Origin of the sequence: Flavobacterium laiguense, from assembly GCF_003097655.1 — a bacterium.
GTDB lineage: Bacteria > Bacteroidota > Bacteroidia > Flavobacteriales > Flavobacteriaceae > Flavobacterium > Flavobacterium laiguense.
The window spans coordinates 115343-229014 of record NZ_QCZH01000002.1; the positions used below are offsets into that span (position 1 = coordinate 115343).

The window sequence follows — 113672 nt, forward strand, 5'->3', positions numbered from 1 at the left end:
GGCTTGTAAGCTACCATAACGTTTGTTGAGGTTATGTATTGAAAGTATTGTTTCCAAATTAGTCTGTTTTAATTTTCTTCCGAAAAAGTATTTAAATTTTGGTTGTCAGGAACCGCTTTTCATTTTATAGGAAGAAAATTTCTTCATGGCGGTTTCTATAGGACGAACAAGACATGGTTTTGTTACTGTAAAAAAGTATTTTAGCGTAAATTTGCATCAAATACACATAAAATCCAATGAGTGAGCCATTAATGCTTTTTAAAAAACCTACTTATCCCATAAATTCAGATCTATTGGATTATTTAGGACGTTATGACCGTATTTCTAGGGTGCCCATTGTTTATGATGATCTATTGCGTTTTTCGGGATCCATAAGTGTATTTGACAAAAACGATCGAGACACACTTTGGATTCGGGTGTATTATAATGAGTACGAAAGAATCGAAATTGATTTAACGCTAAAAAAGATATATTCACTTTTGCATTCCGATGGTAATGTTGGAATTATTAAGTACTTGAATGTTGACTCTATAGATTTTTGCACTTTTGGAAACTCTCAGCCCTTTCGAATAAAAGTTAGAAACATTCTCAATGACAACTACACTCATTTTTATGTTAAAAAAGCAGATGCTTCTCGTGTTTATGGATTAGAATTGGAGCATATTTTATCACCCGATAAGATCAATTTTTTGGTGTATCAAGACACTTTAATCGAAGAACATATTATGGGAATTGCAGGTGATGTGTTTATCAAAAGTCATTTGCCGATGTGTAATGAAACCGAAAAATCTCAAATTGCAAAAGAGTTTGTAAAGTTTAATGAGCGAAGCATGATTCGGCTATTAGGAGATATGCGTGCTTATAATTATGTTATTATTCCTATTCATGATTTTGACCAAGTGGTATTCAGAATTCGTGCAATTGACTTTGACCAGCAATGTTATGAAGGAAATTTTAAAGTGTATCGTCCTCAGTTTTTCAAAGAAAATTATCCAATGGTAAAATTGGTCAAAGAAAAATTGGAAAACAGTTCTATTGATCAATACAAGCATGAAGAACGTGCGGTATTGGCAAAAAGAATTATTTCGGCAGAAAATAGAATAAAGCGATTAATGAGAATTATGAGAAACGATACTATTTCTACAGAGGAGCACGTAGCACAATTGAAGAAAGAACTTTACAGTTATACCCATGATTTGAATTTCAAAAAAGCTAAATCGATGGGTGACATCATGAGTGCCGCTTTTGAATTTATCACTCGAAATTTCAAGAACACTAATTTATTTGGCGTTTAAATACAAACTGTTAAGCATATTAGTAAAGGACATTACTTTACGGCTTTGTGAATTTATATTTTTTGATAGAGAAATTATAACGAAAGCATTCTTCTGTTAAAATGGTCTAATAGCGTTTCATTTATTTCTTTAAGTTCAGGAGTAAGAAATGTTTTCCTGTCTGCTAAATCATTTGTTAATTCTATTTTACAGCAGGTACATTCGTATTCTTTAAAATGATTGGTTACATTTCTAACGGTTACTATTTTATGGCCAAAAACAGAGCAAACTACTTTTTTGCCGACGAATTTTGATATGAATTCTAAAAAGCTCATTGTGTGGTATTTATAGGTTTTAGCAAACATATATTAAAATAATTTATTATTCAAATAAATCCGATGAAATACATTTTTTTAGTCTGTAAATAAATAAAGTCTTACTGAAGTGTTGGTTTTAAGCTGCATTCAGAATTTTTTGTTTAAAAAAAATCCCCAACTGCCTAAAGCAATTGGGGATTGAAATATTTTTTTTTTGAGTAGTGAGTTATAGTTCAATTTGAACTGAATAATCAAAAGTGTCCTGATAATTATCGGGAACTAACTTTTCTCTTCTTTATTAAAGTAAACCAAATAATAATACATTTGTTTTTCTTCGTCCCATCCTTTTTCCACAAATTTCTCGGCACTTTCAGGATTGATGAAATCCATTTTGATTTGAATATGTGTATCTAGATTGATTACGTTTTTTATAGATTTTCGGGCATCACTTACCGCCGCATTGGCAATAGGAAATGAAGTTATATCTTCTATACTGTATTTCTCGCCTTTGTCTACTTTGTAATTTTTAAATTCTGGAATTAAATCAGGATTGTCCAAAACCTCATTCAAGAAATTGGTTTCTTCAAATTGATCGTTTTTTGCAAAATAGTTTACGGAACGATTCATAAACATTACCTCTTCTTTTTTGTCTTCGGCTGGGAAAACAACATCTTTGGCAAAATTTTGACAGAATTTCAAATATTTTTTGGTAATGAAGTTTTCATCTTCAAAAGCATCAACAGAGAGGAAATGCTCTAACCAATATCTCGCATCATAGCGATTGCTGTCTACAGATAGAATTTTGTATCCTTCTTCTTTTTTATAATTAAAAATCAAACAACCTTTGTCTAGTTTGTTTAAACTTACTCCATGTTGCAAAATCATTTCCAGTTGAGTTCCTTTTTCTTCAAATTGTAAAAAGTCTGATTGAATCTCACTTTTGAAAATACCGATTGCATCAACTACATTGTTGTCAATACTTACATTGGTCAAATAAGTTACATAAACCTCACCGTTTTTAATATGCGGATGATTGGATTGCTCAAAAAGGTGTTTAGTAATCTTTTTGGAAGCATCATGCAAAGAATTTGGATTGTCAAAAATTTCGGTTGCAAATTTATACATGTCGTTGTAGTCTAGATCTACTTCGTGTGCAAACTGAAAATAGTTTTCTTCTTTTTCTTTAAATGATTTAAAGAAAAATTCTTTCATCAAAGGCACAATCTCATCATTTAATTTAAAGGGTTCTTCCGATAAAAAAAGAGGTTCGTTGCGACTGATGTTCCCCACACGGTGAATGGATAGGGTTTCGATGTGGGTGTTATAAAGGTTTATCATATTTTTTGTTTGTTTTTTAGAAGGAAGAACCAAGATAAAAAACAGTTGAATGTTTCAAATCTTGGTTCTTAATTATTTTTCTTTGATTTTTGTTTCTAGAAATGCTTAATTCCAATGGTCTTCTTGTCCGTAGTCTTCAAAACTGTCGTCACCTTCAAACATATCTAGGTCGTCTTCGTCTAAATCGTCTTCAAATTCGCCATAAATATCATCATGCATATCGGCTTCAAAGTTTTTCTCCATCGCTTCATCCGGCATTTCTCCATGCGAAAATAGGGTTGCAGGATACATCTCACCAGCTACTTGCTCTTCAACGGCGGCCAATTCTACTAAGAAAGTCCACATGTTAAGGAAGTCATAAACATAAATGATCTTGGTGTTTTGCTCATCCAATATATCAGATAATTTATAGTCACTCATGATTTTTTGTTCTCCTTGAACATCTCCGGTGTCAAACATTGAAATCTCCTCTTCTTGATTCCAGGTTTCATCACAAGTATAGAAAGAAGCTACTTCCATTCCGTCAAAACCAAATGAATTGAAAATAGCATTGTGTAAATCTTCTAAAGTATCTTCTGCAAGTATTGCTATGTCTCTAAAAATGTCTTCTTCGGCATCTAGAATAACTCTGAATTTATAAACCATAATCTTTGTTTTTATTGAAAGAGCAAATGTAAAGTTTAATTTTAGATTTCAGATTTAGGAATGGGGATTTGTTGATAAGATTTTAGAACAATCATTGTAGATAAGTCATGTTAGGTAAATTAGCGTCTGGATTTTGTTCCAATGCTTTGTTGTGTAGCTTGTCGATTAATTTTTTGGTGTTCTCAATAGAATTTATTCTGAAAAGAAACAGTACTTCATTTTCATCATCTACATTTTGCCAAATATGCTCCAGATACATTTCTTCCGAAGCATGAAAAGCTTTGTCATTTTCTAAAACTCCTTTGATGGTTTCAAAAGGAACATTTCTGAGTGTTGCTAAAAGGTGTGGCATTTTTTTGGGATTTAAAGTTTGTGTTCTCTGGGATGATAATGAGTTTTATTTTTCAATAAAAACTAGATTTTAGGTTTTACTATCTTTTCATGAATTTTTAGTGTTTCCTGCAATGCTGCACTGCCATACCAAAGTGTCAACTCAGCTTCCAAAAGATTTCCTTTTACGGCTGGATCTGTTGCGACAAGCGTTTTTGCGTCTTCAATTGTACTAACATTAAAGATGTAAAGACCTCGGTAGTTTTTGTCGTTTTTCATGAATGGCCCCGCCACCACAAGCTTTCCTTCTTGTGCCAGTCGGGATATGTTGGCCATGTGTCCCTTAAATAGATTGTTTTTTTCTTCTTCTGTAACGGTTGTGTTGCTACCGGTTTTTAAAATACAGAACACGTATTGTTTCATTCCACGTTCATCTGCATTCAATGATTTGGCCAGTTTTTCATCATAATTTGAATTTGTTTCTTGAGAAAAAAGGAGATTGAAATTGGTTACAAGCAGGAAGATGAGGATAGCGTTTTTCATAGCGTTTTGTTTTTATATATCAAAAATACGAATTCTATTTAACTCTTTTTAATTAACCGCAAAGAGCGCAACGATTTTGTTTTGTTGTCTTCATGTTGTGCAAAGGATGCAAAGCTTAGCGTTCCTTGCGGTTTTGCCTTGCGTTCCTTGAGGTAAATTTCGATAGAATAGACATAAATACAATTCATCCCCAATTTTCCGCAGTTGAGTCAGAACAATTTCAATTCTTTTTTTTTCTGAATGACATTTGTCTCATCAAAATCAAAATCATGAAAACCATTTTATTCGCATTCGTTTCTTTATTTAGTTTCACACTTTTTTCTCAAACCACTATTTCAGGTAAAATTGTTAATGAAAAAGGAGTTCCAATCGCAGGCGCCAATGTGTATATTGAAGGCAGCTATGATGGCACTTCTACGTCTGAAAATGGCACTTTTTCTTTTACTACAACTACTACAGGATATCAAAATTTGGTAGCAAGTTCTTTGATTTATGAAACTTCAAATACGGCAATAGATGTAGCACATTTTCAAAATAAAACGATCAAACTTAGAGATAATGTCAATGCACTTGATGCGGTTGTTATTACTGCAGGTTCTTTGGATTCCGGAAGTAAAGCCCGGGTTTCGGTATTAAAGCCTTTGGACATTGTAACTACGGCGGGTTCTGCAGGAAATATTGTGGCTGCTTTGCAAACTTTACCAGGAACACAAACCGTTGGCGAGGACGGAAGATTGTTTGTTCGTGGAGGTGAAGCGAATGAAACCCAGACATACGTTGACGGAATGAGAGTTCCTCAACCTTATGGGTCATCACCGAATAATTTGCCTACTAGAAGTCGTTTCTCTCCTTTTCTTTTCAGTGGTATTTCCTTTTCTACAGGTGGCTATTCTGCCGAATATGGAGATGCATTGTCTAGTGTGTTGCTTTTGAATACAATAGACGAACCCGATCAAAGCAAAACAGAAATTTCGTTAATGACCGTGGGAGTTGGTCTTGGAAATACTCAAAAATGGAACAAAAGTTCTTTTAGTATCAATAGTTCGTACATCAATTTATCACCCTATCAAGCTCTTGTTCCTCAAGATATAGAATGGAAAAGCGCGCCTCAGTCATTGTCTGGAGAAATGGTTTACAGATACAATTTTGAAAGAGGGATTTTTAAAATGTACGCCGCTTTTGATGCTTCTCAATATGTTATTAAACAAGAAAATATCAATTCGATTGACAAAATTACAGTCGATTCCAAAAATGATAATTTCTATTTTAATTCTTCTTACAGTGGTTTTTTTGGTACCAATTGGAATATTACAGCCGGTTTAAGTTATGGTTACAATCAAGTAAAAACGGGTATTGATTTGGACCACTTAGGAAATGCTGAAAACGCTGCGAATATGAAGTTGAAATTGAAAAAAAGCTTCTCTAATCGTTTTAAATTATCTTTTGGTGCCGATTATTTTATTACCAAGTATGATGAAACCTTTACTCGAAATTCAGGGAATAAGTTTGATTATGGCTATGATAATACCATTGGGGCTTTATATACAGAAGCTGATATTTTATTTTCTAAAAAGCTTGCCGCCAAAGTAGGAATACGTGCCTCTACGAATAGTTTGACGAATGATAACTTTATTTCTCCTAGAATTTCATTTGCCTACAAAATGGCAAAATTTAGCCAGTTGTCTTTTGCTTATGGTGATTTCTCTCAAACTCCAAGTGTTGATTATATCAAGTTTTCTAAGAACAATCAATTTGAAAGTGAAAAAGCATCCCATTTTATCTTGAATTATCAATACAGCAAAGAAGGACGTACACTTAGAGCCGAAGCCTATTATAAAGATTACAGCAATTTGGTTCGATTTGACAGTCCTACAATTGGATATAATTCAATATTTACTAATGATGGTGCTGGATATGCCAAAGGTTTGGATCTGTTTTGGAGAGACGGGAAAACCATAAAGAATCTGGAATATTGGGTTTCCTATTCTTATATCGATACGGAACGTTTGTATAAAAACTACCCAACTCAAGTGACTCCCAATTTTGTTCCCAATAATAGCTTATCGATAGTAACTAAATATTGGATTATGGACTGGAAATCTCAAATAGGTTTTACTAATTCCTTCAGTACAGGAAGACCGTATAATAACCCAAATGAAACCCAATTCATGAACGGAAAAACGAAATCATACAATGATTTGAGCTTCAACTGGGCGTATTTGTTGACAACCCAAAAGATTTTGTATTTCTCGGTTTCTAATATTTTAGGAGCGAATAATGTATATGGATACAATTATGCAATTCAGCCCAGTGCCAATGGAGAATACAAACGAAGTGCCATCAAACCAGCAGCTGATCGATTCTTTTTCGTGGGCTTCTTTTGGACCATTAGTAAAAACAAAAATGACAATCAATTGAAGAATTTGTAAAAATGAGTTTCTGAGTTACTAAGATTCTAAGTTACTAAGAGTTTAAAAGGTTAAGGATGAAAAGGTTTAAAGGTTGGTATTATGACTTTTTTTTCTATTTTTCTTAGCAGCTTAGGAACTCAGGAACTTAGAAACTAAAAAAAAACAATTCATCTATCAAAATCAACAGTTCGGTTATTATAAATTTTAAAAGTCTTACAACCAATATAAATTTGTTCAAGAATAAAAGCAATAGCAATAGTAATAGCAATATCAATTTTTAAAATAACAACCAAAAATCAAAAGCCATGTTAAAAATTACCACCACAATCGCATTTTTTATTTGTAGTCTAATGTCTGCTCAAAACGTCAATCTTACTGTTTCTGTTTCGGGTTTAAAAAACAATACAGGAGTTCTTAAAGTAGGTTTGTACAATTCGGATGGAACGTTTCTAAAATCAACTTACAAAAGCATTACTTCTGAAATTAAAGGAAATAGTGCTACAGTTACTTTTGTCGGCATTCCGAAAGGCGAATACGGAGTTTCTGTTTATCAAGATGAAAACAGCAACGGAAAATTGGATAAAAATATAATGGGAATCCCATCCGAAGGTGTGGCTTGTTCGAACAATGCTAAAGGATTTATGGGACCTCCAAAATATGAAGATGCTAAATTCAATATCAATAAAGATTTAAAAATAGACGTAAAATTTAATAACTAATAATTAACATTAATCAAAATGAAAAAGATTATCACCACTATCGCATTATTAGTCGCTGTAATAAGTTCAGCTCAAGGACAGTTTGAACAAGGAATGGGAAAAGCATTCCAGTTATGGAAAGAAGGAAAAAATACCGAAGCTTCGGCGATGTTCGAAAGAATTGCATCTGCAGACAAAACAAGTTGGTTGCCTAATTATTATGTGGCTTTGGTCAATACAACCAGTTCTTTTGCCATTCAGGATAAAACCCAAGTAAATGCGTTGCTTACCAAAGCTCAGGATGCTTTGGATGTAGAAATGATAAAAGACCAAGACAACGCTGAACTGTATGTGATGCAAGCCATGATTTACACCGCCTGGATTGTTATGGATCCGATGACAAACGGGATGAAATATTCTGGTAAAACGATGGAAATGTATGCGAAAGCAGAAGCATTGGCGCCAGAAAATCCTAGAGCAGTTTTCGGAAAAGCCGATTTTCAAATGCAAGGAGCAAAATGGACCGGAATTGATACCAAACCTTTATGCAAAGAAGTTGACAAATCTATTGGACTTTTTGCTACTTTTAAACCGGAAACGCCTTTCTCACCAAAATGGGGATTGGATAGAGCGCAAGCTGCATTGAAAAATTGTAAATAAATATAAGCTTCTAATCAATAAAATATGGACAAATTAACAAAAGAAATTCCAAAAGCACTAACAATTAGTTTTCTTATCTTTTTAGTGTTGCTTTTTATTGAATTTTTGTATGGTAGAATAAAATTTGAAAATTCTTCGCAAATTGGATATGATTTAGGGATTAGACTTTTTTATTGTATGGTTTACAGCCTATCTCTTTATTTTGTTAATGCAACGATTTATATTAAATTAGACGCTGTTTTTATTAATAACAGATACAGCCCAAAACGATTGATAATTGGTTTTGTTCTTTCTTTTGTTACTACACTATTCTGTATTTTTTTATTGCGAATTTTTGAAGATGTAATAATTGAGAAAAACACTTTAGAAGCATTTTTACGCGACGAGAAAGCTTCAAACTATGTAGTCTCCTCCGTTATTGCAATAATTGTTTTGCTGGGAATTCACGCTTTTCATTTTTATAAAGTTTTACAAGAAAGGAAAGTAACTGAACAAAAAATCATTGCAGGAACAGCCAACGCAAAGTTTGAAACCTTAAAAAACCAAATCGATCCGCATTTTCTTTTTAATAGCCTGAATGTGTTGAGTTCGTTGATTGAAGAGAATCCGGAGAACGCACAACGATTTACGACTTCATTGTCTAAAATTTACCGCTATGTGTTGGAACAAAAAGACAAAGAACTGGTTTCGGTTGCCGAAGAGTTGTCTTTTGCCAAAACGTATATGAATTTGTTGAAAATGCGTTTCGAGAACAGTTTGTTTTATGAATTGCCAGAAACAGCTATAAATCCAGAGGCCAAAGTGGTGCCGCTTTCGTTGCAGCTGTTATTAGAAAATACAGTAAAGCACAATGTGGTAAGCGAACAAAAACCGTTGCACATTCGGATATTCATTGAAGGAGAATATTTGGCGGTTCAAAATGATTATCAAAAGAAAGAAGTGTTGCAAAGTCGTCAAGGCGTAGGCTTGCAAAATATTGTCGATCGCTACGGAATTATTACCAACCGAAAGGTATTGATAGAGCAAAATGAACAAACGTTTACGGTTAAGATACCTATTTTAACCAAACAAATTAGTGTTATGGAAACAACTGCAAATTACAGCGAAAATAATGCGTATTACAGAGCAAAAAAGAGAGTAGAACAACTCAAAGGATTTTACGGGAACTTAATTTCCTATTGCTGTGTAATTCCGATTTTAATTTTTATCAATCTAACCTACATGCCAAAATTTCATTGGTTTTGGTTCTCCGCAGCGGGTTGGGGATTTGGGTTAACGATGCATGCTTTCCAGGTATTTGGGTACGGAGCCAATTGGGAAGAAAGAAAAATAAAAGAAATATTGGATAAAGAAGACAACAAGCAAACTTGGAAATAATCATGGAAATACATAGAAACGAATATCAAGAAAAAGAACTTGTTGAAATAGCAAGAAGGAAAGTAAAGAAGTTAAAAGGATTTTATATCCATGCTTTTATTTACTTAATTGGAGTACTAGTTTTTATTTTAAAAGAGTATTTTGGAGTACCATTTAATTTTTTTCCTCTAAAGCATATTAACTTTTTTGCGCTGGCAATTTGGTCGAGTATTTTTTTTATATCGGCAATTGACATGTTGATTACTTATCACTTTTTTGGAGAAAATTGGGAAGAGCGTAAAATAAAAAGGATAATGGAAAAGGAATCTAAAAAACAAAATTGGAAATAATCATGGAAAATCAATATACAGAAGAAGATCGCTACTATAAAGCGAGAAAAAGAGTTGAGGAAATAAAAGGTTTTTATGGGAACCTGATTTCGTATATCGTGGTAAACTGTTTTTTATTAATATTGAATTTAGTAACATCACCACAGTATTTATGGTTCTTTTGGCCCTTATTGGGATGGGGAATCGGAGTGCTTTTTCACGGATTGAAAGTTTTTAATTATTCACCGTTTTTTAATAAAGAATGGGAAGAACGAAAAATTAAAGAATTTATGGAAAAAGAAGAACAGTCAAAAAATACTTGGAAATAATAATTTAGAGTTGCTAAGGAGCTAAATTCTTAAGATTCTAAGTTTAAAAAAAAAATATTTTATTCTCGATTTCGAGAAGTATTTTATCGTTTAAATCTTAGCAACTTAGTGCCTTAGTCACTTAGAGTCTAATAATAAATAAAACACAATGGGAAGATATAGAAAACAGTTGTTTGAAAACGTACAAGACGAAAATTTTAATCCAGACACAAGATACGAGTTGGCTTATAAACGGGTGAAAAGAATCAAAGGGTTTTATGTACACGCTTTGGTTTATGTACTTGTAAATGGATATTCGATTATTTCGAGATTTGATTATACAGAGCATTCTGATAACGATTTTTTTAGTTGGGAAACTTTTACGGTCGCCATCTTCTGGGGAATAGGATTGCTGGCACATGGTTTATCCGTTTTTGGCAGAAATCTATTTTTTAATACCGATTGGGAAGAAAGAAAAATTCAGGAATTTATGGATAAAGACAAAAGCCAAAAATGGGAGTGAGGACTAGTATTCAGAAGACAGTATTCAGATGGCAGAAAACAGTAATCAGGGTAAAACCTGCAATCTATAACAATCGGTAACCTGATAACTGAATACTGCTAACTGCAATCTCTATTTACTAACTTCTAATTTCTAACCTAAAAAAATGACCACAATAATAATAGAAGACGAAAAGCCGGCGGCAAGATTACTGCAACGTAAACTCGAAAAAATAAATATTCAAGTAGGGGTGATGCTTCATTCTGTTGAAGAAGCCTTGGATTGGTTTTCGAAAAATGAACACCCTGATTTGATCTTTTTAGACATTCAATTATCGGATGGTTTGTCCTTTGAAATTTTCGAAAAAATAGACATAAAAAGTGCTGTTGTTTTTACTACCGCTTATGATGAATATGCACTTCGCGCCTTCAAATTAAATAGCGTTGATTACCTTTTAAAACCCATTGATGAAGATGATTTGGAAGTAGCCGTTTTGAAGTTTAAAGACCGTTTTAAGATTTCAAAAATAACGGGAAATGAATCGATGCAATTTGATTTTGAACAGATCAAAAAAATGCTTTCGAACCCTTTTGAAAAAACATTCAAAAAAAGATATACCGTCAAAATAGGGCAGCATCTTAAAGTGATTTCAACCGATGAAATTGAATGTTTTTTTAGTGAAAATAAAGGTACTTATATTCATACTTTCGATAATAGAAATTATTTAATGGATAGTACTTTGGAACTTTTAGAGCAAGAATTAGACACTGCCGCTTTTTATCGAATCAGTAGAAAATTCATTATTTCGCTCAAAGCAATAAAGGAAATTGTAATGTACAGCAACTCGAGATTGAAGATTGTTTTGCCGTCTTACAAGGAAGATGAGGTGGTTGTGAGTAGAGAAAAGGTGTCTGATTTTAAAAACTGGATAGGTTAGAGCTATGTCAAAATTAAAGTTTAGGTGGTTGTATTTAAAATGCTGAATTATTGAAAGTTGAGTATTTAGTATAGATTTTAATTATGGCGGTTTTAAGCTTTGATAAGCACTTTTCTGATGCCAATAAGAACAAAAATAAGTGAGGTGTAAACGATAAAGAAAGGCACGATGAATTCGATGTAATGCAATGGTAGCATTACGGCAATTATCAATAATTGAAAACCCAATCCGTAAATCGAAAGTAGTGTCATAAACCAATTTGGAAATGTTTTAACCTTGTAGGCGTCTTTGTCTAAGGTGTGAATTATTTTGTCGAAAGCTCCGTAGACAATGGTGTAAATTAGGAACAAAATATCGACCCGTTTTTGATTTTCACCAGGCAAAGCGCGAGGAGATTTGTTCTCGAAAATCTGACTGGTTTTGTCTCCGCCAACCGATTTGTTTCTCAAAATCACATAGTAGTAATTGTATAAAGTGCCTTGCAATTGTATCCCGATAAAAGCCAAAATAGTCATCCCAAAAGTTGTTTTAGATACATAACAAATGGCCATAAAAATCAAAAAATTTAGGATGATATCAAACACACTATCAAGATATCTCCCGGTATAAGAAGGTGTGTTTTTGATGCGTGCCAATTCGCCATCGGCAGCATCAATTATTGATTTTAAAACGATAAAAAAAGCGGCTAAAAAATAGTGGTTTTGTAAAATACAATAGATTCCAATCAAGCCTGAAATGCCAAAAAGAAGAGTGACATGAATGGGGGTAAATCGAGTATTTTTTAATTGATTGGCAAGTATTTTTGCAAGCGGTCTTCCGTAATCGGATAAGTCAATGAATTTATCGGGAGCAGCAAGTTTAGACATTTTAATAGGTAAAACAACAAAATGTGACAATATAGTCAGTCTACAAAAGTAGTGCTATTTTAAGTATTTGGGTGGTAAACTGTAGTTAAAAAAAGAGAGGGTATCACTATTGTGAACAGGGTAAAAATGAATTTAAACAAAAAGCATAATAAAAAAAAGGAACCACATAAGTCATATAAGAACATATAAGAACTAGGAAATGAAGCTAGACTTAAATGAACTTATATGACTTATATGGTTTAAATTCTATTCTTTGTTATGAAAGATGTTATTTACTCAGTCGATGCAAAGTGTAGGTCATTGCTGTTAAGAGGAAGAATGCGACAATTTGATGGGTTAAACCTAGCCAAAGTGGTACACTGTACAATAATGTTAAAACGCCTAGAGTAAATTGAAGAAATACAATAAATAGCAATGCATTCAATCCATTTTTTTGTTGAGCGCTAAGGTTGTATTTTTTACTTTTAAAATATAGGAATACAATCAATCCAACCACAAAATAAGCTAATGTTCGGTGAACCAATTGAACACCACTTTTTCCTTCGGTAAGATTCAAGAGCAGTGTTTTTTGCTCAATAAAGACACTGTCGTGAATGAATTGTCCATCGCTCATCATTGGCCAATGGTTGTGAATTAAACCAGCATTTAGTCCTGCAACGAAACCTCCGTAAATGATTTGTAAAAGCAAAAATAGCAAAGCATATCGTGCAATTTTTTGTAAAGGAACAATTGCTTCTTTTTTATCCGGATAGATTAGATCTAGCGCCACCCATAGGGTATAAGCAAAAGTTAAAAATGCAAAGGTAAGATGCAATGAAAGACGAAAATGGCTTACATCAGGATTGTCAACCAAACCGCTTTTTACCATAAACCAGCCGAAAAAACCTTGTAGCGCCCCCATTCCCAACAATACAAAGCATTTGTTTATAGTGGCTTTGTCAATTTTTTTCTTGATTAAGAAATAAAAGAACGGGATGATAAAAACCAACCCGATTATTCTCCCGATAAAACGGTGAAACCATTCCCAAAAATAGATGAACTTATAATCTGAAAGGGTGAAATCGTTATGAATATTGATTTTTTGGTATTCTGGAAATTGTTTGTATCGTTCGAAAGCTTCTTGCCATTTGGCTTCGGTTAGCGGAGGAAACGTGTCGGTAACGAGATGCCAATCGGTCATGGATAAACCGGAATTGGTCAATCGGGTGATGCCACCCACTACAACCATTACAAACACTAAAAAGCAACCTGAAAGGAGCCAAATAATTACAGATTTATTGTTTTTCATTATTATAATCTTTTCAGATATTCTTAAACTTTTTTCAAGCCTAATTTTTCTCCACGTTTTAATACAAAATCATAAGCCGCTTGATACTCATTCGGGATTTCGCCCTCTAAAATAGCTTCTTTCACGGCTTCTTTTAGCATTCCAATTTCACGGGAAGGTTTCAAATTGAAAATTTCCATAATCTCTTCTCCAGAAATAGGCGGTTGAAAATTACGAACATTATCGCGTTCTTCCACTTCCACGATTTTCTTGCGAACAATTTCAAAATTACTATGGTATTTCTTGAATTTATTGGGGTTTTTGGTAGTGATATCGGCTTCACAGAGTGTCATTAAATTTTCTACATCTTCGCCAGCATCAAAAACCAAACGGCGTACTGCCGAGTCAGTAACGATGTCTTGCGCCAAAACAATAGGTCGAGAACTCATGATAACCATTTTTTGCACAAACTTCATTTTGTGGTTTAATGGCATGTGTAAGCGTTCGAATATTTTTTTTGCCATTTTTCCGCCAAGAAATTCATGTCCATGAAACGTCCAACCTTGTTTTTTGTTAAAGCGTTTGGTTGGTGCTTTCCCTATATCATGCAACAAAGCAGACCAACGTAACCAAACGTCATCGGTATTGGGACAAATGTTATCTACGACTTCTAAAGTATGATAAAAATTGTTTTTATGGGTATGTCCTTCTATTTCTTCCACTTGGTTTAAAGCAGTCAATTCTGGAAGAATAATGTCTAAAAGTCCAGTTTTAAACAATAAAAGAAATCCAATGGAAGGTTTATCGGTAGAAAGAATTTTATTCAATTCATCTACAATTCGTTCTCCAGATATGATTTTGATACGTTCGGCATTTTTGGTAATAGAGTCCAATGAATTTTGGTCTATTTCAAAACCCAATTGGGTTGCAAACCTGATTCCTCTAAGCATGCGCAAAGGGTCATCAGAATAAGTGATGTCTGGATCTAGAGGAGTTTTTATGATTTTGCTTGCTAAGTCGGAAATACCGTTGAATGGATCTGAAAGTTCCCCAAAATTATGAGAGTTCAAAGATAAAGCCAATGCGTTAATCGTAAAATCTCTACGGTTTTGATCGTCTTCAAGGGTTCCGTTTTCTACAACAGGATTTCTACTGTCAAGATTATAGGATTCTTTTCGAGCACCTACAAATTCGATTTCGGTATCTTCAAAACGCAACATGGCAGTTCCATAGGTTTTGAAAACTTGAACTTTTGGTTTTTTAGGAAGTAGTTCAGAGACTTTTAATGCCAATTCGATACCACTACCAACGGCAACAACATCAATGTCTTTTTTGAAATCTCTGTTTAAAAGTAAGTCACGTACAAAACCGCCAATCACATAACTTTCGATATTAAGTTCCTGGGATGCTTGCGAAATGACTTCGAATATTTTATTGTTTAAGGCTTCTTTGTAATTCATTTTTTTTAACCGCAAATTCGCAAATTATTTTTTTGATTTTACTATACGTTTATATTCTAATGATATTAGATTAAAATTGGCTAGAATTGCTAATTCATTTCTAGATATTTTTAAGTAGTTTAGGCATTGATTGTAATGACTATTGTTGAAGCAATCAACCGTTTTTATTTCAAGGATTATTTTATCGTAAACTACAAAGTCCGCGTAAAATTTATGTTTTAATGTTGTGTTTTTATAACTTACAGTAAACTCTTTCTCTCTTTCAAATGGAATATTGAGTTGAGTAAATTCATATTCTAATGCATCTTTATATACAATTTCAGAAAATCCTTTTCCTAGATTTTTATGTACTTCATAAAGAACCCCTACAATAGCATAGCTTTCCTCTTTGTGTAAGTAGTCTTCCATAAATTTTTAAATAATTTGCGAATTTGCGGTAAACTCTATTTTCTTATCACTTTTACCTGTGAATCATTAGTTAATTTGATTATTGTAGAAGGTTTTCCTCCAATTTTATCGTGGTGCAAATTTACAACATAGTCTACGCCTTTTATAATTTCGGGGCTAATTTCTTTGAAACTTTTTGGAGTAGGTTGACCGGAGATATTGGCCGAAGTAGAGACTAATGGTTTTTTCATACGCTCCATTAATTTAAAGCAAAAAGGCTCTTTGACAACGCGAATCCCCAAGGTATTATCGGGTGCGATAATATTGGGAGCTACATTTCGAGGTTTGTCTAGAATTAAAGTCGTAGGATTTTCGGAAAAATCCATTATTTGCCAAGCCACTTCAGGAATTTCATTAAATACATTGTAGATCATTTTCTCGCCATTCATCAGGCAGATCATACTTTGGGTCTCGGCTCGTTGTTTGAGTTTGTATATTTTGGCAACTGCTTCGGGATTAGTCGCGTCACAACCAATTCCCCAAACGGTATCTGTAGGGTAAAGGATGATACCGCCTTCTTTTATAACTAAGTAAGCGTTTTGTATTTCTTGATTGATGTCCATTGTTATTTTTTATATGCTACAAAGATATTTATTTGAGGTCATTAAAATAGTCAATCAGATTAAAATAAAGTAGAAGAAAATGGGACTCTATTGTGATTTAACATGACGAGAAAATTTTATTTTAATTGTCTTTTCCCTTTTAATTGGTCTATTTTTTTTTTAAAAAAATACAAAAAGGAATTGATTTTTTCTAGTTTAAGCTCGGTTTCTTTAAATAACGATAGGTTTTCTTCTGAAATTTTTTCGAAAATTTGTTGAGGATCCCCCTCAATTTGTTTGGCAAAGATTTTAAATTTATAATAATTTCTAAAATAATTGTTTGACAATCTTTTATATTGGGAATAAGATTTTGGAAAAGTATTCCCTAATTGGTGATTTATAATAGCTAATGATTTTTTCGCTTTTTTCTTAGTTTGATCTTTGTTCTCTATTCCGGCTTGTTGCGCTGAATGAATTCTGTAAGAAATTAGCTTGTATGGTAAATAATCCAATCTATTTCGTGAAGCAGCAACAGTAGCGATCCATTCATCGTGGTAGTAGTTTTTAATGTCTGGAATAGGTAATATTAATTTTTTGATTTCTTTTTTTATGCATAGTGTTGCTCCAGTAACCATTGTGCTTCTAAATTTTAGAAGTTTATATAAATCAATAGGTTTTTTTAACAAGTCTTCAAAAAAATAAAACGATGTCCAAAGACTTTTATTGCTGTATTTATCATTTTGGTCATTTATCAAATCTGCGTCCGTAAAAACGGCTTCTAAGGTTTCATTTTTGGAAAAATGTTCAATTATTTTTTCGACTTTATTAACTTTCCAAACATCGTCTTGATCGCTCAAAAAGATATAATCACCATCACAAATGGAGATTGCTTTCTCGAAATTCTTGTTACTTCTTAAGTTTATTGGGTTTTTTTCTAAAGTGATAATTCCGGGATGTTCTAATTGGTATTGCTCAATGATTTTAATAGTTGCATCGGTTGAACCATCATCGCAAATAATAATTTGCTGAATAGGGGTAGATTGATTTAAAATGCTGTCTATTTGATCTTTGATATATTTTTCACCGTTATAGGTGCACATAGCAACGGATAATTTCATACTGTCATTTGATATTTAAATAATTAGGACCACATTCTTGATTTTTATAACATACATAAATAACAACCAGATTAGATCGCTCCTGTCTTACTGTTTTAATCTTGGTATTTACCCATTCTATTGTTTTTGAAATCGGAAATCGCTTTTCTTTTATAGTTAAAATATTCAAATATATTGCTTGAATAATTTAGATTTGTATTTATAGAACTGTTATTTCGTTTTTTTAATTTTGCTATATATTCTGGAAAAATGGCTCCGTATTTCTTTTCTAAATAGAGTGTGTTCCTAACTAAGTAATAAATTCTAATAGGAGCACACAAATATTTTTCTTTTTTTAAAAGATAGAATGTTTTAAATGAACCCCTTTTTACTTTAATTCCTAAAGAATGATTGAAAAAAATATTTTTGAAGCGAATACATTTTAACCCTTTTTGTAAACTGGCAAAGCAATAATCAAAATCGACACCATCTATGAATAGATTTTCATCAAAATTACCAATTTTTATATAATTCTTTAAGTTGATTATTGAAGCTGAAGTGATTAATTCATAATCTTCTTCTGCTACAATTTCGTTGTCATTTGCCTTTTTATCATCGGGATCATATTCTAACCCAAATTGAGCAACAGATTCTATGTTGGGGTAATTTTGAATGGCTATGAGATATTTTACTAAATTTTCTTCCGTAAAAGAAGAATCCTGATCCATTGTCAACAAAAAGTCAAAACCATCAGTAATAGCTTGGTTGCAAGCTTGATTTAAACGGGTTGACACTCCTTTATTTTCAAGATCGGAAAAGTACATGATTTTAGGATTACTTTCTTTAAAATAAGATTTTAAAGTTTTGTTTTCGGTATTGTCATAAACATATAGTTTTTCTACTTTGGGTAAATAGGTTGATATGTTTTGTAAATCGTCTTCCTTCGGATAATACAATATTACACAGGCAGCTATTTTCATGTTTAAATTTGTATTTTATTTTTTACAGGAATTAACTTTAATTTGTTAAGATGGATAATAGTAAAATGTTTTTTTTTAATATTAAAAATAATATTCCAAGCTAAGCTGGAATTGCATGTTTATGAGGTTATTGTTATACTGATACTGATAGTTGCCCATTAGTGAAGTATTTATTTTAGCTTGAATTCCTAAATTACCATATTTTCGATAGGCATAAGTATTTAATGCTAAATCAACCCATTTGTGATTATAATCCGTGTAGGCATCATAGTAAAAATCCATATTATGAGCATAACGTTCTACTTGTACCCCCCATACTTTATCCTTTTCCCAAACACTGAAATCTAAAGTCTGTAAATTGCTTCCAGGGCCTATACCTGCTCCAAGAACTTCTCCTTTATGGGTGTATCCATGTAAAACAGACCCGTGCATATACCAAGCCCCTGCGGGTCTTACAATACGGTCGGCACTTTGCTCTAGATGAGTAGTTTCAAAATTTACTTTTAAATATTTGTTTTTATTTTTGTTAAGCATGAAAAGTTTGTTAAAACCAAAGAGATAGGCTCTAGAATGTTCTGGTGATTGAAATAAATCTGTTAGATCTTGAGAATGGTCATTCCAACCAGATTCTCCATAAAATTCAAATTTTGATTCTTTCATAACCCATCTAAAAAAGAGAGAAGCCAGTTGATCTCTGTTTTTTGCATCTTCACCATCCGTGTTTTTTTTCTGAAAAGGGCTAATTATTGGGAAATAATCAGAAAAAGTATGTCCTAAATCTTCGTGATATACTTGTATTACACGATTTAAACCCAAAAATAAACCAGGAATCCACTTAGGTTGATAGTTAATAGATAATCCATTGATATAACGCCAATCATTAGTTTTGGTAATCTCGTTGTCTATACCGTCAATAATAAATTGAGATTTTGGACTAGATTTACCTGAACCTTCCAATTTTCCAGATATGATTTGCCCTTCAAAACTACCTAAAAAAGTTTTTATAGGCTGTTTTGTGTTAAGTGTAAAGTGCAAGAATCCAGGTGCTGTATTGCTCATCACAAGTGAATTTCTTGTTCCAGGTCCCCACCACATGTTTTCAGTAGAAAGTCCAATAGAAAATTTGTTAATAGCAATAGTGATATTACTTTGTCCCCAGTTTAAATTATTGTATGATTGGTCACCGTATGGAGAAGGTAAATCGGTATGGTTTAAATAATTAACATAGTTTAGACGAGCCGAACTTGTTTCAGTTAAAGGGAAAATTTCAAAATCGGGATTTGCTGCATAAATATATTCGGGTTTTAATTGTACACTCAAAATTCCATGTTGAGCAAAAAAACCAGCACTGATCAGCGTTTGGTAGCCTTTGTCAGGAATCATTGCTCCATCATTCCACCCTGAAGGAGCTAGTGTATTGTACTGTCCTGTAAGACGGATTGGTAGTGCTTTTAATAAAAATTTGTTCTTAGAATCACTATTAGAATTCGTTTGCAAACCAGTTAGTAAGCTTTGAGATAAGGGGCGTAACGTAAAAGATGTTAATGAATCTCTCCTTCCTAATAATTGCTCATTTCTTAATCTTGTTTCTGTCATATCAATGGATCCGACAGGGATGTTTTGTGCTAATAAGGTATTACTAATTAATAAGAAAATAATAATTCGAAATTGTACATTCATAAGTTGCCTGTTTTTACAAGGTTGTTTCTTGTGTTTTTAGAAAAAAAACAAAGGTAGACTTATATTTTTAAATTTTACATTTCATATTTTGTGGAATAAGCTAAAAGAGCCATCTTTTCAAAGTAAATCAATTTGTACTAAATTGAGAATGGCTCTAAACATGATTCGGTAGATGTTTAGATTTTTTTTTAATAGTTAGGAAGTGTTATACTCTATAGAGGTTTTGTTTTTTACGATTTACGTTTTCCAAGTATTTTGTCAGATAACATAATAATTCGATACCGAATTGGAAATTTTAATTTCATTTTGATATTCAAGAGGTGTAACTCACTATGACTTTTAGTTATTAAATCTTGAATGTCAATTTTTAAAAAATTGGAATGTTCGTATTTTTTAGATTTGTGAAATTTTAAATATTTTTTTTTGGATAAATGTCTGTATTCTTTGAAACTCGATGGTTTTTCTAAATCCAGAATTATTCTTTTTAATCTGTTTTTGGAAACAAGTTTGTGAATGTTTTTCATACCCACTTGCTGTTTGTCATGAATTCTATAAGAAATTAGATTTTCAGTTGAGTAAAAAAGGGAGTTTCGTAATGCTAAAATACTGGCTATTTTTTCGTCATGTAAAACGTCATCAGTAAATGGAAAAATAAAATCCTTAACAATGTTTTTTATACATAAAGTTGCACCTGTTACTATATTTCCGTTTTTTGAAATAATATCAAAAAAGTCAATGGGTTTTGGTAATTCTTTTTCTAAAAAAAATATAGAATCCCAAATGGTTATAGATGGGACAAGATTGTCGTTTTGATCTATCATGTCTGCATTTGAAAAAACACCTTCAGCAGTTGGGTTTAAATCAAAGATGGCTAAAGTTTTACTGACTTTGTCCTCTTTCCAAATGTCATCTTGGTCTGCCAAAAAAATATAATCACCAGTACAAAGTGACAGGGATTTTTCAAAATTATGAGTGCTTCCAATGTTGATATCGTTGCTGTTAATAGAAAAAACAGTGGGATAGATGAGCTTATAATTATTCAGTATCTCCAGAGTCTCATCTGTAGAATTATCATCACATATTACAATTTCATCTATTTTATGTTCTTTTTGACATAAAATACTATCTAATTGTTTTTTGATATAAGATGCGCCGTTATAAGTACATAAAGCTACCGATATTTTCATTTTTTGAATTTGTTTTGTTGTTTAATCTATTTGCTTCTTTTATTTTTTTTAAAAAAAATAAAGCAGCAAAATTAGTTTTTAAGTTCTAATTGGATGGTGTTTTAACTTCTTTTTAGATCGCCAAAACCGAATTAAATTCTGAATAATCGAGGTTTTTGTTATTTATAAGATTAATTTTGACGAACCGATTAAAGGTTATCGTTTCCAAAATTACAATTAATAAGGATAAGGTTCTTATATCAGGATTTAAAATTATAGAATAAAATTAAAATTAAAAATGGAACATTTAGTAAAAGTTGTTATACCTATATATAGAAATTATTTCGGAGATCTTGAAGAAAAATCTTTTTTGCAATGCATTAATGTCCTAAAAGATTACCCAATTGTTTTGGTTCAGCCAGAAGGGCTTGACAATGCTTATATTACAGAGAAGTTTTCTAATGTTATGGTAGAAACTTTTTCAAAGCATTATTTTGAAAATATTTCAGGTTATAATGAACTGCTTTTGTCTGAATCGTTTTATGAACGGTTTTTGGATTCTGAATACATATTGATATATCAACTGGATGCTTTTGTTTTTAAGGATACTTTAAAGGAATGGTGTGGAAAAGGATATGATTATATTGGGGCTCCATGGATAGCTACTCAACATAATTCTGTTGGCATGAAAATTTTTGATAAAATAGCCACTATTTTTAATTCCAAAAAGAAAAACGAACGAAAGAAGATTTTTTATAAAGTTGGAAATGGTGGGTTTTCGTTGCGTAAAACCAGCATTCATTATAAAATTGCAAAAGAACAAAAAGCTTTTATTTCTGATTTTTTGGGTGCCGAAAAGAAAGAGATATATGCAATTGAGGATGTTTTTTGGTCTATTAAAGTTCCAGAATTATATAAGGATTTTAAAATACCAGATTATAGAGAAGCGCTACATTTTGCCATAGACCGTAAACCAAAAATTGCTTTCAAATTAGTCAATAATGAAATTCCGTTTGGTTGCCATGGAATAAATAAGCCAAAAGTAATTGATTTTTGGAAGCCCATATTGGATAATTATTAACTATAATAATCAGAAAAAGCACTTTTTTTACTCAACCTTTCGATACATCATCCAGAGCTGTAAATACCTTTTGAATACGGCAAAGGAATGTAAATAAGCTAAAACAAACCCTTCTTTTCCATCCAAAAATCCCAAACGACAAGCATATTGCCACCAAAAGTGGAAATAGGGACGAATGAAAAAATGGTATAAATTGGGGCGTTTGTTTTTTAAGTAAAGGCTTTTTGCTTGGAGTTGACTTTGTAAATTGAGTTTGTTGTTGTAATGGTCAAAGCTTTTGTAGCTGTAATGGTCTACACGGTTTTTTAGAATGCCAGTTTTTCCATTAGCTGTTATGGTCTCATCAATTAAATTCCCATTATAACTACAGTTGTTTTTATTAAAAACTCGAATAGCTTTATCGGTTTGCCAGCCACCGAATTTTATTTTTTTTTGAAAAAAATAGAAATTTATTTTTACATAGAAAGCTATAAAATTACTTGGACTTGTGGTAACGGAAATAATTTCCTTTTCGAGCTCAGGAGTAATGTGCTCGTCTAAGTCAAAAAAGACAATCCAGTCATTTTTGGCCTGTTGTATGGCAAAGTTTCGCTGTGTTGAAAAATCATCAAATGGTCTTTGAATAACGGTAACACCTAATTCTTTTGCAAGGGCAACAGTAGCGTCGGTGCTGTTGGAGTCAATAAAAATAATTTCATCGGCAAAAGACAAACTTTGAACATAACGTTTTACATTTTGTTCCTCGTTTAAAGTAATGGCTAAGGCAGTTATTTTTGGTTTCAAATTATTTTGATTTCTATTTTTAGATATTTTAAGGACAAATGTAATAAATTTGCAGTCGTAATTTTAAACTTAAATTAGCGAAATGACTCGTTTACCCATATTGATGTACCATAATGTTTCTAATGAGGAGAAGGATAGTAAAGGACTCACCGTTTTTTACAATACCTTAGAAAATCAGTTTCGTTATTTACACGAAAAGGGGTTTAGTACGTATCATTTTTCTGAATTGGAAAATACGGTAGTGCTTAATCCTAAAAGCGTAGTTCTTACATTTGATGATGTAACCGAAAATCAGTTGGTTTATGCCGTTCCCCTGCTTCAAAAATACAATTTGAAGGCCACTTTTTTTATTCCATTTGGTTATATTGGGAATTCAGATATATGGAATAAAGGGAAAGAGAAAATCATGTCTATAGATCAATTGAAAGCTTTAGATAGTAGAGTGGAGTTAGGTCTGCATTCTTTTGCACATAAAAGATATGTTGATTTAACAGCAGCTGAAATCAATGATGATTTTTCCAAATGTTTTGAAATTATTGAGAAAAATGGTCTGAAAGTCTACAATGCCCTTGCTTACCCTTTTGGGAATTATCCTAAAAAAGACCCGAAAAAAACAAGATTCAATGCTATTTTGCAGCAGAATAATGTAAAAGCAGGATTACGGATAGGAAATCAGGTTAATAAATTCCCTTTTAAAAATCCGTATGAAATTATGCGAATCGATGTAAAAGGGGAAGATAGTATGTTGAAGTTTAAATTGAAATTACGTTTCGGGAAATTGAAGTTATTTTAGTCCTTTTTCGATTAAAATAATTTTAGCATACCTCGAAAAAACACCATAAGCATTAATGCTGGCTAGTGCCAAACCTGGAATACCATCCATAAATCCTCTCTTTAAAAAATAGGAAGAGAAAAAACGGTAAAACGGTTTGAAGAATAAATGAAAATAGGTTGCTTTTTTTTCTTTTTTGAATGCCGTATTGGCTTGAAACCAAGCATAGGAATCTTTCTTTTGCAATAAATGAAAAAGCCCCTTGTATGTATAATGAATCATGAAGTTTTTCAAAGTGCCAACACTCCCTTTAAACAAGAGTTTTTCGTGAACGTCTCCTGAAAAAGAGATAGAATCATTTTTGACTAAGCGTACCACTTTATCCACTTTATGGTATAAAAAACGATTCATATAAAAATGAGGAAATTGAATTTTATAGCCCAGATGTTCCCCTTTTTGGATAACCGATAAAATTTCAAGTTTTAATTTTTGGGAAACGCGCTCATCGGCATCAATAAATAAAACCCAATCTCCTGTGGCATAGGAAATGGCGTGGTTTTTTTGACTTGAAAAGTTGTCAAACTTACGTTCCAAAACTTTACATCCCATGGCAATGGCTTTCTCTTTGGTTCCATCCGTACTAAAGGAATCGATAACAATTATTTCATCGGCAAATTCAACTGATTTTACAGCATCTTCTATATAGGAAGCTTCATTATAAGTAGGTAGAATTACAGAGAGTGTAGTCATTATTTTTTTTTGAAAAAACAAATTTAGAAAAATTAAATTACCTTTGTCGCATTATGCAAAAGAATATTTCCGTTATTATCAGTACCTACAATTCCGTCGAATGGCTTAAAAAAGTCATTTGGGGATATAACACACAAACGTATCGTAATTTCGAAATGGTGATTGCCGATGACGGTTCACGCCAGGATACTTTCGATTTAATCGAGGAGATGAAAAAGGAAGTTTTTTATCCCATTATTCACGTTTGGCATGAAGACAATGGTTTTCAGAAATCACAGATTCTTAATAAAGCGATAGTAGCCTGTACGACGGATTATATCATGATGTCCGACGGTGATTGTATTCCGCGTCCGGACTTTGTAGAACAGCATATTAAATTTCGAGAGGAAGGATATTTCCTTTCTGGGGGTTATCATAAATTGCCGATGGAATTGTCCAAAAACATTACAAAAGAAGATATTTATTCCGGAAATTGTTTTGATGTTTCTTGGTTGCAGCAAAACGGAATGAAATCGTCTTTTAAAAATAATAAGGTAAGTGCTACCGGCTTGAAAAGTTTGATTTTAAATTTTTTGACTCCAACTACCCCAAGTTGGAATGGACATAACGCTTCGGGTTGGAAAAAAGACATCTTGGCAATAAATGGTTTTGATGAGCGCATGCAATATGGCGGGCAAGACCGAGAATTGGGAGAACGATTGGTGAATTATGGATTGAAACCCAAACAAATTCGTTACAGTACAGTTTGTTTGCATTTAGACCATCCTCGTGGCTATGCAACACCCGAATCAATCAATAAAAACAGAAATATTCGTAAAGAGACTAAAGAGAAAAAGAGAAATTGGACCGATTCTGGAATCGTGAAATAACAAAAAAGCATCCGCCACTGACGGATGCTTTTTTGTTATAAATTATTTTTCAAGAAAGTGTCCAGTTCAGGAATTATCATTTCAGGAGTTAACTGTTTGTATAATTCATCAGGGTTTTTTTCTATTTTTTTACGTTCTTCAAACGTAAAACTATCAAATAGATTTGGTTTCATTTCCATTAAATGTACCGAGTGATGGAATTTTCCATCTTCAAAACTGGCCCAATGGTCTTTGTTTACATACGGAGAAAATATGGTAAAAGTAGGCTTGTCCAGGGCTTTTGCGATGTGTACTGTCCCTCCTTCATTTGAAACCAATACATTGCATTGATTCATAAGTTTGATGAAATCACGGATGCTTTTGGCATAAATGTCTAAAATGATGCTTGATTTGTTTTTGCACATTTTATAAATTTTTTGTGCTTCCTCTTTCTGATGTGGTGCATAATTGAAAAGAATATTCACATCGTAGTTTGAAGCAATAAAATCAACAATTTCTGCCACGTATTGATAAGGCATCGATTTTTGTGGAGTACTTCCCAAAATCCCCAAAACAATTACTTTTTTGTTTTTGTATTTTTCAAGCCAATCCTCTTTTTTCTCTTCTTCTGTTAAAAATATTTTAGGTTCGTAAACAATAGGTTCAAAATTGCCAGCTTGGCTTAGTAGGTGTATTCTGTCTTCGATTGCCTTACCGCAAATTTTGGTCTTTTCTTTAGAAATGGCTACAGGATGAGTGTAATAGCCCCAATTTCCTAGTTTTTTTCTACTTTTATGCCCAATAGTTTGTCCAGCTCCCGAAAATTTGCAAATCAATTTACTTTGTGTTTTTGAATACGGATCAAAAATGATGTCATATTTTTCTTTTCTAATCTGACGAATTAGTTTGAATAAAACAGGAAGTTTTTTTAATTCTTTGTCATTGATAGATATGATTTTGTCAATATTGGGATTGTTGATAATTACTCCATGTGTAAAATCGTAGGCTATAAAATGAACTTCACTATTAGGATATTTTGCTTTAAAATTATTCGCAATCACTGAACTGATTAGAACATCCCCAATTCGTTTGTTTTGTATGATTAAAACTTTCATCCTTGTTGTTTATTTTTACTGATTTGTAGTGTGTAATTTGTAATATTGAGGTTTTTGAATTAACCTAGATGAGGTAATCCTATTTCTTTATGAAACTATTCCTTGGTGCAAAGTACTATTTTTTATACTTTTAAACCAAATTATAAATGTAAGCTGTGTCAATAATCATTCATTCGAAATATAAAAGTAAAGAAGAAGCTATTCTTCAATTAGTTGCTAATTTTTTTAACGAAGGAGAAATGATTGTTGAGGGTACCCGAAATACAATCAAGTCCAATTTTCTTGCGGATGAAAAAGTAAATATTAAATTTTTTCAAAAACCAGGAATATTCAAATCGATTATTTACTCTTTTTTTAGAAGCACCAAAGCGAAGCGTTCTTTTGATTACGCCAATTATTTGTTGGATCACGATATTTTAACCCCTTTTCCAATTGCCTATATTGAAAACAGAAGCAGTTTGGGACTATTGAAAGACAGTTATTACATTTGTCAACAAATAGATTATGATTTTACCATTCGGGAATTGATTCATAATCCATTATTTCCAGAGCGGAATTTGATTTTGGAACAATTTGCTGCATTTACTTTTAAAATGCACGAAGCAAAGGTTAATTTTCTAGATCATTCTCCAGGAAATACTTTGGTGGTAAAAAAAGACTCTGGAAAATATGAGTTCTATCTAATAGACCTAAATAGAATGAAATTCGAAAACTTATCTATAGAGGAACGAATGGATAATTTCAAGAAAATGTGGCTGTCCAAAACGATGGTGAAAGTGGTGGCAAAGGCTTATGCTAAATTGAGCAACCAACCCGAAGAAAAATTACAAGCCATTCTTTTAGACAAAACAACGCAATTCAAAAGAAAAATTACCAAAAAGAAATACCTAAAGAGAAAAATAGGCAGAAAATAAATTTCAAAAGTCAAATCCCAAAAAAGAATCCAAATTCTAATTGATATGATCATTAGAATTTGGATTTTTTAATATTTATCTTACTGCTTTATATAGCTAATAACCAGTATTTGTTCGTTTCAATTGCAAAGTGTTCAGTCTGCAAATCTGCAATCTAAAACCTGCATTCTAAAATTTACACAGCTACATCATATTCACGTAAAGCGTTATTCAACGATGTTTTCAAATCAGTAGATGGTTTACGGGTTCCAATAATCAATGCGCAAGGCACTTGGAATTCTCCAGCAGCAAATTTCTTAGTGTAACTTCCAGGGATTACCACTGAACGAGCAGGAACAAAACCTTTCATTTCTACAGGTTCGTCACCAGTTACATCAATAATTTTTGTCGAAGCTGTCAAACATACATTGGCGCCAAGAACAGCTTCTTTACCTACATGAACGCCTTCAACTACAATACAACGAGATCCAATAAAAGCACCGTCTTCGATAATTACCGGTGCAGCCTGTAATGGTTCAAGAACACCACCAATACCAACACCACCACTTAAGTGTACGTTTTTGCCAATTTGGGCACAACTTCCTACGGTTGCCCAAGTATCTACCATGGTTCCTTCGTCTACATAAGCTCCGATGTTTACATAACTCGGCATCAAGATTACACCACTTGAGATGTAAGCACCATAACGAGCGACAGCATTGGGAACTACACGAATTCCTTTTTCGGCATAACCTCTTTTTAGTAACATTTTGTCGTGGTACTCAAAAATTCCAGATTCTAATGTTTCCATTTTTTGAATAGGGAAGTACATCACAACGGCTTTTTTTACCCATTCGTTTACTTGCCATCCTTCGCCAACAGGCTCTGCAACACGTAATTTTCCGGTATCTAATAATTCTATAACTGCTCTGATAGCATCAGTAGTTGTTGTTTCTTGTAGCAAAGCACGGTTTTCCCAAGCTTGTTCTATTATTGGTTGTAATGGATTCATATGATGATAATATTTGTTTTTTTAATGGAATATGGTATCGCCATTCTTCATCAGTATTTGTGATTGGAATCATGGCGATTTCATTTTTCTTAGATTTTTGGCAAAGATACCATTTTTAAGCAATAGCAAAAAACAGAAATTGTATGGAAAATGTTATAGGTGTAACTAGATAGAGATTTGTTTTGTGAAATTAATTTTAGATTAAAAAGTGGTATCTTTGTTAATTAAATGAAATTGCCATGGAAACGTTACGATTAGAATTTCAACCCAAAATAAGAGCCAAGCTCTTGGAATTATTAAGTTCATTTTCTTCGGATGAATTAAAAATTGAGCAAGAAGACCCCGATTTCGATGAGAATAAACGCAAATTGGATATTTCATTGGCTAAGGTTGAAAATGGAACAGCCGAATGTTGTTCTTTGGATGAATTAGATTTAATGATGGATGAAATTTTTTCTGAATATGACAATAGAATTAAGTAAAGTTTTTCAATTAGATTTGATAGATCAAGTTCGATATCTTTATAAAGATAAACCTCGGGCAGCTTTGAAATTCAGAAAAGATTTAATCAAAAATATTAAGAAAGATCTAAAGGATCCTTTTCATTTTAAAAAATCACGATATTTTGAAGATGAAAACATAAGAGATTATGTTTTTAAGGGTTACACTTGTGTTTATAAAATTGATGCAAATAAAAATATCATTACTGTTATTGGATTTATCAAATATAAAAATTCTTTATAAATGCCAAGAATACTCTCCATAGATTACGGACAAAAACGCACTGGAATAGCTGTTACTGATGAATTGCAGATTATCGCATCGGGCTTGACAACGATTCCTTCTGCAACTGCAATTGCTTTTTTAAAGGATTATTTTTCTAAAGAAAAAGTAGAAGCTGTTCTCATTGGCGAACCCAAACAAATGAATGGCGAACCTTCTGAAAGCGCTTCTATTATAAAAGGATTTGTAACTCATTTTACCAATCATTTTCCGGACATGAAAGTCATCCGTGTAGATGAACGCTTTACTTCTAAAATGGCTTTTCAAACTATGATTGATAGCGGACTCAATAAAAAACAACGCCAAAATAAAGCGTTAATTGATGAAATTTCGGCTACAATTATGCTTCAAGATTATTTGAACCGAAAATAAATAGCTTTACAATTAAGTACTTTATTTTTTTATTGTTTCGTAACTTTTTCGACTAAATTTAACTTTTTTTTTGCGATTTTAAGAGGTACTTTTGCATTTTTAAAATATTACAAAAATGCCTGATACAACAATACGTTCAAATACTGATGTAGTACTTATTGGTGCTGGAATTATGAGTGCCACTCTTGGTTTGATTCTTAAAGAGTTACAACCCGATATTAAAATAGAAATATTCGAAAGATTGGATATTGCCGCTGCCGAAAGTTCTGATGCATGGAATAATGCAGGAACAGGACATTCTGCCTTTTGCGAGCTAAATTACACTCCACAAAAAGAAGACGGAAGTATTGATCCTAAAAAGGCAATCAGTATTGCTGAATCCTTTGAGGTCTCACGACAGTTTTGGGCTTATTTAGTCAATCAAAAGTATATGGATTCTCCAGAAAAATTCATAAAAAGTATTCCTCACATGAGTTTTGTTTGGGGGGATAAAAATGTTGATTATCTTAAGAAAAGATTTGACGTTTTGCAACCGAATGCTCTTTTTAAGGATATGCAATTCAGCACTGATTTTTCTAAATTAAAAGAATGGATGCCATTGGTAATGGAGTCCAGAAAAGAATCTGGAAAGTACGCAGGAACAACAATGGCAATTGGTACCGATGTGAATTTTGGAGAATTGACCAGAGGAATGTTTAAGCATTTGTCTCAATTGAAAGGGGTTACCTTAAATTTTAATCATCAGGTGCGAAAGTTGAAAAAACTTGAGGATGGTTCTTGGAGAATAAAAATAAAAGATTTGGTGAATGGCCAAAAAAGAAAAGTATACACGAAATTTGTTTTTATTGGTGCTGGTGGAGGTTCATTGCCTTTATTGGAGAAAGCAAACGTGCCAGAAGGAAAAGGATATGGAGGTTTTCCGGTAAGCGGACAATGGTTAAAATGTACCAATCCAGCAGTTATCGCAAAACACGAAGCTAAAGTATACGGTAAAGCAAGTGTTGGAGCACCACCTATGTCTGTTCCTCATATTGATTCCAGAATGATAAATGGAGAAAAAGCATTACTTTTTGGGCCATTTGCTGGTTTTTCTACTCGTTTTCTAAAAAATGGAAAGTATTCTGATTTGCCCTTTTCTATAAAAACGGATAATGTTGTTCCGATGCTTATTGCTGGTTATAAAAACTTACCACTTACTAAATATCTAATTGAGCAAGTGCGTCAATCACCAAAAGACAGAATCAATGCTCTTAAGGAATATGTGCCAAAAGCGGTTGCGAAGGATTGGGTTTTGGAACGTGCCGGTCAAAGAGTTCAAGTAATCAAAAAAGATGAAAAAGAAGGTGGAATACTTGAATTTGGTACCGAAATGATTACTACTGCAGATGGTTCATTGGCTGTTCTACTTGGTGCATCTCCAGGAGCTTCGACCGCTGTTTCTATTATGGTAGAATTGGTTGCCAAATGTTTTGAGGAAGAAAGTAAGTCTGTAGAATGGCAGGAAAGATTCAAAGCTATGATCCCATCGTTTGGTCAAACTTTGAATGATAAACCGGAGCTTTTGGCAGAAATTAGAAAAAACACATCAACGGTTTTAAAACTGGAAGAATAGTTTTTTAGTCCCAGTTGTAGTTTTCAGTCTCAGTTTTCAGCCACTACTTGAAAACTGAGACTGAAAACTTAATCACCATTGCATTAGTATTTTGGTGTTTTTCAAGATTCTCTCGGATAAATTGGTCAGCCAAATTAATTGCTCAATGACCAATTGTGCTTCTTGCATTTTTAATACAAAAGCTTCGGAGTCGATAGAATTTCCTTCTTTTAGTTCTCTTTCTCTTATGTTTTTTAGTTCCGTAAATCGATTGGCTAATTCTTCATTTGTAATTGGATTTTGTTGAATGTAGTCTTCGTTTTTTAAACACCCAATAGCTTCTTCTAAATTCTTAATACTCTTTTTTACCACAATTGTAAATGCTTCTGATGATGGGGTAGTTTTATGGGATTGTATGTAGGTGCCCAATGAAGCAATCGATGAAAGTAAGGAATGATTGAGTTCGGTTAATTTATAGACCTGAGTTATTTTTATCTGTTTCGATTTGGGTTCTTGTGACATTCTTTGGAACGAGGCCATCAGATTTCCAATTTCGATAAAAGCATTTTTTCGGGCTAAACGATACGATGTGGTTACCTCTCCTTTATTTTTGTAAAAAGCGAATATTTCATTTAAATAATCGCGATTGGCAGCAATAGCTTTTTCTAAATATTGAGGTGCTTTTATATATTCCCATGACGGCCATAAAAAATGATTGGCCAAAAATGCCAATAGGGCTCCTGTCAAAGTATCGATAATTCTAAATTGAATGACATGAACAAAATTTGGAGTCAATATACCATACAGAAACACAATGTACATAGTTACAAATGTGGCGCTAACCGTATAATTGGTTTGTGTAAAGGATAAGCCTAAAAGCATACACGTGATTGCTAATATGCTTATCAGTATTTCATTTTGTGTTACTGATAAAATGCTAAATGCAATTATACCGCCTAATATTGTGCCTAAAACTCGTTGAATAGAACGTTGCTTTGTTAAGCCATAACCAGGTCGCATTATGATTATGATGGTCATCAAAATCCAATAAATATTTTGAAAAGGAAGCAGTTTTCCAATGATACCGCCAATTATAATGGCAACAGTTAGTCTTAAGGAATGCCTGAAAATGGTAGATGATAAACTCAAATTCTGAACAAAGGTGCTTAAAGGATAATATTGAGGGGTTAAAAATTTTTCTAAATCTTTGTCTTTACCGTTAAATTCATAGGTATTGGTGGCTAAAGTAAAGGCACGTTCAATAACTTTAATTTTTTCTATTTGTTTTTCTGCATATTCCAGCATCGTTGTTAACATAAAAACGCCTTCGGAGGCTGCTGTAGTTCCTAAGTCATTTTTGTATGCTGTAATAGCTAGTTCAAGCGCGCCAAGGTCTTTGAATAAATTGTGTTTTGAAACGTATCTTGTTCGGGTATTTATATTTTTAGATAATTCTTTTAAAGTAGCAGCCAAATTATAGGCTAAGTTTTGATAAGTGGATAAAACTTTAGGATGATCATCAAATTTTTGATGTAATTTATCATGGTCAAATGCTGTTGATAATGCCAATTCTAATATTTCAACCAAGGAAATAAAAACAATTAGCATTTTTCTGTTTTGATTGGAAGTGACAGAATTGACTTGTTTTCCAATAAGAACACTTCTTATATTGTGATGTATTGTATTGAGCTCTACTTGTAAATGCAACTGTTTTTCGATTATTGCTTTTTTATCAGCACCGATTTTCCATAAATCACCTCTTAGTTTCAGGTATTTTGAAGTTAATTTGATACACTCCGTTACTTCCAATTCGGCATATCTATTGGGTCTTATGTAATAAAAAAGGAGTGATATAAATAAGTAAAGTAATCCACCAGATAGGAGTAATGCGGCATATTTAACCATTTCTAATCCGGTATTCATGTGCGCAAAGGACAACGATACAGTTAGTAATGCCGAAAAAGATACAATCGTGGCTCTTTGTCCATAAACTGATATCATTGATAATACAAACAATAATAGGATAAAAAAAGGATAGAAAAGCCAAGGAAAAGGATAGAAAAGATTAATGAGCAAATTAATACTTGCAATCAAAAATGATGTAAATAATATCCCCTTAATTTTATGTTTTAAACTGCTCGGAATGTCACTTGGATATGTTAAGAAAGCACCGAGAGCAATGGTAAACCCAATTTCAAAATGACCTAAATATGAGAATAATAAAACAGGTAAAACCGCAGATAGAGTTGCTTTTAAAGCATTGGTAAAATAAGTGCTATCGGTGAATTTTTCTATTTTATTGATCATAATTATTGATTTAACACAAAGATACAGTTTGTAGGGATTTAATAGGTCTTTGTTACAGGATTAAAGCCTAAATTACAAAAAAACGCTAATTATTAAAATGGGATTAATCATTGACTATTTTTTTACTATTTTTGCCAACCGAATTAAATGGAATTATCCTTTAATTTACAATAGTTACTAATTAATACAACACGAATGATATTACCAATTATAGGATATGGTGATCCTGTTTTGAGAAAAATAGGAGAAGAGCTTACTCCTGAATATCCAAATTTGAAAGAGATTATAGCAAATATGTATGATACGATGTATAATGCATGTGGTGTTGGTCTAGCTGCTGAGCAAGTGGGGTTGTCATTGCGATTATTTGTTGTAGATACTACCCCTTTTAGTGATGATGAAGATTTGGAAGACAAAGAGCAAGATCAATTGAAAGGGTTCAAAAGAACTTTTATCAATGCAAAAATGATCAAAGAAGAGGGGGAAGAATGGGCTTTTAACGAAGGATGTTTAAGTATTCCTGATGTCCGTGAAGATGTGTACAGAAACCCTACAATAACAATTGAATATTGTGAAGAAGATTTTGTGATGAAAACCGAAGTTTTTGATGGTTTGATTGCAAGAGTGATTCAGCACGAATACGATCATATTGAAGGTATTTTGTTTACGGATAAAATTTCTTCATTGAAGAAACGTTTGATTCAAAAGAAATTAAAAAACATTATCGAAGGAAAGACTTTTCAAGATTATAGAATGAAATTTTTTGGAAAAAAGGGAAGATAATTTAATGATTAATTTACCGTTTTTAGTGTTCAGTTTTAAAAAAATAAGTAAAAAAATATAAAATGAATTTAGAGAAAATATTATCCATTTCAGGAAAACCAGGTTTATATGTTTTAAAAGTACAAACGCGTACTGGTTTTGTTGCTGAGTCATTGTTGGATGGGAAAAAAGTAACGGTAAGTTTAAAAAGCAATGTAAGTTTATTGTCTGAAATTTCGATTTACACTTATGAAGCTGAAAAACCATTGGCTGAAATCATGCAAAACATTGCCAATAAAGAAAATAAAGGACAAGCAATTTCTCATAAAGAAGATAATGCTAAATTGTCTTCTTACTTTAGAGAAATATTGCCAGAATACGATGAAGAAAGAGTATATCCGTCAGACATCAAGAAAATATTAAATTGGTACAATATGCTTCAAGAAAGAGGTATGATTGTAGATGAAGCTCCTGTTGTTGAAGAAGAAGTAGCTCCAGTAGCAGAGGAAGTTGTAGCCGAAAAAGAGAAAGCTCCAGCTAAAAAAGCAAAAGCTAAAAAAGAGTAATTTAAATTTTAAATTATATTTAATCCTGTTGAGAATTTTTCTTGACAGGATTTTTTTATTTTTGTAGCCGTTGTTAAATAATAATCTTCAAAATCAATAATTTGGATTGAACCCTCAAAGTTAGATTCCAAATATAAAATCATAAAATGAATAAAGATCTTCAACTCCAAGCTTTCAAAAGATTATTAGATATAATGGACGATTTGCGTGAAAAATGCCCTTGGGATAAAAAGCAAACCATGCAAACATTACGTCATCTTACCATTGAAGAAACCTATGAGTTAGGCGATGCCATATTAGATAATGATTTAAATGAAGTAAAGAAAGAATTGGGGGATTTGCTCTTGCATATTGTTTTTTATGCCAAAATAGGAAGTGAAAGCAATGATTTTGATATGGCCGATGTATGTAATGATATCTGTGAAAAACTCATTCACCGTCATCCCCATATTTACAGTGATGTAGTGGTAAAAGATGAAGAAGAAGTAAAGCAAAATTGGGAGAAACTGAAACTAAAAGAAGGCAAGAAATCGGTTTTGGAGGGTGTTCCAAAAAGTTTACCCGCATTGGTAAAAGCGAGCCGAATTCAGGATAAAGTAAAGGGAGTAGGGTTTGATTGGGAAGAATCTCACCAGGTTTGGGATAAAGTTCAGGAAGAGTTGCAAGAATTACAAGTTGAAGTCGAAGCTGGAGATCAAGATAAAATGGAATCCGAGTTTGGGGATGTTTTATTTTCAATGATTAATTATGCCCGTTTTTTAAACATAAATCCCGAAGATGCATTGGAACGAACCAATAAGAAATTCATCAAACGCTTTCAGTATTTAGAGAGTAAAGCAGATGAGTTGGGAAAACCTCTTATGGATATGACTCTTGCAGAGATGGATGTTTTTTGGAACGAAGCGAAGAAACTCTAAAAGGAAGTGTTCAGTGTTCAGAAAACAGAAAACAGAAAACAGAAAACAGAAAACAGAAAACAGTTTCAAACTTTAATCAGCCATTTTCTTTAACTTATTAATATCTTTCAAGACAATTTTTTTACCTACCAATTCAATCAATCCTAATTTATTAAAATCAGACAGCAATCGAATGCAACTTTCGGTTGCGGTTCCTATCATACTGGCTAGTTCATCTCTTGAAAGCTGTACTTTTAGCGTTTCATCTTTGTTAATGCCAAAAGTATCATGTAGATAGATTAAAGTCTCTGCTAATCTTTCTTTTACTGATTTTTGCGCCATATTAACCATATGATCATCGGCAGTTTTTAAGTCGCCACATATTGTTTTCATTACGTTCATAGAAAACTGGTTGTTTTTGTCAAAGAATCCCATGATTTCATTTTTTGGAATGAAGCAAACGTGCATGTCTTCTAAGGCAATGGCACTTAAATTAGCAGGTTCGTCACTGATCATAGATCGTTGTCCTAATAGTTCTCCTTTGGTAACCAACTTAACGATATGATCTTTACCATTTGGGCTCAATTTGGTTAGTTTGCAAATACCGTCTTTTATGCAAAAAATACCGTTTACATTTTCGCCTTCTTCAAAAATATGTTCTCCTTTTTTGATAAGTTTTGATGTTTTACAATCGGATAGTTTTATAAGTTCGTCTTTATTTAGTGCTTTTAAAGAACTAAATTCTCTCACGATACATTGTTCGCATTTACTCATGATGAAATAGGATTTGAGGTTGCAAAGTTATACATTTATATGATAAATATCATTTTTTTTGAGTTAATCAATTTGTAATCTTTGCGGTCGCATTAAGAAGTTTTATTTATGGAGAAAAACAACTGTTTTCATTGTGGTTTAGATATTGTAAAAGAAGAGCAAATACTTTTTGATGAAAAAGAGTTTTGTTGCAATGGTTGTAAAACGGTGTACGAAATTTTCAGTCTGAATGATTTGACCTGTTATTATGATTTTGAAAATGCACCTGGTGCAACTCCACAGGATATTAGCGGTAAATATGATTTTTTAGATAATGAAAGCATTGTGGCTAAATTGTTGGAATTTCAAGAAGATTCAACTGCTATTATTTCACTTAATATCCCTCATATTCATTGTAGCTCTTGTATTTGGATTTTAGAGAATTTACAACGTCTTCAAAAAGGAATAAATACCTCTCAAGTTAATTTTCCTGAGAAAAAAGTGCGAATCAATTATAATCCTGAGATTGTTTCTCTGAAAGATATTGTTTATTTATTGAGCTCCATAGGGTATGAACCTTATATAAGCCTAGAAAATTACGAAACGGGTAAAAACAATGTCGATAGAAGTTTGACTTATAAATTAGGGGTGGCTTTCTTTTGTTTTGGAAACATTATGCTGCTTTCCTTTCCTGAATATTTTGAAGTCAATGAATATTGGCTGGATAATTACAAGCCTTTTTTTAGGGGATTGATTTTTGCATTATCCTTGCCTTCTTTTTTATATTCGGCCAGTGGTTATTATGTTTCGGCTATTAAAAGCATTAAAACCAAAATGCTTAACATTGATATTCCTATTGCTTTGGGAATAGTGGTTATGTTTATCCGTAGCACTTTTGATATTGTAATGGATTATGGTTCTGGCTTTTTTGATAGTTTAACGGGCTTGATTTTCTTTATGTTATTGGGAAAAATGTTCCAAATTAAAACCTATAGTTTTTTAAGTTTCGAGAGGGATTTTAAATCGTATTTCCCAATAGCCATTACCAAAATAAAAAGTGATACTACCGAAGAAAGTGTGCCAGTTTATGATATTCAAAAAGGAGATCGATTACTGATAAGAAACCAAGAATTAATTCCAGTTGACGGGATTTTAATTTCGGATAAAGCCGATATTGATTATAGTTTTGTTACCGGAGAAGCTATCCCGATCACGAAAAAATCTGGTGACAAAGTATTTGCGGGAGGAAAACAAATTGGGAAAGTGATAGAAATGGAAGTTTTACATTCGGTTTCACAAAGTTATCTAACGCAATTGTGGAGTAATGATGTTTTTCAGAAAAATGTGGAGCAAAAGCACAAAACCATAACGGATCAAATTAGCCGATACTTTACCCCAATTTTGCTATTGATTGCATTTGCCGGATTTGGTTATTGGATATTTTTTGATGCCAATACTGCCTTCAATGTTTTTACGGCTGTCCTTATCGTGGCCTGTCCTTGCGCCCTAGCATTGACAGCTCCGTTTACTATGGGAAATATGCTGCGAATTTTAGGGAGTAAATATTTTTACCTTAAAAATGCTTTAGTTATTGAGCAATTGGCCAAAGTAGATACGATTGTTTTTGATAAAACAGGTACAATAACGACAAATACAAAATCGAATATTTCTTTTGAAGGTGAAGCTCTTACCGAATCTAATCTGGTTTTTATAAAAAATGTGCTTCGTGCTTCGAATCATCCTTTGAGTAGGATGTTATATGACTTTTTGCCGGAAGGGAAGCGATTAAAACTAGATTCATTCGAAGAAATAACAGGTAAAGGGATTCAGGCCATAATTGATGGTGTTCAGGTTCAAATGGGTTCTGCTGATTTTGTTGGTAAAATTGAAAAGAGCAGTATTCAGCAAACATCAGTTCATATAAAAATTAGAGATGTGTATTGTGGAAAATATGTCTTTAATAATGAATATAGAGAAGGATTGTCAAAATTGTTTGGCGATTTGAGCACGCAATATCAAATCAAAGTATTGTCAGGAGATAATGAAGGGGAACGTGCTTTATTAGCAACGCTTTTGCCTGCTGGTACCGAAATGATTTTTAATCAAAAACCGGAACAAAAATTAGAGTTTATTAAAGGGTTGCAAGAACAAGGTAAAAATGTGATGATGGTAGGTGATGGTCTTAATGATGCCGGCGCTTTGGCGCAAAGTAACGTTGGGATATCGATTTCTGAGAATGTCAATGTTTTTTCACCTGCTTGCGACGCTATTTTGGATGCTAAAGAGTTTAAAAAACTGCACTACTTTTTAAAACTATCCAAAAAAGCGATTATAACAATTAAAATGAGCTTCATATTGTCACTTTTGTACAATGTGGTAGGATTGTCTTTTGCCATTACCGGGAACCTCCTGCCTTTGGTGGCTGCAATTATTATGCCGCTGAGTACCATAACGATAGTGAGTTTTGTAACCGTGATGAGCAATTACTATTCCCGGAAAATAAAATAGTTTAACAGGGAATTGTTTGATTTTTTTTTCATAATTTTAACATATTCGATTAAATATGATAATTATCATTTTTTCTTAAAAGTGATGACTCTACTTTTGTTAACCTAATATTAAGATATGAGCGTTATATATTTATTGATAGCTATTAGTATTTTCGTTGCCATTGGATTTTTTATTGCCTTTGTTTTTGCAGTAAAATCCGGACAATATGATGACGATTATACCCCTTCAGTTAGAATGCTTTTTGATGATGAATTGATTAAATCCAAAAAAAGCAAATCGACGACCAAAAGTTAAATCTCCAAACTTTTGATATTTTAAAAACACCAATTTTAAACAATTTTAAAAACAATTATATATATGGAAATGCAACAATTTTATTATGACAACAAAATTGTAAAGAAGTTCATTTATGCCACTATACTTTTTGGAGTGGTAGGGATGTTAGTAGGTCTTATTTTAGCTACTATGTTTCTCTTTCCCAATTTGACCGATGGAATTTCATGGTTGAGTTTTGGTAGATTGAGACCTTTACATACCAATGCAGTTATTTTTGCCTTTGTCGGGAACGCTATGTTTGCAGGTGTTTATTATTCGCTACAGCGATTATTAAAGGCCAGAATGTATAGTGATTTTTTGAGTAACCTGAATTTTTGGGGTTGGCAATTAATCATTGTTGCGGCTGCTATTTCGTTGCCATTAGGATATACTTCTTCAAAAGAGTATGCTGAATTGGAATGGCCTATAGATATTGCAATTGCTTTGATCTGGGTAGCTTTTGGAATCAATATGATTGGTACCATGTTAAAACGTAGAGAACGCCATTTGTATGTTGCCATTTGGTTTTATTTAGCCACATTTATTACCGTTGCGGTATTGCATATTTTTAATAGTTTAGAGTTGCCGGTTTCTGCTATGAAGAGTTATTCTGTTTATGCAGGAGTCCAAGATGCATTAGTGCAATGGTGGTACGGTCATAATGCGGTGGCCTTTTTCTTGACCACTCCATTTTTAGGTTTAATGTATTATTTTGTGCCAAAAGTAGCCAATCGTCCTGTGTATTCTTATAGATTATCTATCATCCACTTTTGGTCCTTAATATTTTTATACATCTGGGCAGGACCTCACCATTTATTGTATTCTGCTTTGCCTAACTGGGCTCAAAATTTAGGAGTTGTATTTTCAGTAATGTTGATTGCTCCATCTTGGGGAGGTATGATAAACGGTCTTTTAACTTTAAGAGGAGTTTGGGATAAAGTTCGTGAAGAACCTGTTTTGAAGTTTTTTGTTGTTGCAATGACAGGTTACGGTATGGCCACTTTTGAAGGGCCGATGCTTTCTTTTAAAAATGTAAATGCTATTGCGCACTATACGGATTGGATTGTTGCACACGTTCACGTAGGTGCATTGGCATGGAATGGTTTTATGGCTTTTGGTATTATTTATTGGTTGATTCCAAGAATGACAAAAAGCACTTTGTACTCTACTAAATTGGCGAATTTCCACTTTTGGATTGGAACTTTGGGAATTATATTATACGCATTGCCAATGTATTTGGCCGGTTTCTTGCAAGCCTCTATGTGGAAACAATTTAATCCAGACGGTACATTGACCTATGGTAATTTCCTTGAAACGGTTACTCAAATCATGCCAATGTATTGGATGAGAGCAATTGGTGGTTCTATGTATTTGGTTGGAATGTTAACGTTGGTTTATAATATTATCCAAACGGTAAGAGCCGGAGAAGAAGTAGAGGATGAATTGGCTGAAGCTCCTGCATTGCAAGTTATCAGTGAAGGAAGAATTAAAGGAGAGAAATACCATTCTTGGTTGGAAAGAAAACCAATTAAAATGGCAATATTCGCGACAATAGCCATATTAATAGGAGGGATTATTCAAATCGTACCTACGATTATGGTAAAATCGAATATTCCAACAATTGCAAGCGTAAAACCGTATTCTCCTTTAGAATTAGAAGGACGTGATTTGTATATCCGTGAAGGTTGTGTGGGTTGTCACTCTCAATCAGTTCGTCCTTTCCGTAGTGAAGTAGAGCGTTATGGGCCACAATCTAAAGCAGGAGAGTTTGTTTACGATCACCCATTCCTTTGGGGTTCTAAAAGAACAGGTCCTGATTTGCATAGAGTTGGAGGAAAATACAATGACAATTGGCATTTTAACCACATGTGGAATCCACAAAGTACATCTGCAGGATCTATTATGCCAGGTTACAAATGGCTGTTTGATAATAAAGCGATGGATATTTCTTTGACCGAAAAGAAAATGCAAGCAATGGTTACTCTTGGAGTTCCTTATACGGTAGCCCAAGTAGCAAATGGTTTGAAAGATTTACGTACTCAAGCAATTGCAATTGAAGAAAGTCTTAAAAATGACCCTGATTTTGTGAAAAGTTATGATGAGAGTAAGAAAAAAGCCGAAGCAAGAGGAGAGAAATTTGTTCCAATGAATGAAAGAGAGATTGTAGCGTTAATTGCTTACATTCAGAGACTTGGTACTGATATTAAAGTTAAAGAATAACTAAATAGTAACGTTATGTTCGAACAGATAAAACACAATATGGAAACCATTGCAGGAGTTGCAATTTTTCCAATACTATCGTTATTAATTTTCTTTTTCTTTTTTCTAGGGTTAGGAATTTGGGTTTACTCATACAAAAAAGAAACGGTTGATGAGATGAGCCAAATTCCATTAGAAGATTAAATTGTATAATTTCAAAAATATATTTATAATGAAAAAAATAATTCCACCTTATATAAGAGTCCTTGTGATATTTTTCTCCATTTTTGGAGCGATGGAATACTTTATAGATTCAGGAGACCATCCTGCATTTGTTAAATATCCAATGGTTTTAGGTTTTTTATTTGTATTGCTTTTTCTTTTAATTGCAATAGAAATTACGCTAAAAGCCGTAAATACAGTTACCTATCAATTGCTTTCGGATGAGGAAAAAGCAAGATTAGCTCAAGAAGACGAATTAAGTCTAAAAGAGAAAAGTTGGTACAAGAATTTGATGCAAAGTTTGACAAAAACGGTGCCAATTGAAGATGAAAAGCAGCTCTTGATGGATCATGATTATGATGGCATTAAAGAGTTAGACAATAATTTGCCGCCATGGTGGGTGTATTTATTCTATGCCTGTATTGTTTTTTCAGTGGTTTATTTGGTTCGTTATGAAATTATGGGCGCTCCTGATCAAGAAGCCGAACTTAAAAGTGAAATGGCTCAAGCCAAAATTGAAGTTGCTGAATATATGAAAACAGCTCCAGATTTGATGGATGAGAAAACAGTTACTGAATTGACTGATCCTGCGGATTTAACATCTGGTAAAGCTATTTTTGACACCAATTGTGTGGCCTGTCATAGAGCTGATGGTGGCGGAACTATTGGGCCAAACTTAACCGATGAGCAATGGATTTTGGGTGGTGGAATAAAAAACTTATTTCACACTATTACCAATGGTGGTCGTGACGGAAAAGGGATGATTGCATGGAAAGGAACCTTAAAACCTAAAGAAATTCAAGCGGTTGCCAGTTATATTATATCTCTTAAAGGGAGTAATCCAAAAGATCCAAAAGCACCAGAAGGAGATGTTTGGGTTGATGAAAATCCAAAATAGCAATGACTATTTTGTTGCAAGTAAGGCAATAGCCTTTTTATCTAAAATTATCTTTGTAAAAGTTTCTAACTTTGACAAAGATAATTTTTAAATTAAGTATTAAAATCAAATACAATGTCAAAAATTCCAGACGAAGCTTTTAGAGATACCATAGGAACGATTGATAAAGAGGGGAATAGAAAATATATTTATCCAAAAAAACCTTCTGGTAAATTTTATGACTATAGAAAGTGGGTCAGTTATTTTTTATTGATCATTCTGGTTGCCAATCCGTTTATAAAAATAAATGGGAACCAATTCATGATGTTTAATGTGTTGGAACGCCGTTTTAATATATTTAGTTTTCCTTTTTGGCCACAAGATTTTTATCTTTTTGTAATCTTTATGATTATAGGAGTAGTGTTTGTGATCCTATTCACTGTGATTTTTGGGCGTATTTTTTGTGGGTGGATTTGTCCGCAAACTATCTTTTTAGAAATGGTTTTCCGTCGAATTGAATATTGGATAGAAGGAGATCGTGGAGCACAAATTCGCTTGGAAAAACAAGAATGGAACACAGAGAAAATCCGAAAAAAAGCCACAAAGTGGTTTGTCTTCCTTGTTATTTCTTTTCTAATAGCCAATGTGTTTTTAGCCTATCTTATCGGAAGTGATGAATTATTCAGATTAATTGAAAACGGTCCTTTTGCCAATACAAGTACCTTTATTTCCTTATTGATTTTTACGAGTGTTTTTTATTTTGTCTTTGCCTGGTTTAGGGAGCAAGTCTGTATTATTGCTTGCCCTTACGGAAGATTGCAAGGCGTTTTATTGGATAAAAAATCAATAAATGTGGCCTATGATTTTGTTCGTGGTGAGAAAGAAGTAGGAAGGGCCAAATTCAATAAGCAAGAAGACAGAGCAGCTTCAGGTAAAGGGGATTGTATTGATTGTAAGCAATGTGTACATGTTTGTCCTACAGGAATTGATATTCGTAACGGAGTTCAACTGGAATGTGTGAATTGCACTGCTTGTATTGATGAATGTGATACTATAATGAAAAGCGTAGGATTGCCCTTGGGGCTTATTCGTTATGCTTCGGAAGATGAAATAGAAACCAAAGCCAAGTTTAAGTTCACTGCCAGGATGAAAGGCTACACCGCTATATTGGCTATATTAATTGGAGTGCTTTTTGGATTATTGTTTTTAAGAACAGAAATCGAAACCACTATTTTTAGATTGCCAGGGCAGCTCTATCAACACAAAGGAGATAACATCAGTAATATTTATACTTTTAAAATTATCAATAAAACCAGCAATGATATTAATGATATTCATTTTAAATTGGTTGGAATTAAAGGAACTTTAAAAGTTGTAGGTATTCAGGATTTAAAAGTGCCGAAACAAGGAATGTCCAGCGGTACTATGTTTCTCGAAATTAATAAGTTTTTATTGGAAACCGATAAAACCAAGGTTGAAATTGATGTTTATGAAGGAAATAAAAAAATTGAAACTACTTATACGAATTTTCTAAGTCCAAGAAGTTTTGATTAGTCTTTGTGTACTCAGTGAAGTATTCAGCAGTTAAATAAAATATACTAAAAAAAATAAAAATGAAAATTAATTGGGGAACTTCTATCGTAATTGCTTTTGCGTTGTTTATGAGCTTTATATTATATTTTGTTCTAAAAGTGCAATCGGACAGTAAGTATGATAATGAATTAGTGGTTGAAGAATATTACAAGCATGATGTTCATTTTCAAGATGAAATGGCACGCATTCAAAATGCACATGATTTAAAAGCAAAGCCAGTTATTACAATTGATGCCAATGGAATCAATATTGTTTTTCCTGCTGATTTTATACCAAATGACGTTAAAGGGATAGTTGCTCTTTATCGACCATCTAATAAAAAATTCGATTTTCAAGTCCCAATTTCATTATCCAATTCCAGTATGTCTATTCCTAAATCAAAACTTATTGGAGGGGTTTGGGATGTCAATATGGAATGGCAATATAATGGAAAGCTCTATTTGACCAAAGAAGAGATTTACGTAAAATAAAAAGAAATTAGAGTAGAGAGAATAGAATTAAGAGTATAGATGAAAAAAAAGATAGAATTGGTTTTATTACAAAATCCTATATTCTGTGTTCTATCATCTTTATTCTAAAATCTGCATTCTAAAATCTAAATTCTGCAATCTAAAATCCCCATGCTTTATACAGCCTTTTTATTCGGTTTAATCAGTAGTTTTCACTGCATAGGAATGTGTGGTCCTATTGCTATGATGTTGCCTGTAGAACGAAATAATCCTGCAAAAAAAACAACTCAAATTTTTACTTATCATTTGGGACGATTAACGGCTTACGGGAGCATTGGATTGTTATTTGGGTTGTTGGGAAAAGGTCTTTTTTTGGCTGGTATTCAACAGCAAATGTCTGTTATTATTGGCGTTGCAATGATTGTAGTGATTTTAATACCCGAGAAAGTTTTTGCTCAATATAATTTTTCGAAACCGGTTTTTAGATGGATTTCAAAAATGAAGCAAACTCTAGGCAGTCATTTTAAAAATAAAAGCTTTAAATCCTTGTTTATTATAGGGTTGCTCAATGGTTTTCTGCCTTGTGGGATGGTTTATGTTGCCTTGTTTGGCGCTATTGCCATGCAAAGTGCTGGCTTTGGAGTTTTATATATGCTGTTATTTGGACTAGGAACGGTGCCTTTGATGAGCGCCGTGGTTTATGTCAATTCCTTTTTGTCAGTTCCTATTCGGAATAAGATTCAAAAAGTAATTCCTTATGTTGGTGTATTAATTGGGGTGCTGTTTATTTTAAGAGGTTTAGGCCTCGGAATACCCTATGTTTCTCCTTCTAATATGAGTTTATTTATACAAGAAAAAGCCAATTGTCACTAATTGGCTTTTTTTATAGGGTATCGTTGCTAACCTAGTAATGCTGAAATTAAAATTGTAATCTACTCTGTCTTAGATACTCAGAATCTTAGTTGCTTATTTAAATGGTCATTGAGAATAAAGCAGTTTCTGGTGCTTTTCTTTTTAATCGTAAATCGAATGCCATGCAAATATTGCGAACATAAGGCTTTCCTTCTTCGGTAACTTGAATTTTATTTTCACCTATAATCAATAAACCATCCTTTTCCATTTCTTTAAGTTGAATTAGAATTTCAGGTATTTCAGTAAAATAATTGGCAGAATCCTCCCAACTGGTTTCAAATTGACACATTAAATTCAAGATGTGTTTTCTAATTAGCAGATCTTCGGTAGATAATAAATGTCCTCTATAGACTGGTAATTTATCCCATTCCAATAATTGATAATAATCTTCTAGATTTTTAACGTTTTGGGCAAAACTGTACCAACTGTCACTGATTGCCGAAACCCCTAATCCAATCATCAACTGGGTTTTAGAGGAACTGTATCCCATGAAATTCCTATGCAAGGTTTTGTTCTCAAAAGAATGGTATAGACTGTCTTTTTTTAAAGCAAAATGATCCATGCCTATTTCATGATATTCATTTTCAAACAGCAATTCTTTTCCTATTTCGTATAGTTTTCTTTTTTCATCGTCTTTAGGGATGTCTTCATCATTAAATCCACGTTGTCCATTTCCTTTTATCCAAGGCACATGGGCATAACTATAAAATGCCAATCGATCAGGTTGTAGTGAGTTTGTTTTTTCTATGGTATCTACCACATCTTCAATTTCTTGAAAGGGTAACCCGAAAATAATATCATGTCCCACTGAAGTATAGCCTATTTCTTTTGCCCAAAAAGTAACTTTTGCTACATTGTGAAAAGGTTGAATTCTATGAATTGCTTTTTGTACTTTCTCTGAATAATCTTGAACACCAAAACTGACTCTTCTAAAACCTAAATCGTATAATTTTTGCAAATGGGCATAGGTCGTATTATTAGGATGGCCTTCAAAACTAAATTCGTAACCCTCTGCTTTTTCGGCATGAGAAAAAATACCATTAATAAGGTCTTCTAAGTTTTGAACAGAGAAAAAAGTGGGCGTACCACCACCTAAATGAATTTCTTTAATTTTTGGTTTTTCACCAAGTAGATTACAATACAAAGTCCATTCTTTTAAAACGGCTTCTATATATGGGTTTTCAACCCCATGATTTTTTGTTATACGTTTGTTGCATCCACAAAATGTGCATAAACTTTCACAAAAGGGGAGGTGTATATAAAGGCTGATACCTTCTTTTACGTTGCTTTCAAGAAATGACTTTTTGAGGGTCTCTATCCAAATTTGATTTGTAAACCCAGATTCATCCCAATAAGGTACCGTTGGATAGCTAGTGTATCTTGGGCCAGGAACATTGTATTTTTGAATCAGTGAGTTTTTCATAATTTGAATGTTTTATAGAGACAAATTTAGTGTGACATTTTAGGAATTAAAATGATATTTATCATATCGGGATAATTTATATAAAAAAAACCTCGAACTACAAATAGCACGAGGTTTTTTTAATTAAACAGGTAGAAACTTATCCTTGGTTCATATTTCTTAATTGTTTTAGTTTTTCTTTCCAAACATCAAGGCTTTCTTTGTGGATAGCGATGTTTTTTCTAACTTCTAAAACTATTGAATTTTCTTTTTTGGCATTTTTTGTATTAGTAAAGAATTGAATGTTATTCTCTAATTGAAATATTTCATTCTGCACCTCTTCAATCTTACGCATTAAGAAAATCTTCTCATTATCTAGTTTTCTAGTGTCGTTGCTTTCAGATAAATGATCCATTCTGTTGGCGAAACGCATCATTTCGGTGTCTTTTTTGCTCAAGCTTAATTTTTCAAACAAAGCATCAAGAATCTTGTTGAATTTTCCTTCGATATGTCGTCTTGGGAAAGGAACTTTACCAAAGCTTTTCCAAGTTTCGATATGCAATTTGATGGCATCCAAATCAGTTTTGTGATCACCTGTCAATTGAAACTCTCTTAAAGTTTCCAAGTAGGCTTTCTTTTTGTCAAAAGCTTCTACTTCTTCAACATTTTCTTCATTTTTTTGCTCTTTTAATTTGTCAAAATAATGATTGCAAGCTTCTCTAAATTCGTTCCAGATTTTATCTGAATATTTTCTAGGAACATGACCTATTTGTTTCCACTCTTCTTGAATTTGCTTCATGATTGGAGTAGTTGCAGAAAAATCAACGCTTTCCTGTAGTTCTTTCGCTTTATTTACAAGTGCTATTTTTTTATTTAGATTTTCGTTTTGGTCTTTTTTAATGTCTTTATAAAATGAATTTTTAAAAGTATTAAAATTTCTAACGGCCGTTTTAAAAGCTAACCAAGTATCCTCATTTACATCCGATGGAACTTTTCCTGCAGAGAAAAAAGCGGTACGTAAAGCTTCTACTTTTTCAATTTGGGCAAGCCATTGCGAATGCGAATTTACTTTTTCGGTAGCCAAAACTTCAATTGCAGCAATGATCTCTTTTTTCTTGTTTAAATTTTCAAGCTCAGTTCCTCTTTGGTTTTCAAACAACACTTCACGCTTATCATGCATTTTTTTTGTTAGCTCGCTAAATTGGTTCCAAATTGCATCGCGATGCTCTCTTGAAACAGGTCCAATTTCCTCTTTCCAGATTCGGTGTAAATCTTGTAATTCTCTAAAAGCTTTATTGATATCAACCTCGTTTACCAATTCTTGCACACGAGCGATAATTTTTTGTTTTTGCTCTAAATTGTGCTTGAAATCAATGTCTCTGGCTTCTCTGTCAAGATGCAAATAGTCATAAAAATTCTCAACATGAAAATGGAAATTATTCCAAACGTGATTGTATTTATCTTTTGGAATAGAACCCGCATTTTTCCAACGTTCCCTTAATTCATTAAAATGTTTTAAGGTGTCTTTGATGTTTGCTTGTGGGTTGATTAACTCTTTTAACTCTTCAACAATAGCCAATCGTACCTCTAAGTTTGATTTCAAATTGGTTTGTAAACTCTTGAAATGAGTATTTTTGTTGTCTCTATAAAGGGTATAGTATTGATCAAACTTTGTTTTTAGAGGAGAATGGTATTGAAATTCTTCGTTTGGATCTTGATTTTCCTGATTGAATTCTTCTTTTTTCTCTTCTATAAGGTGATTGTATTTTGCTAAAAATGCTTTTTTGATTTCTTCAACATGTTCCTTTACAGACATTACTTTTTCGTTTGTAGCCAAATTCTTCAATTCTTCTACAAGGGTATCCATCGGTAATGCTTCGTAATCCAACATCGGAATGTCATGACGTTCTTTCAGCGTTTCATCTTCACTTTCTTCAGCATTTGAATCTGCAATGGCATCAATAACGTTTTGATTTTCGTTTGCCTCAACTTCATTCGAAAGCACTGGTTCAGAAACAGGGTTCACCGTATTTTCTTCTGCTGCAGCATCACTGATTTCAGTTTCGGCTACTATAGTCGTTTCCGATTGAATTGTTTCTTGCAATTCATTGACTGTTCTTCCGTCTGTCTGATTTTCGTGAAGAGACAGGTTATCGTTCTTTTCTTCTAACATTTTGTGAATGTTTAAGGTTTCTATTTATTGAATGCGAAAGATAGTGAAGGTGTGTCAAAATTCAAAATAAATCCTTTATTTATAGTTAGATTGTGTCTAAAATTCTTGTTTTTAGCTAGGGATTTTAATTGTGGATGTCTTTTTGGGATAAATGTGATCAGTTTTTTGAGAAAATGGAGTGGTGTATATCGAGTGAAAATAGGTAACTGTGATAACAACAAAAAAATGCTGTCCGTGCTGTGAATTGCTTTCAAAATTGTATTTTAGCTTATAATTCCCAACTAAATAAATAAATATGAAACAATCAGCTTTGTTGTGAATTGCTTTCAAAATTGTATTTTAGCTTATAATTCCCAACAAAGAAAAGCAGCGGATCTATACGCAGGTAGTTGTGAATTGCTTTCAAAATTGTATTTTAGCTTATAATTCCCAACTAGAGCCATTTAGAGAAACAGCCAGCTCACGTTGTGAATTGCTTTCAAAATTGTATTTTAGCTTATAATTCCCAACGCGTCTTCAATAGCTAAATCTAACGCGGCTGTTGTGAATTGCTTTCAAAATTGTATTTTAGCTTATAATTCCCAATACTTGCTTGACGTCGTTGTGCCTCCCCATGGTTGTGAATTGCTTTCAAAATTGTATTTTAGCTTATAATTCCCAATAGATATAAACACGATTGATAAGGAATATTCGTTGTGAATTGCTTTCAAAATTGTATTTTAGCTTATAATTCCCAATAACGTATTCTTTGCACGTGGCAATGTCTTTGTTGTGAATTGCTTTCAAAATTGTATTTTAGCTTATAATTCCCAATCTTCCACAAAATTACCGCGATCAATATCTTGTTGTGAATTGCTTTCAAAATTGTATTTTAGCTTATAATTCCCAATCCTCTATAGCTATTTTAACCCCGACCGCCAGTTGTGAATTGCTTTCAAAATTGTATTTTAGCTTATAATTCCCAATTGAATGCTTTTACAAATGAAAAGCCTACTAGTTGTGAATTGCTTTCAAAATTGTATTTTAGCTTATAATTCCCAATTCCTGTTTCGTCTTTATCTATCCATTTATGTTGTGAATTGCTTTCAAAATTGTATTTTAGCTTATAATTCCCAATATGTTAAGTGGTATGCTGATAACAGTGGTTGTTGTGAATTGCTTTCAAAATTGTATTTTAGCTTATAATTCCCAATCTTGTTTTTGTGTAGTTGGCACCATTATATGTTGTGAATTGCTTTCAAAATTGTATTTTAGCTTATAATTCCCAATAATGTTTTATTTATTTAGTTAACAAATATAGTTGTGAATTGCTTTCAAAATTGTATTTTAGCTTATAATTCCCAATCAAACTAAACAAGGCGCGAACCGATGCCAGTTGTGAATTGCTTTCAAAATTGTATTTTAGCTTATAATTCCCAATCATGTGTTTTCATCAATGCCCAAAAAAACAGTTGTGAATTGCTTTCAAAATTGTATTTTAGCTTATAATTCCCAATAATAGTTCTTCTTATCAAGCATCCACATAGTTGTGAATTGCTTTCAAAATTGTATTTTAGCTTATAATTCCCAATATGGATTTGGCAGATGGAGACACCGAGTATGTTGTGAATTGCTTTCAAAATTGTATTTTAGCTTATAATTCCCAATTTCCAAAAGGATGAAATAGAAACAATTTAAGTTGTGAATTGCTTTCAAAATTGTATTTTAGCTTATAATTCCCAATACTTTAGATCATTACTTGGAGTTGAAAAGTGTTGTGAATTGCTTTCAAAATTGTATTTTAGCTTATAATTCCCAATAATTCCAATTGATACGTCGATTGATATAAAGTTGTGAATTGCTTTCAAAATTGTATTTTAGCTTATAATTCCCAATAGCAAAGAAAAGTAAGTCAAGACTTTAACAGTTGTGAATTGCTTTCAAAATTGTATTTTAGCTTATAATTCCCAATTGAAGATTTTAGAGAGTGTAGGAATTTAATGTTGTGAATTGCTTTCAAAATTGTATTTTAGCTTATAATTCCCAATCTAGGACAGATGCGAAAATAGCGAGTCAATGTTGTGAATTGCTTTCAAAATTGTATTTTAGCTTATAATTCCCAATATACCGCGAGTTAATCGTTTGATATGTTGGTAGTTATAGGTTTATTTTGAAATTAAAAAAGAGTTGAGTTTGTGTACTGAGGTACACGTAGTTGTACTTTTTTAGAATTCTGTTTTTTAGAAAAGCTCTAATTGTTGTGAAGGTTTATCCGGTTCTACAGGTTTTTTTCCATAAAAAAGTTCCATCATCCCAAATTGTTTATCGGTTATTTGCATTACCCCAATTTTGCCGTGTTCAGGTAAATTATTCCTAATTCTTTTGGTGTGTACTTCGGAGTTTTCTCTACTGGCACAAAACCGCATATAGATCGAAAATTGGAACATAGAAAAACCATCGTCCAATAATTTCTTGCGAAATCCACTGGCAATTTTACGCTCTTTCCGTGTTTCGGTGGGCAGATCAAAAAAGACTAATATCCACAAACTTCTATATTGGTTTAAACGGGTGTAATGTTCGTCATACATAAACAGGGTATAAAATTTTCCTTGCTGTTCCTTCAAAACATTCGTGTAAGGAATGCGTAGTTCTACTCATTGCGACCATCAACGGACTATTCTTTCCGTCAATAAAAACATCTATACTGGCAATACTTAACAATTGTTTTTTAATATCGGTTGTCAATTCGTCATACGAATCTTCGGTTTCCATAATGTGACACACAATCAAGTCCACGTACGGGCGATAGGGCTCCATAATATCGTCGGCAAGGCAATAGGAGTTGTATTTGTTGCGGTGAAAGATTCCTAAAGTAGGTAACATTCCAGAACTGACAATTGCTCTTGCCGTAATCGCTCTCAAAATGGCATAGCCATAATTCAATAAATTATTGGGCGGAATTCCTTTTTGTCCTCTAGTAAAATCGTCTACCGTGATGAGGTTTTGCCAATAATAAACAGCTGCTCTGGATTCGTGATTGAGTGCATCTCCCGATGTAACTTCTTTTGCCCAAAGCTCCATTTTTCGGCATGGGATTCCTTTTTCTTTGAGCAGCCCCGCTTGGTTCATGATTTTGGCACTTATGGTTTGTTGCCACAAATTCTTTTTGAGAGGAACAGAAGCATTAATCTGGTTTTTAAAACGCTCTGTTTGTTCTGTATGTCCGTTGAGTGGCATTAACAAACCTATTGGCAAATGATACTGGTCGCAATTGATTAAAGCAACATTGTTATTGGTTAGTTTTTCGAGTAAACCATTGGTAATTGTGATTTGTTGATTTTCCAGAACGATAACACCAATATCTTCAATAGCCACGGTTTTGGTTTCTTGTTCCTTGTCGGGATAAGAGATTACTATTTGCTCGTTTTTTGTGCTCAAATAAGCGGGATTGCCGAAGAAAAGGGTACGTTTTATCATTTTTTTGAATTTACAAAATTATAATCAGCTGTTTATAAATGAAAATAATTCACTAAAACATTAGGTTAAAGCCTTTTAAACTCATTTTTTTATTGAATGGGCTAAAGCCCAATCCTATTGAATCCTATAACTTTTGAATTACCTCCAACTTTTGAATTGTGAATTGCCTCCAGCTTTAGCTGGAGGGGGGATATGATAATAATGTAAATGGCTTTAGCCAAATTCTATTCTTTTTGAAATTTATATTTAGCAATAAATTCGTTGTATTCTTCTTCAAATGTTTGTTTGCTATGGTGTTCTTCTTGGTTTCTAATGTAATTTCTAACTTTATCAAGCATAGATTCCGAAACAGAAACGGCAAAATATTCATCTTGCCATTCAAATTTAGCTAAACACAATTTACTTTTGTTAATCCAAAAAGAAGATTCCCCTTTTATGAGTTGCATAATTTTTTGAATGGTTTGATCTGCTCCTATAGAAATCAAACAATGACAATGATCTGAATATCCATTAACATGATCAACAAAAATCCTTTTCTCTTGGGCATTTTCTTTAATATGATGCCAAACCTTTTGTCTTAATTCTTTGCTGTCCAAAAAAGGAATTCTGTTTTTTGTACTCCAAACAAAATGGATGTAGGTTTTGATATAAGGCATAATTTGTATTTTAAATTGCTTATAATTTTTGAATTTTCTGTTTTATCAATTGCCTCCTCCCGATAATTATCGGGATTGAATTGCCTCCAGCTTTAGCTGGAGGGGATTAATATATTTTGATTTGAATAGGCTTTAGCCGAAATGTTTTTTTGCTAAAGCCTTTTGTGCTTAATACTAATTTTATTTGAATGGGCTAAAGCCCAATCCTATTGATTTTTGAAAGAATAATTTATTATCGGATGTTTCTTTTAATTTTTCCAAGTCTATCAATTTCTAGTTTCCAACAAACGGATTTAATCATTATTGGTTTTTCTTTTTCATCATAAATAGTATTTGAATTGTTAAATTCAAGCATTCGTTCATTTTTATTATTTGAACCATTTTCATTAGAAATTATTTCTTTTGAATAATTATTAGAAACAAAATGACCTTCTCCACTAGTACAACTTACAAATTTATATATGCGTTCTGTTTGCTCTTTTGATAGTTTATCAAAATTAATTGTAGTTATGTTTTCTTTTTCGTCTTCTGTGGGTACATAAACTAAATCATTTGGAGAAAGAGTAAATAAAAGATAATTTCCATTTTCATCTATTTCTAGAGCAGAACATAATCCTTGTTTTTGTCTTTCAATTACTTCATTGAAAGGAATGGTTTTATAATTTCGTTTCCCGTTTTCATCTTGATAAATTGCAAAAAATAAGTTTGTTCCTTTGGCGGTTTCAACATATTTATCTGTTTTTCTACCTGTCTGTCCAAGTGAAAATCGTTTACTTTCTTCGAAAATACGAACTTTTTTTATAGGCTGGTGATTTTTGCCATTATTGAGTGCTATAATGTTTTTGTTTAATTCATCTATACCTATTTCTGAAAAAGCTACTTCATGTGGAGCTATCTTTTTTCCATTTTCGTCTATTGCATTTTGATACAATTCCTGTTTCAGATGATTTAAAAGAATCTTCTGAATTCCTGTATCTGTTATCTTTTCTATCTTTTTTTCATCAAACGTAATATCTAAATTATTTCGTTCTCTAGTAGCTGTGGCCTCTATGGTTTCATAAATTTGAACTTTATCAATAGCTTTTCCATCAATCATTACAGGAAAAGCTTTGAGGTGCTTTTTTAAACCATCACTATTATTAGGATATTGCTTGATTTTTGCAACTAGCTGTTTTTTAATTTCCTTGTCAACAATCAATCCTATTTGTTCAATAGCATTTGCAATAGTAATATGACTTTGTTTAATTCGCTTTAAAAATACTTTTCCACTCACGGTTTCTGCGTGCATTGGTTTTCTAATCGCCCAGTTATCTCCTTTTACTTGTTTAGTTGTGATTTTTTTCATTGCGCCATCTTCTTCTTTCCAAACTTGATATTTGTTTACCGCTTTATTGATAACTCTAGTGTTTTGTTTGAAGCTGATGATGGTTTGATTTAGTATGTCTTTAGCATCTTTAGTGAAGTTAGTCCATGGTTTATGAAATTCTTTAGCTATTAGTTTCTTTTCTTCACAAAGTGTTCCGTCGTGATTGTCTTTTGTTATAATTTGTTCTTGTTGAACTCTTAATTTAGAAACCAATGAATAGTTTTTTCTCTCGGAGTTCATTGAATTCAAGTAATTTACGTGATCTTTTGTTACACAAGCTATAACCAATGCATCGAGAGCGTGATGGCGATGGTCAATTCTTTTTTTAGAAAATCCTTTGGCTATTTCATCTGGAACTGTTGCTTGAAAAACATTTTTTCCAAATTTGTTTTCCCAATTCCCAAACTTATTACTGTTTGTTAATGCATTTAGTCTTTCAAAACGAGGCGTAACAATATGATTCCAAACATCATTCAAGCCCCAGTCTTGTTTCATTTTTGAAGTTATTGAACCATTTAAGGAAACAATATGTTTTGAGGTTACTTCTTGTTCATCGTCTTCTCTAACTATTTTACTCAAAAGATTTTTTACAATCTTACTGATGTATTTAGTGTCATTTAATTGTCTTTCGATAAATTTTTCTGGTATTTCTTCACTTAGTAATCTTTTTTGCTTGTTTTTATTTTTACTGTAATAGCTAGTGATGTGTTGGTTATAAGATTCTTTAGTGAATATTTTAACTGTTTTTCCACCAGTTAGGGTTACAATTCTATCTTCGTTTTTTAAGATAAATTCTAATGCGGTCTTATTTCCTTTCAAATCATTTACTTCAGATTCACAAATGACTTTATTTGATAATGAATCATCAAATAATCTTGATTGTGGGATAATATGTTCGATTTGATATTTTGTAGTAAACAAATCACTTAATGGAATTAATTTTCCTGTATATGGTGAAATATAACCTTGTTCCAGCCAAAGTTTATATTTGATAATTTCAGAAGTTGTTGGTTTCGCATTTTTCCTAATTTTCTCAATGTCTTCTAATTTTTCTTTTCTGTTTTCACTACTATAAACTCCTTCTTCGTAAATTTTTAGAATCTCTTGCTGACTTGGGGAATAAGGGCGAACATCATTAACTCCATCATTTTTCAATTCCGTTAAAATGGCTTTGATTCGTAAGTTTGTATTTTCGTTTTGATTGATATTGTCAGTAATTCTTTTTCTATCCGCAGCATTATTCTTCATCTCACGACCTAATTCAATATGAATTTCGTTAAAGAAGTTTTCTCGACCTTCTCCATAATGTTGCCAAATATCTTTTACAACTCGTAAAGTTTCTGTAATAACTTGTTCAACTATTGGATTTCGGAGGGAATGTTGTTTGAAATCGTGTTTCAAAAAGGACTCAATATCTGCAGGAGTTTTCCATTTTGAAATATCACTAGCTTCACTGTGTCTGTCGTATATTAAATAAGATGCTTGGTAGGTATTTAAGCCTTTATTGAATTCAGTACATTTTATAAAACTTTTTAAAACTTGTTTAGGAATGTCGCTATCAGATACTTTTTCAAGAATTGATGGGTCATAATTTATAGATTCTAATCTTTCTTTAATGAAGCTTATTTTTGCTGTAACTTTATTAGAAATAGCATCTTCATTCCAAGTTTTATCTCTTCTCATTAAAGTCAATAACTTCTTTATTGCTTTTTCTGAATAAGAGCCATAATCTTTTTTATAAGGTTTTAATTTTGAAAAATTTGCTATAAATTCCTCGGGTAAATTATGTCGTTTAGCAAAAGTGGTAATTGCTTTTGTAATTTCGATTTTATCAGTAACCGAATATAAAATATGCCATAAATCTTGAGTGGTTTTGGCATCAAAAAAAGTTTTATCTACATCAATCTTTACGATGGCATTCAAAAATTGATTTCTGGTTTCGTTACAAGGATAGATCTTGTCTTCTACAAAATTCCATCTGAATTTATCTTCTTTTAATTTGAATTTTGAATAGGCTAAAAATTGTTTTTGACTGATTTCTGCTTTATCATTTAGCCAATTGAATAATTCTACTAAATCCTCTTCCGTTTTTAAATAATCAATCGTTACATCAATATCGTCTATGATTTCTTTTTTAAAAATTTTAAGGTTTTTGACAAATTGTAATAATCGGAATTCTTGAAAAATAGGATTTGATTTTGCAATACATTTTAGAGGTTTTAAAATTTGCTTTCCATTACTATCTTTTACTAAAACACCTTTTTTATCTTTAATAGGCCTGTGTTCTAAACTACAATCACTAATCAAAGAAGTCTTGCTTTTTAATGGGCGTTGATAAAAAATAATATCATCTAAAAATAAATAGTCAAAACCTCTGTCTTTAATATTACTTTTGTGAGAATCATTATGTCTGTACAGTTCATCAATACACTTTTTATAAAGATTTCGATCTGTTAAAATAGCTGAATGGAATTCTATTTGGGTCTTAATAATTTTCGATATTTCATCTTTATAGAACTTTCTTTCAATCGTTCGAACTAATTCGCCTTTTATTTTTTGATTTGGATTTTTTAAAAGTTCATCATAGATATAAGAACCAACTGATTTTCCGCTTTGGTTAATAGTTTGTTCTGTTCTGATTTTTCTTAATCCCCAATCATCTTCTTTTGGAGATCTAAAACTTCTCTTTTCTTCATTGTCTTTGTTGAGTTTTACAGTTCCGTCATCATTTAACTCGGTAGTCACAATAAAATTCTTTTGTTTACCAACCCAGTCAAATAATGCGATTTTGCTTTCACGTTTATAAATCCAGCCGTTTTCAAGAATCACGTTGTACCATATACCTGATTTTCCCTTTTCTCTTTCAATTACATCCACAACCGTAAGGGTATGAAACTCTTCTAGTTTATTTTTGTTTTCTTCTTGTTCCTCTCCACGCAATTGATAATACCCTCTTTTTTGATTGAAGTTCAGTAATATCCAGGCAAGTTCTTCTTTGGATATTTTTTTTGTTAATGCTTTTTTTCTCAAATAATAAATAGTCCAATCATAAGGGATTTTTTTTAAATCAGGATATATTAATTTGAATTCAGAAAGCATTTCTTGGTGGCTCTCTAAAAATAAAAATTGGTTTTTACCGTTTTCATTTTTATAAAAAGATAATTTTTCTTCTCTTTCAGGTTTAAATTGCCCAAACTTTTTATCAAAATCGATTACTTCGGAATAATGTTTAGGTAGAAAATCAAGGATATTTAGAATTCTGTGAAGTCGCTCTCTTCTTAATAGAAAGCGTTGAACTAATCTTCTAGTTCCGCGATATTTTGTTCTTTCCGCAGTTTGAGAAATAGAAACTCCACTGTCAAATTTACCAAGTACATCTTGGCTCATAGGGATTATTCGACTTCCTAATCCTTCAATGTTTCCTAGTTTATTGTCGAAGTCATTATTGGTTAACGCCCACCCAATACTATTCGTCCCTAAATCCAATCCTAATATTTTCTTCATTTTTATAGCTGTATTTTTGATAAATTTTCTCTAACTGTAAATTAATCCCTAAATTTAATCAAAAGAAAATTAATTAGTTTACGGAAAACCACATACAAATAATAAAACTTTTGTTGTATCATTGTACTACAATTTTGAAGCAATTCACAATAAGGATTATTCCGTTGTGAAAACATTCAAAGCGGCATCCTCACGGTTGTCGCTTTTTTTATGCAGAAAGCCCTCAAATGGAATTCCATTTGAGGGCTTTTGTATTTTATAAATCTAAGGTGTAACGAGTCAGCTATTCTACTTATTCCAAATCTTCCAGGCTTTCTCTGCTTGAAAAATAAGCATGTCCAATCCATTTTTTATTTGTGCGCCTTGTGCTTTGGCTTTTTTGAGGAATTGCGTTTCTGCAGGATTGTAAATCAAGTCGTAAGCAATGTGTTTGTCTGTAAAGTATTCGTATGGGATAAGCGGGAATAAATCGATATTAGGGCTAGTTCCCACCGGTGTGCAGTTGATAATGATTTGATAATTGTCAAATGTGGTGGCGTTTATTCTATTGTAATCGATAGAGTTGTCTTTGGCCTCACGTGAGACAAAAGTATAGGCAATTTTTAACTGGTCTAAGGCGAAAGCAACGCCTTTTGAAGCGCCACCTGTACCCAAGATCAATGCTTTTTTGTGATGCGACTGCAATAAAGGTTCCAATGATTTTTTGAAACCATAATAATCGGTATTGTAGCCTTTTAGTTTTCCTTTTTTGGTGAATTTTATAGTATTGACCGCTCCAATTTGAGAAGCGTTTTTTGATAATTTATCCAAAAAAGGAATCACTGTTTCTTTGTAAGGAATAGTAACGTTTAATCCGCTAAGATCCGTATTGTTTTTTCTTAATTCAGTAAAAAAGTTTATTTCAGGAATGTCAAAATTCTCGTATGAACAATCTGTAAAATGCTCATTGCTGAACTTTTCTGTAAAATATCCTTTTGAAAAGGAATAACTAATGTTACGACCTAATAAACCAAAACGTTTTCTTGTTACTTCAATCATTATTGTTTTTTATGTTTGTCGATATAATTTCGCACCGTTTTTTTTGCCCAAACGACAGGAAACAAATCTTCAATTAGTACGTAGTTGTCAAAATTCAAACGCAAGGCATTACTCAAATGGAATTTAGCTTTGGTAGTGTCTGAAAGCATAAAATACAGACCAGCCAAACGGTATTCTACTTCGTTTTCTTCTGGGAAGTATTCAGATGCTTGTAATAAAGTTTGGACAGCGCTCTCAAATTCGCCTAAAAACTGAAGAATATCAACCCAAAACAACCAAGTGTCCAGTTGATAATCTCCAAATTCAACTGCTTTTCGATATCCGAATTCGGCTTCTTCAAAGAAGTTCATCTGTTTGTTTATGGTCGCAAAACGTTTCCAATACAAACGGTTTTGATTGTCTATAGCCAATGCTTTATTGACAAAAAACAATGCTTTTTGGAAGTTTTTTTGGCGAACGTAAAAATCGGTTATGGCAATCCAACCTTTGTCTAAAAGGGGATCTTCATGAACGGTTCTGTTGAAAAATTTTAATGCCAAAACTTTGTTGCCTAGTTTCTCATAGCATTTTCCTATTCGAAGTAGAGCGTATGATGTGGCATCATCCAATTCGATCGTTCTGTTGTAACTTTCGATGGCAAGCTCATATTTTTTTAAACGTTCCAGTGCTTTTGCTTTTTCCATAAAGGCACCTAGAAATTCATCATCTATCAGCGTGGCATAATCAAATGCGCGGATGGCACTTTCGTATTCTTTTACGCCATAATACAAACGTCCCAATTGATGCCAAGCGATTTCGCTATACGGGTTTTTATCAATGTATTTATTCAGATAAGCAATAGCATCTTGATTTTGATCAAGAAATTCAAAACAGTACACCACATTGTATAAGGCGGATTGATCCTCGAAATCTTCTTCAAGGCATTTGATAAAGCTTTCTTTGGCTAACTCAAGATTATCCATAAAAAGGTATTCCATCCCAATTAAGTTGTAGACATCAGCATAATCATCGGTATAATCTAATGCAATTTTCAGCATTTCAACCGCTTTTTCATGTTGGTCTCTTTTGGAACAGATATTTGCCTTCTGAATATAGATCTCTTCGTTGGTGGGTTCTATGGCATAAAGCTCATTCAATAGCTTTTCGGCTATTTCTAGTTTGTCATCATAGATCAACATTTCCACTTGAACTAATTTTAGTCCGGTTGATTTAGGGTGCTGTTCTAGCGCTAGTTTTAGGGCTTTTTTGGCCAAGGCTGTCTTACCCATGTCGAGATAATGAAGAATGATTTCTTCAAATTCCTCGGAGTCAAAAAAGAGCACTTTGTTGGTTTTCAACATAGACTCAAATTTGGATAGGGATAAGTTATACTCTTCTTCTTCGTCGCTTAATTGCATGCTGTCTGTTTTTAAATTATCCTAAAATAAAAATAGGAAATCGAACTGTTGTTGTGAGGAAGAATTTTAATTATTGTGAACAATTTAATTAACAGGTTGAATGGTGATTTTTGATTAGCGATTGTTGATTTTTGATTTACAAAAGAACTGAAAATCTGCATTCAGAAATCGTTAATCATCAATCTTAAATCATAACTTCATTCATTACTTCAAGAATTATAGCGCACCCTTCTCTAATTTCTTCTTCAGAAATGGTAAGGGGTGGTGTAATTCGGATAGCGCATCCCTCAAAGAGTAACCAAAATAAAATGAGACCTCTGTCTTGACATTTTAGGATTACTTCATTGGTGATATCCGCACTTGCTGTCATTGCAGCAAGCATTAATCCTTTGCCTCTAATTTCTTGTATCAAAGGATGTACCAAAAGTGATCTAAAGAGCTTTTCTTTCTCTAAAGCGTCTGGCATGAGGTTGGTTTCAGTTAATTCTTTCAAAGTAGCCAAGCAGGCTGACGCAATGACAGGGTGTCCTCCAAAAGTGGTAATGTGTCCAAGCTTTGGATTTTCGCTCAATAAATCCATCATGGCTGATGAGGCAGTAAAGGCTCCTACGGGCATTCCTCCACCCATTCCTTTTCCCATTACTACTATATCTGGTACAACATCGTAGTTTTGAAAACCAAAAAGGGTACCCGTTCTTCCAAAACCGGGCTGTATTTCGTCGAGGATCATAATAGCTCCTACTTCAGTACAACGCGCTCTTACTTTTTTGAGAAAATCATTATGAGGTTCAATAAATCCAGCACCTCCTTGAATCGTTTCGAGGATGATTCCGGCTGTTTTTGTAGTTATTTTTTGTAAATCGGTTTCGTTATTGAAGGTTATAAAATCGACATCTGGTATTAAGGGGCGAAATACTTGTTTGCGTTCCTCGAATCCCATGACACTCATCGATCCCATGGTATTACCGTGATAGGCATTGTGACAGGAGATCAATTGGCTTCTGCCTGTGGTTCTTCTGGCTAGTTTTAGGGCGCCTTCTATAGCTTCGGTACCCGAATTGACCAAATAGGTTTTGTCTAAAGGAGCGGGCAGGAGCGAGGCCATCAATTTGCAATATTCAACTGCAGGACTTTGGGAATATTCCCCATAAACCATTACATGTGAATATTTGTCTAATTGATCCTTGATGGCGTCATTGACTCTTTTGTTTTGATGACCAAGCGTACAAGCCGAAACACCCGCCACAAAATCTAAATATTTTTTATTGTTGGTGTCGAAAATATAGGAGCCTATTGCATGCGAAACTTCCATACCCAATGGATAAGGAGAGGTTTGTGCTTGGTATTTTATGAAATCTGGGTTCACTTTTTTGAGAAGTTTAAGGGTTTAAAAGTTTAAAATGTTTAAAGTTTAAAATGTTTAAAGTTTAAAATGTTTAAAGTTTAAGTGGTTTAAAAGTTTAAAATGTTTAAGATGAATGTTATAAGTCACGACTAAAAACTGCAATATGCAATCTGCGACTGACCACTAAAAAACTGACCACTGACTACTTCTTCCGACTCTTCTTGTCATAATTCAATGTTTCCTTTCTAATTTTCATTGGAGCCTCTTTTTTGGCTTTGTCTTTTACCGTTGCTGCAGCGACTTTAAGTTCTTCGTCATTCTCTTCTTTGGTAAAAATATCGTCTTTAGATTTTATTCTTTCGTCTCCACGCCAATTAAGTCCCCGAAGAGTTCTGGCATTTTCGGGCAATTCGGCTTCGGGATAGATTTCTCCATCAACTTGTTTAAAGAAAGTAATGGTTTCTACCGCATTTTTATCAAAAAGAATGTTGATCTTGCTACTTACATTTTTATTGATCCCGATGAGTTCTTTGGCATCATTTCGCATATAATAAATCACTTCGGTATTTTTTACGATATCAACATCATGGAGTTTTCCGTCTTGAAATTTTCCAAATAAATTTTGTCCCTTGACTTGATTGAAGCCAGTTCCGAGTGTGTCTTTCGAGACGAGAAAAGTATTGTTTAATACCTTGAGCGAATCCAGTTTTTGAGTATGATTGTCTCCTATAAGATGCATCAGATCTCCGGTAATTTGGTTGTCGCCATTCCACAATATTGGATTTCCTATCAATTTTGTCAATGCTATTTTAGATCGGGAATGTATCGAATCACATTTTCCGCTCATATCCGTTTTATAAAATCGTACATTATTGTATGCGCGTATGATTCGATCACCTTCTTTACCGGTAACCATCAGTTTTTTACCATGAATATACACGGAATCATTTTCTACAAAGTTTACTGCCACGGCTCTTTTGGTCACAAACATCGAATCCTTCTTTTTGTACAATTCGGCATAATGACCTTTTACAATTCCGCGGTTGACAGAATCGGTAATTTTCACATTTCTTGTGGCTGAGGCAAATTCCTTATTTCGATCGTAATACAAACTATCTCCTTTTATGACCCGGTCATCGTATTTGATGTAGGATTTGTTGAGAAAATGAGCCAGATTTTTTTTGGTATCATAAAATCCTTTTTCGGTATAGATATAATTGGCTTTACTGGTAATGGTGGATGGCCCAAATAAATAGGAATGCCCGGAATTACTGTAATAATCCAAATGATTGGACTTAATTTCGTAGGTTTTGTTGGTTAAGGTAACCGCGGTTAAGAACTGGAATTTCTTTTGCGCTACATAATACCTGCCCGATTTACTTTTTAAGGTGTTGTCTTTGTTGATAATAGTTCCTTGGGTATTATAAAAAACCTCCTGTGTATTTCGGTCAAAATTGATGGTGTCGGTGGCCAAAGTTGCATCAGGAGAACTCATAACGGCATTGCCAGTAGCAAATGCTTTTTTTAATTGCCCGCTATATTCAGCGTACTTACTGTTCAGGAATAAAGTGTCTCCCTGAACCAATTGCACATTTCCAAAAGCTTTCAAATAGTTTTCTTTTTGAAAAAAATAAGCTCTATTACAAGTAAGAACTACACCGTCATGGCTTACACGTACATTTCCAGTAAATAATATTGCGTCAGGTATTTTTTCTTGATCTACATCACTATAGTCAGAATGTTCAATTAATATTTTTTTAGGAGCTTGTGCCAAAACGATATGGACACAAAAGAATACTAAACTATAAGTAAGGAAATTTAAAGATTTCTTCAATGGATTTAATTTTTGGTAAATTTATGAAAAAGGAGTCAATCCTTATATATATTAGGATTTATTTATAATTAGAGTTGGTTTATAGAATTTGAAAATATGGATTAATTCTACAAAGAACAGCATTTTAAACTTACATTTCTTTTCAAACAGTTAATTAGAAAACCACCGCTACGGAAAAGTTAACCATATAAGAAATGTAAGAACATATAAGTCGGCGCTATTTTATATTCTAGCTTAAATGAACTTATATGACTTATATGGTTCAAAATTTATGCTGTTTATTTTAGAATTCAGCCGGAAATATTGAGAATATAAGTTATAAACATTGTCTTCTACTATCTCGTTATAGTGCCGTTTTTGCCTTAAAAAGGGTTTCAAAGAATTGTTTTTAGTGATCTAATTTTCAAAAAAAGATTAAATTTATAAACTGATAATTCAAATTAATTAGATTATCAAGAATGCTTTTAATTTTTTTTAATAAATTAATATGGTAAAGAAAACAACCTTTGTGGCAGGAATGAGTATATTGCTTATGGCAACTGCCTGTAAAACTAAAGATGTAAAAATGAACGCAGAAAAGAAAGAAACCGTTTCTGAAAAAAAGGAAGTAGTTTATCAAGTTTTTACTCGATTGTTTGGGAATAAAAATACAACCAATAAACCTTGGGGAACCATTGAAGAAAATGGTGTGGGAAAATTCAATGATTTTACTCCAAAAGCGTTGCGTGAAATAAAAAATTTAGGGGTTACTTATGTTTGGTACACCGGCGTTCCTCATCATGCTGTGATACGAGATTATACTGCAATAGGAGTTTCTCATGATGACCCTGAAGTGGTCAAAGGAAGAGCGGGCTCGCCTTATGCCGTAAAAGATTATTATAATGTAAACCCTGATTTGGCTGTAAATCCAGAAAAACGTTTAGAAGAGTTTGAAGCGCTTATAAAAAGGACACATGAGGCCAATTTGAAGGTTATTATCGATATTGTTCCCAATCATATTGCACGCAAATATGAAGGAAAAAGCAATCCTAAAGGCGTGAGAGATTTTGGTGTCGATGATGATGTTACTGTAGAATACAAAAGAGACAATAATTTTTATTACATACCCAATATTCCTTTTCAATTGCCTGATGGAAATAAACCTTTAAACGGGGAATCTCATTCACTTATTGATGGTAAATTTAACGAAAATCCTGCAAAATGGACTGGTAATGGCTCTCGATTGGCAAAACCAGATAAAAACGATTGGTATGAAACGGTGAAAGTAAACTACGGAATTCGCCCTGATGGTTCTAAAGACTTTCCAGAATTGCCAGTAGGTTATGATAAATTGTCTAACAAAGAGCATTATGCCTTTTGGAAAGGTAAAAGTGTACCTAGTTCATGGATTAAATTCAGAGATATTGCTTTGTATTGGACAGCCAGAGGTGTTGATGGTTTTCGATACGATATGGCCGAAATGGTTCCTTATGAGTTTTGGAGTTATATGAACTCAGCCATAAAAAACGCCAATCCCGATGCTTTCTTAATGGCCGAAGTGTACAATCCGAAAGAATACCGCAATTATATTCATTTGGGTAAAATGGATTATTTGTATGATAAAGTTGAGACTTATGATAAATTGAAAGCCATTATTCAAGGAAAAACACCTCCAGATGGATTGTCTTATATTCAAAAAGGATTAGCCGATATTGATGTTCATATGCTGAAATTTTTGGACAATCATGATGAGCAACGATTGGCAAGTCCTGATTTTGCCGGTTCTCCAGAAAAAGGTAAACCCATGATGGTGGTATCTACTATGATAACTTCAGCTCCTATTATGGTGTATTTTGGTCAAGAAGTAGGGGAGGCTGGAAATGAAAATGGAGGTTTCGGAACTCATTCCAGAACATCTATTTTTGATTACGTAGGCGTGCCAAATCATCAAAGATGGATGAACAATGGCGCATTTGACGGAGGGAAATTATCGCAAAGCGAAAAAGACTTGCGTGATTTTTACAAAAAATTACTGAATTTCTCTGGACATAGTTCAGCTGTAATGGGACAATTTCAAGATCTTCAAGAAGTAAATCGTCAAGCCGCTTTGGGCTATGATCCAAACCATGTTTATTCTTTTGTTCGCTGGTCTGATACTCAGAAATTAATTGTAGTTACCAATTTTTCATCAGAATCATCAAATATTTTTGAATTAAAAATCCCAGCTGATATTATTGGTAAGTGGAATTTGAAAGATGGAAGTTACACTATAAAAGATCAATTGTACGGAAAAAGCACCACTCAATTACAAGTTGTAAATGGAGAAGGGAAAGCATCAATAACAATAGCTCCTTTAGAATCCTTTATTTATCAATTGTAGTTTGATTAATTATTTTAATTGTGCAAAAAAAAGCTGATACTTAAATGGTATCAGCTTTTTTTGTATTGTCTATTTTTTAAAAGTGGCTTGGTAATTTTCGCTAACGACATTCCAATTGATATGATTGAAAAAAGCATCAATATAAATTTTCTTTTTGTATTGATAATCTATGAAATAAGCATGTTCCCAAAGATCAATACCTAAAATAGGAGTTCCGTGAAATCCAACAACAGGTGCATTTGGCATCAAAGGATTGTCTTGGTTTTGCGTTGTGGTCAATTGAAGTACGCCAGTTTTATCAACGACTAGCCAAAGCCATCCTGAACCAAATTGTTTGGTTGCAGCATCTTTAAAGCTCGTTTTGAAATTAGAAAAAGACCCGAAATCTTTCGTTATTGTTGAAGCTAAAGTGTCTTTTGGTTCTCCGGTTTTCTTTGAATCGATACATTTAAAATACAAACCATGATTGTAATAGCCTCCCGCGTTATTTCGTATTACAGGATCATTTATATCTAATTTTTTTAAAACTTCCTCAATAGTTAGATTTTCAAGTTCAGTACCTAGAACCGCTTTGTTTAAGTTATTGGTAAAGTTTAAATAATGTTTTCCATAATGGGATTCTAATGTAATTGCAGACAAATCGGGAGCTAATGCATCATAAGTAAAGGGTAGTTTTTCTAGTTGAAAAGAACCTTCACTGGCTTTTACATCATTTGGGTTTCCTATTGTTATTTTTTCTTGTACCGTTGGTAGCGGCACTTCAACAACTTCGGTCATTTTTTTTTTATTACAAGAAACTAAAACAGAAACGAAAAGTAAACTTGATAATAGAAAAGTGTTTTTTTTCATAGGGGTATTACAATTACTTTGATAAAGACTGTATTAATTCGATATATTGTTCTTTGGCTTCGTCTTGGGTAAGATGGCTGATTTGAATCCAAGCATTTGTTTTAAAAGCATTTCTTAAATCTGCATTTTCTGAAATGTTGAATCTGGTTCTGTCAAATGTTGCATGCTTATAATAGGCATAAAGACGCAATTGGACATCTTGCGGTAATGACGCCTGTGTCATATTCGAAGCTATTTCAACGGCTTCTTGAAATTGTATATCTAAATCTTTTTCAATCATTAAGATTTTATTGCAATTATAGTTTTTCCTCCTATTGCTTTTTGATTCAGTACAACATTGATTGGTGTTCCTAAAGGTAAAAATACATCTACTCTAGAGCCAAATTTAATAAAACCGGCATCTGTTCCTTGTACGACTTGCATTCCTTCTTGGGCGTAGTTTACAATTCTTCGAGCCAATGCTCCAGCAATTTGACGGTATAATATAGCACCAAAAGTTTTGTTCTCAATTACAACCGTTGTTCTTTCATTTTCTTCACTTGCTTTTGGATGCCAAGCTACCAAAAATTTACCTGGATGGTATTTGCTGAATTTTACAATTCCACTTAATCCATAACGGGTTACGTGTACATTAATTGGAGACATGAATATAGATACCTGAATTCTTTTGTCTTTAAAATATTCACTTTCGTAAACTTCTTCAATCACCACAACTTTACCATCGACTGGAGCAACGATGTGATTTTCGTTTATTTCGACTGTTCGTTTTGGATTCCTGAAAAATTGTAAAATGGTGATCAATAGCAATAAAGTGACTATTTCGATTGTCATTTGGATCCATTCTGTATGAATGAAATAATCAGACGCTAAAAAAACGACAGCTGTAAAAACAGTGCCTAATAAAATACTTTGAGTTCCTTCTTTATGAAACATAATTTAAAATTTGATAAAATAAAAATATTATTGGTGCTACAAAGATAACACTATCTAGTCGATCTAGGACACCTCCATGTCCTGGCATTATCTTTCCGCTGTCTTTTTTTCCTGCAATTCGTTTGAATTTTGATTCGACTAAATCACCAACTGTGCCGAAAACGCCAACAATAAAGGCAATTATAAACCAAATGAATGTGTTTTTCTCTGGAATTTTGAGGAAATATTTTGAAATGAAATAACTGGCAATTATGGCAAAAATGATTCCTCCAATGAAACCTTCAATTGTTTTTTTAGGGGAAATTCTTTCAAATAATTTATGCTTACCTATCGATTTCCCTACTAAATACGCAAAAGTATCGTTTGTCCAAATCAATATAAAGATACTGATAAGGATATTTGGGTTATACCCTTTTATTCCAAAAGGTATTTTTGTGATTATAATAAAAGGCAAGATAATATACCCAATTAAATAAGCAAACTTTGAAAAAGAATCTATTTTTAAGTTTTTGTCATCGTATAAAAAAACAACACATTTTAGGGAAACGATAAGTGTCAAGAAAAGAACAACTAAATCAAAAGTGTTGTTATAACGTAAAATATAAAAAACACCGTCTGTTTTAGTGGCAATAGCTATTTTGTAAAAAAACAAATAGACTAAGTTTGCAATTACTATGGGTGCGATTTTATTGAGATGCAATAAATTACAAAATTCAATAACTGCAATAAGTAGAAAAACACCAAATAGAATGAAAAAACTTTCTATTGAGTATTCTATAGAGGCTATTAATAATATAATGTAAATGGCTCCAGATATAGACCTTTTTAGTGTTTCATTCATTTTAAAGATCTTCTAATAACAATAAGTAAAGATTTTTGGCAGAACTTCCATATTGAGTAAAATCTTCTTCTTTTGCTTTTTCGAAATATTTTATGGTTGTAATATTGGTAGGGTATTCTGTTAAGTATTTTTTGCGAATAGCACTAAGGCCGTCGCTTTTGCCTTCAATAATCTGGCTGGTATTTGCCAAAATTATGATGTTTGAAGGTAATTCGTTTGGTTTTTTTTGTTTGATTTGATTAGAAGAGAATAGTATGGATCCTTCTTCAGCAACCAGATTTTCGCAAGTTGATAATAGAAATTGTGGATTCTGGTTTAAACCATAAGTAAGTTTGTTCTCTTCCAGTAAACTGTACAGTTTTGGTTCGTAACATAAAGCTTCACATTCAAACCAATCGTTTTCTTCTAATATGTTTTCAAATTGTTCTTTTACTTCATTTAAATTCTCGCAGTATAGAAATTTACCACCATTTCTTTTGAAATTATAGATAAACTGTTCATCTAGAGGTGAATTAATATCTGGAGTTGGTTTGTTACCATTGTGTCCTTTTCCCTCATTGGAGGCTGGATTATTAGTACCAAAAAATTTACTGAAAAGACTCATATAGTGTTAATCTACGTTTTGTATTAGCTGAAAACGTTCAAAGATAAAAAAATCTTAATTCAAAACTAGGTTTTGAATTAAGATTTTGAATTTTTATATTATTGGAGGAATTATGAGACTACTTCACCAAGGTTTTTGTCAAATGTTCTTTTTCCAAAAATAGCTTCTAAGTCATCTTTGAAAATCACTTCTTTTTCAATTAAAATAGAAGCAAGTTGATTTAGTTTGTCTTTGTTTTCTTCTAATATAGTAATTGCTCTTTGGTATTGACTTTCGATAAGATCAGAGATTTCTTTGTCAATAACCTTAGCGGTATCTTCAGAATAGGGTTTTGAAAAACTGTATTCACTTTGTCCAGATGAGTCATAATAGGTAACATTCCCTATTTTTTCATTCAGACCATAGACTGTTACCATAGCGCGAGCTTGTTTGGTCACTTTTTCTAAATCACTAAGTGCTCCAGTAGATATTCTGTTAAAAGTTACTTTTTCGGCAGCTCTACCACCCATTGTAGCACACATTTCGTCTAGCATTTGATCCGTACGAACAATTAATCGTTCTTCTGGTAAATACCAAGCAGCACCAAGGCTTTGGCCACGGGGAACTATCGTTACCTTGATTAATGGGGCAGCATGTTCTAGCATCCAACTTACCGTTGCGTGTCCAGCTTCGTGAATAGCGATTGCTCTTTTTTCTTCTGGAGTAACAATTTTGTTTTTCTTTTCAAGACCACCTACAATTCTATCGACAGCGTCAAGGAAATCTTGTTTGTCAACGGCCTCTTTATTGTATCTAGCGGCAATTAATGCAGCTTCATTACAAACATTGGCAATGTCAGCTCCAGAAAAACCTGGAGTTTGTTTCGCTAAAAAGTCGGTATCCAATCCTTCTACTTTTTTCAAAGGAGCAAGGTGTACTTGGAAAATTTCAGCTCTTTCACGGATATCCGGTAGGTCAACAAATATTTGTCTGTCAAAACGCCCGGCACGCATTAAGGCTTTGTCAAGAACATCAGCTCTATTTGTGGCAGCCAAAACGATTACATTAGAATTAGTGCCAAAACCATCCATCTCAGTAAGTAGTTGGTTTAAGGTATTCTCTCTTTCGTCATTTCCACCAGACATATTGCTTTTTCCTCTAGCTCTACCTACAGCATCAATTTCATCAATGAAAATGATAGCTGGAGATTTTTCTTTGGCTTGTTTGAATAAATCACGTACACGTGAGGCACCGACACCAACAAACATCTCAACAAAATCGGAACCCGATAAAGAGAAGAATGGAACTTGAGCTTCACCAGCTACGGCTTTGGCCAATAACGTTTTTCCAGTTCCTGGAGGTCCTACAAGTAAGGCTCCTTTTGGAATTTTACCTCCCAGATTGGTGTATTTTTCAGGGTTTTTTAAGAATTCTACAATTTCTTGTATTTCTTCTTTTGCACCTTCTAAACCGGCAACATCTTTAAATGTTGTTTTGATATCTGTTTTTTCGTCAAAAAGTTTGGCTTTAGATTTTCCAATATTGAAAATTTGACCACCACCACCACCAGCACCGCCAGACATTTTTCGCATAATAAAAATCCATACCCCAATAATGATGATAATGGGTAATAGACTAACTAAAATATCGGTCCAATTGCTTTTAGGTAAGAAATTAAAATCTTTTAATTTTCCTTCCGCTACCGCTTTTTCCAATTTGGTCTGAAAGATTTGATCGTTTCCAATATCAAAAGAATAATGAGGTCCTTTGTTAGGTCTGTCTAATACATCTTTGGCTACTTTTTTATGCGTAGGATCTTTTAAAGCGTTTGCATTCAAGAATACTTCGGCTTCCGTTTTGTTGTATACAATTACTTTTTCTATTTGCCCTTTTTCTAAATAGGAATTAAACTTAGAAGATGTTAGCTGAGAAGGTTCTTGAAAATTAGACCCACCAGTAATAAAGCTTATAAATAAGAAAATTAAAAGAATTGCAGTATAAATTAACCAAGGACTTACTTTAAATTTATTCGGATTTGGATTATTATCTTTAGCCATTAGAAGTTTATTTCTTTAGTATTTGTTTTCGATTTTAGTGATTTTTGCATCTCCCCAAAGGCTTTCGATGTTGTAATATTCACGAATGTGTTTTTGAAATACATGAACTACAATATGAACATAATCCATAAGTACCCATTCCGCAACATCAGAACCTTCAATGTGCCAAGGTTTGTCTTTTAAATCTTTGGAAACTGTTTTTTGAACTGAATTGACAATGGCATTTACTTGAGTATTTGAGTTACCATTGCATACTACAAAATAGTCGCAAACTGCTGTGTCTATGTCTCTTAAGTCTAGAATGTCAATATCATTCCCTTTTACTTCTTCTATCCCTTTAATGATATTCGCTAATAAAGCATCATTGTTTATAGTCTTTTTCGTCATTTATTTTTTTATATAAGTTTGTAAAGTTACCATTTTTTGTGATTATTTTTGAACCTTAACATAATATTAAATTATGTTTCACAAAAAATAGATACATGAAGCTAATCAAACTCGATGCCATAGATTCTACAAATGAGTTTCTAAAAGGCATATCAAATAAGCAAGCGGTTGAAAATTTCACAGTGGTTACCGCTGAGAGCCAGTTGAAAGGGAAGGGGCAAATGGGCGCTAAATGGGATTCTGAATCTGGTAAAAATCTCATTATGAGTGTTTTGGTGTCTGATTTTTTATTTGAGATTGAGGATGTTTTTAATCTCAATGTAGTGGTTTCACTTGCTGTAATAAACGTTTTAGAATCGTATAACATTCCTGAATTAAGTATAAAATGGCCTAACGACATTATGTCAGCTAATAAGAAAATAGGTGGCATATTGATTGAAAACAGTATAAAAGGTGACGGAACAATTACATCGGTAGTGGGTTTAGGGCTGAATATTAATCAAATTCAATTTGAAAATTTGCCACGAGCCTCTTCTTTGGCGGTTATTTGCAACTCCAATTTTGATAAAGAAGAGATACTTTTTCAAATTGTGGCCAAATTGGAAGAAATGATTCCGCTCTATAAGGAAAATGCGGCTTCTATTTGGGAAGACTATTCTAAAAAATTATTTAAAATTGAAGTTCCAACTGCTTTTTCGGACGAGAATAATCAAAATTTCATGGGAATTATTACTGGTGTTTCATCCATTGGAAAACTGAAAATTCAATTGGAGGATGATAGTGTCTGCGAATACAATCTCAAAGAGGTTCAAATGTTGTATTAATGGATTTAACTCCAATAAAAAAAAGGCTTTTAGAACGAACTAAAAGCCTTTTTGGGAATTATAAATATGTTTTAAAGTTTAGACATATTGTTAGCCAAAGTTTCAATGAATTTACTGATTGGTCCTTTAATCATCATCGCCATCATAGCATTGAATTCGCCTTCGAAATCCAATTTTACAGCACTAGAACTATCTGAAACCGAATCAATATTGGCTACCAAAGTAAAAGGAAGTTTGTCACTGGCAGCTCCCAAAACGATTTTGTTTGGCGCTACTTTCTCTTTCATTTTTAATTTTATTTCGGGCATCCCTTTTAATCCAAATATAAAAGCATCGTCGCCAATTACTTCAAATTTTGCGATGTTATCTGGCATTAATTTTTCGAAATTTTTTACATCACTCAATAAATCAAATAACTCTTGACTTGATCTTTCAACCGTAACTTTTGGACTTTCTAAGTTCATAATTTTATTTAATGTTTGTTGTTTTATTTATTTAAATCCAAAATCTGCAATCTAAAATTTAAATCCCCCAAGTAGATGGACTCACGTTCCATTCTCTCAAAGTTTGTTCTTCTTCTTCGGTAATATATTTTTTGGCTACGGCTAGATTCAATAAGTTTTGGTAATTACTTAAAGTGTATAAATCTATATTGGCTTTTTTAAAATTTTGGTCGGCAACATCAAATCCATAAGTAAATATGGCGGCCATCCCTTTTATGTTTGCTCCAGCTGCTTTCAAGCCTTCTACGGCTAGCAAACTACTGTTTCCAGTACTTATTAAATCTTCTATAATTACAACGTTTTGTCCTTTCTGTAAGAAACCTTCCACTTGATTTTGACGACCATGTTTTTTCGGTTCTGGGCGTACATAAACAAAAGGTAATCCTAAACTCTCGGCAACCAGCATACCAATTCCAATTGCTCCAGTGGCTACACCGGCAATTACATCTGGCTTGCCAAATTGTTTCTCAATATTTTTAGAAAATTCATCTCGAACATAATTTCTTATGGCTGGAAATGAGAGGATTAAACGATTATCGCAATATATAGGCGATTTCCATCCAGAAGCCCATGTAAAAGGATTTCCTGGATTCAATTTAATTGCATTTATTTGCAAAAGCAATTCGGCTGTTTTTTCGGCAGTATCTTTATTAAAAATCATAATACAAATGTATAAAGTTTTTGTTAACGACAAACCACTTTTTTTGACAAATGAAATCTCCAAGGAGACCGATTTTCAATTGTTTTTACTTGAGAGTATTGACATAGAGCAAATTATAGTAAAAATATTTCAAAATAAAATTAAAAAAGCCTATCTGTATCACCCTGACGAAAGTGTGATTATGAAAACTTTGAAAGCAAAAATTCCTGTTAATAAAGCTGGAGGGGGATTGGTTTATAATAAAAAAGGGGAAGTTTTATTTATTTTTAGAAACGGAAAATGGGATTTACCCAAAGGAGGAACTGAAAAAGGCGAACTAATTGAAGCTACCGCCATGCGTGAAGTAGAGGAAGAAACGGGTGTAAATGAATTATCCATCACGAATAAGCTTCAAAAAACGTATCATATTTTTAAGCGCAACGGAAAATACAAATTAAAAATCACGCATTGGTTTGAGATGCAGTCCACTTTTGAAGGGACTCCAAAAGGGCAATTGGAAGAAGGAATTGAAAAAGTGGTTTGGTTTAAACCCAGTGAAATTCCAGAAGCATTGAAGAATTCCTATGAAAATATTAAACTCTTGTTTGAAGAAGAATCCGAAAGGATGAAAAAATAATTTAAAAAAAGGGCTCGATGTATTTACATTGGGCCCTTTTTTTAATAATTATAGTTTTCTGTAAACAGGATATTGTAAATGGTTTTTTTCATAATAAATGGAATGTTTATAGATCCAGTCCAATTGTGCCTCACTATCTTTTGCAAAGGCTGGCTCAGTGTTAATTTTTGTTTCCAATTCTGTTTTTATGCTGGGATTGTCTTTTAAAATTTGTGCTGCCAAATCTTCAAATACATATTCAGAATACCCTTCTTTTTGTTGTAAAATGGGATCAAAAAAGTTCCAATTAAAGAATGAATCGACGCCTTCCGGTTCAAGGGTTTCCAATAAATATTTCACAGCTTTTTGTTGGGTAGAGAATACATAGTCTCCTTTGGCGAAAGCCACTTTTTCCATTTTTGAAGTTATTTGAGTATTTCTATGCGGATAATGCCCCTCGTAAGCATTGTTTGAAGTCTTGTAATCTGCAATTTTATAACTTTCCACTGTTATAACGGTATCTTTTTTTAATTGCGTATAAGTACAATTGTTACTTTTTAATAGATCGATAACATTCCAATACCCCTTAGGAATTATATACCCTTCGGGAATTTTGATTTCTTTAACCGATTTGTATTCTTTTAAGTTTGGAATGTCTTTTTTATATGGTTTTGTCCTGTCATAAAATAAGCGATTGCCAGTGGTCACTTCGCTTTTTTTGTATATTGCTTCATAACCTAAAAAAGAAAAATTGGTCACTTTTGTACTGTCAACTTCCCATTGAATGGTGTATGATTTTTTAGGTAAATATTGTTCTTCATTTTTTAATCGCAATTGTTTTATTTTTTCATAATTAGTGTCAGTAAATTCAATTGTTGAGAGCATATACTCATAGGTAGCTTTTACACGGTCGACATATTTTTTCAGCATGTGTGTCTCAACCACAAAACCTATGGTATTGAATAGGGAAGTGTAGCCAGTGGTGTATCTTGGATTATCCGAAAACTGTGAGAAACCATGATCTGGTGTTTGGCCAAAAGCATTGACATACGGGGTAGTTTCGATGTTTTTTTGCTGCAAATCTTTAACCAAAGCTGGCATCATTTCGGTGTTTAGATAATCCCCTAAAACGGTACCCAATTTATTGTGTTGCGTCATAATATAGGTGAGTTTGTATTGATAATCGGATCCATTGCTTACGTGGTTGTCAATGAAAACATCGGGGTTTATTTTGTGAAAAATAGCGACAAAACTTTTGGTGTTTCGGGTATCCGATTTGATCATATCTCGATTCAAGTCATAATTTCTTGCGTTGCCGCGAAAGCCATATTCCTCTGGACCTTCTTGATTGACTCTGGTTGTCGAATTTCTATTTAGCGCTCCTCCAATATTATAAATGGGGATGGTTACTATTACAGTGTTTTTTGGGGCTTTGACTTTACCCAATGCCAAATCTCGGAACAATTGCATGGTAGCATCGATTCCGTCCGGCTCTCCGGCATGAATACCATTATTGATGAATAATACCGCTTTTTTTTTCTGAATAGCATCAAAATTGAATTTTTTATCAGGATTGAAAATAACCATGTGTAAGGGTTCCCCGCTATCTGTCAATCCCATTTCTTGCATCTGAATAGAGGGGAAATCATGTGCCAAAAGGGTGTAATATCTGATTGTTTCATTATAAGTGGCCGACCGATTTTCGTTTCCTTTTTCAAAAAAAGTGTCGTATTTATTGTTTTTTTGGGCTGCTACTGAAAAAGTCAGCAATAAGAATGAAATGATGCAAAATCTCATGGTTTGGGGTTTTAAAATATAGATCTCAAATGTAATTATTTTTAGATTGGATTATTTTAAAAATAGGTGCTTATTGATCACTTTTTATATGCTGAATAAACGGAATACGGAGTACTGATTACTGACCACTTTTTTAATTACCTTTGCAAAATGAATAAGAAACACCATTCCAATAATATACTTTTGAATTTAGGCATCGAAAGTCTAAATGAAATGCAGGAAGTAGCACAGGATACCATCCTGAATGATAATAATGTTTTACTGCTTTCTCCAACAGGTTCCGGGAAAACATTAGCCTTTTTGCTGCCTGTTTTAGAAATGTTACAACCCGAAATCCTTTCTGTCCAATGTTTAATACTGGTTCCATCACGTGAACTGGGATTGCAAATCGAACAAGTTTGGAAAAAAATGGGTACCGATTATAAAGTAAATGTTTGCTACGGTGGACATTCTATTGATACCGAAATCAAGAATTTGAGTAATCCTCCAGCTGTTTTGATAGGGACACCGGGAAGAATTGCCGATCATATCGATAGAGGAACTTTTCGTGTAGACAAAATTCAAACCTTAATTTTGGATGAGTTTGATAAATCCTTACAACTGGGTTTTCACGAGCAAATGTCTTTTATCATTGGCAAATTGACAAAACTTAACAAGCGAGTTTTGGTTTCGGCTACTTCTGATATTGAAATTCCAAGATATACTAGAGTAGTTAACCCTACGATTTTGGATTTTATCCCAACCGAAGAAGAACAAGAAAGTAACTTGGCTACGAAAATGGTGGTTTCGAAAGAAAAAGACAAACTAGGGAGTTTATTTAATCTGATTTGTTCTTTAAAATCACAGTCGGCTATTGTTTTTTGTAATCATCGGGATGCTGCAGAACGCATTAGTGATACTCTAAACGAAAAAGGAATTTATGCTACTTATTATCACGGCGGTATGGATCAAGATGAGCGTGAACGCTCGCTAATTCAGTTCCGTAACGGAAGTATGAGTTATTTAATCACTACGGATCTTGCCGCTCGTGGACTTGATATTCCCGAAATGAAGCACGTAATTCATTATCATTTGCCTTTAAAAGCAGATGAATTCACCCACAGAAATGGACGTACAGCACGTATGTTAGCATCTGGAACGGCTTATGTTATTGCTCACGAAAGTGAGAAAAAAATGGATTATCTGGATTATGGTATGGAAGTGTTGAATGTAGAAAATACAACTTCATTGCCAAAACCTCCTGATTTTCAAACTATTTACATCAGTGGTGGAAAGAAAAATAAATTGAATAAAATAGATATTGTTGGTTTCTTTTCCCAAAAAGGGAAATTGGAAAAAGGCGATCTAGGATTAATCGAAGTGAAAGATTTTATCTCCTTTGCTGCCGTAAAATTCAATAAAGTCAAAGATTTGCTTCATGCCATAAAAGATGAAAAAATGAAAGGTAAGAAGTTTAAAATTGAAGTGGCGAGAAAAGTGATTAAGAAGGAAGAAGAGTAGTCAGTATTCAGTCTCAGTTTTCAGTTTAATAAAAAGCGTTAGCAGTATTACTGCTAACGCTTTTTATTTTCTAATCAGCCGTAAAGTAGATTTTTTCAATTTCAGATGCTGAAAATTGCGACTGAAAACTGAAAACCGCCTCATTATTGCATGATATTATTTTAGTTTACAAACAAAATAAATGTTTTAATGTTGATAAATAATTAATGTAAAAAAGAAGTTGCTTTTTATTATTAGTATGTTTGCTGCTAAATACTTACCTACAAAGTATATCATTAAACCCCAAATTAATTATGAAAAAAGTTATTGCGATTGCTGTTATGTTTATTAGTTCTATTGGCTTTAGCCAAATTAAAGTTCTTGAAACTGTACCTGTTGAAAAATTAGGTAGAGTAAATAATAGTTTTTATGTTCAAAAAATTGGAGATGAGTTTACCTTTTTTTATACAACTGTTCAAAGCGAAGAAGAAGAGCCAGCTTTAAAGGCTTTTACATTCAAAAATATTGATAATGCTTATCAAAGTCTTTACGGTATTATATCAAGCGGATTTACTGCGAGTCCATTGAATGATGTAAAATTAGAATTGCCTAATAATTTTGTTTGGTTGCATTATATTGCCAACTCAGATAAAAAGACAACCGTACAATTCATGGTTTCAAACAAAGCGGCAAATTCAACTAATGTTTCTGAACCTTTATCAAAAGAACAGGTTGAGAAATTGTTTCAAAAGAGCTAGAAATTAGTGTTCAGTGTTCAGTTTTTTAGTGAGCAGTGAAAAATAAAAAAAAACGTTAGCAGTATACTATTTTACTGCTAACGTTTTTTTTGATTTAAAAGGGATTCCTGATCACTCTTTTTTCTGACCACTAACCACTTGATTACTATATTTTCTTCACGTATTGGGTGATAATTACAATTTGTTGTCCATCTACTTTTCCTTCGATGTATTCTGCATTTTCATGATCCAATCGGATGTTACGTACCGAAGTTCCTTGTTTGGCCACCATGCTAGATCCTTTCACTTTTAGATCTTTGATCAATACAACAGAATCTCCATGAGTTAAAATAACTCCGTTAACATCACGGTGTATGATTTTGTTTTCATCATCTTCTCCTTCTCCTGTGGCTTGCGCCCATGCTAGAGTATCTTCGTCAAAATACATTTGCTCCAACAATTCTTGTGGCCATCCGTTTTTACGCAAACGGCTTAACATTCTCCAAGCTACAACTTGTACAGGCGTGTGTTCGCTCCACATGCTGTCGTTCAAACATCTCCAGTGGTTCAAATCTTCATGACCTGGATTTTCTATTTGATCAATACATGTAGCACAAGCAAAGATGCTTTCGTCTAATCCACCTTTTTTGGTAGGTAATACTTGGTATTCTTTTAAGTTTTCGGTGGCAGCACATAATTCACATTGTGAACCGCTGCGTTTATTTAATTCTCTTTCGAAGCTCATTATAAGGGGTGTGTTATTTAGGTTGCGAAATTACGGCTTATTCCAGCATATTGCAAATATAAGTTTTCAGTCGCAGTCTCAGTTCTCAGGCTGTAAATTGTAAACTGAGACTGAATAATACTGACTACAGTTTATGAATTTTAACTTGAACCGCTTCCGGAACCAGCATTTGATATTCTCCATGATTTCGGATTACGTCTCTTACGATACTCGAACTGATGTAAGATGTTTTTGCGGCTGTCAATAAAAAGACAGTTTCTATTTTGGATAAGCGTCTGTTGGTGTGTGCGATGGCTTTTTCGAATTCAAAATCGGCGGGGTTGCGCAGACCTCTAAGGATAAAATCGGCTTTGATTTTATGGCACAAATCGATAGTTAGCCCTTCGTAAGTGATCACAGTAACTTTGGGTTCGTCTTTGAAGGTTTCCTCGATGAATTTTTTTCTTTCATCAAGTGTAAACATGTATTTTTTTTCGGCGTTGACTCCAATGGCAATCACAATTTCATCAAAAAGAGAAATGCCTCTATTGATGATGTCTTCGTGTCCTAAAGTTATAGGATCGAATGATCCCGGGAATATGGCTTTTTTCATTTTACTATACAGTTAACGAATAATTTGGTTTTTCGGGAATAGCCAATTCTATGGCGTTTGTAAACAAGTCTTCTAGTGAAATTCCAGCTGCTTTGGCCTGTTGTGGAATCAAACTTTCGGTGGTAAGACCAGGAATGGTGTTCATTTCAAGCATGTGCGGTTCTCCGTCTACAATGATGAATTCGCTTCTGGAGAATCCTTTCATTTTAAGTACTTCGTAGGCGCGTTTTGCAATTTCTGCTATTTTCTGGGTCATTTCATCCGAAATTCTAGCGGGTGTAATTTCTTGAGACTTGCCTTGGTATTTGGCTTCGTAATCGAAGAAATCATTTTCGGAAACAATTTCGGTGATTGGCAAAACGGTAATGGTTCCTTTATAATTGATAACTCCAACAGAAACTTCGGTACCATCAAGAAAACTTTCTATGATGATTTCGTTGTCTTCTTGGTAGGCTACTTCGATGGCGATTGGCAATTCGGCAGCAGTTTTTACTTTTGAAATTCCAAAGCTAGATCCTGCTTTGTTAGGTTTTACAAAACAAGGCAGACCTAATTTTTTTACAATTTCGTCAGTGTTGATAACATCTCCTTTGTTAAGGTAATAAGAAGTGGCTGTTTTGATTCCGTATGGTTTTAACACGGATAATAAATCACGTTTGTTGAAGGTCAATGCAGCTTGGTAATAATCGCAGGCGGTTTGTGGAATGTTTAATAATTCGAAATAGGCTTGCATCAATCCGTCTTCACCCGGTGTTCCGTGAATGGCATTGAAAACGCAATCGAAACTGATTTTTTTTCCGTCTACTTGTACCGAAAAATCATTTTTGTCAATTGGAAATTCAGCATCGTTTGCATCTACATACACCCATTTTTCTTTAAAAATATGGATGCGAAAGCCATTGTATTTTTTTTTGTCCAAAAATTGGTAAACTACGTTTCCGCTAATGAGTGAGATCTTGTATTCGCTAGAATAACCGCCCATGATGATGGCAATATTTTTCATGTCTTTTTGTTTTTGATCAGGAATTACACGTCCCGATAATTATCGGGATACACAAACTTTTTTGAAAGTGTAATTGTAATACTGTGGTTTTAATTTTTAAATTCTAATGTTGTTTTGAAAACGAATTCCCTAGCCCCGATAGCAGTGGAAATCCTTTTTATTTTTCCTTTAAAAATAAAAAGATTACAACGAATAGCGGGAAATAGCTCCTTCCTAGAATGATGCTCGGAAGGACAAATACTATTAAACAAAATTATCATTTTTTTTGAAACGAAATAGCTTTATCTTTGCGGGAAATAAAAATATTTATGAGCTTAAAAAAATATCTTACGAGTCGCGTATTTTTTGGACAAGTAGCGATTGCACTTGCAATTATTGCAGTTTTAGGTTATTTATTCATGCATTGGTTGACTTTTACGACGGATCATGGACATGAAATTGCGGTTCCGGATTTGAGAAAATTGACAGAGGAGCAAGTGGAAGATAAGCTGGACGAATTGGATTTGGATTATGAGCTGTTGGATAGTGTTGATTTTAGAGGAGATTTTCCAAAATACAGCGTGGTAGAGCAAGATCCTATACCGGGTACAAAAGTGAAAGTAGGTAGAAAAGTATATATTAAGATCAATTCTTCTGGATTTTCGTCTGTGAGAATTCCGGATTTAATTGAGAAAACGTACCGTGAGGCAGTGCCAACACTTAAGGCTTTGGGGCTTGAGGAAGGAACGATCACGTATGTTCCCAATTTAGGAAAAGACATGGTCTTGGAAATGCGTTATAAAGGAAGAAATTTAAAAGTAGGAGACAGAGTCCTGAAAGCATCCAAAATTGATTTGGTTTTAGGCGATGGAAAAGAGAGTTATCAAGAAGAAGTAGTAGTGGACAGTACGGCTGTTCCAACACAAGAAACCCCAACAGATGAACAATAATAAAGTGATATTAGAATTAGACGAAGAATTATTTGAACATTTTAGATTTGAAGTTCCCAAAGGACAAGCGACTTTGCGAATAGACAAATACTTGATGAGTTTGATTCAAAACGCCACACGTAATAAAATTCAGAACGCAGCTACGGAAGGAAATATTTTTGTGAATGATGTGCCTGTAAAATCCAATTATAAAGTTAAAGCTTTAGATGTGGTTCAGGTGATGTTATCGCATCCGCCTTTTGAGAATAGGGTAGATCCAGAGGATATTCCATTGAACATTGTCTACGAAGACGATACTTTGTTGTTGATTAACAAAGAACCTGGAATGGTAGTTCATCCAGGGCATGGAAATTACACCGGAACTTTGGTTAATGCATTGGCTTTTCATTTCGAGAATTTGCCGATGAACAGTAGCGAGCGTCCGGGCTTGGTACATAGAATCGATAAAGATACTTCGGGTTTATTGGTAATTGCCAAAACCGAAGCTGCGATGACGCATTTGGCGAAACAATTTGAAGCCAAAACATCCGAAAGAGAATATATTGCCCTTGTTTGGGGGAATGTAACCGCAGAGCAAGGAACCATAGAAGGTAACTTGGCCAGACACTTGAAAGACCGTATGCAAATGGCAGTTTTTGCTGATCCTGAAATAGGAAAGCCTGCCATAACGCACTATAAAGTTTTGGAGCGTTTTGGTTATGTAACTTTGATTTCATGCCGACTGGAAACAGGAAGAACGCACCAGATTCGTGCGCATTTGAAACATATTGGTCATCCGCTTTTTAATGATGAGCGTTATGGAGGTCACTTGATTTTGAAAGGAACTACGTTTACCAAATACAAACAGTTTATTGAAAATTGTTTCAAAGCCTTGCCGCGTCAGGCGTTACACGCTAAAACGCTTGGTTTTGTGCATCCTACTACTGGAGAAATGATGCGTTTTGATACGGAATTGCCTCAGGATTTTCTGGATTGTATCGAGAAATGGAGAGGGTATTCGAAATCTCATCTTACTGAGGAAGTAAGGGCTATATAATAAATTGTACATAAGTAACTAATATAAAAAAGGTCTAAAAACCCAATAAAATAAGGGTTTAACAACAAAAAAGGTCTAAAATTATCCAAAAATAAAAGGTACATTTATATACCGTTTAATACCATTGAACTACCATTACTATTACTGCTTTTAAACGGTTTAAACACCTAACTACTATTGCGCCGTACATATATACCCAAAAGCTCCATTTTCTTAATAAGTGGGGCTTATTTTTTGCCGTTTTATGAGCTTTTAAGTATTTTTTAAAGCTTATTAAACGGTTTCTTTTTGGCATAATCAAGAAATAATGAAAAACCGTTATTTTTTGTTTTGCTATTACAGTTGCTATTACAGTTGCTATTACAAAATACAGAAAATCTGTAAGTATATAAATCCTGTTAGTATCTTTTAAAGGATAATAAATACTATTTTTTACATTTAAGTACCCACTTAATACCCTGTTGTTATTACCATATAAAAAGGCTTACCCCAATAAAATCAATGGTTAAGCCTTATTTTTACGTGTTAAATTGTATAAAAAATTTATTTATAGCTTTATTTACCTATTTTCTCTCCTAATTTTGGTTCATTAAGAGACTCCACAGCACCTCTCTGGACACTGGCATTTATACTTTCCTCGATGTTTATTTTCTCTCTTAACTCCAAGACCTCTTTCTCTAGAGACATGACCTTTCCCCTTAGTAACTCAATTGTTTCTTTTCTCGACTCGGCTAGTTCTTTGAAGCTATCTGGCGGATTTTCTTCTTTAATATAACTATGATCTATAGATCCTTTGCCCATGAGCAACCAATCAAGAGGAATGACGAATATATCTGAAAACAGCAAAATGCTATCAATACTTATATTCATTCTTTTGTTAAGTATCTCTGAAAACTTACTCGGCTTAATATTCAGCTTAGCCGCAATCTTCGCCTTATTATATTCTTTATTACAAGAAATAATTGCGTTAACCGCTTCTATAAATCTCTGATTAATAGCTTCTTTCATATATGTGTAAAATTAAATCCATATTTTCTGTATTTTAATTTGTATAATTCAGAAAATCTGTATTGTATTTGTACCAACAATGAAACAAAGATATAAAATAATTAATCAGTTATGACAATAGAACAAATTAAAAAAAAGACACAATACGGAGACTACACGCTACTAGGTCAGGTTCTAGGACTTAACGCTCCTGCTGCCAAGATGCGGTTTTTAAGGGGGGATGAGAAAGCAAAAGAAACTCTACTCAAAATCATCGAAAACCGTGAGGAATTGATTAAAGAGTTTAAAGAAATAGACGAAACAACCGAAGACAAATTTTAGTAAAATCCCGCCACGGCTTAGCGTGGTTCCGACACCACGGCGGGAACAAATAAAACAACAACAATGTTCGAATACTATCAAAATAATATTCTTTGTGTTCAATCAAGTTGGCTTTTAGAAGCGGGAATAATTAGTATGTCAAATTATTGCCAACTAACATCCAGAGGACACTTAAAAAAACTCACAACAGGTGGCAACGGCCGCAAAGCCCTAATCCAATTCGACACCATGAGATCTGATATAAAAAGTAAAGTCATTGAACTAGCGGGAGATCCTTATGCAAAGGTTACTACTATCACATTTACTGATTATATCGAACAGGATCAAAAGGCGTATGACTTTTATAGAAACTATACTCTTGACAGCGGTGAAGCTTTACCCGAAAAGAATATCAAGGAATATTGCTGCAATGCAAATGTGGCCAATGCTATTAATACGATCGTTAACTCAAAATTAGCACAACGAAAAGCATTAGCTGGAACAAAAGTAAATATTTGGGAAAGAATTACAGAGGTAGTTTCAGATTTACCAAAACATACTTATCCGCACTCGCTTCCTGCTAACCAAAGAAGGCTAAAAGACAAGGTTAAACAGTACTTAAACGATGGTTACGGAGTATTTATACACAAATCATTTGGTTCTAAGAACGCTGAGAAAATTAACGATGAGGCCAAAGCATTCGTGCTAGCTTGCTGGACAAATCCTGTAAAACGCGTGGCTAATTACAATCAACTTCTCAAAATGTACAATCAGCAAGCTGAGGAGCAAGAATGGAAGCTTTTAAAATCGGAGCAATCTCTTATCAATTTCTTAACTGATCCTAAGATTGAACCATTATGGTGGGCTAATCGCTTTGGTGAATTGAAATTCAAAGAAAAGTTTACTATGCCATTCAAAACCGCTCTTCCATCTATGCGTGATTCACTTTGGTATTCAGACGGTACGAAAGTCAATATGTACTACCAAGATGCTAACGGTAAAATGAAAACCATCAATGTATATGAGGTAATGGATGCCTACAGCGAGGTATTTCTTGGTTATCACGTTTCAGACAATGAAGATTATGAGGCAGGTTACCAAGCTTATAAAATGGCAATCAAGACTTCGGGTCACCGTCCTTATCAAGTATCATTTGATAATGGCTCGGGTAACAAGAAGTTACACAATGGCGGTTTTTTTGATAAAATTAGTCATTTAGCTATCAAAACACAGCCGTATAACGGTAAATCTAAGACTATTGAGAGTGCATTTGGACGATTTCAAACTCAGTTTTTAGCACAAGAATGGAACTGGACAGGGCAAAATATTACAGCGACAAAGGTTTCAAGTCACCCAAATATGGAGTTCATCCTTGCAAATGTTGACAAACTGCCTACACTTACCGAGTTGATAGCCATATACATTGAAAAACGTACACTATGGAACCAGGCACCGCACCCAAAAACAGGCAAACCAAGAATTGACATGTATTTTGAAAGCATCAATCCCGATGCGCCCGAAGTGACACCGTTCCAGATGGTAGATTTCTTTTGGATAGAGCGAAACCTTCCAATTACTTGTACTTCATCGGGTGTTAGTTTCAAAGAGAAGAAAATTCAATATGAATATGTAGTGTATCAAGAGAATTCGAGAGTGATAGATCAAGACTGGCATTTGAAAAATGTAAATCAAAAATTCCACATCAAGTTTGACCCGGATGATATGAGTTTGATTTATCTCTACAAGAAAACGGCACTAGGATTAAAGTTTGTTTGTGCTGCCGAAACCAAAGTCGAGATACACAGAGGACAACAAGAACAAGAAGATTGGGAAGCTCAATATTACAGAGATCAAATCGAAGCAACCAAGCAAGCTAGAATTGGTATTCGAAATCAAGTAGAAGCCAATCTCGAAAAACATAAAATGAGTGCTGACGATTATGGTTTTAAAACACCAAACCTTAAAGGGATTAATAGCAAGAAAGTTAAAAAAGACTCGAGCCTAAAAGGGGAACTGGCGAAGCAAAAAACCGACATCGCTCAATATCAAAAGAAAGTAAGCGAGGCGGTTTTAGTTGACAACAAATATGATTATACCGATTCAATGTAAAACGGGTTGCAGCCCACATTAACCCAACCAATAAACAACAAAGTTATGACAACAGATTTCAAAAAACAAGTTCAAGAAAAACTGGCTAACTACATCGCTCAAAAAGGTAGCCAAAACAAAGCAGCTCATTCCTTAACTGGCGTTTCGTCTGCCTTGCTCTCACAAATGACAAACGATAACTGGGATCAAATATCAGAAACCATGTGGCGCAATGTTGCTTCTCAAATAGGACATAGTTCTAAAGAATGGGTTTGTGTAGAAACCACCGATTTCAAAATGATCAACTACTTTTTAGATGATGCTAAACAAAATGCCAATGTATTTGCCATGACAGGCGATGCAGGTTCTGGTAAGTCAAAGACTTTCGAACTTTACATTCAAGACAGTAAAAACTCGTACTTATTGAGTTGTGCTGAGTACTGGAATCGAAAAGAATTCTTAGTACAACTTCTTACCGCAATGGGTGTTGATTATAGCGGTTTTACAGTGGCCGAAATGATGAATGAAATTGTGAAGAAATTGAAGTCGCAACAAACCCCGCTAATCATACTAGATGAAGCCGACAAGCTACCAGATACCGTGTTGTATTTCTTTATCACATTATACAACAGATTAGAAGATCATTGCGGAATTATTCTTTGTGCAACTGATCATCTTTCTAAAAGAATCAGTAAAGGAATCAAATTGAACCGAAAAGGGTACAAAGAAATTAACTCCCGAATTGGTAGAAAGTTCATCGAATTGAAAGGTGTAAATTTTACGGATGTAACCCAAATATGCATCGCCAACGGAGTAGAAAATTCAAAAGATATAAAGGAAATATTCAATGATTCCGAAGGAGATCTAAGAAGAGTAAAACGAAAAATTCACGCAGTAAAAAACAGAGTTTAAATGGCGTTAAAGAGAGCCGTTTCGGTTGACGAAATAAGTAAAAAAAAGTTCATTGAATTAGAGTTGCCGACCGAATTTAAAAAGTTATTAGGAAAGCCAGAACGGTCGGGAATTTGGATAATATGGGGGGAATCATTTAACGGTAAAACTGGATTCTCTCTTCAACTGGCCAAAGCCTTGACACAATCAGGTAAGGTGTTCTATAACACGCTGGAGGAAGGAGCACGAAAATCAATGCAGAATGCAGTCATTAGGCAAAACATGCAGGAGGTAAAAAACCGCTTCCTCATAGGCAACCGAGAAGGTATTGATGATCTAAAGGAGCGATTGCGAAAAAAGAAATCGCCCGACATTATTTTCATTGACAGTTTGCAATACACGGGACTCACAAAAAAAGAGTACAAAATACTCAAAGAGGAGTTTCATACTAAACTGTTCATTTTCATAAGCCATGCAGATGGTAAGAACCCCGAAGGTTCTCTCGCCAAGTTTGTGAAATATGATGCTGACGTAAAAATCAGAGTCGAAGGTTACAAGGCGATGTGTTTAAGCCGTCTTGGAGGAGATAAAGAACCCTATACGATTTGGGAGCAAGGAGCCGCCCATTTTGACATTAAAATAAAATAGCCATGCAAGACTCAATAATCCAAAAATTAGACATTACCCCGCACCAATACGAAGCGTTACAAATGAGTAATTATATGGAATGGTGCGAAAGTGTAACAATCAATGACAGAGAGTTTCAAAAAGTGTTAGCCAATGCGAGTGTGTCAAAATGGTACATGATTGAATACTCAAAATGTGAAAAAGAATTTCAGCTACTCACAAAGAGATATGCAGGTTCTAGCGCAGTATCTACTGATGATTATAAAATATGCTATGCCGATTGTATTGATAAAATGCTAAGCATTCGCCCAACAGCCTTATTACAGGAAATTAAGAAAACACATGCGATTGGTTCTATGAGTGTTCAAGGCGTAAAAATTCCATCGTTAACCTTTAACCAAAACTAAATGAACTACCAACAAAAAAACAAGATAGGAACACTAGAAAAATGGTTAAAAGAGAATCCAAACCACCCTAATCGCACAACAATCGAAACCGATTTGAGAACTTTGAAAGAAGAGCAGATCGACATTCCTTTAGAGCGAGACACTTTCGATTTAAGAGAGCAAAACATTAACAACGTATGAATATAGTAAACCGCCTCGAAGACCTCTACAATATCCTACAATATTGCTCCGATCAACAGCAAGTAGGGCGCCCCGCTTGTTTCAGTACACTGGAACGCATTCTTATAAATCAGGAGCGAGGGAGTTTACTTAGTCAACTCAATCAAGAAAACCAAGAACCCGATAAAAGGCATTACAAATGCCCGCCAAAAATAGAAAGTAAAATTCGCTTTATAATTCAAAAAACAATAGACATTAATTTAATCACACAATAAAAAATGGAATCACAAACAGTAAACCTTTCAGAATTATCAAAAGAAGACAAAAAGAAACTAATGGCAGAATTGGCCGCTGAGGAAAAACAGATAAAACAAAAACTAAAATCAGACAAAGTCGCTTACAAAGAGCTATCGGTAGAGTTTTTGCTAAACAATATTGACCCATTAATCGAACGTCAAAATGATATGGAGCAATTGGTCGATACGATTTTTGAGAATTTCAATGACGTTTTAAGCCTCAAAAAAGACATCTACGGCATTGACAAACTAGACCAAGAGAGCCACACCGTTACGCATCCGGATGGTTCTTGCAGTATTACAATAGGTCACAATATCACGATCTCTTTTGATGGCACCGAAACCGCAGGAATTCAAAAAATAATGAATTACCTAACCGCATTATCAGGGGACGAAAATGACGAAAACGCGGTGAAGCTCTCTAAAGCAGTAAACCAACTCTTGAAACCTAACGTAAAAACAGGAATGTTGAACCCCTCCAAAATCATTCAGCTCAACCAAATGCGCTCCGATTTCAATTCACCCGAATTCGACGAAGGAATGGACATTATCACCGATGCCCAAAACAGAACCAAAGGCAGTACGTATGTAAGCGGTTACAAGTTTGTCCAAGTAGGCGAAAACCGAACCAAGAAAGTAGAATTTAGATTCACAGTCTAATGAGTAACCCCATAACTGTACTGCTGGCTCTATTGCTGGCAGTACTCAACGGAAAAGCCATAATTAACTATGTGTTATGGCTTCGATTTAAGATAAGAATCTATTTAAAACACCAACAGAATGAGTATAGAAATCATACCAATAATAGATCACGAGTCCTACAAGGTAAATGGCCACATGATGTATAAAGATCATAACGAAAATTGGATTTCTAGTAGTGCAATGACAGATATAGAACTCAGAATGTTTCGCAGATACAAAAAACTTGTTATCGACAATCCAGCATTCAAAAAACACACCAAAGCAACTTACAAGGGTTAGTTAATTCGGTTATCCCGAGTGAAAATGGCTTTTGCGGGTTCGAGTCCCGCCTCGGGAGCTAATTTTAAAAACAACAAAAATGAAACAAGCAATTTACAAATTAAGCTTATGCTGTGGAAGAATGGGAGATTTAGAGGGTGTTTTCTTAGCCACTAAACCACAAGTAGCCAAACTAATCAGTAGTAAAATAGAAGTTTACTTCGGTGAAGTTTTAGGGAAGCATAGCGAGATTTTTGGAGCTATTGAGAAAAAAGACTTAAAACTATTAACTGATGATCCAATAGCGGTTGAAATTGTTAAGAAATATAAGTTAACAAATGGTATAAATCCCTTTAAATATTCAAGCGTAAACTTTGAATTAGAAGGCGTTGATTTAGATGATATGACAGTTGGAGAAATTATTGATAGACTATTAATTCAGAAAAATGACAGCAACTAGATCGCCTTACCTATTCACCGGCGAAGGTTCGGCAGTCGATCATTACAACAGTCCAAAAAAGCAATTAGAAACTATTGTTACAGGTGGCAGAACCCACAGCAAAAGCAACTGGGGATTATTTGACAAAAACAACCAACAGCACAAAACAATCCTATCATTAATGCGTCAAGCACAATGGACGGTACCCAATGGCAAATGGGGCGAAGTGGCAGACATGCCAAGGTTAAGCGATTTTTTAAAAAGCGATAAATCACCAATTAATAAGCCTTTAAAAAAGATGGAACCTTATGAGGTTTCTAAAATTATAGAAGCATTTAAAGGAATTGTAAAATCAAAATATAAATAAGATGAATGAAATTATTATAAATGTTATCTGTTGCCTTTTGGCTGTAACAGTTTTTATAGTGGGTGTTTTTGTTGGAATTTATTTAGCGACAGCTCCCTTCGAAAATGAATATACAGAGTACGACGACATGTATTGCTTTGAATGCGAAATCGAAATGTCTGTAAAAGAAAAAAACGGAAAATTGTACTGTAAAAATTGCGGATTGAAACATGGAGGATTTTAGCATCACCGAAGTATGCGCCCACGACATAGCCAAGATCAAAGTAATAGCAAGCGTTGCCACCTGCGAAACAACCGTACTCGTTTGTACAGAATGTGGCGAACATTTATCAGAGCCAAAAACAGAATGTTAATATGAAAAAAATAGCCAAACTAGTTAGCAATTGTAACGAATGTCAGTATTGCTCGGAATTTGAATCCAAAAAAGATAATTACACATCTGTTTATTGTTGTGTTTACGAGACTCCAGATGGAGGAATATTGAAATCGGCTTTTCTGCTAAGATTGTCGACCTCTTCAGGCAAAGTGAATATTGATATTCCTAATGAATGTCCGCTTGAAGATTATAAAGAACCTAAAAAAACCGAATGTTAAAATGAAAATAACCTTAAAACTATCCGAAAAGCAGTTAGGTGCGTTGGTGTTCTCATTCAATGAAATTCCAAAAACACCGCCAAAAGATCGAACTACAAAAGTAGCAAAAAGCGTCCTGAGTAAAGTGGCGATAAAGTTTAAGAAAAAACAAATCGAAGTACAGGATCAATCCAACCTTTTTAACAGAGATAAAAAGTTTTCCTTTTCGCTGGAGCCTGTAGAAGCTCATTTTTTAGAACAATTTGTTTCAATTATGGATGCGTTCCCGATGTGTGATTATGATCGTAACGCACTACGCCAAATCGCCTCAACACTAAACCAACAATTAGCTTAATGCCCGTAAAAAGTAAACTCCCAAAACCAACTAAGAAAGCCGAAAGCATTTTTGAAACTGAGGCACGACTAAAAAAAGAAGCTATCGTAATAGCAAAGAATTTTGAACACATTAAACCTATAAAATACCTTTTAAAATGAAAAGTAAGAAAATTTATATTGCTGGAAAAGTAACTGGATTGCCACAAGATGAAGTCTATGCCAAATTTGCAGATTTGCAAACCGAACTTCAAAGCATTGGTTTTATAGTTGTCAACCCGCTTGAAGTGGTAAACGACTGGAATGCTACTTGGGAGGAAGCTATGAAAAAGTGTTTAAAGGCGCTCATTGATTGTGATGGCGTTTATTTTATGCCCTGCCACACTCAAAGCGTTGGTGCAATGATAGAATTGCAATTAGCCAAAAATTTAAAAATCCCTTGTGCAAATAATGTATTTAATCTAATCGACTTATGGAGCAACTCACAACCTACCGAGCCAAAGGCAAAGAAATAGGATTGATATTCCTATTTAAATACGATTTAGACGGCAATTTAAAACTATTTGAAATATCTGAAGGGGAATTGAACGGTAAGCAAATGAAATGGCTTTTTAGTGAAACTAACTTTCCTGCAAATGAAAGTATTATTAAAGCTATTTGGATGAAAGACGAAAAATACACCAAAGTATTTGAGATCAATATTTCCCCTGCCGATTTGTCTTTTGAATCGGGTTGGATAATTTACAATCACAAGCTTGCCAAACAAGATGCTGAAAAGTCATTCAAAAAGATGTCGGAAGCCGAAAAGATTAAATTTTTCCTTTCCCTTGTTCCATATGAACGCTATCTAAAAACAAGCGGAATTGCAAAATGTCACATGGCAACTTACATCAACAAACGATACTACGATAACGAATACCCCGAAGCGGTAAGCACTAAGAACTTTAACCCAATGATTGCAGAATTTGCAAAAAGCAAAACTACTAGAAGAGTATAATTTAACAATTTAAACAATGAAAAAGCGAAATTACTTTATTGTGTTTGCAGCAGGAGTCGCAATGGCTACTTCTTTATTAAGTATGAAGATGTTTGTTATTAACTACTTAATCCTATTTTGTCCATTATTTCTTTTAGGATTGGTGTATATTCTATATATCCTAATTGAAAAGCGACGATAAAGGAAATGTTTGCAATAAAGCTAATCAAAAAACTGTAAAACCAAACCCAGTGCCTCACAACAGTAAAACGCTTATTTACTTTATCATAATTTTCATAGAGTCTTTTTTCTGTATAACCACCTTCAAAGGTGATAAATTTTACCCCTTTGCCTGTTATACTATAGATTCCAAAATTATGCTCTGGTGATTTTGGATGCTTAATAAAATCAATTAAGCCATCTTCTTGAAATAATGTAATAGCAGTTTCTATTTGTATGGCAGTTGTAAAACCTACTAATTCTGCATTTTTAAAAATTTGGGAGACATGCCAAGGGCTATTGGGGGTTTTTGCAATTTCTTTTAATAAAGAGTCATAAAGTTTTGCGGTAGGTTTATCCATTATTTTTTTTTCAAAACTAATCATTTTCAACACAATCAATAAAAATAATTTTATGATACTAGGATTTAGCACACAATTAAACAGTAAGCCAACATATTTTGTAGAGAAAATTCATAAAGGTTTTAGATTACAAGAACTAAATATGAAAGCAGGTATTGACCCCGATTTACATTACCCACATGATTATAATTTTGTAGCAAAAGATAAGCTACATCATAAAATTCACACCATTCGCGAAGACAAAAAAGACCGATGGAAAACAGATGCAAAAATAGATTTCTTTATTAATTGCCGTCAAAAGAATATGTTTCGGTTTGCTCCAGTCCTGCCAGTTGTTACTGTTCAAAAAATTGAGATTAAATGGATAGGCTTTTCAGATAGTTATAGGCCTTGGGTAAAAATAGACGGGAAAAGTATTTACACACTTGACCAATTCGATTCGGATAAGATGTTACAACTCGCCCAAAACGATGGCTTCGACACTATAGAAGATTTCTTTGCTTACTTCAATAAAGATTTCACGGGTAAAATTATTCATTGGACGGATTTAAAATACTAAGTACGGAAACCCGTAACAAACAATAAAACTAACTTAATACCTTTGAAAATCATGCACGAAATATTACAAGAATACGACAACAAAATAGCCGAAATTGAAAGGCGAACAAAACGAGACAAACGCTTAACATTTATAGACCCAGCAATATATTTGGCGATTGTTGTTAATTTTGGATGGATTTATTAATATATTTGAGTTATGCTTACAGATCAGGAACAAACCAAAATAGAAAGTATTTTTATTCAGATCGAGCCAAAAATATTGCGATCAATACAATTATATAAAGAGTCCGAAATATTTAGACAAGGCATTATCGTTGGACTGCCAAGCAACAAAAGAGGCTTTTATGACACATTATATATCAATATAGAAAAAATCACGCCTTGGCAATTAAAAACGTTCGACAGACGGGTTAAAAAAGACATTCCGGGCATGGCGTTCATAGAGCAATACGATACAATAACACGGTTAGGGTTTAGAAAGTAAGGATATGAAAGGAAAGCATAACAGTTGGAAAGATGTAAAAGTAACGCTATTTGGACGCGAAATTACCAGTATCACATCCGTGGAGTTTAAACGTACTTTGGAGGAGTTGCAAGCTGATTTACAAGAAGCTGAGGAAAATGAAAATTACGAGCTTTGCGTAAAATTTAAAAATCAAATTGATAATTATGGAAAAAAACAATAAAGATTGGGAGAATTTTAGACAAGTATTTTCTATTCCTCCAACAAAAGAAAGTGATTATCGCGAAAAAAGGCTAGAGGTAATTGACAACTTCACAAAAGACTTTATTGAAAATAATGCGCAAACTGATCCTTTAACGGTTAAAGTAATTGAGTGTTTGATAACAAATGAAAATCCATATACTTTAATCGAACAATTAATTAAAATCAATCAGGATCAACAAAAGTATATATCTCAACTAATAACTAAATTGCCTTTACTTCATCATTCCAAAACAATGAAAAAACTATTACTACTCGCTTTCATACTAATAACATCATTAGTACAATCACAAGACTATAATTACTTAGCTTCTTTAAACAATGTTCCCACGGATAAAGACGCTTTGGCAATTGCTCAAGAGATAGCCTCGGCGCAACCTAAAAGCGTCCGTTTATTGAACTCTCAGGAGTTTGCGGAAGAGCATGCTTATGTAGTTCGATTTGTACCTGCAGAAATGACAAACGAGCAATACGATAAATTAGATCAATATGCTCAATCCGAGTTTTTGACAGTATCGTTCAATATTGACAATAAAGGTGAAAACACTGATCTACAGCAAAAAGGAATGAAAAACTATAGATTTAAACAGCTTTCGGGTAGTTATTTACAGATTTTTGCTGTTTGGAAAAAGTATTACTATCCAAATGCAGACCAAGAAATAACATTAAAAGACTCCAAAATCCAAAAGTTTATTGACTTTCCTAAAAAGTTAGACTTCTATATTCAAGAGGAAAATGACAGATGGGTTTTAATGAATCAGTCTAGAACTTAATTAAATGCTCAAAAACGATTAAATACCCAAAAAAACCCACTTCAAAAAAGTGGGTTTTTTTATGTAAAAAAAGTTTTTTACTTTTGTCTTATGGCAAGAGATACTGAATTACAAACCCAAAAAAAACACGAGATAGTGGCTTATTTCAATAAGTTAAGTACGGTTATGGATTTGGGTGTCAAAAAATACACTATTGCTTACTGTACAGCTGCCACGGCTCAAAAATTCTATTTACGCCCTAAAACGGTAGAAGCCTATATTTACCGTTAAACTTCAATATCTACATACAAATTACTCTGATTACCCACTGCTGGTACTTCCTCTCGAATAACTTCCATTTCCATGTGTTCAAACTTCATTAGTTCATATAGCTCTTTTGCGGAATCATCAGTCATAGTCAGCTCATAGCGCTGCACGTATAATATACCCGCCCCGCCTGTCTCTACAGGATTAAAACCTGTTCTACGCATATTACTGTAATAATTGCCAGATGTGGCGTGAAAACAACTGTTTATCTTAGTCAACAAATCAAGAAAATCTAAAGCTTTTTGTTGTTTCTTGCTTCCTTTGGAGGTGTCGGCAAAGGTTTCGTAGAATAAATAAACATCTACCTGCAGTCGCAACTCTTGTATTTTTTCTCCCTGGTCCTCTGTGGCTAAAACTCGATAGCCAAAAAACACGGCTGGAGACCGGAACGGATGCTCATCGGCCATAAACGAAACTTGCTCACTCCACAAGTCAACATGCTTGATTTCGGCAATGTTGTCACTTATTCGTTTTTCATGTTCTAGGTATAAATTTTTTAAATCCTTCATTTAAATAGTATTTTATTGGGTTTTAAATCGTCTTTCAATCATCTTTATAAACTTGGTGTCAATGTCACGGTTAAAGGTTACGGATTCGCCTATAAATTGCCTTTTGGGTATTTTTACCGTTAGGTGTGTTTTTCGGCTCAATGCAATGGCTTTATACATCGAAGCTTCGGAGGCACTTCCTGATTGTATATTTCCGCTTTTGTCGGCAATGGTATAATACTTGTACCAAAAATACTTCCTCATTTTCTTGGTTATCGGGATGTGTATTGTACCACCTTCATTATGAATTTTGGCATATTTGGAGTCCGAACCTACTACTACACGTTTGGTACTACTACTGATTAGCTTGACAGAATCCCGCAAAGCACCGCTTTTGGTCAGTATGGCACGCCCAGGATCATCATCGATGGCTCTTTCTTGCCACGGTTGTAGGGAACTATCCAAAAAGCCTTGTTTCTCGAAGTTGCCCATTACAAAATTAATCATCTCGACCTCGGCAATGGTTTGAGCATCAAGGATTAATTGTTTAGCAATTTTATCAAAATTGGGGGTTTTCTCTAACATATTGAATAATTGTGTATATTTGTACTATAATATGAGGGCGCGGATCAGTAATGATGCAAGCCCTCTCCCTTTTTTATAGAATTGCTTCTAATGTTGCATACTCTTTTTTAAGTATATTATCTCTGGTTAACTCTACCGCTTTCCCATTTCTAATAAAGAAAACCCTGTCTATATTTTTGCCTCTTGTTGCGCTAAACTTATTAGATAATTGTTTCGTAATATCTTCCAGTTTTATTTTTTTGAGGTTGTCCAAGCTGAAAACTATTGAATAATGATTTTTGCCTATTCCCATTTGAGTTTTAGCATTATCAAATCCGTTGGTTATCCCTTTTACTGAATTGATGTTTTTTAAATCGGAGTTCAAATCATTAATTTCATATTCAGGGTTTTTACGGTCTTTTATATACTCGCTATGTGCCTTTATTTTAACACTAATCCCTAATTCGTCTACTAGAATTTTGGCATATTTATGATTCATTTCAATATCATAAGGATCCGCCCAGGTTGACACTTCTACTGTTGCTTTTTTGTTAGTATGTACCACATTGTAATCAGGTGTTGAAAGCTTTAAATCTTCAAAACTTGCCTTTATTTTTTTGGCATCGGCTTCGGGAAATATGAAATAAGGATGTTCATCTTCATTAAACACCATATTACTTTTACCAACATTTCCATGAAAGCCCGGTGTTGGGTTTCCTACGGGCGTTCCCTTGGTTGGTTCTACATCCGTTTGGGTTACATAACAACGGCAATGCCATCCGTTTGGAGGATACCATTTGTCCCAAAAAGGATCATCAACAGGCTTTGTGATTTCATCAATATTCCTATGCTCATCACGTACTCGTTTATCTTTGACTGTTTTGTAGGTCAAGTTAGGATACAGTTGTTTTTGACTTTGTATTTTGTCCCATTTCTCCGCCATTGCTCCAGAGCGATTGGCGGTAACAAACTCAGTTTGCAAGTATTGAACATTATATTGCTCATTCACTTTCAAAGCTTCTTTTTTGAAGTCGGCAAAAGAGGGTTTATTACCTAAAAAGTAATTCAGTTTTGCCAGTTCTTGAAAAGTCTTTGCTCCTGCAAAACGATATAAGTTTTGATTGAGCTGCAATTTACTTTTTGCATTAGTGTCATAATTACTGGAGCTTTTACCATAACCATCTGCTAGAGCTCCTTTGACATCACCTAAAATAGTGGTCAATAAATCACTATTCAGGTCGGATGGCTTTAAAGTTCCTTCGTGTAATTGTTTGGCAACCTTTTCAATCAACTTAGTGTAATTGGTTAACTCAACAGCTTCAAAGGTGTCGTGTTCGTGATCGCACTTCTGATTGTAAAACGCTATAATTTCGTTCTGTAGAAAGCTACGGGCTGTAACTTTTGAGACTTTTTTTTTTGAGCCGATGAGTCAGGAATTGGAGGAACTTGTGTATTGTCTTGTTTTAGCCCTACAATTGGAATACCCGTTTTATCACTTATGAATTTAGTATCCACCTCAAAACCAGCAGTAGATAGTTTACCTACCATTTCCACTAATTCGGCAGCAGTCATTTCTTTGGAATCATCCCAGTCGAAAGTGTAGTTTTTCAACACAGAATAAGTCGGGCTTATCAGTTGCAAACGCCAAAGTAATTCCGAATTGATAACATCTTTAATGTCTGTTTTGTCTGCAGCATGTCGATCGTCGGATACATCTTGCATCACTTTCAAAGATCCATAAGTTCCTTTTGCATTAGCATCGGTAGTTCCGTCTTGACCTAGTATTCTTTTGGTCATTTCGGAATTCATACGGTCAATCAATTTATCGAATATCTCATAAGAGCTCGCACCTGACGAATTCATTACTTCAATTTTCTCATTGCCTTTCAATACCGCCCAATGGTTACTTACCATATTGGCCATCATATCGGCTAGTTCGTTCTCACGGCTTTCGCTATAACTATCCGTAGTTACCCAACGTGGAGGGATACCGTATTTTTCTACGAATTCCGCCCACGAAGCTTTGGCAAACTTCTTTGTCAAAGCATCGGGTGCAACATCTTTTAGTATTCCTAAATCCTTGTTTTTACCTATTTGGATATAATAGGGTTTCAAAGGATCCTCTTTGTAAGAGTATCCTTTTTCGTCCCCGTTTTCTTTTACAATAAGTCCTTTGTCCGGAATAAGATTCTCCTGTTCTATGAAGTTCACGTTTGCCAACTCCATAGTTTCGGGATTCAAGTCCCAAAGCTCTACAACGGTTGTACCTCTAAACTTCGCCATGATGGCGTGATAGATAAAAGAGTTAAACCAAGGTTGTTCGAATAGCTTGTTTATTTCGGGGTTGGATTTACCCGAAGCATCCACGAGTTTGAACTTAGATTGTTTTATTTTTAAGACACGGCTTTCAATAACTGACGCTAAATGACTATCTAATAAAATGCTATCGCAAAGCTCTATGTAGGGCTTACGGTTGGCATTTTCGGCAAGTTGTGCCAATGTCAAAGCATCCTTCCATTTCTTGATGGTCTGAACGGATAACGTTTTGCTCTTTGGCAATATAATATTAGACGGTCTAGTGTCGTAGGTTCTACCTACTTTTGCTCCTTGTGCCATAATTAATAATAGTATTCGTCATTTTTGTTATTGCCCCATTTTACTTCTTTGCGACTGGTTTCCAGTACAGGAAATGCAGGCGTTTCTTTACCATCCTTCACATCCTTTAACCATTGCATTGCCCATTTGTATTCCTCACTAAAAGTGGAAGGAATTTTGCGGGCTTTGTTTCGCTTCACAATACAATAGTTGATTAAAGCGCAAAGCACTTTTTTTATCAATGGTTTGTCCTCGTAATTTTCGATGCTGAATATTTTAGTGACATCGTAGCGGTCTCTTAACTTGCCTTTCATTAAAGCGATGTTTTCCGATTCTACTGTTTCGAGTATGTCTAAATCATCTTCGATGCTATCGTCTAGGTAATCCTCAAATATTTGAGCGATTAAGTCTTTTTTTTCTAAAAAATATAGTGCCATTAGTATACGTGTTTGCGTTCAACTCTTCCTGCCATTGGTCGTCCGGGTGGCTTTGGTGGAATCCATTTTGATAAAAATGTGATACATTGCTCATCTGCATCAGGGGCATCATCATGACCAGTGTAACCGGGTTCAATACCTAGCAATAGCGCATTACCAACTATCGTATCGTTATGTGATTTCATTTTTTCGTTATACCAAACCCTGTTATTTTGATAAAAACTGTACTGCGAAATAATCCTACTTTCTTTTTTGCCTTTGGGAATGTTTACCTGCGTGAGTCTTAAATCAATACTTTTTTCCTCTTCTACTTTTTCAATGACTTCTTTTACGGCATCATTCCAAAATTGAGATTCAAACCTCCAAAGTATTTTAGCACTATCAGGTAGCCATTTTTGATAATCCGCCATAAATTCAACGGCTGGTTTCATTTTTGATTTTTTCACATAACCTGTTATGTAATAAAATTGCTTGTCTTTTAACCCCCAAATACGAATCGCATTATAATCCGCTTTGGGCGTGCCTGCGTAAGCTATATCCCAATGGCCAACGATACACTCAAAGTGATCTATTCTAGGTAATGCAGTCCATTGTATGTCTTCGGGTTTCCAATATTTACCCTCAACGTGGGGTTCTTGGTTATACTCGGATAGAGCAGCTAAAATGTCATCGTCTTCAATCTCTTTATAGTAGTTCTTACCATACTTTTGATACCATCTCGGTTTATAGGTTATTGGATCATAGGCTTTGATATGATGAACTTTCCACTTTGGGTGTCTTGACTGTAACTTCTTTTGAATCATTATAGGGGCAAAAGCATTGTTCGCTTGCATAAATCTTCTAGTAGCGCCGTCCATTGTTGGAATTAACGAGCGTTCAATCCAAGTAACTAGAGTGTCTTGATTCTTTTCATTACTAATCGTTTCCTTACTTTCAATGTCATCAACAACAATATAGTTGGGACGCAATGGGCCTACTCTTAAACCTCTACAGTTTTGTCCAATCCCTAAAGATTGACCAATGAAATTCCCGTCTTTAGTTTGCCATAACTTTTCATCCCAACCACCAAACTTTTTTTGTTCTCCAAAATCGGCAATGATTTGAGTGTTATTCTCAAATTCAAGTCGTAAATCTTCCAGAAGTTGTGTTGCTTTAGTTTGATTAGTCCCAATGATAACTAAATAGATTTTTTCGTCATTTAACCAAAGCCAATAAGGCACAAGAATGTTGCAAACAACAGATTTAGCCAGTCCACGTCCCCATTCACAAAAGCCTCTGAAATTTTTATCTTTCATAATCATTTTTGCGTATTCTATATGGAAATCGGGAGTTTCAAACGTAGCATAATGCGGAAAGTACCTTTGAACCATAAAAGGAAAATCTTTCTTTGCCCTTTCTATAGCGGCTTTTCTTTCCTCTTTAGATTCGTTTGGGTTTGATTTACCCTCAGATGCACGAATGAGTTTAATCTTCGCGAGTATTCTTTCTTTAGCTATTTTGTCAGCTACTTTCATTAATCTAGGTTAACTATTTTCTTAGCCGTTAAATGATTGATTTTATTAGTATTGAAATCATAGAATAAATTAGTAATCACTTTTACACGATACTTTTTGTATTCAATTTTTTTCTCCTCAATAATTTGGCCTACCTGAAAGCCACATCCTTTTCTTAGTAAGTATGCGCCTATTTGTAATTGCCATTCTTTCGTATTTGCTCTATTAAGCAATAAGTTTAATATGATTTTAAACATAATTTAATTAGTATTTAAGGGCTAGTTCGTTTGTATGATTTTCGAAGAATTCTAATATTGCTAAAGAGTGTTTTGCATCTACTTTAGAAATCATATCGCTCATAATTAAGTCCATGACGTTTATGTAAGTGTTATAAGGTATTCGGTACTCTTTCTCAAAGGTGTCTTTGGTCTTATTGAGTTTGGCTAGAGCATCTACGAGTTTTATTTTTTGCTCGTCTTTGGCTTCGGGGTCATTTTCCATTTCCACTAATTTTTCAGAGTAAATACAAATAAGGTTACTAATGCTTTCAAGTCCATTTTGTCCTGAGCTTAACAAGGCATTCCTACGGTCTTTCCACTTGAATTTATCAATCCAACCCCCGATAGTTTTTTCACTAACTCCTAATAAAATAGATATGTCCTTGGCCGTTTTCTTGCCTTTGATGTATAGATCCTCTGCGAGCTTTTGCTCTCTAATTTTCGCCATTTATGTGCTTTTTCTATCACAAAATTGCATAATCATTACGGATTGCGATGTATTGAATTCCCAAGATGAGGAGTGTATTCCTCGTCAACAGGAATACACTCCTCATCTTGGAATTGCAATTTTTTTACCCTCTGAAATAAACCAAATTTTGTCATCTCAAAAGGAAATAACCGGATAACGAAAAGTGATCATCTAAATGAAAAACACATGTAAAGACATATTAATAATCGGAGCGGGATGCTTAGGTCTAAACGCTGCCACATTTAGCGCATTAGCTAAAGATTATCCGCTTGTTATTACTGCGGAAGCAAAAGAGAATAAAGCGTATTTGAGAATTACCGGTCTTATATATGAATGGAATAATTCATCTGAAGAAATCACAAGAAAGATTGATGATTTTTTAGCTGAAGGAATTCAAGACGTACACGTTTATCTAAATGGACCAGGGGGAGATGTTTTCCAAGCTGCGGAAATTGAAAACCAAATACAAAGGTTTCCGGGTTCTAAAACTGGAGAAGCTGGCGCACTTCTAGCATCGGCTTATACTAAAATAGCTATTTCATTAGATAGCTGTAAGCAAGCCGAAAACGGACAATTTATGTATCATAAGCCATCTGGAAGATTATCAGGCAATGAAGATGCAATCGCATCAGGTTTGAAGCTTTTACAAAATATGTCCACTCAATACAAAGAGGCTTATTCCGCAAAAACGGGAATTGCTGTTGAAGTAATTGAATCCAATTGGGCAACTGGCGATGTTTGGCTTTCTGCTAAAGAAGCCGTAGCGCAAAAATTCCTTTCAGGCACTACACAAAAAAATGCACCTATCACAAAAGAGACCAAAGCTCTGTTTCAAGCTTGTGGAGCTCCAACACTTCCAAAAATTACAAATCACAAAAAACCCTTAAAAACTATGGATCAAAAAATCCTCGCTCTATCCTTAGGGCTTCCAGAAGATGCTTCTGAAGAATTAATCAAAGCAACGATTAAGGCCAATAAAGATGCGGCTACAGAAGTTGCAGGATTGAAAGCCGAAAAGGCAGCTAAAGAAACGGCAGACACTACAGCCAAAGTGGACACTTTAATTAATGGCGCAATCGCTGATAAAAAAGTAAACGCTACACAAGGCGAAAGCTTAAAAACTTGGGCTAAAACTGATTTTGCGGGATGTGAAACTTACATCAAGGGATTGTCTGCTTTGGGTAAATTATCTGCTGCTATTGTGCCCAGTGCCGTTGGAGCTGTAAAAGCATTTGCAGATATGACAGAAGCTGAACAGCAAACAATGTCACAAGATGATCCTGATGGATTTAAAGCGGCATATCTCGCATTACTTGAAGAAAAAAAATAAAAAAAGAAAAACTAGAGAGAGAAAAACAGGCTATTGAGCCTTGAGCGATAGTCTGTTTTTATAAAAAAAGTAAACAAAAACCAATATTACAAATATGAAAAAGTTAGGATTAGTATTAGTGATGCTGTTGTTATCAGTAGTGTCCATAGCGGGAACATTCTCGCACAGTATTCCAAAATCGGAAAAAGCAAACCTACGCACTTGTGGAGTTTCTATCACGGACGGCGATTTATTGAATGAGTTGAATGAGAAATTTATTTTAACCAAATTCAGAAGTTTAGGTACTTGGCTGCAAGAAGTAACCAGTAAGGATTCTTGGGTAGGCAATAACGCAATCAAAATTCCAAAACGAAAAGGCGATTCCGCACCAGTTGTATTAATTAACAACACGGTGTACCCAATGTTGTCTAGCGGTAGAGATGATGAGAAAGTAATTGTTGCTTTAAATAAATACGATACCGAAAACAGAGAAGTTACTCAAGACGAATTATACGCTATTGCCTATGACAAAGAAGGTGATATCAATATGGAGTTGAAAGATGAGTTAGAAATCAAAGTGACAGAACATGCTTTGTATTCTATTTCTCCAGTCCAAAATTCGGCAAGTACACCAGTTCTTGAAACTACTGGTCCATTAGATGGAACTCGTAGAAGATTGGTAAAAGCGGATGTCATCCGATTGAAAGCAGGTTTAGATAAAATTTCGGTACCAAAAACAGGTCGTATTTGGGTAATGAGTTCTACTCATGCTAATGACTTGTTGCTTGAAGATGCTGCTTTCGAGAAAGGATACCAAAACCGTGTAGATGGTGCAATCGCCATTAACTACTATGGTTTCAAAATCTACGAGGAGGTTTATACACCTTCATACCACGCAACTACAAAAGTGAAATTAGCTTTTGATGCTGTAACTGCTGGTAGAACATCAAGTATCATTTTCCACAAATCTAGCTGTGTAAAAGCAAAAGGAACTGTTGACCGTTTTGCAAGAGATCGTAAAGCAGATCCTGAGTACAGAAAATCGGTAGTAGGGTATCAATTGTATTTCGGATGTTTTGCAATCCAAGATCAAGGTTTAGCCGCAATCATTGATGGTGTAGACTAGTAATAAAGTAAAAAAGGCTTTAGTCTTGAATTGCACCGCCACAGCCTACACGGCAAACACATATAAAGTGGTGTGAACATCTAGTATGAGCAATGAATCAAACTAAAACCTTTTTTAAAATCTATTTCAAATGAAATTAAACGAAAGCGGATACAAGATACTTCAAGAATTTGAGGGATTAGATCTAAAGCCTTATTTGTGTAGTGCGGGAGTTCCAACCATTGGATACGGCAATACTGTTTATCCAAATGGTAGAAAAATTACCATGAAGGATACGCCAATTACAAAAGTTTTTGCTGAACAAATGTTGCGCTCAACAGCTGATTTATTTGCGAAAGATGTAACACGATTGATTAAATCAATTGTTACTCAAAACCAATTTAACGCATTAGTTTCTTTTGCCTACAACTTAGGAACCGATATTGATGCCGATGATATTCCCGAGGGTTTAGGGGATAGTACGCTTCTCAAAAAAGTAAACGCAAATCCAAACGATAAAGCTATCGTCAACGAGTTCCTAAAATGGAATAAAGCAAAAGGAGTTGTGGTATCAGGATTAACGAAACGCAGAATTAAAGAAAGTCAAATCTTTTTTACACCATGAGCAAAGAAATTCCGCCAATTATAAAATCGGCTTTAGACCAAGCCGCACAACAATACTCGCAAAGCCATGCTACTACAAATGCTGGATTGATTTTGCGTTTTCTAGCCCGTTTTGTGACTGTAGATACAATTGTAAAATTGTTTGCTCATAAACTTGACAATACTGTTAAAACCATTTAATAACTATAAAATGAATCAAAATATAAAAGATTCCGCTATTGATGTCTTCGAAAGATTTCCATTAGCCAAAGAAGTATTCGTAACTACAGATGAGCAAGCCTTTCTGAAAGAGGATAGAGCTCGTATGCACGACAAAGATTTTGTAAAGGTAAAACGTTCGGAAGTAATGTCTGAAGAGAAAGAGACTGAGCCTACTAAAGATGGCAAACCAGCTAAAAAATCAGCTGAAGAATTAATTGCTTTTGCATCAACATGCGAGCTAACTGAAGAGCTAGATGCTATTCTTGAAAGTGGCGAAAAAAGAGCTACTGTAGTAGCAGCTATTGCGGCTAGAAAAGAAGTTTTAACTCCTAAAAAAGACTAACGATGAGTTTTGAAGGTGTAATAATTAACCAAGGACAAGGCGGATTAAACCGCACGGAAACGCCCACCGATGCTGTAATGGCATTGGTAGCGTTTGTCAATGATCCATTGACGAATGCACCAAACGAAGTACATCAACTCTTAAGCGTATTAGATGCTGAAGCGTTGGGCTTTGATGCGGCTTATGATGCCAATGAGGCGGTTTTGCTTCATTATCATATCTCAGAGTTTTTTAGGCTAGCTCCTAACGGAACTTTAAAACTGGTAGTTACTGAAAAAACTACTGCTAAATTGTTTTTTGAAAGTGACACCACCAAAGCATTATTTAGAGCAAATACAGATGTAAAACGCATTGGTTTTGTGTACAATAATGATGTGGTAGCTTTAGATATAGTACAAGAAATAGGTGCATGTCAAGTGTTTATCAATAATTTATTTTTAGACAAAATCTACTTAAACGGAATTTATTTAGAAGCAAGAAATGTGGCTAAAAACGCAATTTCTAGACGCACATTAGGCGCTGGAAAAGTAAGTTTAGTTATTGCACAAGATCCTGCTATCGCATCGCTTGATGCAGCTTATTCTCATTATGCTGCCGTAGGTTCTATTCTTGGAATGAGAGCCGTTCGAAAAGTAAACGAAAATTTAGGGTCGGTAGATGTTATTAGCAAGCCAAATGCTAAAAAAGGTGAATTGACTTATCCCTTAACCGATAGTTTGAGAGGCTTGTGGCTGTCTGCTGCATTGAGTAACGGAACGCTAGTTTCGTCATTGGCTGATGTCGAAAAAAGAGCATTAACGGCTAATGGGTATATCTATGCGGGAAGCTTTCAAGGGTTTGCAGGAGTGTATCTAAACGGTGAACCTACTTGTATTGCTATCTCATCGGATTACTCTACAGGCGAAAATAACGGTGTTTGGGATAAAGCAGCTCTAGGGATTAGAAACGCGCTACTGCCAAAAGTCCGTGGTTGGTTTCAACGTGATGCGGCCACAGGAAAATTGAGAGATACTGCCATCACTAGCTTAGAAAATATTGGTAAGAAACCATTGCAAGCAATGCTTGTGGCGGCAGAAATTAGCGGATTTGATTTGGTAATTCCTGCGGGACAAAACCCAAACGATCAAACGCCTTTAATGGTTAAAACAACAGTAACACTAGGAGCAATCATCCACACCTTTGAGGTTGATTTATCATTAAACTAATAGTATGGCAAAAGTAGTAACGTTAATAAACGCTTTCGGGCGCATGGCTGGGTGGAACTCAGTAACCCTAAACATCTACGGTAGAGATGTGCAAGGTATTACCGAATTGTCTTATGATGATGTGGTTGAGAAAGAAAAGATAAAAGGTGCTGGACGTATGCCAATAGGTATTGGTGAAGGCGACTATGATGCAAAAATAGGGATGAAACTCTACCAAGAGGAAGTCATTGCTATTATGGATTCATTGCCTCCGGGCTTTCGTTTGCAAGATGTAATCCCTGTTGATGTAATTGTACAATATACGTACAATACTCGTATTTACATGGACATCATTCACAATGTAGAGTTTACGAAAGTAGGTAAAGCAGTGAAAAAAGGAGATAAAACTGTCGAACAAACAGTTGAATTAATTTGCACACATATTTCTTGGAACGTATAGCTATGAAAGATAAAAAACAGGATGTTGCAGAAAATCAAGAGATAGAAGCAATCGAAACTATTGTAGATCCAATAGGATATTTAAGCGATGCAGAATTAAATGCATTGAAAGCCCAAAAAGGCACGAAGTACATTCACGAAATCGTCACTATTGATGACGATGAGCAAACGCACGCCACTTACTTTTTGAAACCAAGTTTAGATCATCTGCAGGTATTAGCAGATTATGCAAAAAAAGGAGAAGAGATGGTAGGTTTAGCCACCCTCTTCAATACGTGTCGTGTTGCTGGTTCTCCCGAAGTCTTGACCGATGATGAAATGAAAGCATCAGCTTATAAAGCACTAGCGCAACTCTTTAAAAGAAGGGAAGCGGTTGTAAAAAAGCGTTAGAGGACGGAACTATTTCGTCCGATGATGATCATGATTTTTACAGGCGAGGTAATGCATTAATTAGAGGTGCTTTTCAAATAGAACCTCGAAAGCTCACTATTCAAAAATGGGCGCAACTCTATCAGGAAGCCATCTATTTGAAAACATTGGATGCGGAAATTCAAACCAACATTTTAGCAAAAATATTCGGTAAAGCCGAAACAACAGCATAATGGCAGATCAACAAACGAATTGGATATTAGAACTTGTCGACAAAATAACTGCTCCTGTAAAAGAGGTAACGGCTGGTATTGACAAATTAGAAGATGCCATTAATACCGTTGATGTTAAACTCGGAAAAGTAGGTGACGAGGGAGCGAAAGCCTTTGAGAAAACGAATACTTCGTTAAAAATGCTTGCTGTTCAGGCGGGAGCTCAAGCAATAACCAATTTAGGTCAACCTTTACTAGACGGTGCCGATGGAGCTTATGCTTATGATGCCTCATTAAAGGAGTTGAGTGCCATTACTGGAGTGGTTGGGGATGATTTGAAAACCATTGGAAGTAACGCCAGGGAAAGTGCTGTTGATTTTGGAGGTGATGCAGCGGAAAGTGTAAAGAGTTACACGCTCTTACTTTCTAAACTAACACCCGAAATTGCTAAAAACCCAGTTGCCCTTGACATGATGGGTAAAAGTGTTGCTCTTTTAGGAGAGACTATGCACGGAGATTTAACAGGTGCGGCGAATGCTGCATCAAGTGCTATGAATCAATTTGGTGTTGATTTGACAGATCCAGTAGCGGCTGCAGAAACAATGGATGTGATGTTGAACAATATGGCATCATCTGCAAAAGTTGGTAATCAAGAAGTAAATCAAGTAGCTCAGGGATTAGACAATTCAGGAGCATCCGCAAAAAAAGCCAATGTATCGTTCATAGAAACGAATGCGGCGTTACAAGTTCTTGGAAAGTATGGAAAAGAAGGAGCTGAAGGCGGGACTGCTTTAAACAATGTTTTGGCGGTTATGGGTAAAAAAGAGTTTTTGCCTAAAGAAGTTTTAAACCAATTGAAACAAGCTGGAGTAAATGTAGATGTGCTTTCGGACAAAAACAAATCACTAGCGGATAGAATCACTGAGCTTAAAAAACTGTCAGGAAAGGATGAAGTTCTTGGAGCTATGTTCGGTACTGAAAACACTATCGCAATATCTGGACTTCTTAGTAGTGTTGATTTATTGAGAGATTACACTACACAAATTACCGAAGATCAAACCGCTTTAGCCGATATGGCTGCAACAATGGGTACCAGTTATCAGGAGTCAAAAGATAGAATTGTTTCTTATTTTGATGATATAAAACTAAGTATTTACGGTTGTACGGGAGAAATGTTACCATTTATTGATGTTGGATTGCAAGGTATCATGGGTATTATGAATTTGGCACCTGGTTTATTGGCAATGAAGGATTTGTATGTAATGCTTAAAGAGTCTACGTATTTGCAAACTGCTGCGCAATGGTTATTGAACATTGCAATGGATGCAAACCCAATAGGTCTAGTGATTCTTGCCATTACGGCTTTGATTGCAATTGTAGCTACCGTCATTAGTTATTATGACGAATGGGGTGCGGCTATAACGTTGGTCATGGGGCCTCTTGGAATGGTAATTAGTTTGGTTCAAAGTTTTGTCCGCCATTGGGATAGTATAACTACAGCTTTCGAGAAAGGCGGTATTGTTGGAGGACTCAAACGCATTGGGTTAGTTTTATTGGATGCTCTGTTGTATCCTGTTCAACAGCTTTTAGGCCTGTTGGCAAAAATACCCGGTCTTGGATATTTAGCTAGTGGAGGTGCTAAGTATATTACTGAAATGCGCCATAAACTTTCTCTTGATGAAGCCGACCCAAAAAAGGCTAAAGAAAAATCTACAATGAGTGCGGCTGAGCTAGAACGGCAACGCCTACTAAAACAAAAAGAGCAACCCGATAAGTTCTCGCCTATAAAACCAAGTGATATTGGCGCGGACAAATCAGGTGGAAACTCAGGAGGTGGCAAGATTATCAATATGACGTTGAATGTTTACAACACGTATAAAGTGATGAAAGAAGATTTGCAAAATTTTGAAAAAATAACCGAACATGTAGTGGGTAGAATAAACGACACGCTCAAAGATTCATTAATAGCAGCAGGGTCATGATAGAATATAGTATTCCACCATTGGCTAACTTATTTATGCAGGCTTTTGGTGTTAAGATAGGCGGGATTTATAGACCCGAACAAGCTTCGGGAAATCCTGATGATCCTACAGGCTTTTTTACAGGAGTTGAAGTTGTAGAAGATATAAACCAAGCCTATGAAATGAGCGCAATGGGCACACCCATTTTGTTCCCTGTTTTGTTTTCATCTGGAGTTTATAAAAAATACAATGAGCGTGGCGAAATAGTTGACAAGAAAATGGGGGATTTTAGATTACCTATTGCTTCAATTGTCTCTTTTAGGAGGGATAAGATTATGGGAGTTACTCGAATTAATGGAGGTAACGGAACGGTTAAAGAAATTTACGGGTTTGATGATTGGCAGGTTTCTATTAATGGTTTTTTGATTCCAGACGGTTCACAACCACAAGGGTTTAAAAATCCACTAGAGCAAGAAAGAGAATTGGTTAAGTGGGATAATTTGGCTAGTAGTATTGAGGTGTTTGGCGAATTGTTTACCGTTCGGAAAATTAAGCGATTAACTATAAAAAGCATCAGTTTTGAACCAATGCGAGGCAAACCAAACATTAGAACTTTTACGATAACGGCTATAAGTGATGATCCTATAGAATTGAATATAAAAAGTAGAATATGACATTAGCAATGGTTTCTAAAATAGTATTTCCCGAAACCAGTGTTCATGGCGAAATAGTGATTCGAAAATGTAATTCGGTTCGAATTGAAAGCTCATGGGAATTATTGACAGACACAGCAGTTATTGTGCTACCAAGAAACGTAAAGGACTTTGATAAATTGAACGTAAAAACAATATTCAAAAAAGGAGATCCTGTTGAGATCTATTTAGGATATGACGAAAATTTATTGCTAGAATTTACAGGCTTTATAAGTGAAGTATCGGCGGATATTCCAGTAAAAATAAAGTGTGATGATTATATGTACTTACTCAAAAAGCATTCGGTTAACATATCGATGCGAAGTACAAAACTTGGAGATTTGATCAAGTCAATTATTCCTCCTGGTATCGAATACGATGTTGCTGATATTAATATAGGTACTAAACGGTTTCCGAATACGACAGCAGCAAAGATATTAGAGGAATTACAAGGGAATAACATCTACTCTTATTTTAAAGGTAAAAAGTTGATTGTCGGTAAAATTTATAGTGATGATGCATCAGAACCTGTTGTTTTCAATTTTACTAAAAATGTAATCGACAATGCACTTCAGTATAAAAATAAAGAGGATGTAATTATAAAAATAATTGCCAATTCGACATTGCCGAAAGGTAAAAAGTTAAAGGTAGAGTTTGGGGATGATTTTGGCACAGAACAAAATTTATCCTATTACAATATCACTCTAGAAGCTGAATTATTGAAACTCGCAAAAGCCGATTATGAAAAGTTTAAGGTAGATGGTTTTGAAGGTCATATTAACGTATTTGGAATACCAAGTGTTACGCACGGTATGAAAGCTCAAATTTTAAGTTATCAGTATCCCGATAGAAAGGGATTGTATTTTATAAAAAAAGTGGTTAAGGAATTTGATGATAGTCCAAAATACCATCAAATCATTGACCTTGATAAAAAAGCAGAATGAGCAAAGGACTAAAAGAGTTGAAAAATTTACTCACGGATAAAATGAAGTCCCACGTGCCTTTGCAAACGGAATGGGTAACGGTACGCGAGATTGATTGGGAAGAAAAAACCATGACTGGTATAGGTTTAATTAATGGGCTTGAATATCATGATGTATTACTTGGTTTGGGTTCTGTAAACTGTAAGCCCAAAATAGGCACATCGGCATTGGTTGGAGCGATTCATAATGGAGAAGCTTGTTTTATGATTTCGTGTGAAGAGGTTGAAGAATTAGAAATAATAGATCAATCAGGCTTTAAATTGAATTTAAACAACGGTTTATTACTGATTAATGGCAAAAACTACGGCGGTATAGTCAATGCAAAAGAACTGAAAACACAGGTAGATAAAAACACATTGATATTACAAAATATTCAAACTGTTTTTTCGAATTGGGTTCCAGTTCCAAATGATGGTGGTGCAAGTTTAAAAGCTCTGGTAACCTCATTTGTATCATTGCAGCGTTCCGATTTATCAAATATTGAAAACACAACAATAAAGCATGGTAATGGCTAAAGGAATTCTACTTGACGAAAATAATGATCTAAAAATTGTAAACGGAAGATTGCAATTGGGTAATACTTTGATGCAAGAAGTGGGGATCATTTTACAAATGAATCAAGGCGAATTAAAGTTTGATCCCATGCTTGGTGCCAATTTAGTTACAGAAATTCGAGGTATTCCAAATCCTCATAAAATTGAAAGTATAATTGATACACAGCTCGCTCTTGATGGTAAAGACTATGACCAAATAAAAGATTTAATAATGCAAAAAATCACTTAATGTACGAAATTATTCAACCCTATTTAGACAATGCTTATACTGGAATTCTTGGTGGTTTCGTTGGCTGGTTCTTTACTCGTAAAAAACTCAATGCGGAAGTGACCGGGAGTGAAATAGATAATGGTGTCAAAGTAGTTGATTTATATAAATCGGCTTTAGATGATTTACCAATTAGATATGAAGAAAGGTACAAGCATATTGAGGAAATGTCGAAAGGAGTTGAAAAACTTTTTGAACAACAAAAAGAAATTTTGCTAAAAGAAATTGAATACCACAAACAACAGGCAGAGTATCAAGGAAAGCAAGCGGCTTTCTATAAGAAAATGTATAATGATGAAGTGCGAGCGCATAACAAATATAAAAGAGAGCATCCATGATAATACAGGAAAACCAATCCTTATTTGACATAGCTGTTCAAGAAGACGGAAGTGTCTTGGCTGTTTTTGAATGGGCGTTGGCTAATGGACTTTCGATAACAGATGTTCTAGAACCTGGACAAAAATTGAAAGCTCCAAAATCTAGTTTTAGGAATGGAGATGTGGCAAACTATTTTAAGGGTAGGAATCAGCAAGTAGCAACATGCTCAACGCTTGGAAATGATAATTTGCCAATACAACCAAGTGGTATTGGAGCAATGATAATAGGAACGGATTTTATAGTTAGATAATGGCAAGAAGTATAGCAACAATTAAACAGGAACTCACAGCAAACTTTATGGGAAATGCTGTATTGCAAAATTCGTATGGCTTTGCCGATGGTGCTGTTTTTGAAAGTGAGTTTTCGAAAGTATCTATTGAAAGTATTTTGTTTGACATTTTCGCTTTTGGTGTTTTTCTATTGGAGGTTATTTTCGATTACCACAAAAAAGAAATCGACACCGCCATTTACGAGCAAAAAAGCGGCACGCCACGCTGGTACCGCAATATGTCATTAGCGTTTCAGTATGGGTTTGACTTACTGGATGACAGCGACAAATTTGAAAACACAGGCTTTACAGCTGATCAGATTGAAGCTTCAAAAATTATAAAATATTGCTCGGTAAAAGAATCAATTGAAAGTAACCGGCTTACTATAAAAGTAGCGGGTGAATCGGGTGATGACTTAATACCGTTAGATGTTACTCAAATAACAGCTTTTAAAGATTATTTGGCAGAAATTAAATATGCGGGCGTAAAAATAAATGTCGTGAACAATCCTGCGGATAAACTGCAATTAACAATGGCAATTTACCGTGATGTTTTGGTAATTGACGAAAATGGAAATTCAATCTTAAACGGTGGCAAACCTGTTGAAAAAGCGATACGCGATTACATGAAAAACCTGCCTTTTGACGGTGAATTGGTTATAAATGACTTGATCGCAAAATTAAGAGCTATAGACGGTGTGAATAATGCACACATTATTAATGCTACTTCCAGCGCTTATGACAGCGCAACGGCTGACTACTTGGGCTTTGTACCAATAAATGTAAAAACTATACCTGTAGCTGGGTATTTTGAAATTGTAAATTTTGATACAGTAAGTTATGTGGTATGATGTCGATTATAAACGGCTAGGAATTTTAATTCTACCCACTTTTTTGCGGAAACCTATTTTGGTGAGTTGGGTTCATGTCTTACTTATGCCTATTTCAAATTTGCATTATACATGGAAGCAAAAGCGACTGGCCGATTGGTATAAATTAAACCATACAGGGCAAGTCTGTTTTTTGCGAAAGGTTTTAAACGATACACTCGATGTTGCCGACAGGCGAATATATATCGATGAAGGAAATTCTTTCCCTCGAAAATACATTTATACCAGGGCAGAAAACAAGCCGGTGTTTTTAGGTAAAATGCACATATACCAAAATAGTGAATACACCAATACAGGTGTTGATTTTATTGTTTTTGCACCTGTTGATATTATTAATACACGAATACACGAACTGAATGCTCTTATTACATTTTACAAATTGGCATCCAAAAGATATAAAATACAACCAATATGAATACACTGAATTTTAACCAAAGCGTTGGTTTTCCGCTCGAAACTAACATACTTGATGAGATGCAAACTTCTTGGGGCATTTTTAATGCTTTCGGGGCTTTGGCTGGCAATTTTACGATTATTGCGGGCTGTAATACTGTTGGTGGTACAGTTGGAGACGGTGCAGTAT

Annotated in this window: 129 protein-coding genes and 1 CRISPR repeat array (2 of these 130 running past the window's edge); of the genes, 75 read left to right on the top strand and 54 right to left on the bottom strand. The window is 34.0% G+C overall.

The window, feature by feature from the left end; translation table 11 throughout:
• On the bottom strand, positions 1-57 hold the start of the coding sequence (locus DB891_RS03255) for an ABC transporter ATP-binding protein (RefSeq protein WP_116760547.1). It extends 837 nt beyond the left edge of the window; only the first 57 of its 894 coding nucleotides appear in the window; the start codon lies at positions 55-57; its stop codon lies beyond the left edge, outside the window.
• Positions 58-236: 179 nt separating this feature from the next.
• On the opposite strand from DB891_RS03255, the gene DB891_RS03260 reads away from it, so the two are divergent.
• Complete coding sequence (locus tag DB891_RS03260) at positions 237-1295, top strand: hypothetical protein (RefSeq protein WP_116760549.1); 1059 nt, start codon at positions 237-239, stop codon at positions 1293-1295.
• Between the two features lie 74 nt (positions 1296-1369).
• On the opposite strand, the gene DB891_RS03265 is transcribed toward DB891_RS03260, so the two are convergent.
• The 5 genes from DB891_RS03265 to DB891_RS03285 all read right to left on the bottom strand — a co-directional run bounded on the left by DB891_RS03265 (position 1370) and on the right by DB891_RS03285 (position 4447).
• Complete coding sequence (locus DB891_RS03265; RefSeq protein WP_116760884.1) at positions 1370-1609, bottom strand: hypothetical protein; 240 nt, start codon at positions 1607-1609, stop codon at positions 1370-1372.
• Positions 1610-1870: 261 nt separating this feature from the next.
• Positions 1871-2929, bottom strand: coding sequence for a nucleoid-associated protein (locus DB891_RS03270; RefSeq protein WP_116760886.1), 1059 nt, complete (start codon positions 2927-2929; stop codon positions 1871-1873).
• A 105-nt stretch (positions 2930-3034) separates the two neighbouring features.
• A complete protein-coding gene (locus DB891_RS03275; RefSeq protein ID WP_116760551.1) occupies positions 3035-3574 on the bottom strand; it encodes an IS1096 element passenger TnpR family protein in 540 nt (179 codons plus the stop codon).
• A gap of 91 nt (positions 3575-3665) precedes the next feature.
• Positions 3666-3926 (bottom strand): hypothetical protein, encoded by a 261-nt coding sequence (locus DB891_RS03280; protein ID WP_116760553.1) that lies wholly within the window; start codon positions 3924-3926, stop codon positions 3666-3668.
• A gap of 62 nt (positions 3927-3988) precedes the next feature.
• The gene (locus DB891_RS03285; RefSeq protein WP_116760555.1) at positions 3989-4447 is read right to left on the bottom strand and encodes a YciI family protein; all 459 of its coding nucleotides are present in this window, start codon (positions 4445-4447) and stop codon (positions 3989-3991) included.
• Positions 4448-4716: 269 nt separating this feature from the next.
• Here DB891_RS03285 and DB891_RS03290 point away from each other — a divergent pair, with 269 nt between their 5' ends.
• The 8 genes from DB891_RS03290 to DB891_RS03325 all read left to right on the top strand — a co-directional run bounded on the left by DB891_RS03290 (position 4717) and on the right by DB891_RS03325 (position 11648).
• A complete protein-coding gene (locus DB891_RS03290; RefSeq protein WP_116760557.1) occupies positions 4717-6876 on the top strand; it encodes a TonB-dependent receptor in 2160 nt (719 codons plus the stop codon).
• A 287-nt stretch (positions 6877-7163) separates the two neighbouring features.
• On the top strand, positions 7164-7577 hold the full coding sequence (locus DB891_RS03295; protein ID WP_189337088.1) for a DUF2141 domain-containing protein: 414 nt from the start codon (positions 7164-7166) through the stop codon (positions 7575-7577).
• 18 nt (positions 7578-7595) lie between these two features.
• On the top strand, positions 7596-8216 hold the full coding sequence (locus tag DB891_RS03300; protein WP_116760558.1) for a hypothetical protein: 621 nt from the start codon (positions 7596-7598) through the stop codon (positions 8214-8216).
• A 24-nt stretch (positions 8217-8240) separates the two neighbouring features.
• Positions 8241-9593, top strand: a complete 1353-nt coding sequence (locus tag DB891_RS03305) for a 2TM domain-containing protein (RefSeq protein ID WP_116760560.1) — start codon at positions 8241-8243, stop codon at positions 9591-9593.
• On the top strand, positions 9584-9922 hold the full coding sequence (locus tag DB891_RS03310; RefSeq protein WP_223256040.1) for a 2TM domain-containing protein: 339 nt from the start codon (positions 9584-9586) through the stop codon (positions 9920-9922). The genes DB891_RS03305 and DB891_RS03310 overlap by 10 nt, the downstream gene beginning before the upstream one ends.
• A gap of 2 nt (positions 9923-9924) precedes the next feature.
• Positions 9925-10230: a 2TM domain-containing protein gene (locus DB891_RS03315; RefSeq protein ID WP_116760564.1), complete on the top strand. Its 306-nt coding sequence runs from the start codon at positions 9925-9927 to the stop codon at positions 10228-10230.
• A 148-nt stretch (positions 10231-10378) separates the two neighbouring features.
• The gene (locus DB891_RS03320; protein ID WP_116760567.1) at positions 10379-10732 is read left to right on the top strand and encodes a 2TM domain-containing protein; all 354 of its coding nucleotides are present in this window, start codon (positions 10379-10381) and stop codon (positions 10730-10732) included.
• A 145-nt stretch (positions 10733-10877) separates the two neighbouring features.
• Positions 10878-11648 (top strand): LytR/AlgR family response regulator transcription factor, encoded by a 771-nt coding sequence (locus DB891_RS03325; RefSeq protein WP_116760569.1) that lies wholly within the window; start codon positions 10878-10880, stop codon positions 11646-11648.
• Positions 11649-11740: 92 nt separating this feature from the next.
• On the opposite strand, the gene DB891_RS03330 is transcribed toward DB891_RS03325, so the two are convergent.
• The 9 genes from DB891_RS03330 to DB891_RS03370 all read right to left on the bottom strand — a co-directional run bounded on the left by DB891_RS03330 (position 11741) and on the right by DB891_RS03370 (position 21174).
• Positions 11741-12514 carry a CDP-alcohol phosphatidyltransferase family protein gene (locus DB891_RS03330; RefSeq protein WP_116760571.1) on the bottom strand — a complete coding sequence of 258 codons (774 nt, stop codon included), beginning with the start codon at positions 12512-12514 and terminating at the stop codon, positions 11741-11743.
• 268 nt (positions 12515-12782) lie between these two features.
• Positions 12783-13805: a COX15/CtaA family protein gene (locus tag DB891_RS03335; RefSeq protein ID WP_189337093.1), complete on the bottom strand. Its 1023-nt coding sequence runs from the start codon at positions 13803-13805 to the stop codon at positions 12783-12785.
• 20 nt (positions 13806-13825) lie between these two features.
• Positions 13826-15241, bottom strand: coding sequence for a CCA tRNA nucleotidyltransferase (locus tag DB891_RS03340; RefSeq protein WP_116760575.1), 1416 nt, complete (start codon positions 15239-15241; stop codon positions 13826-13828).
• A gap of 24 nt (positions 15242-15265) precedes the next feature.
• Positions 15266-15649, bottom strand: a complete 384-nt coding sequence (locus DB891_RS03345; protein WP_116760577.1) for a GxxExxY protein — start codon at positions 15647-15649, stop codon at positions 15266-15268.
• 35 nt (positions 15650-15684) lie between these two features.
• Positions 15685-16251 carry an L-threonylcarbamoyladenylate synthase gene (locus tag DB891_RS03350; protein WP_116760579.1) on the bottom strand — a complete coding sequence of 189 codons (567 nt, stop codon included), beginning with the start codon at positions 16249-16251 and terminating at the stop codon, positions 15685-15687.
• Between the two features lie 116 nt (positions 16252-16367).
• The gene (locus tag DB891_RS03355; protein ID WP_116760581.1) at positions 16368-17348 is read right to left on the bottom strand and encodes a glycosyltransferase family 2 protein; all 981 of its coding nucleotides are present in this window, start codon (positions 17346-17348) and stop codon (positions 16368-16370) included.
• 95 nt (positions 17349-17443) lie between these two features.
• Positions 17444-18307, bottom strand: coding sequence for a glycosyltransferase family protein (locus DB891_RS03360; RefSeq protein WP_116760583.1), 864 nt, complete (start codon positions 18305-18307; stop codon positions 17444-17446).
• A gap of 81 nt (positions 18308-18388) precedes the next feature.
• Positions 18389-19987, bottom strand: a complete 1599-nt coding sequence (locus tag DB891_RS03365; protein WP_116760585.1) for a capsule assembly Wzi family protein — start codon at positions 19985-19987, stop codon at positions 18389-18391.
• A gap of 230 nt (positions 19988-20217) precedes the next feature.
• A complete protein-coding gene (locus tag DB891_RS03370) occupies positions 20218-21174 on the bottom strand; it encodes a glycosyltransferase (protein ID WP_116760587.1) in 957 nt (318 codons plus the stop codon).
• 277 nt (positions 21175-21451) lie between these two features.
• On the opposite strand from DB891_RS03370, the gene DB891_RS03375 reads away from it, so the two are divergent.
• Positions 21452-22234, top strand: a complete 783-nt coding sequence (locus DB891_RS03375) for a DUF5672 family protein (RefSeq protein WP_116760589.1) — start codon at positions 21452-21454, stop codon at positions 22232-22234.
• Positions 22235-22261: 27 nt separating this feature from the next.
• On the opposite strand, the gene DB891_RS03380 is transcribed toward DB891_RS03375, so the two are convergent.
• Positions 22262-23017 carry a glycosyltransferase family 2 protein gene (locus DB891_RS03380; protein WP_116760591.1) on the bottom strand — a complete coding sequence of 252 codons (756 nt, stop codon included), beginning with the start codon at positions 23015-23017 and terminating at the stop codon, positions 22262-22264.
• Positions 23018-23099: 82 nt separating this feature from the next.
• On the opposite strand from DB891_RS03380, the gene DB891_RS03385 reads away from it, so the two are divergent.
• Complete coding sequence (locus DB891_RS03385; protein ID WP_116760593.1) at positions 23100-23810, top strand: polysaccharide deacetylase family protein; 711 nt, start codon at positions 23100-23102, stop codon at positions 23808-23810.
• On the opposite strand, the gene DB891_RS03390 is transcribed toward DB891_RS03385, so the two are convergent.
• A complete protein-coding gene (locus DB891_RS03390) occupies positions 23802-24539 on the bottom strand; it encodes a glycosyltransferase family 2 protein (protein WP_116760890.1) in 738 nt (245 codons plus the stop codon). The genes DB891_RS03385 and DB891_RS03390 overlap by 9 nt on opposite strands.
• 53 nt (positions 24540-24592) lie before the next feature.
• Between DB891_RS03390 and DB891_RS03395 the strand changes: the two genes are divergently transcribed.
• Entirely contained in the window at positions 24593-25408 is an 816-nt protein-coding gene (locus DB891_RS03395; protein ID WP_116760595.1) for a glycosyltransferase family 2 protein, read from the top strand.
• A gap of 35 nt (positions 25409-25443) precedes the next feature.
• On the opposite strand, the gene DB891_RS03400 is transcribed toward DB891_RS03395, so the two are convergent.
• Positions 25444-26502, bottom strand: a complete 1059-nt coding sequence (locus DB891_RS03400; protein ID WP_116760597.1) for a glycosyltransferase family 9 protein — start codon at positions 26500-26502, stop codon at positions 25444-25446.
• A 155-nt stretch (positions 26503-26657) separates the two neighbouring features.
• Between DB891_RS03400 and DB891_RS03405 the strand changes: the two genes are divergently transcribed.
• Complete coding sequence (locus DB891_RS03405) at positions 26658-27416, top strand: lipopolysaccharide kinase InaA family protein (protein WP_116760599.1); 759 nt, start codon at positions 26658-26660, stop codon at positions 27414-27416.
• A gap of 175 nt (positions 27417-27591) precedes the next feature.
• Here DB891_RS03405 and DB891_RS03410 read toward each other — a convergent pair whose 3' ends face one another.
• Entirely contained in the window at positions 27592-28407 is an 816-nt protein-coding gene (locus tag DB891_RS03410; RefSeq protein WP_116760601.1) for a 2,3,4,5-tetrahydropyridine-2,6-dicarboxylate N-succinyltransferase, read from the bottom strand.
• A gap of 239 nt (positions 28408-28646) precedes the next feature.
• Between DB891_RS03410 and DB891_RS03415 the strand changes: the two genes are divergently transcribed.
• From DB891_RS03415 to DB891_RS03430, 4 genes are all read left to right on the top strand, one after another.
• Complete coding sequence (locus tag DB891_RS03415; protein WP_116760603.1) at positions 28647-28889, top strand: hypothetical protein; 243 nt, start codon at positions 28647-28649, stop codon at positions 28887-28889.
• On the top strand, positions 28870-29151 hold the full coding sequence (locus tag DB891_RS03420; RefSeq protein WP_116760605.1) for a type II toxin-antitoxin system RelE/ParE family toxin: 282 nt from the start codon (positions 28870-28872) through the stop codon (positions 29149-29151). The genes DB891_RS03415 and DB891_RS03420 overlap by 20 nt, the downstream gene beginning before the upstream one ends.
• On the top strand, positions 29152-29562 hold the full coding sequence (gene ruvX / locus DB891_RS03425; RefSeq protein ID WP_116760607.1) for a Holliday junction resolvase RuvX: 411 nt from the start codon (positions 29152-29154) through the stop codon (positions 29560-29562).
• 115 nt (positions 29563-29677) lie between these two features.
• The gene (locus DB891_RS03430; RefSeq protein ID WP_116760609.1) at positions 29678-31174 is read left to right on the top strand and encodes a malate:quinone oxidoreductase; all 1497 of its coding nucleotides are present in this window, start codon (positions 29678-29680) and stop codon (positions 31172-31174) included.
• A 72-nt stretch (positions 31175-31246) separates the two neighbouring features.
• Here DB891_RS03430 and DB891_RS03435 read toward each other — a convergent pair whose 3' ends face one another.
• Positions 31247-33460, bottom strand: coding sequence for an FUSC family protein (locus DB891_RS03435; protein WP_116760611.1), 2214 nt, complete (start codon positions 33458-33460; stop codon positions 31247-31249).
• 195 nt (positions 33461-33655) lie between these two features.
• Here DB891_RS03435 and def point away from each other — a divergent pair, with 195 nt between their 5' ends.
• The 3 genes from def to mazG all read left to right on the top strand — a co-directional run bounded on the left by def (position 33656) and on the right by mazG (position 35705).
• A complete protein-coding gene (gene def, locus DB891_RS03440; RefSeq protein ID WP_116760613.1) occupies positions 33656-34243 on the top strand; it encodes a peptide deformylase in 588 nt (195 codons plus the stop codon).
• A 62-nt stretch (positions 34244-34305) separates the two neighbouring features.
• Positions 34306-34788: a DUF5606 family protein gene (locus DB891_RS03445; RefSeq protein WP_116760615.1), complete on the top strand. Its 483-nt coding sequence runs from the start codon at positions 34306-34308 to the stop codon at positions 34786-34788.
• Between the two features lie 146 nt (positions 34789-34934).
• Positions 34935-35705, top strand: a complete 771-nt coding sequence (gene mazG, locus DB891_RS03450) for a nucleoside triphosphate pyrophosphohydrolase (RefSeq protein WP_116760617.1) — start codon at positions 34935-34937, stop codon at positions 35703-35705.
• 72 nt (positions 35706-35777) lie between these two features.
• On the opposite strand, the gene DB891_RS03455 is transcribed toward mazG, so the two are convergent.
• Positions 35778-36458 carry a Crp/Fnr family transcriptional regulator gene (locus DB891_RS03455; protein WP_116760619.1) on the bottom strand — a complete coding sequence of 227 codons (681 nt, stop codon included), beginning with the start codon at positions 36456-36458 and terminating at the stop codon, positions 35778-35780.
• Positions 36459-36566: 108 nt separating this feature from the next.
• Here DB891_RS03455 and DB891_RS03460 point away from each other — a divergent pair, with 108 nt between their 5' ends.
• The 8 genes from DB891_RS03460 (at position 36567) to DB891_RS03495 (ending at position 45476) form a co-directional block, all read left to right on the top strand.
• Positions 36567-38945: a heavy metal translocating P-type ATPase gene (locus DB891_RS03460; RefSeq protein ID WP_116760621.1), complete on the top strand. Its 2379-nt coding sequence runs from the start codon at positions 36567-36569 to the stop codon at positions 38943-38945.
• Between the two features lie 117 nt (positions 38946-39062).
• The gene (gene ccoS / locus DB891_RS03465) at positions 39063-39242 is read left to right on the top strand and encodes a cbb3-type cytochrome oxidase assembly protein CcoS (protein ID WP_116760623.1); all 180 of its coding nucleotides are present in this window, start codon (positions 39063-39065) and stop codon (positions 39240-39242) included.
• Positions 39243-39305: 63 nt separating this feature from the next.
• Positions 39306-41483 (top strand): cytochrome-c oxidase, cbb3-type subunit I, encoded by a 2178-nt coding sequence (gene ccoN / locus DB891_RS03470; RefSeq protein ID WP_116760625.1) that lies wholly within the window; start codon positions 39306-39308, stop codon positions 41481-41483.
• A gap of 15 nt (positions 41484-41498) precedes the next feature.
• Complete coding sequence (locus DB891_RS03475; protein WP_116760627.1) at positions 41499-41666, top strand: CcoQ/FixQ family Cbb3-type cytochrome c oxidase assembly chaperone; 168 nt, start codon at positions 41499-41501, stop codon at positions 41664-41666.
• Positions 41667-41694: 28 nt separating this feature from the next.
• Complete coding sequence (locus DB891_RS03480) at positions 41695-42582, top strand: cbb3-type cytochrome c oxidase N-terminal domain-containing protein (RefSeq protein WP_116760629.1); 888 nt, start codon at positions 41695-41697, stop codon at positions 42580-42582.
• Between the two features lie 114 nt (positions 42583-42696).
• Complete coding sequence (gene ccoG, locus DB891_RS03485) at positions 42697-44115, top strand: cytochrome c oxidase accessory protein CcoG (RefSeq protein ID WP_116760631.1); 1419 nt, start codon at positions 42697-42699, stop codon at positions 44113-44115.
• Positions 44116-44174: 59 nt separating this feature from the next.
• The gene (locus DB891_RS03490) at positions 44175-44624 is read left to right on the top strand and encodes a FixH family protein (RefSeq protein ID WP_116760633.1); all 450 of its coding nucleotides are present in this window, start codon (positions 44175-44177) and stop codon (positions 44622-44624) included.
• Positions 44625-44774: 150 nt separating this feature from the next.
• Positions 44775-45476, top strand: coding sequence for a sulfite exporter TauE/SafE family protein (locus DB891_RS03495; protein ID WP_116760635.1), 702 nt, complete (start codon positions 44775-44777; stop codon positions 45474-45476).
• Between the two features lie 97 nt (positions 45477-45573).
• Here DB891_RS03495 and hemN read toward each other — a convergent pair whose 3' ends face one another.
• The 10 genes from hemN to DB891_RS03545 form a co-directional block, all read right to left on the bottom strand.
• A complete protein-coding gene (gene hemN / locus DB891_RS03500; RefSeq protein ID WP_116760637.1) occupies positions 45574-46938 on the bottom strand; it encodes an oxygen-independent coproporphyrinogen III oxidase in 1365 nt (454 codons plus the stop codon).
• A 139-nt stretch (positions 46939-47077) separates the two neighbouring features.
• Positions 47078-49090, bottom strand: coding sequence for a DUF349 domain-containing protein (locus tag DB891_RS03505; protein WP_116760639.1), 2013 nt, complete (start codon positions 49088-49090; stop codon positions 47078-47080).
• Between the two features lie 236 nt (positions 49091-49326).
• Positions 49327-51193: direct repeats of the CRISPR family, unit length 46 nt; unit sequence GTTGTGAATTGCTTTCAAAATTGTATTTTAGCTTATAATTCCCAAT.
• Between the two features lie 116 nt (positions 51194-51309).
• Positions 51310-51657, bottom strand: coding sequence for a CRISPR-associated endonuclease Cas2 (cas2, locus tag DB891_RS03510; protein ID WP_116760641.1), 348 nt, complete (start codon positions 51655-51657; stop codon positions 51310-51312).
• Positions 51650-52546, bottom strand: a complete 897-nt coding sequence (gene cas1, locus DB891_RS03515) for a type II CRISPR-associated endonuclease Cas1 (RefSeq protein WP_116760643.1) — start codon at positions 52544-52546, stop codon at positions 51650-51652. Before cas1 ends, cas2 begins: the two co-directional genes overlap by 8 nt.
• 224 nt (positions 52547-52770) lie before the next feature.
• A complete protein-coding gene (gene tnpA / locus DB891_RS03520) occupies positions 52771-53202 on the bottom strand; it encodes an IS200/IS605 family transposase (RefSeq protein ID WP_116760645.1) in 432 nt (143 codons plus the stop codon).
• A gap of 232 nt (positions 53203-53434) precedes the next feature.
• The gene (gene cas9 / locus DB891_RS03525; protein ID WP_116760647.1) at positions 53435-58072 is read right to left on the bottom strand and encodes a type II CRISPR RNA-guided endonuclease Cas9; all 4638 of its coding nucleotides are present in this window, start codon (positions 58070-58072) and stop codon (positions 53435-53437) included.
• 288 nt (positions 58073-58360) lie between these two features.
• The gene (locus tag DB891_RS03530; RefSeq protein ID WP_116760649.1) at positions 58361-59110 is read right to left on the bottom strand and encodes a shikimate dehydrogenase family protein; all 750 of its coding nucleotides are present in this window, start codon (positions 59108-59110) and stop codon (positions 58361-58363) included.
• A complete protein-coding gene (locus DB891_RS03535) occupies positions 59110-60507 on the bottom strand; it encodes a tetratricopeptide repeat protein (RefSeq protein WP_116760651.1) in 1398 nt (465 codons plus the stop codon). Before DB891_RS03535 ends, DB891_RS03530 begins: the two co-directional genes overlap by 1 nt.
• 184 nt (positions 60508-60691) lie before the next feature.
• The gene (locus tag DB891_RS03540; protein ID WP_116760653.1) at positions 60692-61873 is read right to left on the bottom strand and encodes an aspartate aminotransferase family protein; all 1182 of its coding nucleotides are present in this window, start codon (positions 61871-61873) and stop codon (positions 60692-60694) included.
• Positions 61874-62054: 181 nt separating this feature from the next.
• Positions 62055-63686 carry an OstA-like protein gene (locus DB891_RS03545; RefSeq protein WP_116760655.1) on the bottom strand — a complete coding sequence of 544 codons (1632 nt, stop codon included), beginning with the start codon at positions 63684-63686 and terminating at the stop codon, positions 62055-62057.
• 487 nt (positions 63687-64173) lie between these two features.
• Here DB891_RS03545 and DB891_RS03550 point away from each other — a divergent pair, with 487 nt between their 5' ends.
• On the top strand, positions 64174-66045 hold the full coding sequence (locus tag DB891_RS03550; RefSeq protein WP_116760656.1) for an alpha-amylase family glycosyl hydrolase: 1872 nt from the start codon (positions 64174-64176) through the stop codon (positions 66043-66045).
• Between the two features lie 69 nt (positions 66046-66114).
• Here DB891_RS03550 and DB891_RS03555 read toward each other — a convergent pair whose 3' ends face one another.
• The 7 genes from DB891_RS03555 to rsfS form a co-directional block, all read right to left on the bottom strand.
• Positions 66115-66822, bottom strand: a complete 708-nt coding sequence (locus DB891_RS03555; protein WP_223256041.1) for a superoxide dismutase — start codon at positions 66820-66822, stop codon at positions 66115-66117.
• A gap of 85 nt (positions 66823-66907) precedes the next feature.
• Positions 66908-67174 carry an acyl-CoA-binding protein gene (locus DB891_RS03560; RefSeq protein ID WP_116760660.1) on the bottom strand — a complete coding sequence of 89 codons (267 nt, stop codon included), beginning with the start codon at positions 67172-67174 and terminating at the stop codon, positions 66908-66910.
• On the bottom strand, positions 67174-67827 hold the full coding sequence (locus DB891_RS03565; protein WP_116760662.1) for a phosphatidylserine decarboxylase family protein: 654 nt from the start codon (positions 67825-67827) through the stop codon (positions 67174-67176). Before DB891_RS03565 ends, DB891_RS03560 begins: the two co-directional genes overlap by 1 nt.
• Positions 67817-68668: a phosphatidate cytidylyltransferase gene (locus DB891_RS03570; RefSeq protein WP_116760664.1), complete on the bottom strand. Its 852-nt coding sequence runs from the start codon at positions 68666-68668 to the stop codon at positions 67817-67819. The genes DB891_RS03565 and DB891_RS03570 overlap by 11 nt, the downstream gene beginning before the upstream one ends.
• Position 68669: 1 nt before the next feature.
• Positions 68670-69272, bottom strand: coding sequence for a lactate utilization protein B/C (locus DB891_RS03575; protein WP_116760666.1), 603 nt, complete (start codon positions 69270-69272; stop codon positions 68670-68672).
• Positions 69273-69382: 110 nt separating this feature from the next.
• Complete coding sequence (gene ftsH, locus DB891_RS03580) at positions 69383-71308, bottom strand: ATP-dependent zinc metalloprotease FtsH (protein WP_116760668.1); 1926 nt, start codon at positions 71306-71308, stop codon at positions 69383-69385.
• 15 nt (positions 71309-71323) lie between these two features.
• A complete protein-coding gene (gene rsfS, locus DB891_RS03585; protein WP_116760670.1) occupies positions 71324-71695 on the bottom strand; it encodes a ribosome silencing factor in 372 nt (123 codons plus the stop codon).
• Between the two features lie 95 nt (positions 71696-71790).
• On the opposite strand from rsfS, the gene DB891_RS03590 reads away from it, so the two are divergent.
• Positions 71791-72519, top strand: coding sequence for a biotin--[acetyl-CoA-carboxylase] ligase (locus DB891_RS03590; protein WP_116760672.1), 729 nt, complete (start codon positions 71791-71793; stop codon positions 72517-72519).
• 71 nt (positions 72520-72590) lie between these two features.
• Here DB891_RS03590 and DB891_RS03595 read toward each other — a convergent pair whose 3' ends face one another.
• Positions 72591-72983, bottom strand: coding sequence for an SRPBCC family protein (locus DB891_RS03595; RefSeq protein WP_116760674.1), 393 nt, complete (start codon positions 72981-72983; stop codon positions 72591-72593).
• Between the two features lie 58 nt (positions 72984-73041).
• Entirely contained in the window at positions 73042-73683 is a 642-nt protein-coding gene (gene pyrE / locus DB891_RS03600; protein ID WP_116760676.1) for an orotate phosphoribosyltransferase, read from the bottom strand.
• Between the two features lie 7 nt (positions 73684-73690).
• Between pyrE and DB891_RS03605 the strand changes: the two genes are divergently transcribed.
• Entirely contained in the window at positions 73691-74299 is a 609-nt protein-coding gene (locus DB891_RS03605; RefSeq protein WP_116760678.1) for an NUDIX hydrolase, read from the top strand.
• 48 nt (positions 74300-74347) lie between these two features.
• Here the strand turns inward: DB891_RS03605 and DB891_RS03610 are convergent, their stop codons facing one another.
• Positions 74348-76075, bottom strand: a complete 1728-nt coding sequence (locus DB891_RS03610; RefSeq protein ID WP_116760680.1) for a M14 family metallopeptidase — start codon at positions 76073-76075, stop codon at positions 74348-74350.
• Between the two features lie 150 nt (positions 76076-76225).
• Here DB891_RS03610 and DB891_RS03615 point away from each other — a divergent pair, with 150 nt between their 5' ends.
• Together DB891_RS03615 and DB891_RS03620 are read left to right on the top strand one after the other, a co-directional pair.
• Positions 76226-77575 carry a DEAD/DEAH box helicase gene (locus DB891_RS03615; protein WP_116760682.1) on the top strand — a complete coding sequence of 450 codons (1350 nt, stop codon included), beginning with the start codon at positions 76226-76228 and terminating at the stop codon, positions 77573-77575.
• Between the two features lie 293 nt (positions 77576-77868).
• A complete protein-coding gene (locus DB891_RS03620) occupies positions 77869-78312 on the top strand; it encodes a hypothetical protein (protein ID WP_116760684.1) in 444 nt (147 codons plus the stop codon).
• Between the two features lie 145 nt (positions 78313-78457).
• Here DB891_RS03620 and DB891_RS03625 read toward each other — a convergent pair whose 3' ends face one another.
• The 3 genes from DB891_RS03625 to DB891_RS03635 all read right to left on the bottom strand — a co-directional run bounded on the left by DB891_RS03625 (position 78458) and on the right by DB891_RS03635 (position 80631).
• Entirely contained in the window at positions 78458-79036 is a 579-nt protein-coding gene (locus DB891_RS03625) for a PhnA domain-containing protein (protein ID WP_116760686.1), read from the bottom strand.
• Positions 79037-79160: 124 nt separating this feature from the next.
• Complete coding sequence (gene coaD, locus DB891_RS03630; RefSeq protein WP_116760688.1) at positions 79161-79628, bottom strand: pantetheine-phosphate adenylyltransferase; 468 nt, start codon at positions 79626-79628, stop codon at positions 79161-79163.
• A 4-nt stretch (positions 79629-79632) separates the two neighbouring features.
• Positions 79633-80631: a D-alanine--D-alanine ligase gene (locus tag DB891_RS03635; RefSeq protein ID WP_116760690.1), complete on the bottom strand. Its 999-nt coding sequence runs from the start codon at positions 80629-80631 to the stop codon at positions 79633-79635.
• Between the two features lie 308 nt (positions 80632-80939).
• On the opposite strand from DB891_RS03635, the gene DB891_RS03640 reads away from it, so the two are divergent.
• Together DB891_RS03640 and DB891_RS03645 are read left to right on the top strand one after the other, a co-directional pair.
• On the top strand, positions 80940-81560 hold the full coding sequence (locus tag DB891_RS03640) for a PASTA domain-containing protein (RefSeq protein WP_116760692.1): 621 nt from the start codon (positions 80940-80942) through the stop codon (positions 81558-81560).
• Complete coding sequence (locus DB891_RS03645) at positions 81550-82596, top strand: RluA family pseudouridine synthase (RefSeq protein ID WP_116760694.1); 1047 nt, start codon at positions 81550-81552, stop codon at positions 82594-82596. The genes DB891_RS03640 and DB891_RS03645 overlap by 11 nt, the downstream gene beginning before the upstream one ends.
• Before the next feature lie 555 nt (positions 82597-83151).
• Here DB891_RS03645 and DB891_RS03650 read toward each other — a convergent pair.
• Positions 83152-83604 (bottom strand): hypothetical protein, encoded by a 453-nt coding sequence (locus DB891_RS03650; RefSeq protein WP_116760696.1) that lies wholly within the window; start codon positions 83602-83604, stop codon positions 83152-83154.
• 111 nt (positions 83605-83715) lie between these two features.
• On the opposite strand from DB891_RS03650, the gene DB891_RS03655 reads away from it, so the two are divergent.
• From DB891_RS03655 to DB891_RS03730, 16 genes are all read left to right on the top strand, one after another.
• Positions 83716-83925 (top strand): hypothetical protein, encoded by a 210-nt coding sequence (locus DB891_RS03655; protein ID WP_116760698.1) that lies wholly within the window; start codon positions 83716-83718, stop codon positions 83923-83925.
• 63 nt (positions 83926-83988) lie between these two features.
• Positions 83989-86013: a kinase gene (locus DB891_RS03660; RefSeq protein WP_124019481.1), complete on the top strand. Its 2025-nt coding sequence runs from the start codon at positions 83989-83991 to the stop codon at positions 86011-86013.
• Positions 86014-86058: 45 nt separating this feature from the next.
• Positions 86059-86904, top strand: coding sequence for an AAA family ATPase (locus DB891_RS03665; RefSeq protein WP_116760702.1), 846 nt, complete (start codon positions 86059-86061; stop codon positions 86902-86904).
• Positions 86905-87531: a hypothetical protein gene (locus DB891_RS03670; RefSeq protein ID WP_116760704.1), complete on the top strand. Its 627-nt coding sequence runs from the start codon at positions 86905-86907 to the stop codon at positions 87529-87531.
• A gap of 2 nt (positions 87532-87533) precedes the next feature.
• Complete coding sequence (locus DB891_RS03675) at positions 87534-87917, top strand: hypothetical protein (protein WP_116760706.1); 384 nt, start codon at positions 87534-87536, stop codon at positions 87915-87917.
• On the top strand, positions 87918-88097 hold the full coding sequence (locus tag DB891_RS03680; RefSeq protein ID WP_116760708.1) for a hypothetical protein: 180 nt from the start codon (positions 87918-87920) through the stop codon (positions 88095-88097).
• Entirely contained in the window at positions 88094-88351 is a 258-nt protein-coding gene (locus DB891_RS03685) for a hypothetical protein (RefSeq protein WP_116760710.1), read from the top strand. The genes DB891_RS03680 and DB891_RS03685 overlap by 4 nt, the downstream gene beginning before the upstream one ends.
• 3 nt (positions 88352-88354) lie before the next feature.
• Positions 88355-89032, top strand: a complete 678-nt coding sequence (locus DB891_RS03690; protein WP_116760712.1) for a DUF3164 family protein — start codon at positions 88355-88357, stop codon at positions 89030-89032.
• Positions 89033-89152: 120 nt separating this feature from the next.
• Positions 89153-89353, top strand: a complete 201-nt coding sequence (locus DB891_RS03695; RefSeq protein WP_116760714.1) for a hypothetical protein — start codon at positions 89153-89155, stop codon at positions 89351-89353.
• Positions 89354-89432: 79 nt separating this feature from the next.
• The gene (locus tag DB891_RS03700) at positions 89433-89792 is read left to right on the top strand and encodes a hypothetical protein (protein WP_116760716.1); all 360 of its coding nucleotides are present in this window, start codon (positions 89433-89435) and stop codon (positions 89790-89792) included.
• Positions 89779-90138: a hypothetical protein gene (locus DB891_RS03705; RefSeq protein ID WP_116760717.1), complete on the top strand. Its 360-nt coding sequence runs from the start codon at positions 89779-89781 to the stop codon at positions 90136-90138. The genes DB891_RS03700 and DB891_RS03705 overlap by 14 nt, the downstream gene beginning before the upstream one ends.
• A gap of 1 nt (position 90139) precedes the next feature.
• A complete protein-coding gene (locus DB891_RS03710; RefSeq protein ID WP_116760719.1) occupies positions 90140-90361 on the top strand; it encodes a hypothetical protein in 222 nt (73 codons plus the stop codon).
• A gap of 131 nt (positions 90362-90492) precedes the next feature.
• The gene (locus DB891_RS03715) at positions 90493-90732 is read left to right on the top strand and encodes a hypothetical protein (RefSeq protein ID WP_116760721.1); all 240 of its coding nucleotides are present in this window, start codon (positions 90493-90495) and stop codon (positions 90730-90732) included.
• A 1-nt stretch (position 90733) separates the two neighbouring features.
• The gene (locus DB891_RS03720) at positions 90734-91066 is read left to right on the top strand and encodes a hypothetical protein (protein WP_116760723.1); all 333 of its coding nucleotides are present in this window, start codon (positions 90734-90736) and stop codon (positions 91064-91066) included.
• A 136-nt stretch (positions 91067-91202) separates the two neighbouring features.
• Positions 91203-91559 carry a DUF4406 domain-containing protein gene (locus DB891_RS03725; RefSeq protein WP_116760725.1) on the top strand — a complete coding sequence of 119 codons (357 nt, stop codon included), beginning with the start codon at positions 91203-91205 and terminating at the stop codon, positions 91557-91559.
• A complete protein-coding gene (locus DB891_RS03730) occupies positions 91517-92041 on the top strand; it encodes a hypothetical protein (protein WP_116760727.1) in 525 nt (174 codons plus the stop codon). The genes DB891_RS03725 and DB891_RS03730 overlap by 43 nt, the downstream gene beginning before the upstream one ends.
• Positions 92042-92139: 98 nt before the next feature.
• On the opposite strand, the gene DB891_RS03735 is transcribed toward DB891_RS03730, so the two are convergent.
• Entirely contained in the window at positions 92140-92601 is a 462-nt protein-coding gene (locus tag DB891_RS03735; RefSeq protein WP_124019482.1) for a hypothetical protein, read from the bottom strand.
• A 52-nt stretch (positions 92602-92653) separates the two neighbouring features.
• Here DB891_RS03735 and DB891_RS03740 point away from each other — a divergent pair, with 52 nt between their 5' ends.
• The 6 genes from DB891_RS03740 to DB891_RS03760 all read left to right on the top strand — a co-directional run bounded on the left by DB891_RS03740 (position 92654) and on the right by DB891_RS03760 (position 94929).
• A complete protein-coding gene (locus DB891_RS03740; RefSeq protein WP_116760731.1) occupies positions 92654-93160 on the top strand; it encodes a hypothetical protein in 507 nt (168 codons plus the stop codon).
• Between the two features lie 51 nt (positions 93161-93211).
• Positions 93212-93346, top strand: coding sequence for a hypothetical protein (locus DB891_RS17865; RefSeq protein WP_262497823.1), 135 nt, complete (start codon positions 93212-93214; stop codon positions 93344-93346).
• A gap of 12 nt (positions 93347-93358) precedes the next feature.
• A complete protein-coding gene (locus DB891_RS03745) occupies positions 93359-93646 on the top strand; it encodes a hypothetical protein (RefSeq protein ID WP_116760733.1) in 288 nt (95 codons plus the stop codon).
• A 4-nt stretch (positions 93647-93650) separates the two neighbouring features.
• Positions 93651-93848, top strand: coding sequence for a hypothetical protein (locus tag DB891_RS03750; protein WP_116760735.1), 198 nt, complete (start codon positions 93651-93653; stop codon positions 93846-93848).
• Complete coding sequence (locus DB891_RS03755) at positions 93832-94659, top strand: hypothetical protein (RefSeq protein ID WP_116760737.1); 828 nt, start codon at positions 93832-93834, stop codon at positions 94657-94659. Before DB891_RS03750 ends, DB891_RS03755 begins: the two co-directional genes overlap by 17 nt.
• A 90-nt stretch (positions 94660-94749) precedes the next feature.
• Positions 94750-94929, top strand: a complete 180-nt coding sequence (locus tag DB891_RS03760; RefSeq protein WP_116760738.1) for a hypothetical protein — start codon at positions 94750-94752, stop codon at positions 94927-94929.
• Here the strand turns inward: DB891_RS03760 and DB891_RS03765 are convergent.
• The 8 genes from DB891_RS03765 to DB891_RS03800 all read right to left on the bottom strand — a co-directional run bounded on the left by DB891_RS03765 (position 94926) and on the right by DB891_RS03800 (position 101268).
• Positions 94926-95474, bottom strand: coding sequence for a hypothetical protein (locus tag DB891_RS03765; protein WP_116760740.1), 549 nt, complete (start codon positions 95472-95474; stop codon positions 94926-94928). The genes DB891_RS03760 and DB891_RS03765 overlap by 4 nt on opposite strands.
• Positions 95475-95486: 12 nt before the next feature.
• Positions 95487-96038, bottom strand: coding sequence for a phage virion morphogenesis protein (locus tag DB891_RS03770; protein WP_116760742.1), 552 nt, complete (start codon positions 96036-96038; stop codon positions 95487-95489).
• Positions 96039-96111: 73 nt separating this feature from the next.
• Positions 96112-97308, bottom strand: a complete 1197-nt coding sequence (locus DB891_RS03775) for a phage head morphogenesis protein (protein WP_189337090.1) — start codon at positions 97306-97308, stop codon at positions 96112-96114.
• 71 nt (positions 97309-97379) lie between these two features.
• Positions 97380-98633: a phage portal protein family protein gene (locus DB891_RS03780; protein WP_116760746.1), complete on the bottom strand. Its 1254-nt coding sequence runs from the start codon at positions 98631-98633 to the stop codon at positions 97380-97382.
• Between the two features lie 2 nt (positions 98634-98635).
• Positions 98636-99049 carry a phage protein Gp36 family protein gene (locus DB891_RS03785; protein WP_116760748.1) on the bottom strand — a complete coding sequence of 138 codons (414 nt, stop codon included), beginning with the start codon at positions 99047-99049 and terminating at the stop codon, positions 98636-98638.
• Complete coding sequence (locus tag DB891_RS03790) at positions 99049-100563, bottom strand: hypothetical protein (RefSeq protein WP_116760750.1); 1515 nt, start codon at positions 100561-100563, stop codon at positions 99049-99051. Before DB891_RS03790 ends, DB891_RS03785 begins: the two co-directional genes overlap by 1 nt.
• Entirely contained in the window at positions 100563-100775 is a 213-nt protein-coding gene (locus DB891_RS03795; protein WP_223256042.1) for a hypothetical protein, read from the bottom strand. The genes DB891_RS03790 and DB891_RS03795 overlap by 1 nt, the downstream gene beginning before the upstream one ends.
• A gap of 31 nt (positions 100776-100806) precedes the next feature.
• On the bottom strand, positions 100807-101268 hold the full coding sequence (locus DB891_RS03800) for a hypothetical protein (RefSeq protein WP_116760754.1): 462 nt from the start codon (positions 101266-101268) through the stop codon (positions 100807-100809).
• 196 nt (positions 101269-101464) lie between these two features.
• Between DB891_RS03800 and DB891_RS03805 the strand changes: the two genes are divergently transcribed.
• The 18 genes from DB891_RS03805 to DB891_RS03890 all read left to right on the top strand — a co-directional run.
• Positions 101465-102619, top strand: coding sequence for an ATP-dependent Clp protease proteolytic subunit (locus DB891_RS03805; RefSeq protein ID WP_116760756.1), 1155 nt, complete (start codon positions 101465-101467; stop codon positions 102617-102619).
• Between the two features lie 94 nt (positions 102620-102713).
• On the top strand, positions 102714-103724 hold the full coding sequence (locus tag DB891_RS03810; protein ID WP_116760758.1) for a hypothetical protein: 1011 nt from the start codon (positions 102714-102716) through the stop codon (positions 103722-103724).
• Positions 103725-103854: 130 nt separating this feature from the next.
• Positions 103855-104328 (top strand): lysozyme, encoded by a 474-nt coding sequence (locus tag DB891_RS03815; protein WP_116760760.1) that lies wholly within the window; start codon positions 103855-103857, stop codon positions 104326-104328.
• Positions 104325-104507, top strand: coding sequence for a hypothetical protein (locus DB891_RS03820; protein ID WP_116760762.1), 183 nt, complete (start codon positions 104325-104327; stop codon positions 104505-104507). Before DB891_RS03815 ends, DB891_RS03820 begins: the two co-directional genes overlap by 4 nt.
• Entirely contained in the window at positions 104482-104871 is a 390-nt protein-coding gene (locus DB891_RS03825) for a hypothetical protein (protein WP_124019483.1), read from the top strand. Before DB891_RS03820 ends, DB891_RS03825 begins: the two co-directional genes overlap by 26 nt.
• Before the next feature lie 2 nt (positions 104872-104873).
• Positions 104874-106076 carry a DUF2586 family protein gene (locus DB891_RS03830; RefSeq protein ID WP_116760766.1) on the top strand — a complete coding sequence of 401 codons (1203 nt, stop codon included), beginning with the start codon at positions 104874-104876 and terminating at the stop codon, positions 106074-106076.
• 4 nt (positions 106077-106080) lie between these two features.
• Positions 106081-106515 carry a hypothetical protein gene (locus DB891_RS03835; protein ID WP_116760768.1) on the top strand — a complete coding sequence of 145 codons (435 nt, stop codon included), beginning with the start codon at positions 106081-106083 and terminating at the stop codon, positions 106513-106515.
• The gene (locus DB891_RS03840; RefSeq protein WP_124019484.1) at positions 106503-106904 is read left to right on the top strand and encodes a hypothetical protein; all 402 of its coding nucleotides are present in this window, start codon (positions 106503-106505) and stop codon (positions 106902-106904) included. The genes DB891_RS03835 and DB891_RS03840 overlap by 13 nt, the downstream gene beginning before the upstream one ends.
• A 211-nt stretch (positions 106905-107115) precedes the next feature.
• On the top strand, positions 107116-109077 hold the full coding sequence (locus DB891_RS03845; protein ID WP_116760772.1) for a phage tail tape measure protein: 1962 nt from the start codon (positions 107116-107118) through the stop codon (positions 109075-109077).
• The gene (locus DB891_RS03850; protein WP_116760774.1) at positions 109074-109730 is read left to right on the top strand and encodes a DUF6046 domain-containing protein; all 657 of its coding nucleotides are present in this window, start codon (positions 109074-109076) and stop codon (positions 109728-109730) included. The genes DB891_RS03845 and DB891_RS03850 overlap by 4 nt, the downstream gene beginning before the upstream one ends.
• Entirely contained in the window at positions 109727-110692 is a 966-nt protein-coding gene (locus DB891_RS03855; RefSeq protein WP_116760776.1) for a hypothetical protein, read from the top strand. The genes DB891_RS03850 and DB891_RS03855 overlap by 4 nt, the downstream gene beginning before the upstream one ends.
• Complete coding sequence (locus DB891_RS03860) at positions 110689-111246, top strand: hypothetical protein (protein WP_116760778.1); 558 nt, start codon at positions 110689-110691, stop codon at positions 111244-111246. Before DB891_RS03855 ends, DB891_RS03860 begins: the two co-directional genes overlap by 4 nt.
• Positions 111239-111514, top strand: a complete 276-nt coding sequence (locus DB891_RS03865; RefSeq protein WP_124019485.1) for a hypothetical protein — start codon at positions 111239-111241, stop codon at positions 111512-111514. The genes DB891_RS03860 and DB891_RS03865 overlap by 8 nt, the downstream gene beginning before the upstream one ends.
• Positions 111514-111891 carry a hypothetical protein gene (locus DB891_RS03870; protein ID WP_116760782.1) on the top strand — a complete coding sequence of 126 codons (378 nt, stop codon included), beginning with the start codon at positions 111514-111516 and terminating at the stop codon, positions 111889-111891. Before DB891_RS03865 ends, DB891_RS03870 begins: the two co-directional genes overlap by 1 nt.
• Positions 111888-112181: a LysM peptidoglycan-binding domain-containing protein gene (locus DB891_RS03875; RefSeq protein ID WP_116760784.1), complete on the top strand. Its 294-nt coding sequence runs from the start codon at positions 111888-111890 to the stop codon at positions 112179-112181. The genes DB891_RS03870 and DB891_RS03875 overlap by 4 nt, the downstream gene beginning before the upstream one ends.
• Positions 112181-113050 carry a nucleotidyltransferase gene (locus DB891_RS03880; protein WP_116760786.1) on the top strand — a complete coding sequence of 290 codons (870 nt, stop codon included), beginning with the start codon at positions 112181-112183 and terminating at the stop codon, positions 113048-113050. The genes DB891_RS03875 and DB891_RS03880 overlap by 1 nt, the downstream gene beginning before the upstream one ends.
• Before the next feature lie 85 nt (positions 113051-113135).
• On the top strand, positions 113136-113504 hold the full coding sequence (locus DB891_RS03885; protein WP_223256043.1) for a hypothetical protein: 369 nt from the start codon (positions 113136-113138) through the stop codon (positions 113502-113504).
• On the top strand, positions 113501-113672 hold the beginning of the coding sequence (locus DB891_RS03890; RefSeq protein WP_116760790.1) for a hypothetical protein. It continues 710 nt past the right edge of the window; 172 of the gene's 882 nt are visible here — the first part of the coding sequence; the start codon lies at positions 113501-113503; its stop codon lies off the right edge, out of view. Before DB891_RS03885 ends, DB891_RS03890 begins: the two co-directional genes overlap by 4 nt.

What these genes read in the sequence shown, in the direction of transcription:
- ruvX (WP_116760607.1), top strand. Translation starts at nt 29,152, where the DNA reads ATGCCAAGAATACTCTCCATAGATTACGGACAAAAACGCACTGGAATA.
- DB891_RS03790 (WP_116760750.1), bottom strand. Translation starts at nt 100,563, where the DNA reads ATGAAAGTAGCTGACAAAATAGCTAAAGAAAGAATACTCGCGAAGATT.
- DB891_RS03290 (WP_116760557.1), top strand. Translation starts at nt 4,717, where the DNA reads ATGAAAACCATTTTATTCGCATTCGTTTCTTTATTTAGTTTCACACTT.
- DB891_RS03595 (WP_116760674.1), bottom strand. Translation starts at nt 72,983, where the DNA reads ATGAACTTAGAAAGTCCAAAAGTTACGGTTGAAAGATCAAGTCAAGAG.
- mazG (WP_116760617.1), top strand. Translation starts at nt 34,935, where the DNA reads ATGAATAAAGATCTTCAACTCCAAGCTTTCAAAAGATTATTAGATATA.
- DB891_RS03820 (WP_116760762.1), top strand. Translation starts at nt 104,325, where the DNA reads ATGAGCAAAGAAATTCCGCCAATTATAAAATCGGCTTTAGACCAAGCC.
- DB891_RS03740 (WP_116760731.1), top strand. Translation starts at nt 92,654, where the DNA reads ATGATACTAGGATTTAGCACACAATTAAACAGTAAGCCAACATATTTT.
- DB891_RS03660 (WP_124019481.1), top strand. Translation starts at nt 83,989, where the DNA reads ATGTTCGAATACTATCAAAATAATATTCTTTGTGTTCAATCAAGTTGG.
- pyrE (WP_116760676.1), bottom strand. Translation starts at nt 73,683, where the DNA reads ATGATTTTTAATAAAGATACTGCCGAAAAAACAGCCGAATTGCTTTTG.
- DB891_RS03345 (WP_116760577.1), bottom strand. Translation starts at nt 15,649, where the DNA reads ATGGAAGACTACTTACACAAAGAGGAAAGCTATGCTATTGTAGGGGTT.
- DB891_RS03780 (WP_116760746.1), bottom strand. Translation starts at nt 98,633, where the DNA reads ATGGCACAAGGAGCAAAAGTAGGTAGAACCTACGACACTAGACCGTCT.
- DB891_RS03505 (WP_116760639.1), bottom strand. Translation starts at nt 49,090, where the DNA reads ATGTTAGAAGAAAAGAACGATAACCTGTCTCTTCACGAAAATCAGACA.
- DB891_RS03605 (WP_116760678.1), top strand. Translation starts at nt 73,691, where the DNA reads ATGTATAAAGTTTTTGTTAACGACAAACCACTTTTTTTGACAAATGAA.
- ccoG (WP_116760631.1), top strand. Translation starts at nt 42,697, where the DNA reads ATGTCAAAAATTCCAGACGAAGCTTTTAGAGATACCATAGGAACGATT.
- DB891_RS03320 (WP_116760567.1), top strand. Translation starts at nt 10,379, where the DNA reads ATGGGAAGATATAGAAAACAGTTGTTTGAAAACGTACAAGACGAAAAT.
- DB891_RS03885 (WP_223256043.1), top strand. Translation starts at nt 113,136, where the DNA reads ATGCCTATTTCAAATTTGCATTATACATGGAAGCAAAAGCGACTGGCC.
- DB891_RS03475 (WP_116760627.1), top strand. Translation starts at nt 41,499, where the DNA reads ATGTTCGAACAGATAAAACACAATATGGAAACCATTGCAGGAGTTGCA.
- DB891_RS03565 (WP_116760662.1), bottom strand. Translation starts at nt 67,827, where the DNA reads ATGTTTCATAAAGAAGGAACTCAAAGTATTTTATTAGGCACTGTTTTT.
- DB891_RS03880 (WP_116760786.1), top strand. Translation starts at nt 112,181, where the DNA reads ATGGCAAGAAGTATAGCAACAATTAAACAGGAACTCACAGCAAACTTT.
- DB891_RS03845 (WP_116760772.1), top strand. Translation starts at nt 107,116, where the DNA reads ATGGCAGATCAACAAACGAATTGGATATTAGAACTTGTCGACAAAATA.
- DB891_RS03615 (WP_116760682.1), top strand. Translation starts at nt 76,226, where the DNA reads ATGAATAAGAAACACCATTCCAATAATATACTTTTGAATTTAGGCATC.
- DB891_RS03725 (WP_116760725.1), top strand. Translation starts at nt 91,203, where the DNA reads ATGAAAAGTAAGAAAATTTATATTGCTGGAAAAGTAACTGGATTGCCA.
- DB891_RS03350 (WP_116760579.1), bottom strand. Translation starts at nt 16,251, where the DNA reads ATGGACATCAATCAAGAAATACAAAACGCTTACTTAGTTATAAAAGAA.
- DB891_RS03530 (WP_116760649.1), bottom strand. Translation starts at nt 59,110, where the DNA reads ATGATTGAAGTAACAAGAAAACGTTTTGGTTTATTAGGTCGTAACATT.
- DB891_RS03330 (WP_116760571.1), bottom strand. Translation starts at nt 12,514, where the DNA reads ATGTCTAAACTTGCTGCTCCCGATAAATTCATTGACTTATCCGATTAC.
- DB891_RS03280 (WP_116760553.1), bottom strand. Translation starts at nt 3,926, where the DNA reads ATGCCACACCTTTTAGCAACACTCAGAAATGTTCCTTTTGAAACCATC.
- DB891_RS03875 (WP_116760784.1), top strand. Translation starts at nt 111,888, where the DNA reads ATGATAATACAGGAAAACCAATCCTTATTTGACATAGCTGTTCAAGAA.
- DB891_RS03665 (WP_116760702.1), top strand. Translation starts at nt 86,059, where the DNA reads ATGACAACAGATTTCAAAAAACAAGTTCAAGAAAAACTGGCTAACTAC.
- DB891_RS03715 (WP_116760721.1), top strand. Translation starts at nt 90,493, where the DNA reads ATGAAAAAAATAGCCAAACTAGTTAGCAATTGTAACGAATGTCAGTAT.
- DB891_RS03300 (WP_116760558.1), top strand. Translation starts at nt 7,596, where the DNA reads ATGAAAAAGATTATCACCACTATCGCATTATTAGTCGCTGTAATAAGT.
- DB891_RS03340 (WP_116760575.1), bottom strand. Translation starts at nt 15,241, where the DNA reads ATGAATTACAAAGAAGCCTTAAACAATAAAATATTCGAAGTCATTTCG.
- DB891_RS03285 (WP_116760555.1), bottom strand. Translation starts at nt 4,447, where the DNA reads ATGAAAAACGCTATCCTCATCTTCCTGCTTGTAACCAATTTCAATCTC.
- DB891_RS03700 (WP_116760716.1), top strand. Translation starts at nt 89,433, where the DNA reads ATGAAACAAGCAATTTACAAATTAAGCTTATGCTGTGGAAGAATGGGA.
- DB891_RS03810 (WP_116760758.1), top strand. Translation starts at nt 102,714, where the DNA reads ATGAAAAAGTTAGGATTAGTATTAGTGATGCTGTTGTTATCAGTAGTG.
- DB891_RS03275 (WP_116760551.1), bottom strand. Translation starts at nt 3,574, where the DNA reads ATGGTTTATAAATTCAGAGTTATTCTAGATGCCGAAGAAGACATTTTT.
- def (WP_116760613.1), top strand. Translation starts at nt 33,656, where the DNA reads ATGATATTACCAATTATAGGATATGGTGATCCTGTTTTGAGAAAAATA.
- DB891_RS03315 (WP_116760564.1), top strand. Translation starts at nt 9,925, where the DNA reads ATGGAAAATCAATATACAGAAGAAGATCGCTACTATAAAGCGAGAAAA.
- DB891_RS03535 (WP_116760651.1), bottom strand. Translation starts at nt 60,507, where the DNA reads ATGCAATTAAGCGACGAAGAAGAAGAGTATAACTTATCCCTATCCAAA.
- DB891_RS03435 (WP_116760611.1), bottom strand. Translation starts at nt 33,460, where the DNA reads ATGATCAATAAAATAGAAAAATTCACCGATAGCACTTATTTTACCAAT.
- DB891_RS03670 (WP_116760704.1), top strand. Translation starts at nt 86,905, where the DNA reads ATGGCGTTAAAGAGAGCCGTTTCGGTTGACGAAATAAGTAAAAAAAAG.
- DB891_RS03860 (WP_116760778.1), top strand. Translation starts at nt 110,689, where the DNA reads ATGAGCAAAGGACTAAAAGAGTTGAAAAATTTACTCACGGATAAAATG.
- DB891_RS03370 (WP_116760587.1), bottom strand. Translation starts at nt 21,174, where the DNA reads ATGAAAATATCGGTAGCTTTATGTACTTATAACGGCGCATCTTATATC.
- DB891_RS03855 (WP_116760776.1), top strand. Translation starts at nt 109,727, where the DNA reads ATGACATTAGCAATGGTTTCTAAAATAGTATTTCCCGAAACCAGTGTT.
- DB891_RS03870 (WP_116760782.1), top strand. Translation starts at nt 111,514, where the DNA reads ATGTACGAAATTATTCAACCCTATTTAGACAATGCTTATACTGGAATT.
- DB891_RS03690 (WP_116760712.1), top strand. Translation starts at nt 88,355, where the DNA reads ATGGAATCACAAACAGTAAACCTTTCAGAATTATCAAAAGAAGACAAA.
- DB891_RS03865 (WP_124019485.1), top strand. Translation starts at nt 111,239, where the DNA reads ATGGCTAAAGGAATTCTACTTGACGAAAATAATGATCTAAAAATTGTA.
- DB891_RS03420 (WP_116760605.1), top strand. Translation starts at nt 28,870, where the DNA reads ATGACAATAGAATTAAGTAAAGTTTTTCAATTAGATTTGATAGATCAA.
- DB891_RS03455 (WP_116760619.1), bottom strand. Translation starts at nt 36,458, where the DNA reads ATGAGTAAATGCGAACAATGTATCGTGAGAGAATTTAGTTCTTTAAAA.
- DB891_RS03650 (WP_116760696.1), bottom strand. Translation starts at nt 83,604, where the DNA reads ATGAAAGAAGCTATTAATCAGAGATTTATAGAAGCGGTTAACGCAATT.
- DB891_RS03835 (WP_116760768.1), top strand. Translation starts at nt 106,081, where the DNA reads ATGGCAAAAGTAGTAACGTTAATAAACGCTTTCGGGCGCATGGCTGGG.
- DB891_RS03830 (WP_116760766.1), top strand. Translation starts at nt 104,874, where the DNA reads ATGAGTTTTGAAGGTGTAATAATTAACCAAGGACAAGGCGGATTAAAC.
- DB891_RS03710 (WP_116760719.1), top strand. Translation starts at nt 90,140, where the DNA reads ATGAATGAAATTATTATAAATGTTATCTGTTGCCTTTTGGCTGTAACA.
- DB891_RS03620 (WP_116760684.1), top strand. Translation starts at nt 77,869, where the DNA reads ATGAAAAAAGTTATTGCGATTGCTGTTATGTTTATTAGTTCTATTGGC.
- DB891_RS03460 (WP_116760621.1), top strand. Translation starts at nt 36,567, where the DNA reads ATGGAGAAAAACAACTGTTTTCATTGTGGTTTAGATATTGTAAAAGAA.
- DB891_RS03590 (WP_116760672.1), top strand. Translation starts at nt 71,791, where the DNA reads ATGAAGCTAATCAAACTCGATGCCATAGATTCTACAAATGAGTTTCTA.
- DB891_RS03730 (WP_116760727.1), top strand. Translation starts at nt 91,517, where the DNA reads ATGGAGCAACTCACAACCTACCGAGCCAAAGGCAAAGAAATAGGATTG.
- DB891_RS03355 (WP_116760581.1), bottom strand. Translation starts at nt 17,348, where the DNA reads ATGAAATTATCCGTTGCTATGTGCACCTATAACGGTGAAAAATATATC.
- DB891_RS03720 (WP_116760723.1), top strand. Translation starts at nt 90,734, where the DNA reads ATGAAAATAACCTTAAAACTATCCGAAAAGCAGTTAGGTGCGTTGGTG.
- DB891_RS03570 (WP_116760664.1), bottom strand. Translation starts at nt 68,668, where the DNA reads ATGAATGAAACACTAAAAAGGTCTATATCTGGAGCCATTTACATTATA.
- DB891_RS03575 (WP_116760666.1), bottom strand. Translation starts at nt 69,272, where the DNA reads ATGAGTCTTTTCAGTAAATTTTTTGGTACTAATAATCCAGCCTCCAAT.
- cas1 (WP_116760643.1), bottom strand. Translation starts at nt 52,546, where the DNA reads ATGATAAAACGTACCCTTTTCTTCGGCAATCCCGCTTATTTGAGCACA.
- DB891_RS03445 (WP_116760615.1), top strand. Translation starts at nt 34,306, where the DNA reads ATGAATTTAGAGAAAATATTATCCATTTCAGGAAAACCAGGTTTATAT.
- DB891_RS03675 (WP_116760706.1), top strand. Translation starts at nt 87,534, where the DNA reads ATGCAAGACTCAATAATCCAAAAATTAGACATTACCCCGCACCAATAC.
- DB891_RS03745 (WP_116760733.1), top strand. Translation starts at nt 93,359, where the DNA reads ATGCTTACAGATCAGGAACAAACCAAAATAGAAAGTATTTTTATTCAG.
- ccoS (WP_116760623.1), top strand. Translation starts at nt 39,063, where the DNA reads ATGAGCGTTATATATTTATTGATAGCTATTAGTATTTTCGTTGCCATT.
- DB891_RS03755 (WP_116760737.1), top strand. Translation starts at nt 93,832, where the DNA reads ATGGAAAAAAACAATAAAGATTGGGAGAATTTTAGACAAGTATTTTCT.
- DB891_RS03260 (WP_116760549.1), top strand. Translation starts at nt 237, where the DNA reads ATGAGTGAGCCATTAATGCTTTTTAAAAAACCTACTTATCCCATAAAT.
- DB891_RS03490 (WP_116760633.1), top strand. Translation starts at nt 44,175, where the DNA reads ATGAAAATTAATTGGGGAACTTCTATCGTAATTGCTTTTGCGTTGTTT.
- DB891_RS03635 (WP_116760690.1), bottom strand. Translation starts at nt 80,631, where the DNA reads ATGAAAAATATTGCCATCATCATGGGCGGTTATTCTAGCGAATACAAG.
- DB891_RS03760 (WP_116760738.1), top strand. Translation starts at nt 94,750, where the DNA reads ATGGCAAGAGATACTGAATTACAAACCCAAAAAAAACACGAGATAGTG.
- DB891_RS03610 (WP_116760680.1), bottom strand. Translation starts at nt 76,075, where the DNA reads ATGAGATTTTGCATCATTTCATTCTTATTGCTGACTTTTTCAGTAGCA.
- DB891_RS17865 (WP_262497823.1), top strand. Translation starts at nt 93,212, where the DNA reads ATGCACGAAATATTACAAGAATACGACAACAAAATAGCCGAAATTGAA.
- DB891_RS03495 (WP_116760635.1), top strand. Translation starts at nt 44,775, where the DNA reads ATGCTTTATACAGCCTTTTTATTCGGTTTAATCAGTAGTTTTCACTGC.
- DB891_RS03705 (WP_116760717.1), top strand. Translation starts at nt 89,779, where the DNA reads ATGACAGCAACTAGATCGCCTTACCTATTCACCGGCGAAGGTTCGGCA.
- DB891_RS03365 (WP_116760585.1), bottom strand. Translation starts at nt 19,987, where the DNA reads ATGAATGTACAATTTCGAATTATTATTTTCTTATTAATTAGTAATACC.
- DB891_RS03410 (WP_116760601.1), bottom strand. Translation starts at nt 28,407, where the DNA reads ATGAATCCATTACAACCAATAATAGAACAAGCTTGGGAAAACCGTGCT.
- DB891_RS03415 (WP_116760603.1), top strand. Translation starts at nt 28,647, where the DNA reads ATGGAAACGTTACGATTAGAATTTCAACCCAAAATAAGAGCCAAGCTC.
- DB891_RS03555 (WP_223256041.1), bottom strand. Translation starts at nt 66,822, where the DNA reads ATGACCGAAGTTGTTGAAGTGCCGCTACCAACGGTACAAGAAAAAATA.
- cas2 (WP_116760641.1), bottom strand. Translation starts at nt 51,657, where the DNA reads ATGTATGACGAACATTACACCCGTTTAAACCAATATAGAAGTTTGTGG.
- hemN (WP_116760637.1), bottom strand. Translation starts at nt 46,938, where the DNA reads ATGAAAAACTCACTGATTCAAAAATACAATGTTCCTGGCCCAAGATAC.
- DB891_RS03360 (WP_116760583.1), bottom strand. Translation starts at nt 18,307, where the DNA reads ATGAAAATAGCTGCCTGTGTAATATTGTATTATCCGAAGGAAGACGAT.
- DB891_RS03655 (WP_116760698.1), top strand. Translation starts at nt 83,716, where the DNA reads ATGACAATAGAACAAATTAAAAAAAAGACACAATACGGAGACTACACG.
- DB891_RS03325 (WP_116760569.1), top strand. Translation starts at nt 10,878, where the DNA reads ATGACCACAATAATAATAGAAGACGAAAAGCCGGCGGCAAGATTACTG.
- DB891_RS03815 (WP_116760760.1), top strand. Translation starts at nt 103,855, where the DNA reads ATGAAATTAAACGAAAGCGGATACAAGATACTTCAAGAATTTGAGGGA.
- DB891_RS03850 (WP_116760774.1), top strand. Translation starts at nt 109,074, where the DNA reads ATGATAGAATATAGTATTCCACCATTGGCTAACTTATTTATGCAGGCT.
- DB891_RS03560 (WP_116760660.1), bottom strand. Translation starts at nt 67,174, where the DNA reads ATGATTGAAAAAGATTTAGATATACAATTTCAAGAAGCCGTTGAAATA.
- coaD (WP_116760688.1), bottom strand. Translation starts at nt 79,628, where the DNA reads ATGAAAAAAGCCATATTCCCGGGATCATTCGATCCTATAACTTTAGGA.
- DB891_RS03685 (WP_116760710.1), top strand. Translation starts at nt 88,094, where the DNA reads ATGAATATAGTAAACCGCCTCGAAGACCTCTACAATATCCTACAATAT.
- DB891_RS03295 (WP_189337088.1), top strand. Translation starts at nt 7,164, where the DNA reads ATGTTAAAAATTACCACCACAATCGCATTTTTTATTTGTAGTCTAATG.
- DB891_RS03800 (WP_116760754.1), bottom strand. Translation starts at nt 101,268, where the DNA reads ATGGCGAAAATTAGAGAGCAAAAGCTCGCAGAGGATCTATACATCAAA.
- DB891_RS03385 (WP_116760593.1), top strand. Translation starts at nt 23,100, where the DNA reads ATGACTCGTTTACCCATATTGATGTACCATAATGTTTCTAATGAGGAG.
- DB891_RS03625 (WP_116760686.1), bottom strand. Translation starts at nt 79,036, where the DNA reads ATGAGCTTCGAAAGAGAATTAAATAAACGCAGCGGTTCACAATGTGAA.
- DB891_RS03765 (WP_116760740.1), bottom strand. Translation starts at nt 95,474, where the DNA reads ATGAAGGATTTAAAAAATTTATACCTAGAACATGAAAAACGAATAAGT.
- DB891_RS03680 (WP_116760708.1), top strand. Translation starts at nt 87,918, where the DNA reads ATGAACTACCAACAAAAAAACAAGATAGGAACACTAGAAAAATGGTTA.
- DB891_RS03430 (WP_116760609.1), top strand. Translation starts at nt 29,678, where the DNA reads ATGCCTGATACAACAATACGTTCAAATACTGATGTAGTACTTATTGGT.
- DB891_RS03390 (WP_116760890.1), bottom strand. Translation starts at nt 24,539, where the DNA reads ATGACTACACTCTCTGTAATTCTACCTACTTATAATGAAGCTTCCTAT.
- DB891_RS03270 (WP_116760886.1), bottom strand. Translation starts at nt 2,929, where the DNA reads ATGATAAACCTTTATAACACCCACATCGAAACCCTATCCATTCACCGT.
- ftsH (WP_116760668.1), bottom strand. Translation starts at nt 71,308, where the DNA reads ATGGCTAAAGATAATAATCCAAATCCGAATAAATTTAAAGTAAGTCCT.
- DB891_RS03400 (WP_116760597.1), bottom strand. Translation starts at nt 26,502, where the DNA reads ATGAAAGTTTTAATCATACAAAACAAACGAATTGGGGATGTTCTAATC.
- DB891_RS03645 (WP_116760694.1), top strand. Translation starts at nt 81,550, where the DNA reads ATGAACAATAATAAAGTGATATTAGAATTAGACGAAGAATTATTTGAA.
- DB891_RS03550 (WP_116760656.1), top strand. Translation starts at nt 64,174, where the DNA reads ATGGTAAAGAAAACAACCTTTGTGGCAGGAATGAGTATATTGCTTATG.
- DB891_RS03785 (WP_116760748.1), bottom strand. Translation starts at nt 99,049, where the DNA reads ATGGCACTATATTTTTTAGAAAAAAAAGACTTAATCGCTCAAATATTT.
- DB891_RS03805 (WP_116760756.1), top strand. Translation starts at nt 101,465, where the DNA reads ATGAAAAACACATGTAAAGACATATTAATAATCGGAGCGGGATGCTTA.
- ccoN (WP_116760625.1), top strand. Translation starts at nt 39,306, where the DNA reads ATGGAAATGCAACAATTTTATTATGACAACAAAATTGTAAAGAAGTTC.
- DB891_RS03735 (WP_124019482.1), bottom strand. Translation starts at nt 92,601, where the DNA reads ATGGATAAACCTACCGCAAAACTTTATGACTCTTTATTAAAAGAAATT.
- tnpA (WP_116760645.1), bottom strand. Translation starts at nt 53,202, where the DNA reads ATGCCTTATATCAAAACCTACATCCATTTTGTTTGGAGTACAAAAAAC.
- rsfS (WP_116760670.1), bottom strand. Translation starts at nt 71,695, where the DNA reads ATGACGAAAAAGACTATAAACAATGATGCTTTATTAGCGAATATCATT.
- DB891_RS03770 (WP_116760742.1), bottom strand. Translation starts at nt 96,038, where the DNA reads ATGTTAGAGAAAACCCCCAATTTTGATAAAATTGCTAAACAATTAATC.
- DB891_RS03305 (WP_116760560.1), top strand. Translation starts at nt 8,241, where the DNA reads ATGGACAAATTAACAAAAGAAATTCCAAAAGCACTAACAATTAGTTTT.
- DB891_RS03375 (WP_116760589.1), top strand. Translation starts at nt 21,452, where the DNA reads ATGGAACATTTAGTAAAAGTTGTTATACCTATATATAGAAATTATTTC.
- DB891_RS03395 (WP_116760595.1), top strand. Translation starts at nt 24,593, where the DNA reads ATGCAAAAGAATATTTCCGTTATTATCAGTACCTACAATTCCGTCGAA.
- DB891_RS03695 (WP_116760714.1), top strand. Translation starts at nt 89,153, where the DNA reads ATGAGTATAGAAATCATACCAATAATAGATCACGAGTCCTACAAGGTA.
- DB891_RS03480 (WP_116760629.1), top strand. Translation starts at nt 41,695, where the DNA reads ATGAAAAAAATAATTCCACCTTATATAAGAGTCCTTGTGATATTTTTC.
- cas9 (WP_116760647.1), bottom strand. Translation starts at nt 58,072, where the DNA reads ATGAAGAAAATATTAGGATTGGATTTAGGGACGAATAGTATTGGGTGG.
- DB891_RS03750 (WP_116760735.1), top strand. Translation starts at nt 93,651, where the DNA reads ATGAAAGGAAAGCATAACAGTTGGAAAGATGTAAAAGTAACGCTATTT.
- DB891_RS03265 (WP_116760884.1), bottom strand. Translation starts at nt 1,609, where the DNA reads ATGAGCTTTTTAGAATTCATATCAAAATTCGTCGGCAAAAAAGTAGTT.
- DB891_RS03640 (WP_116760692.1), top strand. Translation starts at nt 80,940, where the DNA reads ATGAGCTTAAAAAAATATCTTACGAGTCGCGTATTTTTTGGACAAGTA.